Raw genomic sequence first — 115,343 nt, 5'->3', positions numbered from 1 at the left:
TTCAGATGGGTGCGTGTCCAGTCAAGAACCGGCATGAAATTATAACAAACAATACGGATGCCGGAGTTTGCCAGATGGCGCAGGCTTTCCTTATAGGCTTCGATATGGTCGCGCCATGGGCCGACCTGACGTTTGATCGATTCTGAAACCGGCAGACTCTCAACCACATCCCAGGTCAGGCCGGATGCGCTGCCGTCTTTCATGGTCGCAATCTCGGTATGACGCTTGGCAATTTCGTCGGGGGTCCAGACAGCACCACTGGGGATGTGATGAAGGGCGGAAACCACGCCATGTGCACCGGCCTGACATATAGCGTCAATGCTCACGAGGTCATGGGGGCCGAACCATCTCCAGGTTTGTTTCATATGCTTCTCTCTGTATTGGCGTGATGTCTGCAATAGCGACTATAACTGCCGTGGATAGTATCATGCCATAATTATGTTGACTAGTATGGTAGTATGCAATATGACTCGCAAAAGCAAGGAGATATTGATGGTCGCTCCCCAACAAAACGACTGGGAAATTACGCACGATCAAGCTGTCGGTACCCAGATCCATCGCATCATTCGCGAACGGATCGTGTGCACCGATTTGCTTCCGGGTGTGCGATTGTCCGAAGCTGAACTTGCAAAACATTTCAATGTCAGCCGCCAGCCCGTGCGTGAGGCCTTCATCAAACTTGCCGACGAAGGCTTGCTTGAAATCCGCCCGCAACGCGGCACTTATGTCAGAAAAATTTCTGTCGCGGCTGTTCTCGATGCCCGCTTCGTCCGCGAGGCAATCGAAGCCGACATTGCCGGTTTTGTTGCAAAAGAACCGGACGCTGCTTTTCTTGCCCGTCTCGAACAATTGATCACCGAGCAACGCAAAGCCATGAAAGGCGATGCACGGGCTTTCCTGAAACTTGATCATGATTTCCATCGTTGCCTCGCCGAAGTCGCAGGCAAAACCTATGCCTGGAAAATTGTCGAGGATGTCCGCGCTCAGCTCGATCGCGTGCGATATCTCAGCTACTTCCAGTTCCCGATGGAAGAAATCATTGATCAGCACGTCGGAATTGTTTCGGCAATCACATCACGTGACCCCGAACAAGCCAGTGCAGCGATGCGTGAACATACTCGTGAAATCCTGCATACGCTGCCTGATATTGCGCGCTCCAGAACGGAGCTATTTGACGACGCCGACAAGATTGCGCCGTCACCCTAAGGCATCACCAAATAGGGAGGAACAGATGCTTACAATACAATCAACCAAGAAACTGATACTCGCCGGCGCAGCCGCCATCCTGATGAGCAACTCTGCAATCGCAGCAGAGATGACGCTCAAGCTTGGTCATCTTGCAAATGAACAGAACGCCTGGCACAAGGCTGCCGTTAAATTTGGCGAGGAGCTTTCAACCCTCACCGACGGTCGTATTGAAGTTCAGGTCTTCCCGAATGAAACCCTTGGCAAGGAAATTGATCTGATCAATGGCATGCAGCTTGGTGCTGTCGATATGACAATTACCGGCGAAAGCCTTCAGAACTGGGCACCAAAGGCAGCCCTTCTTGCTGTGCCTTATGCCTATAAAACGCTTGAAGACATGGATGCCGTTGCCAGCGGTGAAATCGGTGATCAAATTGAACAGCAGGTCATCGAAAAAGCCCGCATCCGCCCGATCGCCTATTTTGCCCGCGGTCCGCGTAACCTGACCTCCAACCGCGAGATCAAGTCGCCAGATGATCTGAATGGTCTGAAACTGCGTGTTCCAAACGTGCCGCTGTTTGTTGATGTCTGGAAGTCGCTTGGTGCGCAGCCAACCCCGATGGCCTTCTCCGAAGTCTTTACCTCTCTGCAGGCAGGTACCATTGACGCACAGGAAAACCCGCTGGCTCTGATTGATTCGGCAAGCTTCGATGAAGTTCAGGACTTCGTGAACAAAACCGAACACGTCCGCTCGTGGATTTATCTGACCATCTCGGAAATCACCTGGGGTAAGCTGTCTGACGCTGACAAGGAAGCCGTCATGGAAGCCGCAAGCCGCGCACAGGCCTATGAGCGTGATCTGTTCAAGGCTGACGAGGAACGCCTGACCAAAGAACTTCAGGACAAGGGCATGACCTTTGTTGACGTCGACAAAGATGCCTTCGCCTCAAAGGCCAAAGACGCCGTTCTCGCAAACGTTTCTGATGAAATCCGTCCGATTGTCGAAGATCTGTTTGCCAACTGAGTTCTGCCGGTTCGGCCGCGTGATTGCGGCCGAACCTTTTCCGACGGGGAAGTAACGTGCGTTCAGCCAGATTATACGCGTTGATCATAGCAGTGTGTCGGATTGGAACAGGTGCCGCTTTCGGCGTTCTGATCTGCACGGTTTTGATACAGGTCTTTTCGCGAACCTTCTTGCCCAGTTCTCCGGTCTGGACAGAAGAACTCACCCGTCACGCGCTGCTGTTTATGGCAGCTTTTGGCGTTGGGCTGTCCTTTCGCAATGGCGAACTGGTTAATGTCGAAATCATCTGTGACCTTCTGCCCCTGCCGGTCCAGCGTGTATTGATGTTTATTTCTGCGGTCCTTACAGCCGGTTTCTGTCTGATATTGCTGTCACCGGCATGGATGTTTGTTTCCATCGGCGTGCTTCAGACCTCTCCGGCACTCGGGGTCCGGATGGACTTCATTCACGCGACTGTTTTCATTTTGCTTGCCGCTCTCTGCCTTTTTGCGGTTCTGCGCATCATCCGTATCATTGCCGGCGTCTCTGACGGTAAAGCCGAAGATACGACAAAGGACGTCCCATGAGCCTCGCAATTCTATTTGGCGTTTTCGTTCTCGGCCTTGTCATCGGCCTTCCGGTTGCGGTGACACTCGGGCTGTCGTCGTTATGTTACCTCCTGATTGAAGGCATCCCGCTTGTCGTCATTCCGCAAAAATTGTTTGCCGGGATGGACGTTTTTGTCCTGCTGTGTATTCCGGGCTTTATCCTGGCCGGAAACCTGATGAATGGTGGCGGTATTACGCCGCGCATTGTGCGTTTTGCCAATGCCCTGGTCGGTTGGATGCGCGGTGGGCTTGGTCTGACCAACGTGACGGGCTCCATGCTGTTTGGCGGCATTTCCGGAACCGCAGTCGCCGATGCGGCATCCATTGGCGGGATGATGATCCCGGGCATGGTGCGCGCCGGATATACCCCGGCATTTTCCGCTGCTGTGACGGCGGCCTCATCGACAGTCGGGCCGATCATTCCGCCCAGTATGCCGATGATTATCGTTGGTGCGCTTTCGGGGATTTCGGTTGGCAAGATGTTCATCGCGGGGGCCATTCCGGGCATTCTGATGGGACTTGCCATGATGGTGACCTGTTACATCATCGCGGTAAGGCGCAATTTCCCCCATCAGCCATGGCAGGGGTTCGGTGAACTGGGCCGCTCCTTTGTTGGAGCCTTCTGGGCGCTTGCGATGACCGGGCTGATTATTGGTGGTCTGCTCAGCGGCATTGCCACCCCGACGGAAACAGCCGTCATTGCCAGCGCCTATGCCCTTGTTGTCGGCTGTTTCGTCTATCGCGAATTACCCCTGCGAAAGGTGCCGAAAATTATCATCGACAGTGCGGTGACGGCGGCGGCCATTCTGGCTCTTGTCGGGCTGGCGAATGTGTTTGGCTGGATTCTGGTGTCCGAACGCATCCCGCAGATGATTTCAGATACGGTTCTGTCGATTACCGACAACAAATATGCCGTGATCCTTTTGATCAATCTGGTGTTGCTGATTGTTGGCATGTTCATGGAAACCATTGCCGCGCTGATCATCCTGTTTGTACCGCTTCTGACTCTGGCGACCAATGTCGGCGTTGATCCGATTCATTTTGCCGTCTTTGCGGTTCTCAACCTGATGATCGGTCTGACAACGCCGCCGGTGGGGATTTGCATGTTCATCTGCGCAAACATCGCCAAGGCACCCGTCACCACTGTGATCAGGGCACTGGCACCGTTTCTGGTAACCAATATCCTGATCCTGTTCCTTGTTTCCTATATTCCGGCGCTGTCAACCTGGCTGCCGTCCCTGATGGAGTAATCAATGCAAACACGTGTTTGCCGGCTCTATGGCCAAGATGATCTGCGGATCGAAACCGAAGCAACCACCGACCCGGTCGGCGATGAAGTCCTCATCCGGGTTGGGGCGGGTGGTGTATGCGGTTCGGACATGCACTATTATTTCGAAGGCGGGATCGGTCAAATCCGTGTACGTGAACCGATCATCCTCGGCCATGAAGCCGCCGGTACAATTGTAGCACTCGGTCCGGATGTCAGCGGTTTGTCTATTGGGCAGAAAGTCGCAATCAACCCAAGCCACCCTTGCGGGACCTGCAAATATTGCCAGCAGAACCTGCAACAGCATTGCCTGAACATGAAATTCTTTGGTTCGGCCATGCCGATGCCCCATATTCAGGGCGCGTTCCGCGATCTGGTCAGTGTCGGGCAGGGGCAATGCTATTCGATTGCCGATACAACCGATATCGGGCATGCGGCCTGCGCCGAACCGCTTGCAGTATGCCTGCATGCGGTTGCACGTGCCGGTGATCTGAGCGGCAAGAAGGTTCTTGTCACTGGAGCAGGCCCGATCGGAAGTCTTTGTGCTGCGGCCGCAAAATGCGCCGGTGCTTCTGAAATCGTTGTGACCGATCTACAGGACTTTGCCCTTGGCGTTGCGCGCGAAATGGGCGCAACCGAGACCATCAATATTGCAACGGCGAGTGATGAATTGACCGCCTATGAACGTGAAAAGGGGCATTTCGATGTCTGTTTTGAATGTTCTGCAGCACCGGCGGCGCTGCGCACTGCAATCAGTACCCTGCGCCCGCAAGGCATTCTTGTTCAGGTTGGTGTTGCTGGTGAAATGCCGGTACCGTTCAACCCGCTGGTTGCCAAGGAACTTACCATTACCGGTACATTCCGTTTTCACACGGAATTTGCACAGGCCGTTCAAATGATTGATGGCGGGGAAATCGACGTAAGCCCGATTGTTACCCAGACATTGCCGGTTGAAACTGCGAAAGAAGCCTTTGAGATCGCACGTGACCGCAGCAAATCTGTGAAAGTTCAGTTGTCGTTTGCCACTTGATCAAGTGTTCGTCGCGCAAATGGCTTGATCTGGCATTGCTGTGCATTGACGCATAAAACCGAAAAGCCGGTGATGTGGGCATACCCATCACCGGCTTTTTATTGCCCGTCATTAACCAACAACCCACCCTGTTATAATTATGTGACAGCGGGTTCTTTTCTTTTTCGTGTGGGTCGGGGATGATATTTCTCCTTGCTGCCCTATCGATAGGAGAATTGCGGCAATGACGGAAAACCTGACGCCGATGATCCGGAACTGCGCACGCGCGGTGATCATCCGCGATGGCGCTATTCTTCTGCAGCACAAACAAAGCCCGTCCTACGGCACCCGCTACGCACTGCCTGGTGGGGCACAGGAAGAAAATGAAACCCTTGAAGCCGCGCTGATACGCGAATGCCAGGAAGAAATCGGCACCACAGTCGCGATAGGCGCACTGATGCATGTGGCGGATTTCTTCAAGTCACGCAGTTCAGATTCAAAAATAAAAAGCCATCGGGTTGAGTTCCTTTTTTCCTGCGTGGTGCTGGATGATTATCTCGCGGCCAACGGTCCTGCGCCGGACAAAAATCAAAAGGATGTTTTCTGGCTTCCGCTTGATGAATTGAAAACCGCACCCTTGTACCCCGGTGATTTTCGTAAGGTGCTTGATGCACCGGCAGGACACCATCCGTTGTACCTTGGACAGATCGCATGACCGCAGCCCTATCCGCCCCCGTGCGCGACAATTTTCGCTTTTTGTGGGTTGAAACAAACACGCAAGTCGCAGAACTCCGCGATGCTCTGGAACAGGGGTCGCTGGATCTGGCGCGCAAGATCGTCGAACGCAGCGGCTATGCCGATAATCTGAAAATGCGCGTGCGCGATGGCTGCATCACCGCCATCATGCAGGCGCCAAAATCAAGCCCGGATGCCTTGATGTTGCGTGCGGTCGAAGGCATTGCCAGCGATCTTGAACGCGTCACCCGCCTGTGTCGCGATTGTGTTGCGCAATATGAAACCCTCGAAGCTGTGCCGCGCCGCAAACGTCGCCGCCATGCCGCCCTGTTGGCCCATGTCGAACAGGGTCTTCAATTGATCGAACAGGCCGCCAATGAAAGCGACACGGCAATCGCGGTCAAGGCGATCAAGGTCAAAAACAGGATTGATGAAGATTATCAGAAGCTTATCCGCGCCTGTAACGCCGATCTGCGCAACCGCAAAGACCCGTCGGTGGTGATTGCATCGATCTTTATGGCCCAGCGCATCGAAGAGATGGGTACAATCATTCAGGATATGGGCGATGCGATCATTTCGGCCAATATGGGACAGCAATTGACCGCAGATCGCTATCGTTCCCTTTCGGCCACGGTCAAGCACCTGCGCGGCAAACGCAAAACCGGTGATATCACCATCGAACCCCTTGCCCAGACGCGATCAGGAAGCGCGATTTCCGGCGTCGCCGATGTCGGCGCGGATGATGACAGCTACATCGCCGTGTTCAAGGATGGCAAACGCCGAAAGCTTAAGGAAGAACGCCAAAAGGTCGATCGCTGGAATGCGATTTATCCCGGTCTGGCGCCCAAAATCCTGTCCTTTTACAAAAAACAGGATCAGGCGGCTCTTCTGATCGAACATTTGCCGGGCCTGACCTTTGAGCAAATCCTGCTGCAGGAAGACCCGGCCTTGCTTGACGAGGCCTTCAAGGCGTTGAAAAAAACACTGCGCGCAGTTTGGCGCAAAACCCACGTCAAAAAGCCCGTCCCCGCACAATATATGACCCAATTGGCCAAACGGATGGATGCGGTTTATGACATCCACGGTCACTTCAAAAACGATGGGTGTGCGATTGCCGGTCACTCCGTGTTGTCGTTTGACGCATTGATCAAGGCCTGTGCCGCACGTGAAGCCAAACTGAAAAATACCTACACGGTTCACATCCACGGCGATTTCAACTTCGACAACATCATTTACGATGCACAAACCCGCGCCATTCGGTTTATTGATCTGCACCGCTCGACGGATATGGATTTCCTGCAGGATGTGTCGGTCTTCATGGTGTCTGGCTATCGCCTGCAGGCACTTGATGCCGAACGCCGCCGTCGCGTGAATTGCATCATTGCCGACTTCTATGGCTTCGCCCGCCGTTTTGCCGCCAAGGCCGAAGATGATACCTTCCAGCTTCGTCTTGCACTTGGGCTGGCGCGCTCTTTTGCCACATCAACACGCTTTATTCTGGATCAGTCGCTGGCGCGCAGCATGATGACCCGTGCGCGCTTCCTGCTGGAACGTGTCGCCGCATCCGATCCGCGCAAACCCGCCGACTTCAAAGCCCCGATCGAGGACCTGTTCATTGACTAACAAGAAAATCGCCGTTGTCGGCATTCCCGGAAAATGGTCGACCGAGGCCCTGGCAGACGCGCTTGAGGCAAAAACAGGCTTTCGTCTTGTGATTGATATGGCCGATGTCACTGCCGACCTTGCAACCGGCACAGTGATGGCAAACGGGATTGATCTTGGCAGTCTTGACGGGTTGGTGGTCAAAAAAATCACCGAAACCTATAGCCCCAATTCCCTTGATCGGCTTGAACTTCTGCGTCTGGTCGAGGCCGCAGGCACCCGCGTCTTCAGTCCGGCGGTGAACATCTTGCGTTTGATTGATCGGCTGGCCTGTACGGTCACCTTGCGCAATGGCGACATTCCCATGCCCGAAACAAGGGTTACGGAAAATGTTGATCATGCCATTGCTGCGGTAAAGGCATTTGGCGCGGCCGTCTTCAAACCGCTTTATTCGACCAAGGCACGCGGCATGACGGTGATCACCGCCGATCAGTCCGATGAAAATATCCGCACCGCAATCACGGCGTTCAGGGCCGAAAACCCGATGATGTATATCCAGCGCAAACTGGATCTGCCCGGTCAGGATCTTGGGCTGGTATTTATCGGCGGGGTTTATCACGGGGCCTATGCCCGCGTTGCCAAGGGCGATGCCTGGAACACCACAATCCATAGCGGCGGCAAATACGCCCCGTTTGAATGCGATGCCGATGTGGTTGAAATGGCCCGTCGTGCACAGGCCCTGTTTGACATGGATTTCACCACCGTTGATGTCGCCCTGACCAACCAAGGCCCGATTGTCTTTGAAGTGTCCGCCTTTGGTGGTTTCCGGGGTGCCAAGGACGGCATCGGCATTGATGCCGCCGCCCTTTATGCCGATCATGTTCTGGATGCCCTGTCATGACCGATCCTCAATCGCGACTGTCTGCACACGATATCGCCGAACGCTTGGCAGGCGGGCAGGGGCTGCTGCCCGGCGGGCTGCTGCTGGGTCTGGATGATATGACAATCCGGGTGCGTTCGAACTCCGCAGAACTGCTTGAAAACTTGCAGGGCTATTTCAGCCATATCGTGATCGCGGATACCGATACTGATACCGATACCGATACGTTCATCGACCTCCATGCCTTTGAATGTGCTGCGCCAGACCTGTCACTTGATTATGTCGATTGGCCACGCGAAGCGGGCAAAACCGGGCGCAAGGATGCCTTTTTCGATCTGGCCGACGGGCGAATTGTCACAAAGGTCCGCACCGGTATGGTGTTCCTGCAAAGCAAGGATCACCGGATTGCCGCCGGTCCCTGTCTGGAAAACGACAATCAGGTGATCAATTTCATCAACGCCCAATATATGAACATGCTGCAACAGAACGGCTGGTCGATCTGCCATGCTGCCGGTCTGGTGCGCAATGGCCGCGCCTTGGGGCTGGCGGGTTTTTCGGGCGGTGGCAAATCGACCTTGATGTTGCATATGCTCGGCAACAGCGACACGGCCTTTCTGACCAATGACCGTTTGTTTGCCAAACGCAGTGCCGCGTCTGATGATGCGGCGAAGGTTTGGGCGGCGGGCATTCCGAAATTGCCGCGCATCAATCCCGGTACCGCGCTTAATAATCCGCTGCTTGGCGATATTGTCGATGCCAAACGCCGCAGGGAACTGGCATCCCTTTCCAAAGCCGAACTTTGGGATATCGAAGAAAAATATGATGTCGATATCGATCAGGTCTATGGCACCGGTCGTATCATCGGGCGCGCACCGCTATGTGGTTTCGTGATCCTGAATTGGGCCCATGACAGCACCGCCCCGACCCAGATTACCCGGGTCGATCTTGCCCAACGCCGTGATCTGCTCGCGGCTGTCATGAAATCGCCCGGCCCGTTCTATCAGCGCGCAGACGGTTCGATGTATGAAAGCGATGCGGTTCTTGCCGCCGAACCCTATCTTGCGACCTTTGCCGGGGTGCCGGTCTATGAGGTCACCGGGCAGGTCGATTTTGACCGGATTGCCCAGCAATGCGAGGCCCTTTTTGGTGATCAGGGTGGGCTACCATGACCCGTGAATTGCTGATCATGCGCCATGGCAAGGCAAAGGACCCCCTTGGCATTGCCGACCGCGATCGCCCGCTTAAGACCAGGGGAAAACGACAGGCCCAGCGCATGGGCGCATGGCTTCAGGAACAGGGATTGCAACCCGATCTGACGGTGGCCTCACCGGCTGAACGCGCCTTGGTCACGGCGCAAAAAATGCTTAAGGCGGGTGGCCTGAACACCCATGACATCACCGTGGATGACAGGATTTATAACGCATCTGTGGAACGTCTTCTTGATGTGCTCGCCAGCTATGGGGACGGGCCCGAAAGACTGTTGATGGTCGGGCATAATCCGGGGCTCGAAGGCCTTGTACATTACCTTGCGCCATTGTCCCTGCCCGGCACGGATGATGGACGGTTGCTTAAGACCGGAACACTCATTCACCTGTCCATGCCCGATGACTGGCAGCAACTTGACCGTGACTGTGCCACCATCCGTCATTACATCCGGCCAGATTGCTTGCCCGCACGATTCCCCTTTGCCGGGGCACAGGGACGGGAATGGCGTGATCGCCCGGCCTATTATTACACCCAGTCGGCGGTGATCCCCTATCGCTGGAATGCGCAAGGAATGATCGAAATCCTTGTGATTACATCCAGCAGCAAGGGCCACTGGGTCGTGCCCAAGGGCATTCATGAACCGGGATTAAGCGCACAGGAATCCGCCGCCCGCGAAGCCGAAGAAGAAGCCGGCGTGCGCGGCCCGGTCCACCCGGACGCAATCGGCACCTATCGCTATGAAAAATGGGGGGCGACCTGCGAGGTTGCCGTCTATCCGATGAAGGTCACCGACATTCTGAATGCCGATATCTGGGAAGAAAGCCACCGACAGCGCCGCTGGGTCGCACCGGACATTGCCGCCCGACACATCAAGGAAGACGGCTTAAAGGCGATGATTCTTCAGTTTGCCGCATCTCCCCCGGCGGAGGATCACTAACATGGCCAGACGTTTTGCCGCCCTTGTGCGCCACGGCGATTATCATCAACGCATAGGCGCGCCAAGCGCCCTTCAACCCTTTGCCCTGACCGACCGGGGCCGGCAACAGGCGCGCGACGGGGTTGCAAGTCTGCGCCAGATGGCAACATCGCTGGGGGCGACAATCCATACCGGGATCGACAGTTCCCGCATGCTGCGCGCATGGGCTACGGCCGACATCATCCGTTCGGCCCTGGGCGGGGATTTTGACATCACCTGTCACGATGCCCTTGCCGAACGCAGTGTCGGTGCGCTTGCCAATCTTCGGATTGATGAGATCAATCAGATTATCGATGCAGACCCGCGCTTTGATCCGCTGCCCGAAAACTGGAAATCCGACAGCCATTTCTGCCTGCCGTTTCAGGGCGCAGAATCGCTGATGCAATCCGGTGAACGGGTGGCAAGACATCTGATCGACCGTATGGAAAATTTGCCTGCCCGCGACACGCTTAAGGTTTTTGTCGGTCACGGGGCGTCATTTCGCCATGCCGCCCATCATCTTGGTGTACTGGCATTTGATGATATCGCAGCGCTCAGCATGTATCACGCCCGCCCGGTGGTGCTGGAATATTGTGCCGATGGCACATGGCTCCATGTCGCTGGCGACTGGAAAATCCGCGCCAAAGCCGAACCGGTATTGGATTAGGGCCTAAACCGATGACACAAACGACCACACATCAAAACCCGCATATCGACGTGGCCCTCCCTCATTACAAAGGCCCGTGGCCGTCATGGCTCTATCCGGAACTGCCGCGCGAGGCGCGTGACTGGACCTTTGGCGGCGACAAGTCGTTTGGCGAGGAAAATGGCGACCGTAAATTGCTACTTGGCGAACTTGACCGCCTGACAAAGCGCAAATTATGGACCTGGCCCAAACGGCCGATCCTGTTCTTTTCCGATATGCACGCGGATCGAAAGGCGTTTGTGGCCTCCCTTGTGGCGTCGGGCGGGGTGCGGCGCACCGGGCCGGGGGCAATGAATTTCCGCCTGACCAAACTTGGGCGGCAGGCCACCTTCATCATCGGCGGTGACTGTTTTGACAAGGGGCCGCATAACCTGAAACTTCTGCGCGCCATCCGCCGCCTGATCGAGCTTGATGCACGGGTGCGTATTCTGGCGGGCAATCATGATGTTCGAAATCTTTTGGGCATGCGCGCAGTCGGCACCGGTATTGATCATCGCAATGATCATTTCTTCCTGCGTCTCGGGCCGAAGGTGGTGCCGCTACTGGTCGAGCTTCGCGACAGTTACATGACCGGGCGCAAGGCGCTGGATGGCCTGCCGGACGAGGATGAATGCCGCCGTCGTCTTTTCCCGCATTCGAGCTGGTTTGACGCATTTCCGAAAATTGCCGCAGACCACTTGCCGAAAAAGCAGATCGATGTGGAACTTAAACGCATCAAAAAGAAAATGGTCAGCTTCGAGCCCGCCTGCGCCGAAGCCGGGCTTTCCATGCGCCAGGTCTATGGGGCCGTGTTGAAATGGCGCGAACTGTTTCTGGAACCGGATGGCGAATTTCACTGGTTTTTCAAACGTATGCGCCTTGGTTATCACGTCGGATCGTTCATGTTTGTCCATGCCGGTTTTGATGATGCCATGGCCGATGTTTTGCATGCCGATGGCGCAAAAGCGCTGAACCGGCAGTTCCGCGATGCCTTGTTTGGCGAACCGTTTGATCTGTACTACGGATCCATTGCCAATACGGTGCGGACCAAATACCGGTCGATTGACAATCCCCTCAGTCCCGACGGGGCGCAAAAGATCCATGACAGCGGCATTCACGCCATCATTCATGGTCACCGCAATCTGTTGAACGGACAGCGCATCATGTTGCGCCGTGGCCTGATCAATTTTGAATGTGACGCCACAGTCGATCAGCATTCGCGCCACAAAGAAGGCCTGAGCGGGGCGGGGGCCGCAGTTACCGTGATCCATCCCGACGGGCATATTCTGGGCATCAGCACCGACTTCCCCTACGCCAAGGCGTTTGAGCCAAAACGCACGCTGACCGCCCTTCGCACCGCGCTTAAGCGTGATGACAAAAGCGGAAAAACAAACCGATGAAACAGATCAAGAAACAGTTTAGTCACGATTCCCTGCAGGACGCCAATTCGATCAAGGCGATCCTCAAAGCCATCACCACCGGACTGGGCAAGGGCAAGGTCGTGCTCAGCGATGATCAGGATGAAATCATCCTCAAGCCCGAAGGTCTTTTGAACCTGAAGGTCTCCGCCTCCCAGGATGAAGACAGAAGCAGCCTGACCCTGCGCGTAAGCTGGCACGCTGATCGCGACACGGCCAAAGACCGAAAATTGATTGTTGGCGATAAAAAGTAACGCATCTGTCGGTCTGTGCCCGGCAATCGGCGTCGCCCGATGACCAGGCATAAAAAAACGGGCCCGTTTTCACAGGCCCATTTTGAAATTGCTCTAGCCAACCACGTTGAAATCCGGGCCATAGGGATAGCCCGTGATGTTTTCATTGCCATTCTCGGTGATGATCAGAATATCGTGTTCGCGATATCCCCCGGCACCGGGTTTGCCTTCGGCAATGGTTAACATCGGCTCCATGCTGATCACCATGCCCGGCTCAAGAACCGTGTCGATATCTTCACGCAGCTCAAGCCCCGCTTCACGCCCGTAATAGTGCGACAGCACACCAAAGCTGTGCCCATACCCAAATGTGCGATATTGCAGCAAATCCCGCTCGGCGAAGAACGCATTGATCTGCTCTGTTACTGCCGCGCACGACGCACCGGGTTTCAGCAGACTCATGCCATATTCATGGGCCGCGACATTGGCTTCCCAGATTTTAAGGCTGGCGTCATCGACCTCGCCGACAAACAGCGTGCGTTCAAGGGCGGTGTAGTATCCCGATATCATCGGAAATGTATTCAGCGACAGGATATCACCGCGTTCGAGTTTGCGCGCAGTCACCGGGTTATGTGCCCCGTCGGTATTGATGCCCGACTGGAACCAGACCCAGGTGTCGCGATATTCCGCATCAGGGAAACGCTTGGCGATTTCAAGTTCCATCGCATCGCGTCCGGCCATGGCAACATCAATTTCGCGCACCCCTTCCTTGATGGCATCACGGATGGCATAGCCGCCAACATCGGCAACCTGTGCACCTTGGCGGATCAGGGCAATCTCGGCGGGCGATTTATGCATGCGCTGGCGCATGGTGGCCGGGGCGATATCAAGGCTGCTGGCAGGTTTCAGGAAGTCATCAAGCAGGGCCTTCTGCGCAAGGCTCAGGTGATCGCCTTCAAAGCCGATCACCTTGCCGGTCCCCGTCACCGACAGAATGGCGCGCCAGTAATTGTTTCGCTGCCAGTCGGTATAGGTGATGTTGTCGCCATGGCAACGACGCCACGGCTGGGCGGCATCGATACCGGCACTGATGGTCACACTTTCGGTTGCGGTTACAACAAGCGCGTAAGGCCTGCCAAAGGCGCAATACAGAAAGCCCGAATAATAGGCGATGTTATGCATGGATGTGAAAACACATGCCGCCACCCCATGCTCGGCCATGATGGCGCGCAATCCGGCAAGACGGGCATCATATTCGCTTCCCGAAAACGGAAGAACACGGTCCCCTTGGTGGAAACGGTAAAAATCTGGGCGATCCATTAAGCGAGTTCCCTCTTTTGGGCGCAGCCGCCAAAGGGGACAAAGACCTCCCCTTGTGCAAACTGCGACAAAGCAAGATCCCGGCGTTCAGGATATGGAATGTGATGATGGTTCGGGCGCGTGGTGCAAATCCTTGTCACGCTGGCGACGCCATCGCCTGCCCAGAGAAAAATATTGGCCATGGATGTGCGATTTGGCAAGCATAATTTGCGCTGCAGCATAGACTCTAGCCTGCATTTGGCGGGCAAAGCCAGTTTGGGCAGGGGGTCTCATACGTCTGTATGATTAAACCGCACGTTAAAGTACTTTTTTAACCGCTTGGCGCTTTACTGGCAGAGAACAATATAAAATACGGGCAAAAACGGGTAAGCGGCGTGGCAGAAGAAAACGACGACGACGAAAGTGGCGATAACGAAAGTGGCGGAAGATCGGCCGCTCAATCGGCAATGCTGCGCATCGCCGAGAAGGAACTGATTGAAGCAAGGCGCCGCATCCGTCGGCGGCGGACGATCCTGATCGGGTTCTTTGTATCGGTCGCCCTGATGGCGATTATCGGCATTGCCTATTCGATCAAGTCCAACCTTGATCTTAGCCGCAACATGATCCGAAGCCCGGAAATCCGAATTCTGGGCTATGACGGTGCGCTGCTTGAAACGATCCAGGGCCGCTATAGTCAGGACGTGTCGCTCACGACCCTGCCCGAACGGATTCAAAACGTGTTTGTCGTTGCCACGGATCCGACCTTCTTTGATCACACCGGGATTGGCGGGGCGGATTTCGCCCGGATCTTCAGCGGCGATTCCGGGCCCGGATCAACCATCACGATGAAGGTCGCGCGCAGCTTCTTCAAGAAAAAGGACAACGGCCCGGGCCGCCATCTTCAGGAACTGATTGTCGCGCTCTGGCTGGAATGGAACTTCAGCAAGAAAACTATTCTGCGAAGCTACCTTGAACGCAGCTACGTCGGGCGCGGCATCTTTGGCATCTCGGCCGCATCACGTCTTTGGTATGGCGGTCCGGCAGAACGCATGACATTGCATCAGGCCGCCGTGCTTGCAGCCGCCATGAGCGATCCCGAAACCTTCAATCCGCTGTTCTATCCGCGCAAAACCGCCGAAGAAGCCAATAAAATCCTCACCCGGCTCGGCCAGTACCGCTTTGTCGAACCGGACGTTGTTTCGGCCCTGACCCTGATCGAACCCAAACTTGATGTTCAGTACGAAGAAAACGTCCTGTCGGGCTATGTCGTGGACATGGTGCTCGAAGAGGTCGCCGATATCGTTGGCTACAGCAGCCGGGACATTGATGTCACCACCAGCATCGACTGGAAAATTCAGAACCTTGCCCAGCAAATTGTGCCCGAAGTGGCCAAACATCGCATTTTGCCGCGCGGGGCATCACAAACCGGTCTTCTGTCCATAAGCCCGGACGGCCGCATTCGCGCCATGATCGGCGGTATGGAGTATTCCCCGTTTCAGCGCAACCGCGTGACCGAAGTCCGCCACCCGGCCGGCAGAATGATGAAGATCGCCACCTATTATTATGCGCTCAATGAAAACAGCGATCCGGCGCAATGGGTACGGGACAATCGCATGGCGGTGGGGGGCTGGCGTCCGGTTAATCCGGATCATGACTATATGGGCATGATTTCGCTTCGCGAAGCCTTCGTGCGCGATGTGAATACCGTGCCCACCAATCTTGCCGATCATTTCGGGCTTCTGAAGGTGCGCCAATATGCCCATGACATCGGCATCAAAAGCCCGCTTTCAAGCGATATTCGCACCGTGGTCGGACTTGACCCGGTTACCGTCAGCGACGTCACCGCCATTCACACCCTGCCGCAAAATTCCGGCAAACCGGCCCAGATGACGCTGATCAATTCCGTGACCTTTACCGGCGATGAAAACGCCCCGGCCCTGTATCAGCGCCTTGATGCCGTGCAGGAAAAACGCCTGACCGACGAAGCCATTCAGGGGTCGTATGTTCTGTTTTCCAGTGTGACCGACCCGCAGGTGCGCCTTGATCGTCCCTTTGCCGGCTATGGCACGGTGGCAGGGGACCGTTCGGACGCTTGGTATGTCGGGTTCTCGTCGGATCTGATCACCACCGTTTGGGCCGGCAATGATGACGGTTCGCGCATGGAAGTTCGCGGCGAGGTAGAGCTTGCGTCTTTGTGGCGGTTATTTATGCTGGATGCGCATGACGGTTTGCCCATTCGTTCCATGATCCGGGCTTCATCGCAACGCCGCCGCGCAGCTGACGGTGTTACTGACTTGTGGAAACAGGATCTGAATTAATCGATAAAACCGTCGCAAAACGGGGAGACGGGGGACTCCCTCCTCGGTTGGGACATGAAAATTGAAATTCGCCGAAAAATGCGGCGCGACGGCCTGTCGGATGCAAGCGGGGTTTGCTTGTGCCTTGCCGGGTTGATGGTTGTGCGTTGATTTCGGACCAGACCGATAGGTGCTTTTGTGGCGCAAAGAGAATTCAAACGAAAAACAAGTGTTCGCAAGGGATCCTCCGGGACCAAACGAACCAAAAAGAAGCGCGTCAGCAGTGCTGGCAAACGCAAAGGCGGTCTTGCGGCCCGTTTGGGCGATATGATCCCGGGGCCAGAGGCCATTGCCAAGTTTATCGTTCTGGGCACCATCTGGGTTGCGGTTCTGGGCGGCGGTGTTGTTGCCTATTACGGCTATGGCCTGCCGGAAAAAGTCAGCTTTGAAGTCGCCAGCGAACGCAAACCCTCCATCCGCGTGATCAGCATTGATGGGGCAACCCTTGCGGCCTATGGCAACCGTTATGGCAATCCGGTCGAAGTACGTGATTTGCCCGAATATGTCGGCCAGGCGTTTGTCTCGATTGAAGACCGCCGTTTTTACGATCATTTCGGCATTGATGTTGTCGGCATTGCCCGTGCGGCATGGGCCAACCTGACGGCAGGCCGGATTGCCGAGGGCGGCAGCACCATCACCCAGCAGCTTGCCAAAAACCTGTTTTTGTCTCCTGAACGCACCTTTGGCCGTAAGATCGAAGAAGTGCTGATGGCGCTTTGGCTGGAGTTCAAATTCGACAAGCAGCAGATATTGTCGCTTTATCTCAACCGGATTTATTTCGGTTCGGGTGTTTACGGAATTGATGCCGCGGCGCGCCATTACTTTGCCACCGACCCAAGGCGTCTGAACCTGTATGAAGCAGCCGTTCTGGCCGGTTTGCCCAAGGCACCCAGCCGCTATAACCCACTTGTCGATCCCAAATTATCTGCCGACCGGGCAAATGTTGTCCTGGCAGCCATGGCCTCGACCGGGGCCTTGACCAAGGCACGCGCAGACCGGGCCAAACAGACGCGCGTGCGCACGGCCCGTTCCGCACAGACCGGGCCGGGGGTGCGCTATTTCTCTGACTGGGTGCTTGATCGGGCGCGGGAATATGTCGGCTATGTCGATCAGGATCTTCTGGTCCATACCACCCTTGATTCACGCCTGCAGGAAATCGCCGAAGAAAACCTGCTGCGCGCGCTCGAAAGCAACAGCGCAAAGACCCACAATGTCGGGCAGGCCGCCCTTCTGGCGATGACGCCCGATGGCGCGGTGCGCGCCATGGTTGGCGGACGTGATTATTTCGAAAGCCAGTATAACCGCGTCACACAGGCCCGCCGTCAACCGGGCTCGGTGTTCAAGCTGTTTGTCTATCTTGCCGGGCTTGAAAACGGGCTTGGGTCCAATGACTGGATGCGCGATGCGCCGATTGTGATCAATGGCTGGGAACCGCGGAACTTTGATCGCAAGCACCATGGCACCATGTCGATCCGCGATGCGGTGGCGACGTCAAACAACTCGATTGCGGTTCAGATGGCGCTTGAAGTCGGGCTGGACAAGGTGATTCAAAAGGCGCGTGACATGGGTGTTTCCTCGGAACTCAAACCCGAACCAAGCCTGGCGCTCGGCACCAGCGAAGTGTCGATGCTCGAGCTCACCGGGGCCTATGCCATCGTTGCCAATGGCGGTTTTGCTGTTTTCCCGCACGCCGTCAGCAAGATCACCGGCAAGGGCGGCGAAGTGCTTTATGAACGCAGCGATGACTTCCCCGGCCGTTTGATGAACCCGCTTCATGCCGGTGAAATGAACAATATGCTGGCTGCCGTCGTCGCCAAGGGCACCGGGCGCAATGCCATCATCGACCGCCCGTCGGCGGGCAAGACCGGCACGACATCGGATTACCGCGATGCCTGGTTTATCGGCTATAGCGCCGATCTTGTTGCCGGGGTCTGGATGGGCAATGACGATAACAGCCCGATGGATGAACAGGTCACCGGCGGCGGTCTTCCGGCCGCCCTGTGGCGTGATTTCATGCTGCACGCCCATCAGAATATCCCGGTCAGATCCCTTGGCAAAGCCGCCCTCGCCCGATCCAAAAAAATCGGCGAGGACGACAGCTGGCGCGACTTCACCGCCGGCTACAGTTCCGGCAATACCAAGCAGTAGTTGCGCTTTCTATGGATGTGAAAAAGGGGGGCTAGGCTCCCCTTTTTCTTTTCACCAGAACAAGACGATCAAATTTGTGCTACCAATCAACACAACCCATGCACGGCAAATCACAGATTGCCGATGAAACGGCCAAAGTGACCCGCAGGCGCTCTGAGTAACAAGGACCGGGGCGATTACACAAATGGGGTTCGATCCGGGGTTCTAAAAATAAGTCTGTCTCCTTTAGTCGACATTAGATTTAACGTCTTGGACGAAGGCTGCACATCGATGACTTCAAACGTACCTGCCCCCCGACCCGGAAAGCTAAAACGGCGTCTTTCCTTGATATTGGTCGTGCTCTACGGCTTGGGTGTGACCATTGGTGCGGGCATCTATGTGCTGATCGGCGAAACCGCCGCCCAGGCAGGCATTTATGCGCCGATGGCCTTTGGCGTGTCGGCCATGGTGATGGCTTTTTCGGCGGCGACTTTTTCTGAATTTGTTGGTCGTTTGCCACTGAGTGCCGGTGAATCCGCCTATGTTCAGTTTGGCTTTGGCTCACGCATGATGGCGCTCATTGTCGGCTGCATTGTCATGCTGGCGGGCATTGTGTCGTCCGCAACGATCAGCTTGGGCAGTGCGGGATATCTCGCGGCACTGCTGACCCCTGTTCTGGAAGTCGATCGCGCCTGGCTGGTCCTGCTGATTTTGCTGTTTGTGACCCTGATCGCCTGTATTGGCATCCTCGAATCTGTGGCATTCGCCGCCGTCTTTACCGTGATCGAGATCGGCGGCCTGATTGCGATTATCGCAGGCGGGTTTTTAACCCAGCCCGACCTCATCAGCCAATTACCCAGCGTCGTGCCAGATACCCTGGATGGCGAGGTTTGGGCAACCGTTCTGAGTGCCAGTCTGCTTGCTTTCTTCGCCTTCATTGGCTTTGAAGATATGGTCAATGTCGCAGAAGAAGTACGTGATCCCGAACGTACCATGCCACGCGCCATTTTCATAACGCTGGTGCTTGCGACATCGCTGTACTTTCTGGTCGCCGCAATCGCGGTCCTAAGTGTTCCACTTGACGAATTGGCGGCATCCACGGCCCCGCTTGGTCTGGTGTTTGGCGCGGTCACCGATTTGCCGCCCGCCGTGGTCAGCGCCATCGCCATCATCGCGACCTTCAACGGCATCGTTATTCAGGTGATCATGGCAAGCCGCGTTCTTTACGGCATGGGTGATCAGGGAACAATTCCCGGTCGGGTCGGGCGGCTGCTTGCCTATGTGTCAGAACGCACAGGAACCCCCATTGTCGCCACCGCCTTCGTCGCGGTGATCATTGCTGTTCTGGCCCTGAACTTCGATATCTCCGGGCTGGCAACCCTGACCTCGCAATTGATTTTGGCCGTATTCGTTCTTGTTAATCTGGCATTGGTGCGCGTCAAATGGCGCGAACGCAAAGGCAGCATCGAACCGGTTGGCACGCATATCTTTCAGGTGCCGATCATGGTGCCGGTGCTTGGCGCGGTCTTAAGCCTCTGTCTGCTGGTTTTTGGTCATTAGAATTTCGGGACGAGAGCTCAATAGCACTGAAGATTTTGACGTTCAAAAATACGTTCAAAAATAAATCTGTCCCCTTTTTTGGGAGTTTAACAGGTTGAAACTGAGTTGTTGATGCATCTTCTTGTCGGGGTAATTTAAGATTGCATTAGTTAACAGGCATTAATCTGTGATTGAAATTGTCGTTCTTGGATGCCAACCTCTTTTAAACATGTGTATCCAAAATCGTCTCAAGGTGGACTATCTGGGTACAAGGTTTGATTGCAACGCAACTTGAACCAAGAGCATGGGCGTGAAGTCCACAAAGGGGGGGGAATATTGGCTGATTTGTTCACAGATCTAACCTCTAAGCCTCAAAGGGAAACAGAAGGGGCTGATTCAGCCTCTAGATTTGACTATCAAAAGGACTGGGCCTTTTCTCAGATGATGAGGAAGCACTTGGAGGGAGAAAGCTATCTTATAGCTTTTGAATTTCATGATGATGTTGTGTTCGTTTCTCCCGCTGACCAACCAACCAGCGTTGACTTTGTCCAAGTAAAAACGTCCTCGGGAACATCTCCAAGAATGCTCACCACTTTAACTTCTCGTCCTAAAGGTAAAGCATCTGTTTTCGGAAAAATGTTCTCAAACTTTGAAGGAATTTGCTCTTCTTACGATATCAAAGTGATTTTGGTCTCTAATAACGCGTTTGAATTCGCCGGTGGAGAAGCTTGCGCAGTAGATTTGGATGAAAAATATTATAATCGTATTAAAAATAAACTATCATCCGAGCTTAATAATTTCGATGAAAAGAGATTAGAAGATTTACACTTTCAAGTAACCGGAGTGTCTTTGGAGGCTATGGAGAGCTTTCTTGAAGGTGAGGCGTCAGCGCTATTTTGTGAAAAATTTGGTGAAGATCACGGATTAAATATTCGAACTTGGATGAGGCTTGTTAAAAGCGAGATTGTTCGGAGAAATAATTTTCCTTCAGATAATGTTAAAAATGCTCAACAACTTTTTGACAAGAAATGTATTGAGTACTCTTTGGTGGAGAATACCCTGAGTACTATGCATGCGAGATCCAGACCGAGTCTCGATATTTCTGATATCAATAGCTCATTGCTGCAAGCAGGATGGACGTTGGCTGAAACGCTTCAGCTAAAAAAGTACATACCAGAAGCCTCTACCGATTTTTACGACCCTCTAAACATTGATGTAAAAAGCATTGTTGGTCTCATGGAGAAAAGTGTTTTTGAATACCCAAACACACCGATGGAATTGGATAAATTTCTCAGGAAAGTTGTCGATGACGTGATGTCAGACAGTGGTGTTGCGGAAATATATAAGAAGCGGGACTATCTGCGCGCACTAGGAGCGCTAGTCTATTATGACCAAATCTGATTTCAAGAAGTTGATTAGAAACCTCAGAAAAGGCACATGCTTTGAGAAGCCTAATTTTCAAAGAACTTTGGATTCTGTCGAAGGCGGAAAAGTCAGGGATAAACCTGAGTCTGAATCCGAATCTGAATTTCCTGATCGGTGAGAATGATGTTGGTAAGTCTACCTTGGTTAAATCGCTCTATCATTGCCTTGGTGGCGATACGCCGCAGATCAACAATACCGTCTGGAAAAGAGCTAGGCCCATTTACTGCGTAAAGTTTGAGCTCGCAGAGGCAGAATATCATATTGTTCGCGACGAAAAATACTTTGGCGTTTTCGATAGTGATAAGCAGCTAATCTCTCGTCATGTTGGGGTTGGGGGCAAAGACGGAATCTCCAATTTTATGAACAGTTTGCTGGGGTTCGATGTCGAGCTTGAGCGGCAGGCTGATGGCAAACTCGGCATTGCAGGTCCCGCTTTCTACTTTCTTCCGTTCTACATTGATCAGGATGAAGGTTGGTCGACCAGTTGGTCATCGTTTGTCGGGCTAAAGCAGTTCGCTACGTACCGTAAACTGATGCTTGAGTATCATCTGGGTGTTAAGCCGCAGAGTTACTACGATGCGAAGAAGATAGAAATCGAACTTTTGGAGAATCTCGGAGAGATTCAGTCAGAGCGACTGTCTATGCAAGCTGCCCGGAATTCGGTTGAAAAGCGAAAAATCCGTTCGCAGGTTGACCTTGATCCTAATGTGTTCCGCAAAGAGCTGGAAAATGTCGTTGATCAATACAACGACATTTACTCTAAACAGCAGGAAATACTCTTTCGCCTCAAAGAAGTAAGAAATCAGAGGAATGCAGTAGACACTGAGCTCTCAGTTTTGCGTCGTGGCGTGGTGGAACTTGATGCCGATTATCGTTACTCGGAGTCGCCTGAAACCCCAGATGTGGTCGACTGCCCGACCTGCGGAACAGAGTTTGAAAATTCATTCATCGAGAGGTTTGGTCTTCTTGACGACATAGATCATTGTCATGCCCTCATTGACCAGTGGCTGAAAAAGCGAAGAGAGATAAGCGATAAGCTATTAGCGATCGAATCTGAATACAATGAAGTATCCTCAGAACTTAAGTCAGTTGAGGAAATTCTTGCACGTTCGAAAGAAAATGTAACTTTGTCTGAGCTTATAACTTCTGAAGGTATGAAGGAGATGATTAACGCGCTCAATATAGATATTCAGGAAATTTTAAATAGAGAAGAAAAAATTAGCGGTGAAATCTCTAAAAATGCATCTAAATTGAAAGTTGACAATAAAAGGAAAAAAGAAATTCTCGAGTGGTATAAATCGAAAATGAAGGAATACCTTAATTTACTTAATGTAAATGTTTTAGATGAAAAAGATTATAAAACTATTGATAAGCAAATAAAAAATAACGTTCTTGGTAGCGATCTACCACGAGCTCTATTGGCGCAATATTTTGCTTTCCTTAGCACGATGAGCAAATTCAATTCCTTTACTCTTTGTCCTATGTTGGTCGACTCTCCGTTCCAGCAAGAGCAAGACCCGACCAATAGGAAGGCAATTTTAGATTTCATCATTTCTAAAAGACTTGAGAAGCAGCAAGCTATTATTGCAACTGTTTCTATTGATGAACTCATTGATGAAGATGATTCAACTTATCCTAGCCCTATTGTATTGGACAAAAAGCTCTCGGTTCTTAGCCAAGATCAGTACAGGTCGGTTTTTGACGCAATTGATGGAATGCATGCGCAAACATTGTCCAACCCCAATTAGATTTTTCCTTTGTTTCAAATGCACATAATGCCAATGGTGACCAAAGCATGCGCAAGGAAAAAGGGGACACAAGGAAAAAGGGGACAGGGACAGAAAAAGGGGACAGATTTATTTTTCCTTATTTCCAGATCCATTTTCCCAAAAGGTGCGATTCAAGTTCACCTGCCGTGTAGATACATATGTTGACACTTGTGACGGGAAGAACGATAGTAGCTACATATGTAGCTACGTACGATCCAAGAGGGTGTTATGCAAAGTGAGATCAAACGTTGGGGTAACAGTGCCGCTGTGAGGCTTTCCCGTGATATTCTCGCACAGGCGCGGTTGGATGTTGCCAGTCCGGTCAGTATTGACGTGAAGGCTGGAAAAATCGTGATTGAGGCATCCTGTAAAGCGGCCCGAAAGGTCAACCTTCCTTTTTCAGAGGCGGACCTTTTGGTCGGGCTGGATGCGCATGGTGCGCATGCTGATGCGCTTGCGCAGCCTTCTTCTGCTGAAATCGGCGAGTGATGGCAGCCCAGACATATGTGCCGGAACGCAATGATATTATCTGGCTGGACTTTGAGCCGACCAAAGGCAAGGAAATTGGCAAGTACCGCCCCGCACTTGTGCTTTCGTCCAAGTCGTATAACCGGCAAACGGGCCTTTTGATGTGCTGCCCGATCAGCACGAGCATTCGCGGTGGCGCGACGGAGGTTCCTGTCGAAAATCTCGATCAGCCATCTGTCGTGGCAGCCAGTTTGATTCAGACTTTGTCATGGAAAGACCGCAAGGCCAAATTCATCGCACAGGCGGAGACGGGGGTGATGGATCAGGTTTTGCTGCGCATCATTCCGTTGATCGGGGCTGATCGCGTGATAGAGAAATTTATCGAGTGATGTGAAATGCCCGGTTCAACAAGGAACGTGCAGGCACAAAAAAAGACCGGCATCGCTTTCACGAGCCGGTCTCAAGTTTGGCTTGCTTGACTGCATCACTTGGGGGGAATGCAATCAGGGAGCTTCTCACCTGTCGGTGCGCGACGCAAAAAGCCGGGGTGGACGGCTTTGGGACTGCAGCGGGCCGATTGGCGCTGAGGGTGACGCAGCGCCGCGGTGAGATTATCAGGCCGCTTTGGCCTGATCGGTAAGCGCGTCAAGGAAATCAAGGCATTCCTCGATCTGCGCAATTTCAATAAATTCGTTGGGCTTATGGGCCTGTTTGATGCTGCCGGGCCCGCAAATCACCGACGGGATATTGCCCTGCTTTTCAAACACGCCCCCTTCGGAGCCATAAGACACCTTGCCTGAAATGTCGGGGATGATGTTGCGGACCAGCTCGAACGCCGGCGCATCGGTGCAATCGCCCATCCCCGGATAGGAAAAGATCTTTTCAAAGGCAAAGCCGGTCTCGTCTGCCTTGGCCTTCATCTCCACGTCCAGCGTGTCCATGATGGTCGCTTGCAGATCGGCAATCACTGCTTCGGCGTCATGGTCGGGCAGATGGCGGATCTCAAAGGTGAACTCGCAATAATCCGGGGTCACATTGGTCGCAGTCCCGCCGCCAATCGTGGTGGTCAGCATCGTGCTGTGCGGCACAGTAAAATCATCGTCAAACGGGCCGTTTGCCTCAAACTCACGGGCCTTTTCGGCAATCAGGTTGATTGCACGCGTGGCATATTCGATGGCATTGACGTGATTGGGCGCAAACGAACTGTGACCGGCCGTACCGGTGACCGCAACCCGCATGGAATATTTGCCCTTCTGGCCGTTGATCACCTTCATGTCGGTCGGCTCGCCAATTACCGCCAAACGCGGCGGCGTATCCATCGCGGCCAGATAATCGACCATTGATCCAACCCCGATGCAGCCGACTTCCTCGTCATAGGACAGGCAAAGATGGAACGGAATCGCAAGGTCGCGTTTGACCAGATCCGGGATCATCGCCAATACACAGGCCGAAAAGCCCTTCATGTCGGCCGACCCGCGGCCAAACAGCTTGCCATCCCGTTCCGTCAGCTCAAAGGCCGGGCTTACCCAGGTGGTTTCAAGGGCAGGGACCACATCGGTATGACCCGAAAGCGCGATACCCGGCACCCCTTTGGGGCCGATGGTTGCCAAAAGGTTGGCCTTCTCGCCGGTTTCGTCATGAAACAGGGTGCTTTCAATGCCGTACTCCGCCAGATAGTCACGGACAAAATGGATCAGACCGAGGTTCGAGTTCTTGCTGGTCGTGTCGAACGCCACCAGCTTGCCAAGCAGATCAATGGCATGATGCAGGCGGGACATGTTTGGTTTGGACATTTTTATCTTCTTTTTTTGCTCGGTTTAGTTCGCGGATGCGCTGTCGGCATTGCGATTGTCGCGCCATTTCTTCCATTCGCGGCGAATGGTCAGAATGACGAACAGAACGGTCAGGGCAAAGAATCCCCAGGAAATCCACGACTGGAAGAACACACCAAGATCACCGCGTGAAATCGCAAGGGACCGGCGCATATTGTCTTCAAACATCGGGCCAAGGATAAAGGCGATCAGGAACGGGGCTGCGGGAATGTTCAGCAACATCATGATAAAGCCGACCACACCCATCACCAGAAGGACCGTGACATCAAACGGGCTCGCCCCGATCGAATAGATGCCATAGACGCACAGGATCAGAATGCAGGGCAAAAGCAGCGTCTGGGGAATGCGCGAGATTTTGGTAAATGCCCCTGCCGTCGCCTTGCCTGCGATGAACAGGAAGACGGAACTGAACAGGATGCCGATAAACAGCGCATAGACATCACCCAGATTGTTCTGGAACAGAAGCGGTCCCGGTGTCAGGCCATGGATCATGAACGCACCCAGCATCACACCGGTAATCACATCACCGGGCACACCAAGTGCCAGAAGCGGGATCATGGTCGCGCCACACGACCCGTTGTTGGCAGATTCGGACGCGGCAATGCCTTCAAGCTCGCCTTCGCCAAACTTGTCCCCGTTTTTCGATGTCCGGCGCGCCTCGCTATAGGAAAAGAACGCGGCCGTTGATGGCCCGATGCCCGGAATGGCCCCCAGCGCAACGCCGATGACCGACCCGCGAAAGATCGATTTGATCGACCCGCGAAATTCCGAAAGTGTGAGGCGGTTATCGCCAAGCTTCATCGCATCATTGTTATCTTCCGGGCGGAACACGACCATCTTGATCAGTTCAGGCAGGGCAAACAGACCAATCAGAACCGGCACCATGCCAAGACCCGATTTCATGTCCTCAGAAAGGGCAAAGCGGTACGATCCGTAAATGTCCTCGCCCACGGTCGCCAGAAGCAGACCAAGACAGGCCGAAATGATGCCAAGAACCAGTGAACGGCCGGAAATACTTGCCACAATGGTCAGTGAAAACGCCATCAGCATGAAGAATTCCGGCGGACCAACCCGCAGCGCAAATGTCGCCAGCGGAATCGCCAGGAAGAACAGCGAAATATTGGAAATAAAGTCGCCGATACAGCTTGAGACCAGCGCCATATTAAGCGCCTTGCCACCCTTGCCGGCGCGTGCCAGCGGATAACCATCCAAAACCGTACAGGCGGCTGACGCTGTGCCCGGCGTCTTGATCAGAATGGCTGAAATCGATCCGCCATAGGTCGATCCCTTATAGAGCGCAACCAGAAGAAGGATGCTGGTGACCGGCGGCAGATAAAACGTAAAGGGCAGGGCAAGGGTTACGGCCATGGTTCCGGTCATGCCCGGAATGGCACCAATGATCACACCGGCCCAGATCCCGGCAAACATCGCCAGAAAGTTCGGTAACGTTGCGACCGCCTCAAAGGCATAAAGCAATTCATTCCACATAACGATTGGGGCTTTCGGTTAAAGTGTTACGAGGTCAGAAAGGCTCAAAGACAACAACTTGCCTTCGGGGAAGGGCGTGTGTGTGACTTTGGTAAACAGCAGATACAGCAAGACCGGGAAGATGATCGAAAGGCCGATCATCCAGAATTTGCGCTCGAATTTGCCCGTCATGATGAACAGCACGCCAAGCAGCAAAACCGTCGCCGGGACAAAACCGATCAAGGGCATGCCATAGACAAAGGCGGCAAACACGATCAGGACGCCAATGAACCGCATCACATGGATCTTGTTGCCAAGGATACGGCTGCCAAGGCCTTCAACCTGTTCGCGACTGGCGGCGCGCATCTTGGGAAAGGCAAGAACAAGGGCAAGAACCCCCATCACCAGCCCGACGGTTGCAACCACGCGCGGCCACATGTCAGGCGGCGGGGCAAAGCCCGGAATGAAAGACGGAACCTTCACATAGATCGGGATCAGAACGAACAGGATGACGGCAAAGAACACCGTTGCCACCAGTCCGGCATAGAAATCGCGATTTTGGGTCATGGTTCCGTCTCGCATTAAAATCTTCAATTAAAGAACGTTTGAACAATTCCCGGGATAGCGAACACATCCGCCCCTGATTGCCCGCCAACGTCATTCCGCAAAGCCTGCCCCCGCGAAGGGGGGCGGGAATCTGTCGAGGTCACAACAGAAAGATGGATTCCGGGTCTGCGCCTTGCGCAGCCCGGAATGACGATGGTGGTCAATTCCGGGCTTTGTCACTCATTCGGGACGTTCAAAAACGTCTGCTTACTGGATGTAGCCGAACTTCTTGGCCATGCCGTTGTAAAGCTCGAACTGGCTTTTCACGAAGGCTGCCGGGTCCTGATCGCCAATGATCGAGGTCGACCCACGCTTGGCAGCAAGATCAAGCCACTGCGCGTCGGTCGCAACCTTGCCAAGGATCTCGGTCCATTTGGCAACGACGTTTTCCGGAAGACCCTTGGGCGCATACAAACCGCTCCAGCCGCCAACCTGACCGGCCTGGGCATAGCCCAGTTCCTTGGCGGTCGGGACGTCGGGCAGGCTTGCCATCCGTTTCGGCGAATAGACCATCAGCGGGCGCATTTTACCGGCTTCGATGTGGGGCATCAGGGAACCGGCAGCAATCGCCAGGAAGTCAACGTGACCGCCAAGCAGGGCAGCAGCCAGTGCAGAGCCGCCTTTATATGGCACGAGGGTGGATGCGGTCAGCGGGTCAAGACCCACATCAGACAACAGCGCCTGAACGGTAAAGCCATCAATCGCGGTGGGGCCGGATGCGGCATAGGTGGTTGCACCATTGCTGTCTTTGATTTTGGCAATCAGCTCATCGATGGTCTGGATGTCGGAATTGGCGTTAACAGCCAAAATCATCGGGGTTGCTTCAAGCATGCCAAGGAAGGTGTAGGCATCCCAGCCAACCGGGCTGTCGGTGTAAACCGCCGGATACAACGCCATGCCGACACGCGACAGAAGAAGGGTGTAACCGTCCGGATCGGATTCGGAAACGAAACGTGCGCCATTCATGCCGCCATTGCCGGTTTTGTTAACAACAACAACCGGCTGACCGCCGGTGTAGTTGGTGGCGGTCTCTGCCAGCGCGCGGGCGGCCAGGTCAGATGCACCACCGGCACCATACGGTGCAACCAGCGTCACGGCTTTTTCAGGATAGGCGTCTGCCTGGGCAGTTGAAATCATGGTTGTTGTCGCAAGGATGGCGGCGGCGATGCCGGCTGCTTTTTTAAGCTGTCGAAACATTTTCATGTCTCCCTGGGTGTTGGTGGCAGGATTGCCAATGGTTTGGCTTTTCTTTTTGCGATGTCCTGCATAGACAAACTATAACCAATGACGCAAAAAATTAATTCCAGTATAACTAATTTACATACTGGGAAGTCTTTGGAGCTGGATGATGAACCTGCGTGAACTTGAAAGTTTTAATGCCTTTATGGCCCATGGGTCGGTGACCAAGGCGGCCCAGGCGATGAATATCAGTCAGCCGATGGTCAGCCGTCTGCTCAACAGTTTTGAAAAATCCGTTGGCTTTCAGTTGTTTAATCGAAAACGCAATCAGCTTTCCGCCACGCGTGAAGCCCATCAGTTCCATGGCACCGTGTTGCGTTCGCTCAATGCCTTCCGCGAGGTCGAAACACAGGCGCGTGCGATTGCCAATGATCAGCTCGGCGCGATCCGCATCGCCGCCCAGCCGATCTATGTTGATACCTATCTGCTTGATGTGGTGGCAAAGTTCAAAACGGCCCATCCCAAGGTTTCGGTCAGTATTACCGATACCGGGCTTGAAGGGATGCTCGACATGATTTCAAACCGGCAATGCGACCTTGGGATCGGCATCACCCTTGATCTGCAGGACCCGGATTTTCTGGTCACACCGCTGGCGCAATCCCGCGCGGTGTGTCTGATGCCGGTTGATCATCGTCTGGCGAGGTTCGAGACCATCGATATTGATTTGCTGCGCGGCGAGGATTTTGTCGAACTGTCGATCGGTTCGCCGTTGCGCACCAAGATCGACTATATTTTCCAGATTGCCGGCTGGCCGCGCCGGATCGCGGTCGAGGCCCGCACGATTCGCACCATTTCGCGTCTGGTTGAACAAAATGTCGGCATTTCCGTCAGCGACCCGTTCGCCGCCCTATTGGTCGATACCGACAAGGTCGTCGCCCGCACCCTGACCCCGACCATTGAATGGGATGTGGCGCTGTTTACCGCCTCGCGTGAACTCAGTGCGGTGGAAAAAAGCTTTTTGGCATTTTTGCGCGCCGAATTGCCATCGCTGCGGGCGAGTGGCTGTATTGTGTGAGGATTTGTTTCAGCTCGATTTGCGGCGATATTCGGCACTCGGGGGATTATTCAACAAATTTGAATAATGGCTATAATTATTCATTATTTCCGGTCAAAGGCCAGCTTGGCCGCCAGCCCCAGAAAAATGCAGCCGGTGGCGATCTGAAACGCACGTGCAATTTTGTGTGAGCGGGACAGAAACTGCCCGATTTTCCCGGCAAAACTGCCAACCAGACAGTTAATGATCGTCCCGCCAATGTTTAAAATCAGCCCGAAAATCAAAAACTGCCCCAATACCGATCCCCGCGCCGCATCAACAAACTGCGGAATAAACGCCAGCACAAAGACAATGATCTTGGGATTGAGCAGATTGACAATAATTCCGTCGCGCCAGGCACTTATCGCACTAGAACGTCGGGTTTCTGCGGGTTTAAGCGCCTGATCCGTGCTGCGAAATGCGCTGATGGCAAGCCACACCAAATAGGCAATCCCCGCCCAGCGCAACACATCAAGTGCCACCGGATGGGCCGCAACCACGGCCGCCAGCCCAAGCCCGGCAAGGGCGGTGTGGATCAGGGCCCCCGTGGCAATGCCAAGACTTGCGGCATTGCCCGCACGCGGGCCCGATTTGATGCCCTGTCCCAGACAAAACAGCATGTCATTGCCCGGCGTCATATTCAGCGCCAGGGCGGTGGGGATAAAAATAGCCAGTGTTTCCAAGGGGATCAGCATGGGTCGGACTGCCTTAAATCCAAAAGGTGAGGAACCCTCACGTTCCGGCGCCAAAGCGATGCAGGGCGGCACCGTTCTTTTTCAGCCAGTGCTGCTGCTTTTTTGACGGGCCATAAAGATCTTCGACCACGGCCCAGAAACGTGCGGAATGATTAAGTTCCTGCAGATGGGCGACTTCATGGGCGACGACGTAATCAAGAACATCTTCCGGTGCCAGCACCAGCCGCCAGCTAAACGACAGATTGCCCGATGACGAACAGCTGCCCCAACGGGTGCGGGTGTCTTTGAGCGAAATGCGATTGACCTTTTTGTTGATCATATCGGCATAGGCGTGCGCACGCGGGGCGATTTCAAGCTTGGCCTGTTTTTTCAGAAAATCGGTCACACGCCGGTTGGTATGTTCGGGTTGGCCCGACACCCAGATGACGCCCGCCTCGGCCCAGACGCCGCGTTTGGCATCGGGCACGGCGCGGATGGCGTGATCATGGCCCATGAAGGGAATCCACGCACCAGGCATGAAGTGAACCCGTTCGGGCAGGCGGTTCATGTGGGCGGTGACCCAGTCGCTATGCTGATGGAGCATCGAGATCGCCTTTTTGCGCGACACCCCGTTGGGCACGACAATTTCAACTCCGTCAAAGGCCGGATCAATGCGCAATTTGAGTCGCGTCGCACGCGCACTGGGACGCAGCCGAACCGGCAGCGGGCCGATTTTGGGCAGATCGATCTCGGTTTCTTCGGTGTTTCTGATCATTCGGCGCGGATTTTTCCAAAAGCGTGGCAAAAAGTGCGGTCTTTTTGTGCCTTTTTGCGGCCAAGCCCATCTTGGGTCTTGCCCCCTAGTAGTGTTTTCCTATACTCCGCGCTCAAGGTCTAGGGGCAATTATCGCATGGACAGTGCAGGCCCCGACAGGACGCAGGTGTTAGGTGCCGCGCCCTGCATTGTTTCGGAAGAAGAAAGGCGTCACTCCCATGAGCGATCAGGTCAAAAAGGTCGTCCTTGCCTATTCAGGCGGTCTGGATACCTCCATCATCCTGAAATGGCTTCGCGAACAGTATAACTGCGAAGTCGTAACCTTCACCGCCGATCTCGGCCAGGGTGAAGAGCTGGAACCGGCCCGTAAAAAGGCAGAGATGTTCGGCGTCAAACAGATCTTTATCGAAGATCTGCGCGAAGAGTTCGTGCGCGATTACGTCTTCCCGATGTTCCGTGCCAATGCGCTCTATGAAGGGGTTTACCTGCTGGGCACCTCGATCGCGCGTCCGCTGATTGCCAAGCGCCAGATCGAAATCGCCAAGGAAGTCGGTGCCGATGCGGTGTCGCATGGCGCGACCGGCAAGGGTAACGATCAGGTCCGTTTCGAGCTTGGCTATTATGGCCTGAAGCCGGACGTCAAGGTGATCGCGCCGTGGCGTGAATGGGATCTGAATTCGCGTACCGCGTTGCTCGACTTTGCCCAGAAACACCAGATTCCGATTTCGGCCGATAAGGCCGGTGGCGATGAGCCGCCCTATTCGACCGATGCCAACCTTCTGCATATCTCGTATGAAGGCAAGGCGCTGGAAGATCCGTGGGTCAAGCCCGACGAAAACATGTTTATGCGTACCGTTTCGCCGCAGGCGGCACCTGATGAAATCACCACCATCGACATCGAGTTCGAACAAGGTGACCCGGTTGCGATCAATGGCGAACGCATGAGCCCGGCGACGCTTCTGACCAAGCTGAATGAGCTGGCAGGCAAGAACGGTATCGGCCGTCTTGATCTGGTTGAAAACCGCTATGTCGGCATGAAGTCACGTGGCGTTTACGAAACCCCGGGCGGCACGATCCTTTTGACCGCACACCGTGCGATGGAAAGCATCACGCTGGATCGCAATGCCGGTCACCTTAAAGACGAGCTGATGCCGCGTTATGCCGAGATGATCTATAACGGCTACTGGTGGTCGCCGGAACGTCAGGCCCTGCAGCGCCTGATCGATGACACCCAGCGTTCTGTGAACGGCACCGTGCGCCTTGATCTGTACAAGGGCAACGTCACGGTCACCGGTCGTAAGTCGCCGAACTCGATCTATTCCGAAGAGCATGTGACCTTTGAGGCCGACACCGTCTATGACCAGCATGATGCAGAAGGCTTCATCAAGCTGAATGCCCTTCGCCTGCGCCTTGGTTACGGCAACGACGATCTGAAATAATCACGCAGTTTTTGTGTGAGGTCTGAAACGAGGGGCATCAAAGCCCCTCGTTTTCTTTTGTCAGCCCGGATATAACGGGTGCGCGCAATTCCGGGCCTTGGCCCCAGACGTTCGAACGAATTTTGAGAGTCCATGCAGCGTTATAAATGCACCGTCGAATATGATGGCCGCCCCTATCACGGCTGGCAGTATCAGGACGAAGTGATTTCGGTCCAGCAGGTCTTTGAGATCGCGGTCGAAAGGTTCGTCGGTGAATTTGTGCGCGTCTATGTATCGGGCCGGACCGATGCCGGGGTCCATGCGTTGGGCCAGGTGGTGCATTTCGATTTGCCGAAATATTACCCGGCTAAAGCGGTAATGAATGCGATCAATCATTACCTGAAACCCGATCCGGTGGCGGTCAAGGAATGCGTCGAAGTTTCTGAGGACTTCCATGCGCGGTTTTCGTCAAAAAAGCGCTATTACATGTACCGCATCATCAATCGCCGGGCACCGCTGACATTCGAGGCCGGGCTGGCGTGGGGGGTGTATAAGCCCCTTGATGTCGATGCGATGAATGAAGCGGCCCAACATCTGATCGGGACGTTTGATTTCACCTCATTTCGTGCCAGCGAATGTCAGGCCAACAGTCCGATCAAGACGCTTGAAAAGCTTGAAGTCACCCGTGGGCGCGAAAACCCGCTTGAAATCCGGGTGCATACCGAAAGCCGGTCGTTCCTGCATCATCAGGTGCGCAATATGGTTGGAACCCTTGTTTTGGTCGGCAAGGGCAACTGGAAGCCGATTGACGTGAAACACGCGCTTGAGGCATGCGACCGGGCGGCTGGCGGACCGACGGCACCCGCCGACGGGCTTTATTTTGTTAAGGTCGATTACTGATCTTCGGCGGCGGGCCTTTTTCTGACTTGGCAAGATACTCGGCTTGGGCTTTGGCCTGTGACGACGATATGCCTACCCATACGTCACCCGGCTGACTGTGCCGGGATCGTCAAATTCCATCCACAGACATCTTATTGAACCCAGAGAAGGTGATCGTGCAGGCGGTCGCCATGGGTTTACACGTACCCATACGTTTTTCAGGATTTTTTCAACCGTACTCCCCATATGAGAAGGAATAAGAGCGACCTATTCGTTTGTTTAGGTTTCACTCATTCCAATAAGGTGCTGATTGAGCGTGTTATTATCCCAGAAAAAGCTTTCGATACGCTAACTACTCTGGGTAGAACGCTGTTTAATCAGGTGTTGATACGAAAGTATAGTTTGTAGTATCTTATGGCGTAAATAGCTTTAAACTAGGCGATCAAGACCTTGAGGAACGTGCATACAAAATCATAACGCCTGCCGAAACGGATATTTCGGGAGCCATCTTGAATAGAGAGAGAGTATGTCGAAAAGCCTGATTTTAAAGGTGGCGCTTGCCGCCGTTACCATCCTGATTGGCGGTATCGTTCTTTTGGGTGTTCTGATCATGTTGCGCATTGACGACAAGGTCGCAAGTGACAGCCTGGAATCCCAGAAGCTTAACATGCGTGTTGCTGCAACGATCTTGCAAGACAACTATCCCGATTTTTCCATGACGATTTCCCAAGATGGGGAAACCGCAAATCTGGTGATCCCGGAAATTCCGGATTTGTCATCGCATGAATTGATTGATTCGATTGGGGCGGCAACAGGTCAGACGGCAACTGTTTTTGCCTTTGTTCCGGCAGAGCAGGATTTTGTCCGTGTTTCAACCAACATCATCAAGCCGGATGGCAAGCGTGCCGTTGGAACCATGCTTGGCAAGGGCAGTGCGGCCTATAAGCCGATCATGTCGGGTAACACGTTCCGTGGTGAAGCGCTTATCCTTGGCACCGAATATGTAACGCAATATTCGCCGATCAAATCACCGTCCGGGGATACGCTTGGCATTTTGTATGTCGGCATCGAGAAGGCAGAGGTCGCTGCGGTTGCTGGCGAGATCGAGACACGTATCGCGATTGTCGGGTTCATTGTTGCCATCGCCTCTGCCGGATTGCTGTTCCTGTTGCTGCGCTGGCAGCTTGGGCCGCTGCGTGATCTTGGTCAGACGATTTCCCGGTTTGTTGAACGTGATTTTTCCGAGGAAGTTTCCTTTACCGACCGCAAGGACGAGATTGGCGTGATTGCCAATGGTCTTCTGCGCTGGCGCGAAGCAGCTGAGAAAATAAAGGAAGCCGAAGCCGCCCACAAAAGTTCCGAAAAACGCGCCGAAGACGAACGGGTTGAACAGCGCAACCGCCTGGCCGAGGAACTTGAACAGTCGATTGGTCAGATTGTTTCATCGGTGCGACAGTCTTCGAATGGCATGCAGAAATCAACCGAGATGATGCGCGAATCTGCCAATCATTCGCTTAGCCAAAGCCAACGGGTGTCCGAGGCGGCCAATGAGTCGGCACAAAGCGTTCAGACGGTTGCTGCCGCGACCGAGGAACTGTCGGCATCAATCAGCGGCATTGGCGAACAGGTGCGTGAATCCACATCAATCGCCGAGACAGCGGTTGGCGAAGCATCCCGCGCCAACGAGATGGTCGGGGGATTGGCCGAAGCTGCGGAACGGATCGGCGAAGTCGTTAGCCTGATTAACGATATTGCTGCGCAGACCAACCTTCTGGCGCTTAATGCGACGATTGAGGCCGCCCGTGCCGGTGAGGCCGGGAAAGGCTTTGCCGTGGTGGCACAGGAGGTCAAAAACCTTGCCAACCAGACGGCGAAGGCAACCGACGAGATTGCCCAGCAGATTGGCGGCATTCAGGATGAAACCAAGGTGACGGTTGAGGCGATTGAAAAGGTTACCCAAACCATTTCGTCGATCAGCGAAATCGCTGCTGGTATTTCATCTGCGGTTAGCGAACAAAGCACGGCTGTGAACGAAATTGCCAATAGTGCAACCAGTGCATCTTCGGGATCATCCGAAGTTGTGGCCAATATCAACGAGATCAACGAAGCCGCTGCCCGAAGTGGGGCCGCAGCCGGTGAACTTGATCAAAATGTCGGGGCTATGGCCAAGCAGATCGATAGTTTGCAAACAACTGTATCGGACTTCCTGAAACAGTTGCGCGTCGGATAATCAGACGTCATCTGCAATAGGCGGATGGATCTGGATGATGTGTTTAAAAAGGGGTGGGCTGTGGCCCGCCCCTTTTATCTAGAGTCTAGCCAAATATCCAATGCCACAGGAACGGGATGGTGAGCGCGGTGGCCATGGTGTTTAACCCCATCGCAAGGCCGGAAAAGGCCCCGGCGGTTTCATTGACCTGAAAGGCGCGTGCGGTGCCGATGCCATGCGATGCCACCCCCATGGCAAAGCCGCGTGCGCGCCAGTCCTTGAGCCGGGCCATATTCATCACCATCGGGCCAAGGGTGGCCCCGACAATGCCCGTCGCAATCACGCAGACAGCCGTAAGGGCGGGAACACCGCCAATGTTTTCGGCAATACCCATGGCAACCGGGGTTGTGACCGATTTTGGCGCAAGGGACGCCAGTGTTTCCGGGCTTGCCCCCAAGGCCCATGCCAGAACAACCGTGCTGGCGCTTGCCATCAGGGAACCAAACAGCACCCCGAGAACAATCACCGGAAGGGCGCGTTTTAGCGTTTCGGTCTGGCGAAACAGCGGAACGGCCAATGCCACGGTCGCCGGGCCCAGCAGGAAGTGCACGAACTGCGCACCTTCGAAATAGGTGGCATAGGGGGTGCCGGTCAGTTTGAGCAGGGTGGCAATCAGCGCGATGGCAATCACCACCGGATTGCACAGTGGGTTGCGGTCGCTTTTCTGATACAGCCAAAAGCCAATCGCATAGGCAACAAGGGTGATGGTCAGCCCGGTGAGCGGTTTGGTCGACAGATAGACCCAAAGCTGTGTGATATCTGTTTCGTTCATTGCCCGTCCTCCGCATTTTTGGCTGTTTTGGCTTTGGGCAGCAGTCTGGACATCAAAAGCGCGGTGAGAACAATGGTCATCAGGGTCGACAGGGTAAGGGCTGCTGCAATCGGCAGCCAGTCACCCTTGAGCCGGTCAATCTGGGTCACAACGCCGACCCCGGCGGGGACAAACAGCAACGAGAAATGGATCAGCAGATTGTCCGCCGCATCGGTCAGCACCTTGGGCGGGTTGCGTTTGATCAGAAGGCCAAAGAACAGCAGAACCAGCCCGATGACCGGACCGGGAACCGGCAGGTCAAACAGTTCCGAGATGACCTCGCCAAATAACTGGCAGACAAGGATCAGGGCAAAAGCAGCAATCATCAATGACCTCCCCACAGGTGCATGCGCGTTTTTCTGCGTCAGACATAATACGTCTGGGGAAGTTCTACCTTTATTAATTACGAAAAACGCCCGTGCCGGAAGGGAACAGGCGTGTGTTTTATTGTGGATCTCGGCGCAATCCGACAAAATTTCATTGCCTCGTTCTTAATCCTTTTGTGCGGGCCGGGCAGGACTTTTGATTGGTTGCGCTAATTTGAGCTACTCAACAATGTTCGGCCCATAGAACTTTGAAATCTCCGTCTTGCGTTCCTGCCAGAACTTCTGCGCCGTATCGAAGCCGCCAACCATTTTGGCAACCTGAGGAGTTTCAAGTTGTGGTAAAGCTAGTAACCCTCCGATCTCGCAGCCTTCCTTGCCGACATTGCTAGTTACCTGAAAAACTTCACCACTACTTTTGCTCATGGTCATGAGGGTTTTCCTGCACTCACCAACTGATTGCGAAACTACTTCATCCATTGACCAAGAGATAACCTCATAATTTTCTGTGCTGAGATGCAAACTGTAACTGTTGCTATTTTCGTCAAGGTTTGGAACTGCGACATCAGCCTGCACTACTTCACAAACCCCAGAGTATTTTCTACAAGTGATTTTGCTGTGGTTGATTGGATAAGCAATTCGCTGTCCTTCGATTATCCAAGTTCCTTCAGCTATTGCAAAATCGGTCTCAATGTAAACGCGGATATCTTCCCCAAAAGTGGAAGGGTAGACTGGGGTGTCGGTGCTACGGGTAGCTCGGCGACCCAACTCTTCGAATTGCCCCATTGTCAAAACCCCATCCGCTTTGTTTCCAATGCTTTTTTGAAAGGCTTTTACGGCCTGAATTTTTTGTTCTTCACTTGGCTCAAAAAACAGTAATTTAGATAGATTTATAATGAGAGCTGTATCGAAAAAACTTGAGGATAATTTTTTCTCTTCAGCAATTTTTGCGAAGACATCCGAAGCAGGTAGTTGAGGTATAATATCTGCGGGAAGTTTCTCAATTTCCTCTATCGACATTTTGGAAATATCGGGAAGGTCATCGGCGTTGGTTTTCGTAAAAACAAGAGAAGATGCCGCAACAATAAAAAATACTATGAAAATCCGCATGACCACCTCTGTTGTCTTTCAACAAGACCGTTGTAGCGTGCAACCTAAGATATCAGAGTAAACTGATTTCTCTCTATAAAAGCAGTGTAAACTAGGATTGAAAATTAGATAAAAAATTTCCGTGTTGGTGTTTTGCGGCGGGTTGGGTGACTTGTCGCTCAGAAAGAAAAACGCCCGTGCCGGACGGGCACAGGCGTTTGGGATGGTTGGTTTTTAGTGCCGTATGGATGCCCGCCTTCGCGGGCATGACGGGGCTTCTGGAAACGGCAATCAGGCGCTTTGATGACGCCACAGGTTTCGCGGTATATGCGCTGTATTCGGGCGCAAGGGGTTCCCGCGTGGCGGGAACGACGGTGCTCGGTATACCGTCATGCCCGTGAAGGCGGGCATCTATCGGCCGCAGCTTTACAGGATTTCCAGAACGTTTTCGGGCGGACGACCCAGAACGGCCTTGTCGCCATTGACCACGATCGGGCGTTCGATGGCACGCGGGTGCGCACAAAGGGCTTCGATCAATTCATCCCCGCGCAGATCAGAAATACCTTCTTCGCGGGCTTCTTTCTTGCGCAGGATGTCCTCGGGTTTTATGCCGAGCATATCAAGAATTTCGCCAAGTTCCTGCGGGGTTGGCGGGGTATCAAGATAGGCGATGACATCGGGGGTGATGCCCTGTTCTTCGATGAGTGCCAAAGTCTGGCGCGATTTCGAGCAGCGCGGATTGTGATAGATGCGGACCATCATGGTTGGGTCTCCGGATCAGAATTGGGGTGTCTCTTGATAGCGGTGTTTGGACGGCGGATCAAATCCCGTCGATCATTGAGAGCAGGTCTTCGAGTTCTTCGATGTCGCTATTGATGATGCGGGTGGCGGTGTCATAGCCAAACCCCTGTCGGGCCAAAGCGGCCATATCCTTTTCACGTTTTTCTTCGCGGATGTCAGACCTGCGCCATGGTCCCAAACGGCGGCGTCGCGCATAGGCGGCGGCGGCCGCGATATTGGGATCGGTGCCGCGCACTTCCTCGTAGGCTGCATCTTCGGCCTCGGCGCGCAGTTCGGTGAGTGCCGCATCAATCTGATCACTGGCGATGCCGCGTGACGAAAGATCGGCGGCAATAACGCGCATGGCCTTGCCGCGCCTGAGCAAGGATCGCGCGCGCCCCTTGGCATAGGCATCGTCATTGATGAAACCTGCCTTTTCACAGGCCGAGAGTACCGAATTCATCCAGTCCACGGCTTCATCCGGGTCGGTGCCATGTTCGGCAACCGAAAGCCTGATTTTGGAGCGCATCAGTTTTTCAAGCCGGGCACGTGACGCAGCAAAACGTTCGAGATACCAGGTGGCATAATTCATCAGATAGTCTCGGGTGACCTTGCGCGGGCGTTTCGGGTCGCGGTTTTGTGTGTTTTTGGCGTTTTTCGCCTGCGTACTGGCAAAACGGGCATTTCCGCCGGGCTTTTTTTGGGCCTCGAACGTGAGTGTTTCCGGGCTTTGGCGCGGTTTGTCGTTCATATCATCCGTCGTTAATCTTTACGCCCCCTTGCATCGGGACCCTTACTCTCCTTATTTTACGCGCAATTGTCTGCATTTTTCCGAAGGAAATTCCATGAACGAGTCAGAGCGGCCTGTTCTTGCCCCGCGTTATATGGGGGCTGTGAACTGGCTTGGTCTTTGGACACTTTATGCCAAAGAAGTCCGTCGGTTTTTAAATGTGCATCTGCAAACCGTGGGTGCACCGGTTGTAACCAGCCTGTTGTTTTTGGCTGTTTTCCTGCTGGCCCTTGGCCGGGCGGTTGAAACGGTTAACGGTATTGCGTTTGCAACCTTCCTTGCACCGGGTCTGATCATGATGACCATGGTGCAGAATGCCTTTGCCAATTCATCAAGCTCGATCACGATTGCAAAGGTTCAGGGCAATATTGTCGATGTTCTGATGCCGCCCTTGTCTGCCGGTGAAATGGTTGCCGGGTTTGCCTTTGGCGCGGTGACGCGTGGCATGATTGTCGGCGTGGTGACGGCCATTTTCATGTCGTTCTTTGTCGAGGTGCGCATTCATAACATCTGGGCGATCCTGTATTTCGGGATTTCGGCATCCTTGATGCTGGCGCTTTTGGGGATTGCCGGTGGTGTCTGGGCGGAGAAGTTTGACCATATTGCGGTTGTGACCAACTTTGTCGTCACCCCGTTATCGTTCCTGTCAGGCACGTTTTACAGTGCGGAAAGCCTGCCGGAAGCGGGGCAGATGCTGGTGCATTTCAACCCGTTCTTCTACATGATTGACGGGTTCCGTTATGGCTTTACCGGCATTTCCGATGGCACGATCATGACCGGTGTGGTGGTTCTGGCCTTGGTTAATACGGCCCTTTGGCTGCTGTGCTATCGGATGATCAAGACAGGCTACAAGCTTAAGGCGTAAGCTTGCCGGGGGGCGTTCAGTCCCGGAAGACATCGAAAGGACAGCATTCGAACCGGGTGCTGTCCTTTTCATTTTCGCATGCGCGTTCTAAGTGCTTTTTGCGACGTTGACAGTGGGGGGGAAACTCTTGATACTCCCCGGCTTCCCGGTATTCTGCCGAACCTGACCAACTGGTCAATATTGTGAGTTTTACCCGAAATAAGGAATGGAAAAGTGATTACTCCCGTCATGCCGACTTACGCGCGGGCCGATCTGGCCTTTGAGAAAGGTGAAGGACCTTATCTCTATGCGCAGGGCGGCCGACGATTCCTTGATTTCGGGTCGGGCATTGCTGTGAACACGCTGGGGCATTCGCATCCGCATCTTGTGGAAAAACTGTCTGAACAGGTTGGCAAGCTTTGGCATACGTCGAACCTGTATCGCATTCCCGGTCAGGAAAAACTGGCCGAGCGGCTGGTGGCCAACAGTTTTGCTGATACGGTGTTTTTCTGCAATTCGGGGGCGGAAGCCAACGAGGCAGGCATCAAGATGCTCCGGCGGTATCAGCATGTGTCGGGCACTCCGGAAAAGAACCGTATTCTGGTTGCGACCAATGCGTTTCATGGCAGAACACTTGGCACCCTGACAGCCGGGGCGAGTGATAAATACCGCGAGGGATTCGGGCCGATGCCCGATGGGTTTGATCGGGTGGCGTTTGGCAATCTTAACGAATTGCGCAACGCGATCACCGAACAGACCGGCGGTATTATTCTGGAGCCGATCCAGGGCGAAGGCGGCATTTGCCGTCCGCCGGAAGGTTATCTTGAAGGGGTGCGCAAGGCAGCCGATGAATTTGGCATGCTTGTGATGTTTGATGAAGTTCAGACCGGCATTGGCCGGACGGGCAAGCTGTTTGCCTATGAATGGTCGGACATGACCCCGGATATCGTTTCATCTGCCAAGGGGCTTGGCGGCGGGTTCCCGGTTGGGGCGTTACTGGCCAGTGAGAAGGCCGCGAGCGCACTTCCGGCGGGGATGCATGGCACGACCTTTGGCGGTAATCCGCTGGCGATGGCGGCGGCCAATGCGGTGCTTGATGAAGTTTTGAAACCCGGTTTTATGAACCATGTTCTGGAAATGAGCCGGTTGATCCACGATGGGCTGGATGTGATTGAACGCAAACATCCGGGCTTTATTGAAGAAGTACGTGGCGTGGGGCTTTTGCTGGGCATGAAAACCGGCCCGGTCAATGTTGATGTTGTTGCCAAACTGCGCGAATTGAACCTTTTGACGGTTCCTGCAGGCGAGAATGTGGTGCGTTTGTTGCCGCCGCTCAACATCACCAAAACCCATGTCGACGAAGCGCTGGTGGCAATTGACGCCTGCGCGGCAGCCCTTGGCACATAAGGGCGCAGGAAGGAAAATCTACGATGACTGATATTCGCCATTTTCTTGATCTCGACAAAATGTCGTCGGGGGATCTGAAAGATATTCTGGCCCTTGGGGATTCCGAGAAGGCCGGTGATGCGCCGTTTGGCGACAAGCCGCTTGCGGGTAAGACGCTTGCGCTGATTTTTGAAAAACCCTCAACGCGTACGCGCGTGTCGTTTGAAGTCGGCATGCGCCAGCTTGGCGGGGATGTTGTGACCCTGGACTCGGGCAGCAGCCAGCTTGGCCGCGGCGAAACCATTGCCGATACGGCGCGGGTTCTGTCGCGCTTTGTCGATGCGATCATGATCCGGACCACCGATGAGTCCAAGCTGCACGAAATGGCGAAATACGCCACCGTGCCGGTGATCAACGGCCTGACCGATCAAAGTCATCCGTGCCAGATCATGGCTGATCTGATGACGATCAAGGAACATAAAGGCACGCTTGAGGGCCTTAAGGTTGCCTGGGTTGGCGATGGCAATAATGTTTCGGCATCCTTCATCCATGCCGCGCCGAAATTCGGCTTTGCCCTCGATCTGGCGTGCCCGGTGGGGTATTACCCCAATCAGGGGCTGGTGGAAGCCGCCAATGCCGAGGGCGGCAAGGTGCGCGTGACCGATATGGACAGCGCGCTTCGCGATGCCGATGTGGTGGTGACGGATTGCTGGGTCTCGATGGGGGACGAGGATTACGATGCGCGCATGGCAGCGCTTTCGCCTTATCAGATCAACGAAAAAACCATGGCTCAGGCCAAGGATGATGCGATTTTCCTGCATTGTCTTCCGGCACACCGGAACGAGGAAGTCACCGACGGCGTGATTGATGGTCCGCAATCGGTGGTGTTTGATGAAGCCGAAAACCGTCTGCATGCGCAGAAAGGGGTTCTGCTATACTGCTTTAACGGCTTGCCATCCTGAGCCTTGTGACTAAATAAGGTTTTGTGCATTCGTAAGGGGCGGCTTTGGCTGCCCCTTTTGCCATGTGGTCGGGTGATGGTTTGAATCGCCTCGACAATGCGGGGTCGGTATTGTTATACGGCCCCCAACCTTTGAAATACCGGAAAGCGAACATGCAGATTGCTGTCGATTTTTGCCAGCCCTTTACGCTGGATCATTCCAATATCCGTGGCCGCTTTACGCGCCTGGGCCCGACGGTGCAGACCATCATCGGCCAGCACGCCTATCCGCCGCTTGCCAACCATCTGCTGGCCGAGATCATCGGCCTTGCGGTGTTGCTGTCATCCTCGTTGAAATATGAGGGGCTGTTTACCCTTCAGACCAGCTCGGACGGGCCGATCAGCATGCTGGTGGTTGATGTTGACAGCGATGGCAATGTGCGTGCCTGCCTGCGGGTGGATGAAGAACGCCTGACTGCCATGATCGCCAAAGAAGACGGCGGCGAAGATGCGCTGCGCGGTCAGGTTCAGAAACTGATGGGTCATGGGCATATTGCTTTTACGGTCGATCAGGGCAACGAGCATGACCGCTATCAGGGGATTGTATCGCTTGAAGGCGAGACGCTCGCGCAATGTGCTGAATCCTATTTCCGCCAGTCCGAGCAGCTTGAAACATCGTTCAAGATCGATGTCCATCGCGGCGATACCAACGATGACTGGTGGGTTGGCGGTCTGTTCCTGCAGAAAATGCCGGTCAGTGCATCGGGCGATGCAGCCACCCCGGAAGAAGCCGAAAAAGTGGCAGAGGACTGGAACCGGTCGACCATCCTGATGGCCAGTGCGACGGAAAACGAGCTGGTGGATATTTCGCTTTCGTCTCATGACCTGATCTGGCGTCTGTTCCATGATGAAGACCCGCGCGTCTTCGATCAGGCGCAGCTTCAGTTCAAATGCCGTTGTTCGCGCGAAAAGATCGAAGGCGCGCTTGGCAGCTATCCGCTCGAGGAATTGCTGTCGATGCGCGAAGACGATACCGGCGAAGTCGGGGTGTCGTGCCAGTTCTGCAACACGCGATACGGCTTTAATGAGGCCGACTTGCGTGCGCTTAAGGCCGAAGACCCCGAGGCGGGTGCGCAAAAGATCTAAACAAGGCTTGATCAATATCTTGCCAGATCCGGGCGCTGATCTGCCAAGACCATCAAGGACTTCTGGTGGATCAGCCTGTCACAGCCTTGCCTTAATCATAAAGCAACGTCACGATGGAACTGGAGCGGAATGCTCTGACGCCATCGTGGCGTTGTTTTGTTTAAGCGTCTTTATCCATAGGGAGATTCAAGTCATGACGGTTTTGTCCATCAAGGGCCTGCGTGCCGTTGTTGCCGGAGCGGCACTTGCGCTGATGACGGCCTGCACAAGCGGCCCGGTTGCGACCTATCCGGATGTGACATGGCGTCACCTTGACCCGATTGTTTTTGCCGCCGGTCCGATTGAAAAAGTTGCGGCCTGGTCGGATTCCGAAAAGGGGTCCATCGCATCAGACCTGCCATTCAATCTTGGCCGCATGGCGATGAACTGGCCCGATGACCGCATCCAGACGGCGGGCACGAGCGATATGCTGCGCTATAGCGTGACCAAGGCATCGGCAACTTCCAATGCGCTCAAGACCACCAAGGGCATCAAGGGTGTCTTTACCGATGATCAGTCTGACAAGATCGATCTTGAGATCGCCGCCAAGCTTGAACTGCTGAATGCCAATGGCACCGTCAAGGGCGAAGTCACCGCCATGGCGGCCCGATCACGCACCCTTTCGGAATCCATGTCGGTGTCCGAACGCGAACAGGCAGTTTATGACGAGACCACAGCCCTTCTGATGGACCTTGATCGCGAACTGGAACGCCAGATCAATAACAATCTGGGCCGTTTCCTGCTGCGGTAACAAAAATCCGATATTGTTCTGAAAAAAATAAAGCCCGGCAGGATATCTGCCGGGCTTTTTGCTGTGAGGTCGGTTTTCCTTAGCGGAACATCATCACCGGCACCTGACAGGAGCGCACCATTTCGGTGGTGGTGCTGCCGATGATCAGGTTGCGAATGCGCGAATGGCCATAGGCCCCCATCACCAGAAGATCAATGCCATCGGCTTCGATCTTGTCCTTGATGACGTCTTCGGGCTCCCCGGTGGCAAAACCGGCATCCACTTCATAGCCTGCCTTGCGCAGAATGGCGGTGGCTTCATCAAGCTTTTGCTGGAGCGTATCGTTTGCCTTGCCCACAGAAAGAAGCGTGCAGGGCAGGCCGGTGAACAGCTTGCCCGATGCGATATGGCGCACGGCCTTCATCGCACTTTCGCCGCCGTCAAAGGCGATCAGGAATTTGTTGATCGGCTTGAATGCGCGCGAGGCAACAAGGACCGGTTTCCTCGCCGAGCGAACAACCCGTTCAAGGTTTGACCCCAGATGCATCTTGGCAAAATCAGCCGCTTCGCCGCGTTTGCCAATCAGGATCAGGTCGGCATCATCTTCGAACTCGCTGATGGTTTCAATCAGGTCACCATGACGCAACTTGGACGTGACGGCACTTAATCCGTTTTCTTCGAGGCCGGATTTGGCTTCTTCAAGCAGCAAGCGGCCGCGCTTGAGTTCGAGCTTGTTTTTCTGCTCGTCAAGGTCGGACAGTTCCTTGAGCAGGGCGGAACGTGCACCGAGCTTGAGGTTGCCGCTGAGATCGGCCGGTTCGGAATCCGTATTGCGACGGCCCAGCACATGCATCAGTTCGACCGATGCGTCGGTGCGTTCAGCCACCCAACGGGTCAGGTCGCATACGCTTTGCGCATAGCTCGATCCGTCAATCAGTGCGATCAGATGTGTCATTGATCGTTTCCCTGTTCCTAGTGCCCCATCAGGCGTTCAAGTGCGCCGGGCTTGTCGTGGATGGCCAGTTTATCGACGATTGTCTCGCTGGCTTCATTGAGACCGATCAATTCGACCTCGGCCCCTTCACGGCGGAATTTGAGCACGACCATATCAAGGGCTGCAACACTTGATATATCCCAGATGTGCGCGTGGCTGACATCGATGGTGACTTTATCAAGCGCTTCGCGGAAATCGAAGGCCTTGTTGAAGTCTTCGACCGAGGCAAAGAAGATCTGACCGCGCACTTGATAGGTGCGGTGCGTGCTGTCATCCGACAGGGTGCTGTCAACGCGGAAGATCTGCGCAATTTTCCAGGCAAAGAAGATGCCCGACAGAAGCACACCGACCAGAACACCAATCGCAAGGTTGTGCGAGCCAACAACCGTGATCACGGTGGCCAGCATGACGATCGACGAGCTGCGCGGATGATCCTTGAGGTCCTTGATCGACGACCAGCTGAATGTGCCGATGGACACCATGATCATGATGGCAACAAGGGCCGCCATCGGAATGATCGCCACCAGATCGCCCAGAACCACAATCAGGATCAAAAGGAAAATACCGGCAAGGAAGGTCGACAGACGCCCACGTCCCCCCGATTTGATGTTGATCACCGACTGGCCGATCATCGCGCAACCGGCCATACCACCGATAAAGCCGGTGAAGAAGTTGGCGATCCCCTGACCATAGCATTCGCGCGTCCGGTTGGAGCTGGTGTCGGTCAGATCATCAACGATCTGGGCGGTCATCAGACTTTCCAGAAGACCGACCGCTGCGACCGCTGCCGAATACGGCAGGATGATCAGGAAGGTATCAAGGTTCAGCGGGATATCCGGGAAATAGATCGCCGGGAAGGCATCGGGCAGTGCGCCCATATCGCCCACAGTGCGCAGATCGGCATTGATGAACAGCGACAAGCCGGTCAGAACCACAATGCACACCAGCGGGGAGGGGATGACCTTGGTGATGCGCGGGAACAGGTAAATGATGGCAAGGCCACCAGCGACCATCACATAGGTCATATAGCTGACATTGGTCAGTTCAGGCAGTTGCGCCATAAAGATCAGGATGGCGAGCGCATTGACAAAGCCGGTCATGACCGATTTGGAGACAAAGCGCATCAGTGACCCAAGGCGAAGCGCACCAGCGAGCATCTGCAAGACACCGGCAAGAACCGTCGCGGCCAGCAGGTAATCAAGGCCATGTTCACGGACAAGCGAGCCCATCAGAACGGCGGTCGCCGCCGTGGCGGCCGAAATCATGCCCGGACGACCGCCAAAGATGGCCGTGATCACGGCAATCGAGAAGGAGGCATAAAGCCCGACCTTCGGGTCAACTCCGGCAATGATGGAAAAGGCAATTGCCTCTGGGATAAGGGCCAGCGCAACGACGAGGCCCGAAAGCACATCGCCGCGAATGTTGCCAAGCCATTCAGCCCGCAAACGCGGTAGAAAATCGCTGTTCACAGAAAATCTCCGTCTCGGTCAAGCCCGATTTTGTTCCGGGCTGAAATTTCATCAGGTGGTCTTTTGGCTTCCGTCTGCCCGATAATCCGGCGACAGGGGTCCTTGATCATCCTGTTCGTTGCTGCGTCGCAGCAGGCTGTACCTATACCAATTTAAGTTTTTGCACAACCTTGGGACGGAATGGCAGGGGTGCTCATTTCGGCCATCTGAAAACGCGATCACATGGATCGGAAACGAAAACGGGCCTGATCCCGCATATCTGAGATCAGGCCCGTTTGGGTCAGGTTTTATGGGTGTGATGTTCAGGCGGCGTCGCGCACAGCCTGGGCAATTGCCTTGCCGCAGGTGATGGTATCGGCCGATCCGCCAAGGTCGCCGGTACGCAGCTTGTCATCCAGCAGGACCTTTTCAATGGCGGCCATGATCGCGTCGTGGGCATCGGTGTGGCCCAGGTGATCAAGCATCATTGCACCCGACCAGATTTGGCCAATCGGGTTGGCAATGCCCTTGCCGGCGATATCCGGGGCCGAGCCATGGACCGGTTCGAACAAAGACGGGAACTTGCGTTCCGGGTTAATGTTGCCTGAAGGTGCAATACCGATGGTGCCGGTGCAGGCCGGACCCAGATCGGACAGGATATCACCAAACAGGTTGGATGCCACCACCACATCAAAGCGATCCGGGTTCATCACGAACTGGGCGGTCAGAATATCGATATGATATTTGTCCCAGGTGACATCGGGATAGTTTTTCGCCATCTCGATCACACGTTCATCCCAATAGGGCATGGTGATCGAAATGCCGTTCGATTTGGTCGCCGAGGTCAGATGTTTGCGCGGGCGTTTTTGGGCCAGATCAAAGGCGTATTTCAGGATGCGATCAATGCCGGTGCGCGACATGACGGTTTCCTGAATGACGATTTCGCGGTCCGTGCCGGGATACATTTTGCCCCCGACCGAGGAATATTCGCCTTCGGTGTTTTCGCGCACGACATAGAAATCAATATCACCGGGTTTGCGACCGGCCAGCGGCGATGGCACACCGGGCATCAGTTTGGCCGGGCGCAGGCTGACATATTGGTCAAAGTCGCGGCGGAACTGGATCAGTGATCCCCAGAGTGAAATATGATCGGGCACCGTATCGGGCCAGCCGACCGCGCCAAAGAAAATCGCATCATGGTTTTCAATCTGCGCACGCCAGTCATCAGGCATCATCTGCCCGTGTTGTTGATAGTAATCGCACGATCCGAATTCAAACGTATCGAAAGTCAGCTTGATGCCAAATACATCTGCTGCGGCTTCAAGCACGCGAATGCCTTCGGGCATCACTTCGGTTCCGATGCCGTCACCGGCGATGACAGCAATTTTGTGGGTGGCGCCTGTCACGATGTTTTCCTCCGTCGTGTTTTTGGTCGATCAGGAAATCAGAATTGCCCTGAAATCATTCACGTTGGTCAATGTAGGTCCTGTTATGACTGAATCATCCAGAGCCTCAAAGAAACTATGCCCGTCATTATTCGCAAGATAGGCATTCGGGTCCATCGCAAGAAGTGAACTGCGCTTAAGTGTATCAGGTGAAATATAGGCGCCGGCTATTTCTTCGATCCCGTCAATGCCGTCCGTGTCCCCGGCGACAGCATGAATGCCCGAAGCCCCGTCAAGGGCAATGGCAAGTGCCAAGAGAAACTCGACATTGCGTCCGCCCCGGCCATCACCCTTGACGGTGACGGTGGTTTCCCCGCCAGACAACAGCACACAGGGGCGTTCGCTGATGGGTTGGCGGGATGCGACATGCTTGGCGGTTTCGGCCATTGAACGCCCAAGTTCAGAGGATTCACCTTCAAGTGCATCGCCAATGATCAGCGCATCAACCCCGGCAGACCGTGCCATTTGTGCTGCCGCATCAAGCGACATTTGAGGGGTGGCAATCAGCTTTGCCGTGACCCTTTCCATACGTGGATCGCCCGGCTTTACCGTTTCGGTTTTGCCAGAGCGCAGAAGTTCAAGGACGTTTTCAGGGAGTGCGATGTCATAGCGGTCGATGATGCGCAAGGCATCGGCACAGGTCGTCGGATCGGGCACGGTGGGGCCTGATGCAATGTCGAGGAAATTGTCATTGGGGACATCGGAAATCAGCAAAGACACAACCTGTGCCGGGTGGCACAGTGCGGCAAGTTTGCCCCCCTTGACGCTGGATAGATGGCGGCGCACGCAATTCATTTCGTCAATTGACGCACCGGACCGCAGCAATGCCTTGTTGATGGCCTGTTTCTGAACAAGATCAAGACCGGGAACCGGATCAACAAGAAGGGCCGATCCGCCGCCCGAGATCAGACAAATAACCAGATCGTCTTCTGACAGGTTTGCGACGCAGTTTTTGATTTGTTGTGTGGCAGCCATGCCAGCTTCATCGGGTACCGGGTGGGATGCCTCGATGATCTTGATCTGCTTGGTGGGGACCGCATGGTCATAGCGGGTGACAACCACCCCGGAAAGATCGCCTTTCCAGTGTTGTTCAAGCGCCTGTGCCATTTTGGCTGATGCCTTTCCGGCCCCGATAACGACGGTTTTACCCTTCGGGGGTTCGGGCAGAAAGGCAGGGAGGCAAAGATGGGGATCAGCAGCATCGATAGCGGTGCGAAAAAGATCCACCAGAAAGGTTTTCACCCACGCGGGATCATTCAGTTCACGCACTTTGTTCGTCCCCATCTTTATACCTGCCAATTAGCTGTTTTCGCCGTGGATCGCGGCAATCACCGCATCGGTTACCTGACGGGTGGTTGCTTTGCCGCCAAGGTCAGGCGTGTGAAGATCCGGGTTGGCGGTGACGCGTTCGACCGCGCGCATCAGGCGTTCGGAGGCGGACTTTTCGCCGAGATGTTCAAGCATCATCACCGCACTCCAGAAGGTCGCGACCGGGTTGGCGATGCCCTGCCCGGTGATGTCGAATGCAGATCCGTGGATCGGTTCGAACATGGAGGGGAAATTGCCTTCGGGATTGAGGTTGGCGGTTGGTGCGATGCCAAGCGAACCGGCAAGGGCGGCTGCCAGATCAGACAGAATGTCGGCATGCAGGTTGGTTGCCACAATCGTATCAAGGGTTTCAGGACGTAGCGTCATGCGCATGGTCATGGCATCGACCAGCATCTTGTCCCATTCGACATCCGGATATTCGGCCGCAACTTCCTTGGCGATTTCATCCCACATGACCATGCCGTTGCGCTGGGCATTGGATTTGGTCACCACGGTCAGTTTCTTGCGCGGGCGGGTGCGGGCAAGATCAAAGGCAAAGCGCATGATCCGGGTGACACCGGCACGGGTGAAGATCGAAACTTCGGTGGCGACTTCTTCGGGCAGGCCAACATGGGAACGTCCGCCCTGACCGGCGTATTCGCCTTCGGAGTTTTCACGGACAATCACCCAGTCGAGCTCGGTCTGTTTGACATTGCGCAGCGGGCTTTCAATGCCCGGCAGAATGCGGGTCGGGCGGACATTGGCATATTGGTCAAACGGCTGACAGATCGCCAGGCGAAGCCCCCAAAGGGTCACATGATCGGGCACATCGGGGGCGCCAACCGCGCCGAAATAGATGGCATCGTGATCCTTGATGTGGTCGCGGCCGTCGGCGGGCATCATCACGCCGTGTTTCTTGTAGTATTCCGAACCCCAGTCAAAGTGATCGAAGCTCATTGTGAAACCGCCATCGCGTTTCGCCAGCACATCGAGAACTTCGGTTCCGGCCGCAACGACCTCTTTACCGATCCCGTCGCCCGGGATGGCAGCAATACGATAGTTTTTCATGTTCATTCTCTTTGGTCAGTGTGTTGAATACGTGTGTTCGTGTCGGGTTAGAATAAAAGACCCGTTGGCATTCTGATCAGCAGGACCTGTGCCATCAGAAGATACAGACCGCCGACAATCGCAACCCCGGCAACAGCTTCGATCGCAAGGCGTTTCGGACCCATGACTTCGAAGCAGGCAACCCGCGCCAAAATCAGAAAGGCGAGAAACGCCGCCGTGGCAAATCCGAGAACCGGTATGGCAAAGACCCAAAGGCACATTGCAACCACCAAAGCAACGCGTCTGGGTGTTGAGGCATGCGACGCTTCATCGGATCCGCTGGCTGCAGCCGGTTTACGGATGATATTCAAGCCCAGAAGCACGAAGGAAAGAACGATAATGGTGACAGAAATCGTGCTTGGGAAGACCGACCCCATCGGGGTCATGGTTGCTGTCTGGCTATAGGCCCATCCCCCCGCAGCAATCAGCAGGACGGCGAAAAACATGCCGGCAACATCGCGTGGCTTGGCAAACTGTTTCTTCAGGCCAGCAAGCGGGTCAAACGGTGCAGGCTTGATTTCCTCGGTGGGGGAAACAGTGGTTTCACCATTGGTTTCGGAATAGGTCCGGGCCGCTTCAAGGGCGCGTTTTTTGGCCTTTTCCTTACGCTTGGCGAAGATCAGCGGATAGAGCAGGGTGAATGCCGCCAGGGCGACAATCGCCAGACTGATCGGACGGCCAAAGAACATGCCGGTGATGTTGTTGGTGGCATTGCCGATCAGATAGGATTGGACAAATCCCTGTTCGGCAATCTTGCCAAGAACAAGCCCCAGAACGATCGGCGACGGTGCAAAGCCACAGCGATTGAGAATCCAGCCCAGGACGCCAAGGCTAAGCATCATCTGGACGTCATGCAGGTTGCTGTGGATGGCAAAGCTGCCAATCACGGTCAGGAAGGCAATGGTCGGCACCAGCAGGGTTTTGGGAATCGACGCAATCGACTTATAGGCGTAACGCCCGATCAAAAGACCTGCCGGCAGCATCAAGGCTGTTGCAATCAAAAGCCCGAAGATAAAGGTGTAGACGATGTCGCCCTGTTGGGTGAACAGGGTTGGGCCGATTTTGATCCCCTGAACCAGCAAGGCGCCGAGAATGATCGCATCGGGCGGTGTTCCGGGAATGCCCAGAACAAGGGTCGGAATAAAGCCGCCGCCGACGGTGGCATTGTTGGCCGCTTCGGTGGCGATGATGCCATCGGGGGCACCTTTGCCGAATGTTTCAGGTTCTTTTGACGAACGGCGGGCTTCGGAATAGGACACAAGCCCTGCGATGGAGCCGCCAGCACCGGGCAAAACCCCGACGATGGTGCCAACAATCGCACTGCGCAGCACGTTGAATTTGCTTTTCCAGGCCAGGCCGAATGCTTCGAACAGGCGAATGCCGCGATTGCCCTGTTCGACCTTCAGGTGCCGATCAGGGGTGGCAACAAGATCAATCAGAACCGGAATGCAATAGAGACCAATCAGGGCCGAAACGATATCAAATCCGCCAAGCAAGGTATGGGTGCCCATGGTAAAGCGGATGTCGCCCCCCACCACGGCAACCCCGACCATAGCAAGCATCAGGCCGATGCAGCCGCCCAGCAACCCTTTCAGGGTATTACCGACCGACAGGGCGGAAATGAGTGTCAGTCCGAAAATTGCCAGCCAGAAATACTCAGGCGGGCCAAATGCCAGTGCGACTTTGGCCAGCGGCGGCGACAGCAGCAGCAGGAACACACCCCCGACAAGGCCACCAACAACAGATGCCAGCGTTGCCAGTGTTACTGCAAGACTACCGTCGCCGCGTTTGGCCATCGGGAACCCGTCAAAGGTCGTGGCGATTGCTGACGGGGTTCCCGGTGTGTTGACCAGAATGGCGGCAAAGGCGCCGCCATAGATGGCCCCGGTGTAGATCGCGCCAAGCGCAATCAGACCGGTTGCGGGATCCATGGTAAAAGTAAACGGTACAAGAACGGCGACCGCCATGGTTGCTGACAGTCCTGGCAAAGCACCAATGACCGTTCCCAACACAACACCCCCCAAAGCCATAAGCAGGTTTAAGGGCGTGAGCGCGCTCACGAAATAGCTCAGCAATTCCATGGTGGTGACCTTTCCAATCCCGTGTTCTTTTTATAGACGTCTTTTAGCGGTTGGCGATGCCAAGCTTTTCGGCGATTTCACGATATTCTTCGGATTTCGCAGCAACGAAATCATTGATGAAGTCATAGGTGATATCGGTCAGAACAAAGCCGGCATCTTCCATCTTCTTTTTGAACTCAGGATTGTTGTTCACATCCGTCACCATCTGCGAGATTTTTTCGCGGATCGGCTCAGGGGTGGATTTCGGAACGGCAACACCACGGAACGCACCGCCAACGATATCAAGGCCAAGTTCCTTGAAGGTCGGGACATCCGGGAAGGCTTTGACACGGGTTTCAGATGCAACAGCAAGCATGCGCATGCCATCACCATTGTTCACGCCCGAGGTAACATAGTTAAAACCACCGGTGGTCTGGCTGCCGAGGATGGCGGTCACGGCCGGACCGGTGCCGCTGAACGGAACATAGGTGGTGGTGATGCCAGCCAGTTCATCAAACTGGACCTGACCAAGATGGTTGGCAGAATTCGAACCCGAACCACTCAGCGTTACAAGACCCGGATTGGCTTTGGCGTAGTCGATCAGTTCCTGAAGATTCTGGAACTCGCTGTCTTTCGGTACAAACAGCGCATTCGGGGTGTAGTGGAAGAAGTTGATGTAGGTCAGGTCTTTGGTTTCGTAACCGACATCTTTTTCCATCGGCTGCAGGATGGTGTGCGGCAGGTTGATGCCCATGATGGTATAGCCGTCACCTTCCATACCATTGAGCTGCGACCATGCCTGTGCGCCACCGGCACCGGCCATATATTGAATAACAAAAGACTGATCAGCCAGTTCTTCGAGGTATGGCTGCTGGAAACGTGCCGAAACATCGGACTCACCACCAGCATTGAACGGAATGATGTAATTGATGGTTTTTTCCGGATATTCCGCGAATGCAGTACCAGAAACCAAGGTAGCGGCCATTGCCGCCGCGATTGCGAGCTTACGCATCGGTATTCCTCCCGAATTGAATGTCACCGGCGTTCGGCCGGTGCTGGCAAAGAGGAACCGCACATCGCGTTCGATCCCACTGCCAGTGTTTCCCTGTGCCGGATCGGTATTTTGGGACGTTGTAGGACGTCTGCTGTGCGCTATTGTTATTTGCCCGATCGACTCTGACAGTTTATATTTTTGATATATTTATTATAATTTCCGACTTTTCATTTCATTATGTCGCGAAGGTTAATAATGTCGGTTGATAGTGATCTGGGATTTTTCGTGCTTTTGGTGCGCAAGGGAAGTTTGTCGGCTGCGGCCCAGGAGCTGAACCTTTCACCGCCTGCTGTCAGCAAACGTTTGGCCAAGCTTGAGGACCGTCTTGGTGTGCGGCTTCTGAACCGCACGACGCGGCGCATCAGCCTGACCAGTGAAGGCGATGCCTATTTTCAGAGTGCCGAACAAATCATGCGCCAGATTGATGATCTGGAACAACGGGTCTCGCACGCCAGTGAAACACCGACCGGCTTGTTGCGCGTCAATGCGACGTTTGGGTTTGGCCGGGAATATGTTGCGCCTGTTGTTTCGGAATTCTCGCACCTTTATCCAGAGGTCGAGGTCCAGCTTCTTCTGACCGACATGCCGATGAATATGGTCGAGGAGGGAATTGATCTTGGCATCCGGTTTGGCGGCTTGCCCAATTCCCGCATCCGGGCGCGGAAGCTTCAAAGCAATCGCCGGTTCCTGTGTGCAGCGCCATCTTATCTTGAGCGTCACGGCACCCCGCGCAATCTTTCGGACCTGATAAATCACAACTGCATCATTTTGCGGCAGGGCAAGGATGTGCATGATGTCTGGAAACTTCAGCGCGGCCAGCATTCCGACACGGTCAAGGTGCATGGCACATTAAGCAGCAATGACGGCGAAATCGCGCTGCATTGGGTTCTTGACGGGCACGGCATCATGATGCGTTCGGAATGGGATATTGCCCGTCATGTGAAAAAAGACCGATTGCGGCTTGTCTTGCCGCAATATGCCCATGTCGATGCCGATATCTATGCGGTCTATCCCGAACGACATAATCTTTCGGCGAAAGTGCGTATCTTCATTGATTTCTTGCATCGAAACTTGCGCAAAAACGCGACCGGACACTTTGCGTAACCGCGATACGCCCGGTGCCGGATGATATTGTCAGGGTGATGGAAGCATCACGAACAGAAAAACCCCCGCCAGTTGCCTGGCGGGGGTTTTGTTTCAGATCCGTTTTGGCGATTCGCCTTGACGATCTTTCCTAGCGGTTCTGGCGGTTGTCGATCAGATCGTCGACAACGCCCGGATCGGCAAGGGTGGATGTATCGCCAAGCTGGTCATATTCGTTCGCGGCGATCTTGCGCAGGATGCGGCGCATGATTTTGCCCGAACGGGTTTTCGGCAGACCCGGCGACCATTGCAGGTAGTCGGGGCTTGCAATCGGGCCGATTTCCTTGCGGACCCATTTGACCAGTTCAACGCGCAGCTCTTCGGTCGGTTCTTCGCCGGCATTAAGCGTGACATAGGCATAGATGCCCTGACCCTTGATGTCGTGCGGGACGCCGACCACGGCGGCTTCGGCAACTTTGGAATGTGCGACCAGGGCACTTTCGACTTCGGCCGTCCCCATGCGGTGGCCTGAAACGTTGATCACGTCATCAACACGGCCGGTGATCCAGTAGTAACCGTCATCATCACGACGCGCCCCGTCGCCGGTGGTGTAGACGTTGGCGAATGTGCTGAAATAGGTCTGGATGAAGCGTTCATGGTCGCCGTAGACCGTACGCATCTGACCCGGCCAGCTGTCCTTGATGACAAGGTTGCCATCGTTCGCGCCGGTCAGTTCCTTGCCTTCGTTATCAAGCAGGGCAGGTTCCACACCAAAGAACGGAAGCGTTGCCGACCCCGGTTTAAGATCGGTTGCGCCGGGCAGCGGGGTGATCAGGATGCCGCCGGTTTCGGTCTGCCACCAGGTATCGACAATCGGGCAGGACCGTTTGCCGACATGCTCGTGATACCATTCCCAGGCTTCGGGGTTGATCGGTTCGCCAACGGAGCCAAGGATACGCAAGCTCGACAGGTCCGCTTTTTTGACCCAGTCCTCGCCTTCGCGCATCAATGCACGGATCGCGGTCGGCGCGGTATAGAAGATGTTGACCTTGTGCTTTTCACAAACCTGCCAGAAGCGTGATGCGTCCGGATAGCTTGGCACACCTTCAAACATAAGCGTCGTGGCACCATTGGCCAGCGGGCCATAGACGATGTAGCTGTGCCCGGTGACCCAGCCAACGTCAGCCGTGCACCAGTAAATATCGCCTTCGTGATAATCAAAGACATATTCATGGGTCATCGACGCATACACAAGATACCCGCCCGAGGTATGCAGCACGCCTTTTGGTTTGCCCGTTGAGCCGGATGTATAAAGAACAAACAGCGGGTCTTCTGCATTGACTTCGGTCGGCGGGCAGTCGGTGGAGGCAGCTTCGCAGACTTCGTGATACCAGACGTCGCGGGCATCGTTCCAGGCAACGTCCTTGCCGGTGTGCTTGACGACGACCATTTTCTCAACCGATTTGACACCGGGATGAGACAGTGCTTCGTCGGCATTGCGTTTGAGCGGAACCGCACGGCCACCGCGCAGACCTTCGTCCGAGGTGATGACGACCTTCGCACCGCAATCTTCAACACGTCCGGCCAAAGCTTCGGGCGAGAAACCACCAAAGACAATGGAATGGATCGCGCCGATGCGCGCACAGGCCAGCATGGCAACGGCAGCCGCCGGGATCATCGGCAGATAGATGACCACACGGTCGCCCTTGGCAACGCCCATCGATTTCAGTGCATTGGCAAAACGACAGGTGCGTTCATGCAGGTCGCGATAGGTGATGTGTTCGGAAACACCGGGATCGTCGCCTTCAAAGATGATGGCGGTCTGATCGCCACGTTTTTCCAGATGACGGTCAAGGCAGTTGGCCGCAACGTTCAGCGTGCCGTCCTCATACCATTTGATATAGAGGTCCTTGGCATCATAGCTGACGTTTTTGACCTTGCTGTAAGGCTTGATCCAGTCAATGCGTTTGCCATGTTCGCCCCAGAAGCCTTCCGGATCCTCGATCGACTGTTTGTACATGGCATCATACTTGGACTTGTCGATCAGGGCGCCCTTTGCGATGTCGCCAGGTACGGGATAAACGTTCGCAGACATGTGTGGCCTCTTGTTCGTTTCCTGTGGTCTCTAGGTCGGCATCGGGATGTTGCGATGACTTTCCGAGAACCTCGAAAAAGGCATCCGTGCCGATGCAAAATTTCGGTGCGGTTCAGAAACTGCCTTGCCACCATGCCCGGTCTGTTTGCCGATCTGGTCATGGGGATGAACAGCCAGTTCTGTCGCTTGGACCCTATGCTAGTGCGCAGAGGTTACGGAGGGAATACAACTTAAGACGGGGGTTGCGTCGCTTTTGCGCGAGGGGATTTGCAGCCGCATGCCCGGCATCAGACACAATTATGCGGGTAAGCGCGGCAAAGCAGGCGCAAACGGCGGCTTTGCCGATGATGGGCGCGGCGGGAAACCTTCATATCTTATTGAAAGATAAATCGAATTCATGAATTTTTCTGGCGTTGTCGGATAAAATTTTTACTCGCAAACCGTGTGCGGGCATGTGTTCGGTTCTGGATTTGATGGAACAAAACAGATACAAAGAATCCAGACAATCAACAAACGGTGGGATAATGGATCCGATTTCCTTGGCCGCAGGCGCACTGACGGCCTCTGTTGTGGCATTTGCATTTTGTATTCTGATGGTCAAACGCATCAAGGATGCGGCAGAGGCCGAAACAGAGTCGCGAACGGCCCTTTTGGCATCACAGCTTGAACAGGCCGAAACCACCCGACGCGATCTGGCGTCTGAGCTGGCCCAGACGCGCGACAAGCTTTCAGAAGCATCTGAAAAACGCGCGATTGCCGAAACCACGGCCAATCGGGTGCCGATCCTTGAAGCCGAGATGAAAGAACTGCGCACCGCCCTTGATCAGTGGCGCGAAAAGGGTTCCGAGCTTGAAACCGCGCTTGAAAAAGAACGCGAAGCCGCGGCCGAAAAACTTGCGATGCTGGAAGACGCCAAGACCAAGCTGCTGGATAGTTTCAAGGCGCTGTCGTCCGATGCGCTTAAGGTCAATAACGATGAATTCATGAAGCTGGCGCGTGAAAACTTCTCGCGGTTGCAGGAGGGGGCCAAGGGCGATCTGGAAAAACGCCAGCAGGCGATTGACGGGCTTGTAAAACCCATCAAGGAGCGGCTTGAGGCCTTCGATACCAAGGTTAACGAACTTGAAAAAAACCGCAAGGAAGCCTATGGCGAACTGCGAGAACAGGTCGGAACCCTTGTGCTGTCGCAAAACAAGCTGTCCAAGGAAACCCAAACGCTAAGCTCTGCCCTTCGATCCAGTTCGTCCGTTTCGGGCAAGTGGGGCGAATTGCAGCTTAAGCGCATTGTCGAACTTGCCGGGATGCTCAAGCATTGTGACTTTGACGAGCAGGTTCATTTTAATACCGACGAGGGCGTTCAAAAGCCCGACATGGTCATTCACTTGCCGGGTGGCAAGAATATCGTGGTTGATGCCAAAGCCCCGACATCGGCCTATCTTGAAGCGATTGACGAGAAATATGACGATGAGCGCCGCGAAGCATTGATGGCGACCTATGTTACCAATGTGCGCAAGGTGATCACGGATCTGTCGAAGAAGTCCTATTGGAAGTCGGTTGATAGTCCGGAATTTGTTGTGCTGTTCCTGCCTGGGGAAAGCTTCTTTTCCGCAGCACTTGAACGCGATCCGCGTTTGATTGAGGACAGCTTCCGCGATGGGGTGATTTTGGCGACACCAACCACGTTGCTTGGCTTGCTTAAGGCGGTGGCGTATGGCTGGCGCCAGGAAGCCCTGGCCGAAAGTGCGCGTGATATCAGCGAGATCGGCCAGCAGCTGTTTGATCGCCTCGGCACACTTGCCAAGAACTTTTCATCAATGGGCAAGTCGCTTGAAAGCACGGTCAAGAATTACAACAAGACGCTGGGCACGCTTGAAGGATCGGTTCTGGTATCGGCCCGCAAGCTTAAGGAAAAGCATATCGTCGCCGATGACCGCATGATCGAGGAACCGGCACCTTCGGAAACCCATGTGCGCGATATCACCAAAATGGAACTGCTGGCCGGGCCGGATGATGCGCCAAATGAGACATCGGAAGACACGTAACAGAACACCAAACAATACCCCCCCGGCGTGACGGAATGCGTGAACATGGCTGCTATCGGTGGGGAAACCGCCTGTTTGCTTGACTTGGCGGCGGGGAAACCTTATCTCGAAGCGCGAAATTCGCTATACTGATTTGCCCAATAAAGATCAAAACCGGATCAAAGACCCATGGCCCTGCGTGAAATTCTTATCGTTCCAGACCCGCGCCTTAAGAAGGAGTGCGCACCGGTCGAGAAAGTGGATGATGAGATCAAAACCCTTCTCGATGACATGCTTGAAACCATGTATGCCGCACCGGGCATTGGTCTGGCAGCACCCCAGATCGGCGTGATGAAGCGTGTTGTCGTCATGGATGTGTCTGATGACAAGGACAAGCCCGAACCGCTGAAGCTGATCAATCCGGAGATCATCTGGGAATCTGAGGAAACATCGGTCTATCAGGAAGGGTGTCTTTCGATCCCCGAACAATATGCCGATGTTGAACGCCCGGCCGAAGTTGGCATGCGTTATATGGATGAAAACGGCGAAACCCACGAGATCGAAGCAGACGGCCTGCTTGCGACCTGTATCCAGCATGAGATAGACCACCTTGATGGGGTGCTGTTTACCGATTATCTCAGTGCGCTTAAGCGCAACATGATCATCAAGAAAGTCCAGAAGCTGCAGAAAACCAAAAAGTCTGCCTGAGACGTCTGATCTCGGATGGGGTCAGTAAGGCAGGGTTGTTCTGGCGATTGCGGGTTTCGTCATTCCGGGCGGAGCGAAGCGCAGACGCGGAATCCATGCCGCGCTGAGACGGTGATGGATTCCCGCCTTCGGGTGAATGACGATCCGAATAGATGATCTGGTATTCGGAGGGGCCGGTTTTTCGGCCCTTTTGTTTTGCGGAGGTTACGGTTTTCGGGGTTTGATGTCTGCCGGATCAAGCCCGACGATCCAGCCTTCGCGTTCGAGGATATCTGGTGTCTTTGGCAGATGTTCGGGACGGCGTCCCTCGGCAATTTCAATCAACCCCATGACACCAATCAGCGCGTCAAAGGCATCATCCTTGCCGTGATCCGGCCCAAAGCCATCCTTGATGTCATCCCAAACGGCGGCAACGATTTCAATGCCCTTGGCGCGGGCGTCATCACGAAGTTTGTGCAGGTATTCCTGCCGGCTGTCTTGGTTTGATTTAGTCAACTCACTTGTGCCATCAAGCCAACCATAAATTTCGCCCGGATAGGTTTCAATCAGGGTGACGCCGGGGCTTTTGGTGCAGGTTTCAAGGTCCCCCGAAAACGGCCAGATGTGAAAGCCATCGGCATATCCCGGCAGAACCAGATGTTTAAGCCCGTGCAGCATACCCTTGCCAACCTGATTGGCGCCCAGCGTCCAGAAAGACGGGCAGGCAGCATTGCGGGTATGGGTTGGACATTCGCAGCGGCGGTGAAGCGCATCAAAGCTTGAAACCCCGAGTGCCTTGGTCAGGTGGGATCGCTTTACACTACCCTTTGCGCCGGATGAATTCGGGTAAAATGGCCGGTGATGGTGGATTTCATCTGGTTGTTGGCAAACAGCAAAGAAATTCTGCCATTCAGGCGTTTCAAGAAGGCTCAGCAACGTCTTGAAGTCTTTGACATTCGCGCCATCATACCATCTGTCAAGAAACCCAATCGGCATATCAAGGCCAAGCCAGATCGAATGATCTTGCGCGTGATCGCCAAGCGACTGGCGGAACTGATGGAGCATCCCGACAGGTTCAATCGCATATATCTGCCAGCCGGTTTGGCTGCGCTTTGCCTTGGCGACCCAGCGCCCCTTGCCCGACATGCTCCAATCGGCGTGCCAGATATGGGTGACCGGGTATTTCGGGGTTTGGGATAAGGCTTGGCTTGTCATTTGACCAAGATACCGCCAAATTGCCGCCAGATATTTAAAAAAGCGCCCCTTTCGCGAACCTGTGATGAATGGACGATCTGACATGACCAAGCTGCGCATTGCCTTTATGGGAACCCCGGACTTTGCCCTTGTGGCGCTTAGGGATCTGGTGGCCGCGGGTCATGATGTGGTTTGCGTATATTCCCAGCCGCCGCGACCTGCCGGGCGCGGACATAAGGAAACGCCAAGCCCGGTGCATGCCTGGGCTGCGGATCAGGGCATTGAAGTGCGCACGCCGGTATCGCTGAAATCGGCTGATGAACAGCAGGCCTTTGCCGATCTTGATCTGGATGTGGCGGTGGTTGCGGCCTATGGCCTGATCCTGCCCAAGGCGATTTTGGATGCGCCAAAACACGGATGTTTGAACATTCATGCGTCGCTTTTGCCGCGCTGGCGCGGGGCCGCCCCGATCCAGCGGGCCATTCTGGCCGGGGATGATGCGACAGGTGTGACCATCATGCAGATGGATGTCGGGCTTGATACCGGTGACATGCTGCTGATTGGTGAAATTCCGATCACGTCTGAAACCTATGCCAATGCCCTGCATGATGATCTGGCTGCCCTTGGTGGAAAGATGGTTGTCGAGGCCCTGGAAAAACTGCCCCAAGGCGGGCTGGTGGCGACCAAGCAACCAGATGAAGGCGTGACCTATGCCGCCAAGCTGGAACGTTCGGAAGCCAAGCTTGATTTCAATGATGATGCCGCAGCTCTTGAGCGGAAAATCCGCGCCTTTACGCCGTGGCCCGGTGCCTATTTTGAGTTGGGCAAGGAACGCATCAAGGTGCAGGCAGCAGAGGTGATTGATCAGTCCGGCCCGGTGGGTGAAGTTCTTGATGATCAGCTTAGCATCGGCTGTGGCAGCGGGGCGCTTCGCCCGACGCGCATTCAGCGTCCGGGCAAGGCGGTGATGGATGCCGATGCGGTGCTGCGCGGCTATGACAAGCTTGCCAAGGGGGTAAAGCTTAGCTGATGGCAGGCGATCTCAGCACGCAGACGGTCGGGCCGCTTACAATTCGGCCAGCCTTTAACAGCGATGGTGATGGCCTTGCCGCGCTGATTGCGGATGTTTTCGACGAATACGCGGGCTGTATGTTTGACCGTGCGACGGAGTTTCCGGAACTTGATGCGATTGCCGATGATTTCAAATCCGGGGATGGCCGGATTTGGGTCGCGGTGGATTCTGCTGATCGTGTGTTGGGCTGTTTCGGGATTAAATATGACGTGGCAAGTCACGAAGCCGAATTGCATAAGGTGTATCTGCATCGCAGCGCACGCGGGCAGGGGATTGCACAAAAACTGATGGCCAAGGCGCTGGCGTGGTTGGGGCAGACGCATGGGGATTGCGCACATGTGATGCTTTGGACCGATACGCGGTTCGAAGCCGGGCATCGGTTCTATGAAAAATGCGGCTTTGTGCGCACAGGCGAAAGCCGCATTCTCGATGATCTCAGCAATTCGTCGGAAATCCAGTTTTGCTTTGACTTTAGCGCCTATCAAAAGGCGCTGTTGCTTTGATCTTGATCTTTTAACCCTAGTCCTTGCTGCCGACCATATCGGGGATGTTGGGGTTGTCTTTGGGGTTTTCCGGGGTCTTGCGGAATGCACGGGCATCCCGGAAGCCAAGCTCCCACGGCGGGACCGGGGTGAATTTTTCGGCAAGAAAATCAACAAAGGCGCGGACCTTTGGCGACAGGTGGCGTTTATGGGGATACACCGCCGAAATCCACGCCTGATCATGGACATATTCAGTCAGAACCGGGGTCAGGCGACCAGTGCGGATATCTTCATGCACCAGATATTCCGCCAGACGCGCCATGCCAAGACCCGCCAGAACCGCTTCATGAAGCACATCGCCGTCATTGGCCGAAAAGGATCCCTCTGCGCGGAAGGATACATGGCCATCGGGTGTTTCGAAGTGCCAGTCATTGAAGCTTTCGCGTGATGACAGATGCAGGCAGTTGTGGTTTTCAAGTTCCTGGGGCTTGCGCGGGATGCCGTTCTTTTCAAGATATTCCGGCGATGCGACGATCATGCGGCGGTTGACCGCATATTTACGTGCAATCAGCGAGGAATCTTCAAGCGCGGACAGGCGAATGGCAAGGTCATAGCCATCATTGACCAGATCGGTGAATTTATCATCCAGCGTCAATTCGATCCGCACATCGGGATAACGCGCAAGGAATTCCGGCACCAGCGGCACCACCTGCATTTTGGTAAAGGCAACCGATGCGTTGATGCGCAATGTTCCGCGCGGGGCGGCATAAAGCTGGGTTACGACTTCTTCGGCTTCTTCGATTTCATTCAGGATCGTGCGGGCGCGTTCGTAAAAGGCCCGGCCTTCTTCGGTCAGGCTGAGCTGACGGGTGGTGCGCATCAAAAGACGTGCACCCAACCGGTCTTCAAGGCGCGAAATGTATTTCGAGACTGCAGACGGTGACAGGCGCATTGTCCGGGCAGCGGCCGAGAAGCTTCCTTCCTCGACGGCATGGACAAAGATTTCCATTTCTGCGGCGCGATCCATAACTCAGACTTCCTATTTATGACGATATTTCACAAGTAATGTGCATATTGAGGGAATTCTCTTTCGCGGTAAAGAAAATTAGATTGGGTTCATCGAGAGCGACACGGCGTCGCAACGAACGAAATATTGAGGAGGTCATCATGGCCGCTTACGAAGAAATCACCACCCGTTACATCTCCACCACCGAAATCGAAGCAGGTGTACGTAAAGGTCAGCAGCTCCGCGCTGAGTTCGTAGGTTCCTTCCTTCGTAACCTGTTCAAAGGTTCGGACAAGGCATCCGACGTCAAGCACCCGGCTGGTACCGTTGGCGGTGCTGCCTGATTACGACTTACGACGGCATGCGGTTGAGCGCCGATTGAGTTTCCTCCCCAAGAGGTGCTCCCGCAGGCTGGAACTACTATTTTCTATCTAGCGTCTTCCTCCCAATTTGACGCTGTTTTCCCGACTGGCCCGGTCACTTTTGTGATCCGGGCCATTTTTTTGGCCTGTTGGGCTTAATGCGTGTCCTGTGGCGTAACGCCCGGCGGGACATAAAAGCCCGGTCGTTCGGAAATCCATGACAGAACACTGACCAGCACCATGGCGATCAGCGTTATGATCAGCATCATTTCAATCGACATGCTGGCCGCAAACATCCAGCCATAAATGGCTGGCCCCATGGCCGAAGCCAGCACCATGACCGCGGTCAGTGTACTGCGCACCGCGCCAATTTCATCAAGGGGCACCAGTTCGGGGATGATGGCGGTACGCAGTGTGGTGGCAAAGCCGGTGGTGATCCCGACCAGTCCCATATAGATCAGAATGGCAAAGGGGGTTTTGGTTGCGGCCAAAACAACAACACCGACCATCAATGGCACCAGATGCCATGGGAACAGGCGTCGGGCGGAATGTTTGTCAATCAACGGGCCGCTGCCAAAGGCCCCAAGTACCGATGTCACGGCAAAAACTGTAAAGCCCGCCGCAAACCAGCCAAGATCAATGCCCTTGTGGTCGGAAATCGCACCCTGATGGAAAAACAGCGCTGTCATGATCAGCGGCGGGGCGGCGAGCATCGGCATGCAAAACCAGACATAAACCGATTTGAACAGGCGGGGATGGTCGCTTTGGGTGGGGGGTGTTGCCGTGGCAGAAGTCGCGGAGTCGTCTGTTTGGGCAGCATCGGGATCGGGTGTATTTTTCGGCGCGTCTGATTTGGTTGGAGGAATGCGAAACTTTTTATCGCCCCGGACCAGCAGCATTGCTGTGGGCATCAGCACCAGCAGGATAAAGACGGCAGACCCGCCATAAATATAGCGCCAGCCAAACAGTGCAATCAGTGCAAGCAGGATGGCAGGCATCAGGGCCTCGGCCAGCGGAAAGCCGAAACTGGCAATGGCAAGTGCACGGCCACGGTTGCGCGAGAAATAGCGCGCAATGCCGGTCATGCTGACATGGCTCATCAGGCCCTGACCGGCGAGTCGCAAGACAAACAATGCAGCTATCAGCATCCAGACATTTTCAGCCACGGAAATCAGCAAACAGCCCAGTGCCAGCAACGCCATGGTCGCTATGCTGTAGGACAGGATATCGACCTTGTCGATCCAGCGCCCGACGACGGGCAGGCACAGCGCACTGCCAATGGTGATGCCCGCATAGATGTTGGCAAATTCGGTTGCGTTCAACGCAAGGCTTGCCGAGATGAACGGGACAAACAGCGCGACCAAAAACGTTTGCCCGAACGACGAGCCAAAGCTGTGCAATGCGCCAAAGGCAAGTTGCCGTGGGGCTTGGCGCAGCAGGTGAAGAAACTGCATGGAAATCATGAACCTGTTGGTGAGCGGCGAGGCCAACTGTATCGATTCAATCCGTGGCGGTCTACTGCCCGTCGGTGGGGTAAAACAACTGTTACAGTTGCCTTGGCATCAGAACATTGGCCATTTCTTGCCTGAGTATGTCGATATAGGTTTGAGAAAAACTTGATATTTCAATGTCTTCCCGGCGGGCAATCCAGGTGGAAAAGATCGTCTTTTCCTGAATAGGGATTACGGTCAACTCGGCTGCACGTGCTTCGAGACCATCAACCGTGAAGCAATCAAGAACCGCAACGCCCAAATTTTGCTGAACCAGGCCAAGGACGGTTGTGCCAAATCGGGCGAGAATTTCAATATGATATTCCAAGCCCTGTACATCGAAAATCCGGGCAAGAAGCTTGCCATACGGGTCGTTGGGATCAATGCCGATCAAAGGACATTGCGCAATTTGTGAAACCGAAACCGAGTCATATTGGGCCAAAGGGTGATCCTTGTGGCACACGCAGACAAGATGGCCTTCTGAAAGCGGTTCAAAGGTGATGGACGGGTGATCAAACCGATAGCTCATGCAGACGAAATCCCCCTTCCCCAACAAAAGAAAATCGATTGCTTCCTCAATCTTGAGGATTTCGATGTTCATCCTAATATCGGGGTAACGCTTTTTGAGGCCAGCCGCAGCACGCGGGACCATGACGTGGGCGATACTTGGCACAGATGCCAGTGACACATTTACATCATGTCCCCGTTCAAGCTGCGAAATTGAGAAGTTCAAATCCCGGAGCTTTTTGTCGATTTCCTGCATCTGCAAGAAGACCTGTTGCGCGGCTGGCGTTGGCACATAGCGCCCACCGGTTCGTGTAAATAATGCCACCCCGAGTGAGGATTCCAAATGTTTCATGGTTCGCGAAATACCGGGCTGGGAAACGTTCAGCATTTTTGAAGCACCGGTAATGGAACCGGAGATCATCACGGCACGCATCACCTCAATCTGGCGAAGAGTCAAACTGTTTTCTGATCGCTTGTTCATGATGTTCAGACCGGCACCAATGTTAATATATAACCAAAAGTTATGTTTTGCGTTCATTTTGGTATTTGCGTTAATGTCTTTCAATTGTCAAATTCTGACAAGTCTCAACTGCGCGTGACGTTCAAACAAACAAGACGCAGGGAGATGCCGGGAATTCAAATGATCACAGTCAGGCACGCATGTGCCGACGGGAGGAAATTATGAAAAATATACTTTTGGGGGCAGTTGCCGCCCTTTCAGTCATGTCTGGTGCTGCCTTTGCAGCGGATTACCCCGAACGCGAAGTTCTTGGTGTTGTTATGTGGGGAGCGGGTGGTGCAACTGATACGGTTGCGCGTGCCGTTAATCCGGCAGCAGAAGAAGCACTTGGCAAGCCGATTGTCGTGCTGAACAAATCCGGTGGCGCAGGCGCCCTTTCGACATCGTTCGTGAATGCGGCGCCGTCGGATGGCTATACCTTGTTGTATGGGGCGGAAAACCCGCAACTGCACCCGGTCATGGGGTTGACCAAACTTGATTATTCTTCTTTCTATCCGGTGAATATTCTTGGTCGTGGTGTTGCTGTTATCACCGTGCCGCAGGATTCAAAATACCAGACGATGGAAGATCTTTTGGCAGATATCAAAGCCAATCCGGGCAATGTCGTCATGGGGTCCACTGGCCCGGGTGGTCTGCCGAGTACGGTTGGTGCTCTAATCAAAAACGCGACCGATTTTGACGTTATCGGCATTCCGTTTGATGGCGAAGGCCCCGGCCTGACCGCGATGCTTGGCGGTGAAGTTGATTTCATGCCGGCAGGTATTTCGGCTGCTGCCGAGCAGATCAAGGCGGGCAAAATGCGCGCCCTTGCCGTTGTAAACACAGCACCGGTTGACACCCTTCCTGATGTTCCGGCCATTACGGATGCAATTCCCGAGATGGCGAAATATTTGCCGTGGGGGCCGTTCTATGGCGTGTTCATCAAGCGTGATGTACCAGAAGAAGTTCGCAACAAGCTTGTGGACGTTTATGCGACGGCAGCCGAAGCAGAAGAGTTCAAAACCCTGATGCGCAATCGCGGGAATGTTATGATGAACATTTCTGGTGATGAAGCTGATGCATTCCTCAAGAAATGGCAGCAGGTTACGTCGTGGGTTTTGTTTGACACCGGTGCGGCAAAAGTCAGCCCGGAAGAACTGGGTATTGAGCGCCCGTAATCCCCAACATCATACCGCCCCCGGACGTGATTGAGCCGGGGGCGGCGATTTCCCCTGACTGTGGGAGAGTTCCATGTCAAACGTACCCTCAGAACGCCCCGCTGAGCTGGTCTTTGCGATCATCATTTCCGTATTTAGCGTTGTTGCATTCTGGCAGGCCTATGAGATTTCCGGGTTTTCCAGTGCGCATAGTGCAGGTGTTTTCCCGATGCTTGCGGCCGGAACGATGGTTTTGAGTTCCTTTGTTATTCTTTGCCAAACGGCAAGAGCACCGGTCCCCCGCCATCGAACAGTTAATGAGTTGCGGCTGTTTTTCCGTCGGGTGTTGCCGTTGCGGCAGTTGGTCATGCTGGGCCTTATGGTGGCTTACCTGTTCAGCATGCCGTGGCTTGGCTTTATTGTTAGTTCTGGGATATTTCTGCTGATTTCATTTAGCTATCTGTGGGGCAAAAGCCTGCTTGTGACGCTTAGCGTCACGGCCATCTCGCTTGCCAGCATCTATTTCATTTTTCGTGTTGTATTTCAGGTCGTTCTTCCGCAAGGGGAATGGCTCAGAGGATTGTTCTAAGCCATGGATGTTCTCGCAAATTTTGCCATGTCCTGGACGGACCCGTGGTTGTTGAGCCTGACGGCACTTGGAACATTGGCCGGAATCTATGTCGGTGCCATTCCGGGGCTTTCGGTTACCATGGCCACGTCCATTCTGATTTCCTTTACATTTAAATGGCCTGTTAACGAGGCCCTTGCATTAATTGCAGGTGTGTTTGTTGGCGGCGTTTACGGCGGCTCACGTACCGCTATTTTGTTGAACATTCCAGGGGCACCAAGTGCGATTGCAACCGCCCTTGAAGGTTATCCAATGGCCAAGCGGGGGGAAGCTGGCGAGGCCATTGGATTGACAACGGTTATGTCGGTTATGGGCGGATTTATCGGCATTCTAGCTCTAGCTCTGTTTGCGCCAGTCATTTCCGATTTTGCCATTTTGTTCCAGTCACGTGATTATTTGCTGCTTGGTTTGATCGGGATTCTTTTGGTCGGGACGCTGTCGGGTGAAAGCTTTGCCAAAGGTGTCTTTTCCGGCGCGCTTGGTGTGCTGATTGGCATGGTCGGACTTGATCCCATGACTGCAGAAGGCCGCTTTACATTTGGATCAATCACGCTGATGGGTGGTATACCCTATGTCGCGGCGATGATTGGTTTCTTTGGGGTGGCCGAGGCATTGGTGCAGTTGCATCAGCTTGACCTGAAAGCGGTTAAACAGAAGATCGACAGGATTATTCCGCGCTTTCGCGACATCAAGAAATACTTTTGGTTGGCGATCCGAACGTCGGGGATTGGCACAATTATCGGGGCCTTGCCTGGTACCGGTGGTGATATTGCCGCACTTCTAGCCTATGACCATGCGAAACGTTCAACCAAGAAGCCAGAGGTTCCCTTTGGGAAAGGGGCCAAAGAGGGCCTTGTCGCGCCGGAGACAGCAAATAACGCGGCTGTTGGTGGGGCCTTTGTGCCGATGCTGACACTTGGTATTCCGGGGGATGCTGTAACTGCCGTAATTATTGGCGCACTGTTCATTCATGGTCTTAAGCCCGGCCCGCTGATGTTGGTAGAAACGCCCCATCTGTTCTGGTTCACCGTGGGCAATCTGACTTTGGCGAATATCTTTTTGCTGATCTTCGGCCTAACCGGGATCAAGATTTTTACCAAGATTGTCGAATGCCCCAAGGCGATCCTGATCCCGTTGATCATTGTCTTGTCCGCTGTTGGCACCTACGCCATTCAGAACAACCCGGTCCATATATACTGGATGCTTTTGTTCGGTGTGATGGGGTATTTTTTGAAGGTTTACGGTTTTCAGGTGGGGCCGATTATTCTTGGCGTCATTCTTGGCCCGATGATGGATACTAATTACCGTCGAACAATAATCGCAGCACGCGATGATATCGGGAATTTCCTGTGGAACCTGGTTTCCCACCCGATCACGCTGGTTCTGACCATTTCCCTGATCTTGATGATCTTGTCCCAGACGCCCCTGAAACGCTGGATCATGAACTATCTCGCAAAACGAAAAGAAGCACGATGAAAGCTGCCATTCCCACCATTACCGGTACGACGATGTGTTATCCATTGTTGGGGCATCCCGTCGCACAGGTGAGCACCCCACCAACCATTAATGGCTGGTTTGCCGAGCAGTCGATTGATGCCGTGATGTTTGCTGTTGATACGCCGCCAGCCACTGCCGAGGAATTCTTTCGGATGTTGCGGACGTGGCAGAATTGTGGAGGCTGTTCTGTGACAGTTCCACATAAACAGGTGGCTTTTCGTGTCGTGGATGAACTGACGGCGCGCGCACACCGGTCATCTTCGGTCAACATCATAAGCCGTCTTGATGACGGACGCTTGATCGGGGATATGACCGATGGGTTGGCCATGGTGGAGGCTTTGCGACTGAACGGTGTGACGCTTTCGGGTAAATCGGTGATGCTGGTTGGCGGGGGCGGCGGTGCCGGGGCGGCAATTGCCGATGCCCTGTGCGAAAGTGGTGTTGCAAATCTCCATCTCGTCGAACGGGACGAAAAACGCCGTGATTATATATGTTCAGCACTCAAAAGTGCTTATCGCGACGTTTCGATCTCTCTTGCGGCAGCTGACGTACCTGAAAGTGTTGATCTTGCGATCAATGCAACTGCACTTGGCATGCAACAAATTGACCCGCTGCCGTTTGATCCCCGCATCGTGCGCAAGGATGGAATCGTTGCCGACGTTGTGACCAAACCTGCGGAAACGGCCCTCTTGCGGACAGCCGAACGTTTGGGCCGCAGAATTCAGAGCGGCAAGGAAATGGCGACAGCTCAACTTGAGTTCCAGATGCGTCACCTTGAGCTCTGGCCCGCTGTTAAAAATACTGTTTGCGAGGAAGGCTGATATGAAAACCTCGATAGCGACTGTATCAATCAGTGGCGATCTTGGCGAAAAGCTGCATGCGATTGCTGCGGCCGGTTTTGACGGTTTGGAAATTTTTGAAACGGATTTTCTGACGTATGACGGCACCCCAGCCGATGTTGCAAAAATGATTCGTGATCACGGATTGGAAATTTATTTGTTCCAGCCCTTCCGTGATTTTGAAGGCATGCCTGACGAACACCGTATACGTGCCTTTGACCGGGCAGAGCGCAAATTCGATCTGATGGAGGAGCTTGGCACCGACCTGATGTTGATTTGTTCCAATGTTTCGCCGGTATCGCTAGGCGGAATCGACCGGGCAGCAAATGATTTGCGAGAGCTTGGCGAACGGGCCGAAAAACGCGGTCTTCGGATTGGCTATGAAGCACTTGCGTGGGGGCGTCATATCAATGATCACCGGGATGCTTGGGAAATTGTCCGTCGCGCTGACCATGACAATGTTGGTCTGATTGTTGACAGTTTCCATACGCTTGCACGCGGAACCGATGTCAATACAATCCGGGCTATTCCGGGTGACAAGATCTTTTTTGTCCAGCTTGCCGATGCACCACGCATTGATATGGATCTTTTGTACTGGAGCCGTCATTACCGCAATATGCCTGGCGAGGGCGATTTTCCGGTTATGGAATTTATGCAGGCGGTCGCGGCAACCGGCTATGACGGGCCATTATCGCTTGAAATTTTCAATGACCAGTTCCGGGGCGGTTCGCCCAAGGCCATTGCGGTTGATGGCAAGCGGTCACTTGTCTATTTGATGGATCAGGTACGCCGACGCGAACCCAACATCAAGATATCAACGCCCGATATTGCGGATCGGATCAATGTCAAAGGCATCGAGTTTATTGAATTTACAGCCGATGAAAAAGAGGCCGAAGAACTTGCCGATATCTTCCGCACCCTTGGCTTTGTCCTGTGTGGGCAGCATGTATCGAAAAATGTCTCGCTTTGGCGTCAGGGCAATATCAACCTTTTGATCAATACAGAACGCGAAGGCTTTGCCCATGCGGCCTATATTATGCACGGGACGTCGGTGTGTGACATTTGCCTGCGGGTTGATGATGCAACAGCCACTGTGGAACGTGCCGCCGCATTGGGGGCGTCAATTTTTGAGCAGCCTCTTGGCCCGGGTGAGTTGAAAATACCTGCTATCCGGGGTGTTGGTGGGGGTTTGATGCATTTTATTGATGATCAAACCGAACTTGCAGATATGTGGGAAACTGAATTCAAGCCCAGCCGAGAGAGCACCGAAGTTGCGCCAATCGGGCTGACGTCTGTTGATCATGTTGCCCAGACGATGAACTATGAGGAAATGCTCACCTGGATCCTGTTTTACACGTCAATCTTCAATACGCGCAAAATGCCGATGGTTGATGTAGTTGATCCGGCAGGATTGGTGCGCAGTCAGGTGATCGAAAATGATGTCGGATCATTGCGATTGACACTGAACGGTGCCGAAAGCCGCAAGACTCTAGCCGGTCATTTCATTGCCGAGACTTTTGGGTCGGCGGTTCAGCATATCGCACTTGGCTGTGCTGATATTTTCAAAACCGCAGATTCACTTGTGACCAAAGGCTTCAGACCGTTGCAAATCTCGTCCAATTACTATGACGATGTCGCAGCCCGTTTTAGTCTGACAGAAGATTTTGTTGCAAAGCTGCGTGCCTATCACATTCTGTATGATCGTGATGATCAGGGCGAGTTTTTCCAGATTTTCAGTACCAATCATGCGGACGGCTTCTTTTTTGAGATTGTCGAGCGCCGCGATGGTTATAACGGATATGGCGCGCCAAATGCAGCGTTTCGAATCGCGGCACAAAAGCGATTGATGAAGGCATTACCGGCCGGAAAATAAGCGTCTCAGGATATAATTCGAACAACTTTTCAAGTGCCGACTTGCAATAAACGATCAAAGAAAAAGCCCGCAAGCGAAACGCTGCGGGCTTTGACTTTCGTCGGGACGGTAAGGAATGGTCTAGCTTGTGGCGGCCTGTGGTGTCGGGCCGTTCTTTTTGCCCTGCCACCAGTTAAAGCCAAGCACGGCAAGCAACACGACCGTTCCGGCAATTTCTGCGGTCAGATCGGGGTAGAAGACACCGATTGTTGCCGGAACAATAATGATCCGTGAAACCACATCCATTGGAGCAAACAGATAACCTTCGAGTGCGGCGGCAAAGGCCGTCAGGCACAGGATGGCGGTAAAGCCGGTCCAGAGAACGATCTCGATCGCGCCGCCTTCGATGATTTCCGGATTGAACACCATGAAGGCCGGGATCAGATACAGACCCTTGGCAAACTTCCAGGCCTGAACACTGGTTTCCATGGGACTGGCGTTGGCGATTGCAGCCCCCGCAAAGCCCGCCAGCGCAATGGGCGGTGTTACGTTACTGTCCTGCGAGTACCAGAACACCACCAGATGCGCGATCAGAAGCGGAATGCCAAACTCGTTCGAAAGTGCCGGGCCGACCAGCACGATCAGAACGATATAGGATGCCGTCACCGGCAGGCCCATACCAAGGATCAGGCTGGCGAGAAGGACCAGAACAAGGGCCAGAACGATGTTGCCACCCGAAAAGGCGATCATCATCGAGGAGAATTTCAGGCCCAGACCGGTCAGGCCGACAACCCCGACAATGATGCCGGCAACCGCACAGGCCATGGAAACGGCAACGGCGTTTTTCGCGCCAAGCTCAAGGGCGGCAAAGGTGATGTTGATGCCCTTGCGGATGGCGTCTTTCAGGGCGTCGTGGCTTGGGCGTTCGCCTTTTTGCGGGGCAACGACAAAGAACCACAAGGCATATCTGAGTGCGGCAACACCCATGACAGACAGAATGGCCCAGAAGCCCACGCGCATCGGCGAGATGTTAAGCACCAGCAGATAAATCAGAACGCCAAGCGGCAGGATGAACTGCCAGCCTTCCTTGAGAACTTCTTTCCAATCGGGAAGTTCGGAAACCGGCATGCCGCGCATGCCCTGCTTCAGGGCAACGATGTGGACAAACAGATAAACAGTGCCGAGATACAGGATCGCCGGGAAAATCGAAACCATGACGATTTCAAGATAAGGCACCTGGGTATATTCGGAGATCAGGAACGCGCCTGCGCCCATCAGCGGCGGGGTGATCTGCCCGCCGGTCGAGGCGGCAGCTTCAACGCCACCGGCCTGTGCCGGGCGATAGCCAAGACGTTTCATCAACGGGATGGTAAAGGCGCCGGTGGTCACAACATTGGCGATGGCCGACCCACTGATCGAGCCCATGCCAGCTGATGCCAGAACAGCAGCCTTGGCCGGGCCACCGGGTTTTTTGCCCGTCGCGGCATAGGCCATGTCGATAAAGAATTTGCCAGCACCCGTGACTTCAAGGAAGGCACCAAACAAAACGAACATAAAGATATAGGTCGCAGCAACGCCCATCGGCAGGCCATAGATGCCTTCCTGACCGAGGTAAAGTTGCCCGACCAGACGGTCTACGCTGGCACCACGATGTGACAGGATGCCCGGCAGCCATTCGCCAACCCAGGGAAGCGCCCCACGCGGACCCGAAAGGGCATAGATGATCGCGATAATACCGATCACGGTCATGCCAAGGCCAACAGCACGGCGGCTGGCCTCAAGCACGGTGACGGTGGCGATCACGCCAATGATCAGGTCGGTGTCGCTCCAGAACCCGGCGCGATTGATGATTTCGTCGAGATAGAAGGACAGATAAAAGCCCGTGGCAAAGGCACCGGCCAAAAAGGCGATATCAATCACCCAGCCCAATACACCGCGTTTCTTGTTGCTGCCAAATACCGGGAACATCAGGAAGGCCAGGAACATCACGAACGCAAGGTGAATGGTGCGTTGATAGAACAGGCCGAGCGGCTCGATCCCTGCGCCATACATCTGGAACAAAGAAAGTGCGACTGCAACAATCGAAATTGCCCACAGGACCATTTTTGGCTGTGGCAATTTGTCCGTCATGGACGGAAGCGGTGCCGGTTCGGACATTAAACTTATTCCCCGGTATCAAGGCGGATGGTGACACGGGTGTGTTCAGCCATCTTTGAAAGGTTGATTTCATCATCATCGGTGACGATGCGGTGATTAACCGCACGTGACCCCACACGTAACACATAGGCGTTGTTGCGCACAGGTTCGTCGATGTCTTCGATCCAGTATCCGCCGCCTTTCGCGCTGGTCAGAATACCCCGGCCGGGGTAGTGACCAAGCCCTGCTGCGAAGTCAGGCTGATAGGCACGATGGAGTACCATTTTGCCCAGATCGTCGACATAACAGTCGATCACGCCATCACCGGTTACGGAATGGTTCCAATACAGGCACCAGCCGGTTTGACGTGGAATTTCGGTTCTGGCCAGAACCGCCCCATCTGCATCGATCACTTCAAGATGATCAATGACAGTACCGGGTTTGGCGTGGTCCTGATGGGCCGGACCAGCGCATGCCGATATCAAGAGAAGAAGGGCGGCCAATGCTGGCCGCCCAATTCCATTCAAGATCATGGATAGAGCTGCGGCGGAACCGGATTACCGGTTTCTTCGTAGTAACGCAGCGCGCCCGGGTGCATCGGGATCGGGGTCGAGTTCAGGGCGAAATCAACCGTGGTATCGTTTGCAGCCGGGTGGATGGCGATCAGCTCGTCGACCTTTTCAAACAGGGTCTTGGTGATCTGATATGCCAGTTCTTCATCCATTTCTGCATTCACGAACAGAACGTTCGGGGTCGAAATGGTGTTGACCGGTGCTTCAACGCCTTCGTAGATGCCGGTACGCAGAGCATACGGTGCGAAGGTCGGCTCTGCATCCAGTGCAGCAACAATTTCTTCGTCGGTCAGCGCGATCAGTTTGATGTCACGCGTGGTTGCGAGGTTGAGGATCGAGCTGGTGGGCGGGCCAACGCTCCAGAAACCGGCATCGATGTCACCATCACGCAGCGCATCAGCGGTTTCGTTGAAGTTCAGGCGCTGTTCTTCGATGTCATCATAGGAGATGCCATTGACTTCGAGCAGTTTCTGAGCAGAAACCTCGGTGCCCGAACCCGGTGCGCCAACAGAAACACGCTTGCCTTTAAGGTCGGCAAGGCCGTTGATGCCGCTGTCTGCCATGGTGACGATCTGAACCGCATTCGGATAGATCGATGCCAGTGCGCGGACGTTATCAAGGGTACGGCCCTCGAATTTGCCAGTGCCGGTGAAGCCGGCATAAACGGTATCGGCAAGGCCGATTGCGATGTCACTGTCGCCACGGGCAACCAGGCCCATGTTTTCAACAGATGCGCCGGTCACTTCGGCAACGGCACTGGAGCCATCAACATATTTGGTGATCAGTTCCGCAAGGCCACCGCCATACGGATAATAGGTGCCACCGGTACCACCGGTTGCGATTGACAGTTGCTGTGCCGACGCAGGTGCGGCGGTCAGCATCATGGCTGCGGCTGCTGCTGTAAGCAGAGTACGGAGCTTCATGGTAGTCCTCCCTAGGGTTAACACTTAACAACGACAAGTTAATCAAAAGATCGTTCAAGATATGGTTCTTAACGTTCTTTGACGGCCATTTGGCACGACCTGTTATTTTTGGGTCTCAGAAATCCCGATTGACGTGACTGTCAGGTTTGCGACCGATGCGAAATCAGCGGGACCGAAATTGAAACCAGTTTAAAGGGGGATTTTAAACAGCACGATAAACCATCCGAACCGGACTGGCTGTTTGAATTCCTCCCTCGTGTTTTTATCAGTATATCATTTTGATGCTGATAGTAGCAATGAGTATGCCAAAGCCGAAATAAAAAACACGATGACAAAACAATGACTTATGCGGGGTTGAATCGGCAATTCGGCATAATCTTGCCGATTTGCCGGTTTTGATCGGCGGATTTTCGCCGATATGTTGCGCGTGCGAGCAAAATGATGCGCCGCAGCAATGCCTTAGGCAGATTTATCGCGCCGGATGTTGAGCTTTTTCATCTTTTCATTAAGCGTCCGGCGCGGAATGTCGAGTTCCTCCATCACCGATTTGACATTGCCGTCGTGACGATCAAGCGCATCGCGAATGATGCGTTCTTCGAAATCGCGAAGCTGATCGGCCAGTGCCAGATCGGGTGATTGCGGGCCGGTGGTGTCAAATCCGCCCTTGAACAGGCGCTTGAAACGTTCTTCAGGGCTTCCGACCAGAAGGACATAGCGTTCGGCCATGTTTTTAAGTTCGCGCACATTGCCCGACCAGTCATGGGCTTTAAGCTGGGCGATCAGCACCGGGGTGACACGCTCATAGGGGCGTTGGAACCGTTCGGCAGCACGTTCGGCAAAGATATCAAACAAAAGGGCGACATCATCCTTGCGTTCGCGCAAGGGTGCGATGGCCAGTTCAAAGGTATTGATGCGAAACAGCAGGTCTTCGCGGAAGGTGCGCGCAGAGACAGCCGTGACCAGATCTTCGTTGGTTGCGCAAATCAGGCGAAAATCGACTTTGACAGGGGCGTTTGATCCCAGGCGAACCACTTCACGCTGTTCGATCACGCGCAGCAGTTTGGCCTGAAGGGCAAGCGGCATGCTTGATATTTCATCCAAAAACAACGTGCCGCCAATCGCATGTTCGATCCAGCCGATTCGTTGGCTGGCGGCCCCGGTAAAGGCGCCCTTTTCATGGCCGAACAATTCGCTTTCGGCCGTGCTTTCGGGGATAGCGGCACAGTTTACTGCGACGAATTTTTCATCATGCCGGTCGCTCAGATCATGGATTGCGCGTGCCACCAGTTCCTTGCCCGTACCGGTTTCACCCGATACCAGAACCGGGACTTCGGTCGGGGCAATGTTGGCAATTTCGTCTTTGAGTGCACGCATCGGCAGTGAATTGCCAATCAGCCGCGCATCAAGGCTGCCGCGATTTTTGATCTGACGGCGCAGATTGCGGTTTTCAATGACCAGACGGCGCTTCTCGATGGCACGTTCCAAACTTTCGACAATGTCTTTGGGTTCGAACGGCTTTTCAACGAAATCATAGGCCCCGCTTTTCATTGCCTCGACCGCCATGGGAACATCGCCATGACCGGTCATGAGAATCACGGGGATATCGGGATCAGCGGCAAGAACGGAACGGGTAAAGGTGATGCCATCAAGCTTGGGCATCTTTACATCGGTCAGGATGACACCGGCAAAATCCGGATTGATATCGCGGAGCGCCTCGCGGGCGTCTTCATAAACCGTGATCGCAAAGTCCGATAGTTCCAGCCACTGTGCGAGCGACACACGCATTGCTTCATCGTCATCGACAATGATGATGCGCGGCGTGAGGTGCAGGTTGGTGTCGGTGTCTTGTGGCTGGTCGGTGGTGGTCACGATGTTTTACCCTTGAGCAACGGCAGGCGAACTTCAAAGCAGGCCCCGGCAGTGTCGGTGTTATAGGCTTTTATGCTGCCACCGAAGTCGCGCACAATGCCATAAGTTACCGAAAGTCCCAATCCTACGCCCTGTCCGGGGTCCTTGGTGGTAAAGAACGGATCAAACAGAAGCGACAGGGTTTCTTCCTTCATGCCCGGCCCGGTATCGGTGATGCGCATGATGACGTCGGTGTCATTGGTTGCGAGATCAATGTTGATGCGTTTTGGGCTGCTGGATTCCATGGCATCAAGGGCATTGCGGATGATGTTCACGCAAATCTGTTCGATGCGCACCAGATCGGCATGAACGACAATGGGGGTATCGGGTTCATGGCGTTCAAGGGTGCATTCTTCTTGCTGAAGCTGAGGTTTGAGCAATTGCAGCGTGTTATCAAGGGCGATCTTGAGGTCGACCGGTTCGAGCACCCCGGTTGATTTGCGCGAGAATGTCTTGAGTTGACCCGTGATCGCCCCCATGCGTTCGGTCAGCGAAGAAATCTGATTGATATTCTGATCAAGCTGTTCGGTTTTGCCGCGTTCGATCATCAGCTTGGCACTGGCGCAAAATGTTCGGATGGCCGTAATCGGCTGATTGATTTCATGGGCAATGGCGGCTGACATCTGACCAAGGGCGGCAAGTTTGCCTGCCTGCACCAGTTCGTTTTGCGTGCCGCGCAGTTCTTCTTCGGTTTTGCGGTGTTCGGTGATTTCTTTTTCAAGGCGGGTATTGAGCGCCTGAATGCGCGCAAATTCAAGAGCCTCGCGTTGTGATGCCAGTTTAAGTTCACGTTCACGCAAAAACAGAATGACCAAAATGATCATGCCACCGGCAATGATGGCAATCAGCATGACCGCCCCCTGACGGTCGGTGACCTGATCCATGGATGTCAGATAGAAAATCCGCCATGCGCTGCCCTTGATCGGCTTGCTGTCAAACAGATAGCGTTGCCCGTCAATGGCAACGATCCCTGATCCCTTTGACAATTGTTTGCCGACATCAAGGGATGCCAGTTCACGTCCGGGGTATTGGCGGTTGTTTTCGATGCGTGCGCGGTCAAATGTCGACAGCGGGGACAGGGTTTTATATTTCCAGTCGCCCTGACTGGTCAGTGTGATCACGCCGTCTTTATCTGCGACAAATACGGTTTCGCCCGCGTCCTGCCAGTTTTGTTCGACTTCTTCGAGTTCGAGTTTGACGACGACGACACCAATGACGGTGTCATGTTGCGAAATTGGATGGGAAATAAACAGCCCGGCGCGTCCCGTGGTCACGCCGATGCCAAAAAAGAACCCTTCTTTGCCCGACAGGGATTGATTGAAATAGGGGCGGAAAGAATAATCTTCGCCAACAAAGCTGTCTGGCGTGTTCCAGTTGCTTGAGGCAACCGTTTCTCCGGATCGATCGAGAATATAAAGTGCCGCAGCCCCGGATTGATCGTTGACCTGCTCAAGGTAAAGGTTGGCGTCTTGCGCGGTGCTGTGATCTTCGATGGCGCGGGTCACCTGTTGTTGGCGGGCCACGACATAGGGAAGATAGCGATAACGGTCAATTGAAGCGCGAAGCGAACTGTCATACAGCGCAAGGCGCGCTTCGCCGGTGGTTTCAAGTTCGCGAATGGTGAAATTGCCGGTCGAACTGACAGCAGCCCAGATAATGATCGCCGAAATGAATGTCCCGGTGAAGATCAGGGTTCCGCGGCTGAAATTGCTTAACCAATAGAAAATCGCGACCTCCCCTGTTTGCTGGGATCATTCTTGTGTTTGGGGCGTTGCAGTCAGGGTGACGTGTTAATACCAATGCGATGATTGTTTGCGGGGGTGTCGCGATAAAGTCAATAAATACGGGCAAAAGGGGGCATGTTGCCCCTGTGTATTCGATTGGCCTTATTTATGCCGCAAGTGGTTATTTTTTCGCCACATTGGAATGTAAATTGTATAGTCACCGAACTGTGAATGGGTTCTGACCCAAATTGTATCTGTCCAGAAGATGAGGTCCAGGTGAGTAAGATCGCACTTGTTGATGACGACCGGAATATCCTGACGTCGGTTTCGATGGCGTTGGAAGAAGAAGGATATGAGGTTCTGACATATTCTGATGGTTCAGAGGCATTGCATGCCATTACCAAGGAAGAGCCGGACCTTGCGGTGCTTGATATCAAGATGCCGCGCATGGACGGGCTGGAGCTTCTGACCCATCTGCGCAAGAAAACCGAGATGCCGGTCATTTTCCTGACATCGAAAGATGACGAGGTCGATGAACTGACCGGCCTGCGGCTTGGGGCGGATGATTATATCAAGAAGCCGTTTTCCCAGCGTTTGCTGATTGAACGTATCAGAACCCTTTTGCGCCGTGCCGAGATCATGCGCGCTGGCGGTGTGCGCCCCAGCGGATCCGATGACGTTGTGCAGCGTGGGGATCTGGTTCTTGATCCGTCGCGCCACATGTGCAGCTGGAAAGGTCAGCACGTCAATCTGACCGTGACCGAGTTCCTGTTGATTCAGGCACTGGCGAAACATCCGGGCCATGTCAAAAACCGTGACCAGCTGATCGATGCGGCGTATGGCGAACATATCTATGTCGATGACCGTACGATTGACAGCCACATCAAGCGCCTGCGCAAGAAGTTCCGCGAGACCGACAAGGAATTCAAGGAAATCGAAACCTTGTATGGTGTCGGGTATCGCTATCGTGACACGGCCACGGTAGCAGGCTGATCAGGATTTTCTGACATGCCGGAACAGTTGCGTTCCGGCATGCCTTGTTTTGCAGGCCTGATTAAACAGGCCGGTTATTGCGGGTTTGAATGAGCGATCATAGCGCTGGTGATCAGGACCAGACAGCAGGTCCGTCCGAAACACGGGTCGTACGAATAGAAGAACGCCACGGGCTGTTTTCGCCGTTGACCTGGCGGATTCTGGCGGTGAATGCGCTGGCGCTGTTTGTGCTTGTGGCCGGGATTTTGTATCTGGGGCGCTACAAACAGGAACTTATTCATTCCGAACTTGAAGCCATGGCCGTTCAGGCCGAAATGTATGCCGCTGCGCTTTCGACATCTGCTGTCAGTTCCGGGGATGATGCCACCAACCGGGTGAAAATCGAAGTTGCCCGCGAAATGGTGCGCCGCCTTGTCGGGATTACCGGCGCACGCACCCGCCTGTTTGCCACCAATGGCAATCTTTTGGCCGATAGCCGCAATATTCAGTCATTGGGCGCAGGCACCATTCAGGCCGAAGAACTGCCAGCACCTGGTGACGAAGACGCCTTTGCCGATATCATGCGCAAACTGACCGATGGCATTCTGACCCTGTTTGAGGGTGAGCAACCCTTGCCACTTTATGTCGATCCGCCGGTCGCCAGTGCGGCCGATTACCCGGAAGTGCGCGCCGCCCTGGCGGGCTATTCCCGCGGGGTTGTACGCGTGGACAGTCAGGGCAAACGGGTTTTGTCGGTGTCAGTGCCAGTCGCACGTTTCAAGCAGGTTCTGGCATCGGTGATGCTGACCAAAAGTGGCGAATCGATTGAAAACGCCCTGCATGCGGTGCGCCTTGATATCCTGAAAATCTTTGTCTTTGCCTTTGGCATTACGGTGTTGCTGTCGATTTATCTGGCTGGTGTGATTACCCGTCCGCTCAATCGACTGGCGCGCGCGGCCGAACGGGTCCGGCGCAGCAAAAATCGCCAGTTCGCCATTCCCGATCTGTCTGACCGGGGGGATGAAATCGGCGATTTGTCGACCACCCTTCGTGACATGACCGAAACCCTGTGGGATCGCATGGATGCGATTGAACGGTTTGCCGCCGACGTCGCCCATGAAATCAAAAACCCGCTGACATCGCTGCGGTCTGCGGTGGAAACGGCCACACGCCTTAAAGACCCGGAACGCCAGCGCCGCCTGATGGAAATCATCGCCGAAGATGTGCAGCGCCTTGATCGCCTGATCAGTGATATTTCCGATTATTCTCGCATGGATGCGGAACTGTCGCGTGCAGAAAGCGAAGAAGTCGATCTTGGCGTGCTGCTGACCACCTTGGGCGAGCTTTATAATGCTGATGTGGATGGCCCGCCGATCAAGGTTTCCGTGCCGGAGAACCTTAATGTCCCGGCCCTTGAAAGCCGCCTGACCCAGGTGTTCAGAAACCTGATTTCAAATGCGATCACCTTCACCCCGGACGGCGGCGACGTGCGTGTGCGTGCATGGCGTGAAAAGAATTGGGCGGTGATCACGATCGAGGATGACGGGCCGGGCATTCCGCCGGGCAAGGAAGAGGCAATCTTCAACCGGTTCTATACCGAGCGCCCCTCGACCGAGAAATTCGGTCAGCATTCGGGGCTGGGCCTGTCGATTTCCAAGCGGATTATTGCTGCCCATAACGGGGAACTTTCCGCACAGAATCGCATCGAGGAAGAGACTGTCAAAGGGGCTGTCTTTACCATTCGCCTGCCCCTTGATTAAGTTTTTTGCAGCGCGAACAGGCCAAATCCCTATGCGGGAGACTAAGTTCACAGTCTTTGGCGCGTTTGGGGTTTGACAAGATACCCTCTGCGAAGCATCGTTTTTCCATTATGTCCCAGCTTCATGCAAATTGCGTCCAGATTGGCGCCCACGCGATCTTGATTCGCGGGGCGTCCGGGTCTGGAAAATCCGGGCTTTCGCTGCGTCTGATAAAGGCGGGCGGCTTTCTTGTATCCGATGATCGAACAGACCTTGCGGCGCGTGACGGGCGACTGATCGCAACCGCACCCGCCCCCATTGCCGGATTGTGCGAGGTGCGCGGCATCGGGGTTGTGCGTGGATTGCCGGTCAAACCCGAAGGTGACGTTCGGGTTTTGATTGATTTGGAAACATCTGCGCGCGATATCGAACGCATGCCCGAACCCGACAGCGAAGAGATTTGTGGCATTGCCATTCCACGTTGGACATTATGTGCATCCGATCTGGCAATTGAGGCAAAGATTGGAGTAGCTTTGGCGCTCGCGACTGGTGAGATGACACTTGAACCGTAATCCACAGGGATCTGTTTTGCAGAAGACTTCCGGTAACAGTTCTAAAACGCGCAAAGACGCTCTTGGCGCATTTGACGGTAAAAGCGGGTTGGTTTTGGTGACCGGTGTATCCGGCGCCGGGCGGACCACGACGCTTAAGATTCTTGAAGATTTTGGCTTTGATGCGGTCGACAATCTGCCGCTGCGCATGTTGTCGGCACTCGTGCCCGGCGACTGCCGCCCGGAACAGCCGATTGCCATTGGCCTTGATATCCGGACGCGCGATTTCGGGATTGATCAGTTTGTCGATATTGTTGGCAAATTGCGCAAGCAGACCGGCATGGACCCGTTGATGATTTATGTCGACGCCGATACTGCCGTGCTGCAGCGCCGCTTTACCGAATCGCGGCGTCCGCATCCGTTAAACCATGACCGGCCCCTGGTCGATGCGATCGAACATGAAAAACGCCTGATGGCACCGATAGCCGCCACAGCCGATATGCGCATTGATACCTCGCGCCTGAAATCAGCCGAGCTTCGCAAAATTTTGCAGGATCAGTTTGATATTGGCGAAACCGAAGGCATGGGGGTTTTTGTCAAAAGCTTTTCATTCCGCCAGGGGGTGCCGGCCGAGGCCGATCTGGTTTTTGACGTTCGCTTTCTGCGCAACCCGCATTATGATCCCGAGCTTCGTTTGATGACGGGCATGAATGCGGCGGTGGGCGCCTATATAGAAGAGGACCCGGATTTTGCCGGGTTTATCACCCGTCTGAAGGCCATGCTGGAGCCGATTTTGCCGCGATATGCGCAGGAAGGTAAAAGCTATCTGACCATTGCGGTCGGATGCACAGGCGGTCAACACCGTTCGGTTTATACCGCGCGGTTACTCAATGACTGGATTGCTGATCTGGGGTATGACACCCATCTTAGTCATCGCGACAAGCCAGATGAGCCGACCTCGGGGGAGAGTTAAAATGGAGAAAACTGCATGATCGGGATGGTGCTGGTCACCCACGGCGATCTCGCCAAGGAATTCGTGTCTGCCCTGCAGCACGTCGTTGGCGAACAGGAAAATGTCGAAGCGGTCTGTATCGGACCCGATGACGACATGGAACAACGTCGCGCCGATATTCTTGCCAGTGTTGAAAAGGTCGACAGCGGCAAAGGTGTGGTGTTGCTGACCGACATGTTTGGCGGGACTCCGTCCAATCTGGCGATTTCCATTATGGAACAGGCAAATGTCGAAGTGATCGCAGGGGTTAATTTACCTTTGCTGATTAAGCTGGCATCTGTGCGCATTGACGGCACGCTGGCCGAGACGGTCAATGCGGCCCAGGATGCGGGGCGTAAATACATCAACGTTGCGTCGCGTCTTCTGAGCGGCGAGGAATAAGTCTGCAACAAAAAGAACAGAGGGCCCGGACATGCGGGGACAGTATGTCGGGCTTGCGGGGACATAAATGGCGCAGAAGGAAAAACGCACCTTAACAATCAGCAACCAGCGTGGATTGCACGCGCGGGCGGCGGCGAAATTTGTTAAACTGGCTGGTGAATTCCAGTCGAGCATCATGGTGCGCAACCGGGGTACTGAAGTCTCGGGGGTGTCGATCATGGGGTTGATGATGCTTGCGGCATCAATCGGCACCGAGATCGAGGTCGAGGCCACCGGACCCGATGCCAAAAAGGCGATTGATGCGCTGAACGTACTTGTAGACGACAAGTTCGACGAAGAATAATCACGTCTGCCCGATCTCGGGCGTCTGACTTTCGCTGCACCAAGAACGAGTTGGCAAAGGCTTTTAGAAGGCTTGAAAGTTCCTCCGACAGATCAAACCGTTTCAGTCGAACCCACCACTGGTACCCGCCGGGTCATCACCGGTTTGGGCGCATCGGGCGGGATCGTGATTGGTCGGGCCTTTGTTCTTGATCGTCAGATCATTCAAATCAGCCGTACCCCTGTTGCCGATGATGCGGTGCAAGCCGAATGCAAACGCCTGCATGATGGTGTTGCCGAAAGCATTGATCAGCTCAAACGGCTGAAATCCCAATCATCAAATGCCGACAGTGCCGCATCCGAGGAACTTGGCTTCCTGCTTGATGCCTATGTCCATATGCTGACCCAGTCGCGGCTGGTGCGCGGGGCAGAAGAACTGATTACATCGAAAAATTTTAATGCCGTTCATGCGGTCAGCGACGTGATTGATGCCATCGCCGATCAGTTTTCGGGCATGGAAGACAGCTATATCGCCGCACGTGCGACCGATATCCGTGAAGTTGGCCTGCGTTTGATGCGCTGTTTGATCGGGGAAACCGACCGGGCTGTGGATATGGCGCCCAAAGGATCCATCCTGATTGCCGAGGACGTCAGCCCGGCCGACATGGCCCGCTTTGAACCCGGCCAACTGACCGCCTTTGTCACCGCCCTTGGCGGGGCAGAGGGGCATACGGCGATCATGGCGCGTTCGTTGGGCATTCCTGCGGTTCTTGGCGCAGCCGATATCATCCGGGGCGTGCGCGGTGGTGATCAGATCATTGTCGATGGCGGGCGCGGTGAGGTGATCCTGTCACCGACCGAAGCCGATATTGAACATTACACCCAGCGTCGTTCCGACTGGCTGACGGCACGAGAAAAGCTGGCGTCCTTGCGCGATGTTCCGTCCGCAACACGCGATGGTGTAGATATCGATCTGCATGCCAACATCGAATTGCCGATCGAACTTTCCGCGGCCCTTGAAAACGGGGCGAGTGGCATCGGACTTCTGCGCAGCGAGTTCATGTTCATGAACAAGGACTATCTGCCGGGTGAAGACGAACAATATGAAGAACTTGCCGATATCGTAAAACGCATGGATGGCAAACCGGTCACCATCCGCACCCTTGATATCGGTGGTGAAAAGCTTGCCGTTGCGCTTCAGGATGAAATGGGGTCGGGGCCAAACCCGGCCTTGGGGTTGCGCGGGGTGCGTTTGTCGCTGCGCAAGCCGGAATTGCTGGAAACCCAGTTTGCCGCCATCCTGCGCGCATCCCTGCATGGGCCGATCCGGGTTTTGATCCCGATGGTGGTGGCCGTGCATGAAATGACTCGGGCGCGCCAGATCTACGAGGCGGTTGCGAAACGCCTGCGCAAGGAAGGCCATCCGATCCCCGAAATCTTGCCACCATTGGGGGCGATGATTGAAATTCCTGCTGCGGCGATTGCGGTCGATACATTGGCGCGTGACAGCGATTTCTTTGCGATTGGCACCAATGACCTGACGCAATATACGCTGGCGATTGACCGGACCGATGATCAGGTGGCGGGGCTTTTTGATCCGCTGCATCCGGCGGTATTGCGCCTGATCCGTGACGTGATCCGGGTGGCAGGTGAACGTGACATTCCGGTCAGTGTTTGTGGCGAGATGGCCGGTGATCCGCGCTATGTGCCGCTGTTCATCGGTTTTGGCTTGCGCAATCTGTCGATGTCGCCGGTGAATTTGCTGCTGGTCAAGCAGCGGTTGCGCCGGCTTGATAGCCGTAACTCCGAACATCAAGCCAACCGCGTGATGGAACAATGGGATTCCGCGCGGATTGCGATGATGCTGGATGATTTCAACGACCTTGCCTGAGCAGACCTTGCCTGGCGTAACGATTACCCCAACATAGGGGACAGTTTTGTCCGTGCCCGGAATTGCCGGGAACGCCGGAATTTCAGGGCTTTCGGGCGCTGAAAGAATGTTTGTGGTCTGCGCGATGCAAATTTGCGTAAAAAAGAACTTGAAAACAATATAAAGATATCTTTATATGTGCCCTATCGCGGCCAGACGAACGGCCGCAACAGAATTTATCGGCGTATCGGCAAGACAGAAGTCTTTGGCGGATGCGCCATTCCTGTTTGATTGGAGACGACATGTCGAACTTTACCGATTACAAGGTCGCTGACATCTCGCTGGCCGCTTGGGGCCGCAAGGAAATCGCGATTGCCGAAACCGAAATGCCGGGCCTGATGGCGCTGCGCGACGAATATGGTGCGGCAAAGCCGCTTGCAGGTGCACGCATCGTTGGTTGCCTGCACATGACCATTCAGACCGCAGTTCTGATTGAAACGCTGACGGCACTTGGTGCGGAAGTTCGCTGGTCTTCATGCAACATCTTCTCGACCCAGGATCAGGCTGCTGCGGCCATTGCCGAAACCGGTGTTCCTGTCTTTGCCTGGAAAGGCGAGACCGAGGAAGAATTCTGGTGGTGCATCGAGCAGACCATTTCCGGTCCGAACGGCTGGAAGCCGAACCTGATCCTTGATGATGGCGGCGACGTTACCCAGCTGATCCACGAAAAATATCCGGAACTTCTCGACGACATCAAAGGTCTGTCAGAAGAAACCACCACCGGTGTGCACCGCCTGTATGAAATGGCGAAAAAAGGCACGCTTAAGGTTCCGGCGATCAACGTCAATGACTCGGTCACCAAGTCGAAATTCGACAACCTGTATGGCTGCCGCGAAAGCCTTGTTGATGGCATCAAGCGCGCAACCGACGTGATGGTTGCCGGTAAAATCGCCGTTGTTGCCGGTTTCGGTGACGTTGGCAAAGGGTCGGCTGCCTCCATGCGCAGCCAGGGTGCCCGTGTTCTTGTGACCGAAATCGATCCGATCTGCGCCCTGCAGGCCGCGATGGAAGGTTACGAAGTCACCACCATGGAAGACGCAGCACCGGTTGGCGACATTTTCGTTACCACCACGGGCAACATCGACATCATCACGATTGACCACATGCGTGCGATGAAAGACCGTGCCATTGTTTGCAACATCGGTCACTTCGATTCCGAAATCCAGATTGGCTCGCTTAAGAACTACAAGTGGGACAACGTCAAGCCGCAGGTCGACGAAGTCGAATTCCCGGATGGCAAACGTCTGATCGTTCTGGCCGAAGGTCGCCTTGTGAACCTTGGTTGCGCAACCGGCCACCCGAGCTTCGTGATGTCGGCATCCTTCACCAACCAGGTGCTGGCACAGATCGAACTGTGGAAAAACTTCGCCAACTACAAAAACGAAGTTTATGTCCTGCCCAAACACCTTGACGAGAAAGTTGCAGCCCTGCATCTGGAACGTCTTGGCGTGAAACTCACCCAGCTTTCGTCCGAACAGGCCGAATACATCGGCGTTCCGCAGGCTGGTCCGTTCAAGCCGGATCACTACCGCTACTAATTGGCATCTGCCGATGTGCATTAAAGCCGGTCCGTTTGCGCGGGCCGGCTTTTTTTGTGCCAATTTTCCGATTTGCTGATAAAACCAGCGCGCTGCAACCAATCGGATCGTTCCATGCCCCAGCTTGAAATTGAATATTCCGCCAACCTGCCGATCAAGGATGAATTGTCCAAGCTGGCGGTTGATCTGCATTACGTCATCGCGCGCGAAGCCGATGCGGATCTCGACACCTTCAAGACCCGGATATCGCCGCTTGAAAATGTTGTGATTGCCGATGGCGGTGATCATCACGCCATGGTCCATCTTGATATCCGCCTCTTGTCAGGGCGGATGGATGCGGTGAAATTTGCAACGGGTGAAGCAGCCCTTGCGGCTTTGTGTGATCGGCTGGAATGGCTGGTTGGCGATTATGAAGTGCAGTTTACGGTTGAGGTCCGCGACCTTGATCGGCGGCACTACCACAAACATGTGACCAAAAGCCCCGGATCGCGGCGATAAACGGCGGCTTGGCCGTTACATCAAAAGCGCTTCGTGGATCGGATGATCGGGACCGTAACGGTCATTCAAAAGCGTGATCAGTTCGCGCGAGAAACCCTTGCCCGCATCGAGAAGCGAGCGGAGTTCGGCATCATTGCGATCATGTGGACCGACCCCGTCAAGGCGTGCACGTACATCCGGGTCAGAAAGTTCACGCAGGAAACGGTCATAAAGCTCAAGCGCAGCCGCACTTTTTGCCCCAAACACGGTTTGCAGACGCGTGATCGGTGGCAACTGCAAAAGTTCGGATAATTTTTCTCGTTTTCCGGCGTAATCACGGCCTGCTGTTTCGGCCGCTGCAATAATGCCGCCGAAATAAAGCATCTTGCGTGAGAAAACCAGTTTCAGTCGCCGGGGTGCCCAGGCCTTGCTGGCATCGCCTTCGCGGGTTTTGATTTCGAAATCAACGCTGATGGTGCGGTAATAGCGGATCACGTCATTGACCAGAAAACGCGCGATGGAATCGCGTGTGACCGAACTTGTGACGTAGTTGGCAATCAGGTCATCAAAGAATTTGCGTTTGCCCGCCTCGTTATAAAGCCATTCACATTCCAGCAAAAACAGCAATCGGCGCGTGGTGATCGAATTGGTATCGCCATCAAGACCAATGCGATTAACCAGTTCTTCGGCGGTGACATAGGACGAAAACGGGCCGTTAACTGCCGGTTTCTTGGTGACCATCTTGCCAAGGATGTCGGCGACCTGTTCGTGGGGGGCCTGGCTGCGTTCGGCTTCGCGGCCAATGATGAAGTAATCAAGATCAGATTGATCAGATGCTTCGTGCCGCCCATAGGACCCGGTGACCACCACGCAAAAAGTATCGCCCGACAGGCTTTTGCCCAATGCGTCGCGCATCTCGGCCAGACGGGTAGCAGAGTAATGCTGATTGGTTGCGATGGTTTGCGGTAACAAGATCGGAATGGTTCCTTCGTGCGACTCGTTAGTGGATCTGTCATTCCCTATAGCTTAAAGATTAAAAGGGCGTTTATCAGGCTCTGGTTGAGTATCGCGAGAATCCGCGCTTTGAGGCCATTCTGACCGAAGTTGGACGATGTTCAGACGGATATGGTCAGTCAAACAGGCTGGCTGCTGCGGCCTGTTGGGCCGGGTCGGTCAGGCTGCCGACACGCCGCAGGAACGAGTGTTTTTCCTCGTAATAGCGTTTTGACAGATCGGCAAAACAGCGCACGTCGACATCGGTGTTGATGTGAAATTCGCGGCGCGGGACCTTTGCTTCGTGCAGATCAAGGGTGCTGGCCGATGCACTGATTTGATGGTCAACGGCATCTGCAACCCCGTCCAGTTCAATACGGTTTTTAAGGCTGTGCAGGAATTTCTTGAACGCCGGGTGGCTGTTTAAAAACGCCTTTTCCGTCAGAAGGAAGTCATTTGCGGCAAAGTCCGGCGCGTTTTTGACAACGAACTCGCGGCACAGATGATCCGTGGCAAAGCACATCGGACCAAAGATGAAATTGCGATAGATGTCTTCCTTAAGCTGCCAGAACTTATCAAGACGTTTAAGCGATTCAGCGTCCAGTTTGACCGCAGCTTCAAGCAACAGGCGCGGATGACAATGCACATGGTTGGGATGGACATATGTCTTGGTGCGGCTGATGCCTTCAAGCGTGTCGATATTGACCGGGCCGGAAAACAGGCTGGCGTGTGGGTGGTCGGATTTTTTTGACAAAAGCGCAATCACTTCATCCGGATCGACGCCATGTTTGACCAGAAGATGATTGACCGACAAATCAAGTTCGACTTCGCCAGTGATGATTTTTTCGGTGAGTTGGTGGTGGTTCAGGTTAAACCGCCGGGCAAATTCCGGTTCCAGCGTATGGGAAAATGGCCCATGGCCGATATCGTGCAACAGGGCAGCCGCACCCAGCAAATCGCAATCGGCATCGGATAACCCCATCAAACGGCAATAGCGTTGCGACAGCAGGGCCACACCAATGGTGTGGTCATAGCGCGAATGACGGATATTGGCTGGGCGTCCATTGGGATGGAACAGATAGTCAATGGCCCCAAGGAACGAGATTTCGCGCAACCGTTCAAACGCAGGTGATGCGATCAGCTTTTTATGCAGCGGCCGGTCAAAGGCCGAGGCAATCTGGGCGCGTTTGAAATGATAGTTATACTGCGGCACATCGCGAAACAGCAGTTCCCATTCTGCAATGTCATCGGCATTGAAATTGGTATCAAACAGATCACCGATTTCCGGGGCCGGTTTTGCGGCCGCCTTGAGCGTGGCAGAGTCCTTTTGTGGTGCGGATGGCTTGGCCGCCGCGCGCGGTGCAAAAAGGTCTAGCTGCGGTTTAGGGCTCATATTGAATTATGAATACGTTTGATCTGTTAAGAATGTCGGTTCCGCAGACATAAACGGATTTCCCGGCTGTGTCATTGCGGTTTTTCCACATGGCTTTTCGATGAAATGCGCCATCAGACAAGGCTGTTGCCGCAATGATGCGAAACGGTGGTAAAAGGGCATCGTTTTCACCATAATAATAGCTCATAAACACAAACGGTTAACAACACGTGACACGGCAAGCATTCGAGCAAGCTTCCAAACAGGGTGGGGCACAAAAACAGGTGAGGGCATTTTTGCACCAATCGCCCAAATTGTCGCTTTCTGCGCTTTGGCAGCGCACAGGCATCATGCTTGCCGGGCTGGTTCTGTCCGTTGAGGCAACTGCTCAGGAAAAATTCCGTGTCACCGATCCGCAAAATTCTGTGTCAGATGGCGCAAATGCGCCTGCCGCCGATGGAATCGGCGCAACCATTTTTGGAAGTCTTGCGGGCTTGAGTGATCGTGACTGGCTGGTGGTTGGTCTGGCGGCTGTGGGCGGGGCGGCGATTGCCGGTTGGGTCGGCTGGCGATTGTCGTTGCGGATGCGCCGTCATCTCGAAGAAGTCGAAGACCACGAACACGAACTGGCTGGCGAGACCGAGCTTTTCACGCAGTTGCTGTTTGCCGGCCCTGACCCGGTGTATTACTGGAGCCATCAGGGATTCGCCGAAGGCGCCAGCCCGTCGCTCAAGCGGGCGTTCCAGCTTGGCCAGGATGGGCGTTTTCCCGATCTGCTTGATTTGTTGCGTGATGAAGATGCCGATGCACTGAAAGAACGTGTGCGCAACCTTAAAACCAGCCACGACCGGTTTGAACTTTGGGTCACCACCCTTGACGAGCGCAAATTCCATGTGGTGGGCATTACCGCACGCAAGGGCCGGTCATCGGAAGTTTTGGCGCATGGCCTGTGGTTCCATGATGAAACCCGCCATTCGCGTGAACGCGAACATCAGTTTGGCGATGTTCAGGCGCTTAAACACGAAGTTTCGGGTTTGCGCCTGTTGCTTGATAGTTTGCCCTTCCCGGTCTGGCGCCGTGACGGGGATCTTCGCCTGATTGACTGTAACGCGGCCTATGCCGATGCGGTTGAGCATGACAGCATCGAAGATGCGCTGGCGAGCCAATCCGAAATTGGTGCCGGGGTGATCCCCGATCATGGGCGTTCGCTCGCGGCATCGGTTCAGCGCAATGGCGAAAGTCTGACACGTGATTTCCATGTGGTCATTCGCGGGGATCGCAAATTGCTGCGCATCACCGAGATGCCATCAAGAAACATTGATGAACCCGATGGCCTGATCGGGTTTGCCATCGATTGCACCCCGGTCGAAGAATTGCAGTCTGATCTTTCGCGCCATATTCGCGCCCATGCCGAGGTGCTTGAAAATCTGGGCACGGCGATTGCGGTGTATGGCGGGGACAAGGGGCTTATTTTCTTTAACACCGCCTTCACCAAGCTTTGGGATCTTGATGATGAATGGCTGTGGACGGAGCCGACCCATGATGATGTCCTCCGAAGATTGCGCGATGAACGCAAACTGCCGGAAGTCACCGACTTCACCCAGTTCCGCAATACTGAAAATCAGCGTTTCACCGATCTTTTGAAGCCCGAAGAAGACCTGATGCATCTGCCAAACGGCATGACGCTAAGGCGCTTTATTTCGCCCCATCCGTTTGGCGGTTTGATGTTTGTCTATGAAGACGTCACGGACAAGTTGGTGCTTGAAAGTTCCTATAATACCCTGATCGCTGTTCAGCGCGAAACGCTTGAAAGCCTGCATGAAGCGGTGGGGGTCATCAGTGGCGATGGGCGTTTGCGCCTTTATAACCATGGTTTTGCCGATTTGTGGGGGCTGGAATCAACCTTCCTTGATGTTGCGCCGCACCTGGGCGATGTGGTCGAGAAATCCAAGGATTTCTGGCGCGAACGGGATGATTGGGACAAATTCAAAAGCCGCATGGTCGCACGCATCACCAACCATGAACCGATGAATGGCCGGTTGGAACGCGCTGATAATTCGATTGTTGATTTTGCCATTGTGCCGCTGCCCGACGGGGCGGTGATGATGTCCTATATCGATGTGACCGATACCATCCGGGTGGAACGTGCCCTTCGTGAACGTAACGAGGCCTTGCGTACTGCTGACCAGATGAAGTCGGACTTCATTTCGACGGTATCGCGCGAACTGACCAAGCCGCTGGATCATATCAATGGCGAATCAGACCGGTTGATCCCGCATCTGACCGGGAATGTCGCACGATCAGTTGAAACCATCCGCACCGAAGCACAAAGCATGCTGGCCCTTGTTGATGACATGCGCGATCTGGCGACCCTTGGGTCGGGGCAGGTCGCACTTGAGCTGGATACGGTTGATCCAAGACGTTTGCTGCGCTCGCTTGAGGCCCTGACACGGGCACGTTTGGCGGAACTTAATGTGTCGCTGCGCCTTTATTGTTCGCGTAACATTGGCTGGATGGTGGCCGATGAACGGCGCTTGAAACAGGCATTGTTCATTCTTGTGACCAATGTGTTGCGCACCGCCCCCGAAGGCAGCGAAGTTTCCGTGGTTGCGCGCCGACGCGGCGAGGATATCGAAATTTCGATCTCGCTCTCGGACGAAGCGCCGCAACCGATGCTGTTTGAAGGCCTGCGCGATGGTGAAAACCCGTCAGCCCGCCGTGCTCTTGGCATGGCGATGGTGCGTGCCGTGGTCGAAATTCATGGGGGTCGGGTCAAGATTAGCCGCGATGGCCGCGAAATCGCCTGCATCCTGCCTGCGGGCGAGGAAAGCGATTTGGGATAGATTGATCCCGGTGATTTGAACTTCCAGCGTATATGAGGTATATTGTAGCAGATTGCTACAGATTGATGTCTCGTTTTGGCAGGAGGTTTAAAACCTTGAGCAAAGCATCTTCTCCTATTCGACTGGAACGCGGCCTTATGGAGGCTGCCAAAGCAACCGGTGCACTATCGCATCGCAGTAGCGCAGAACAGATCGAATATTGGGCCGACCTGGGGCAAAAGGTATCGCATATCCTGAACCCTGAAGTGATTTTGGCCGTTAAGGCAGGATTTGCGGCACTCTCGGTTGAGCAGGTGAAACCAGCGGAAATAAACGTGGATGATGTTTTCGCCGGCTTGAAGCGTGACCGGGAAGGCGGGAACTTGTCCGGGAAAATTTCCGATGGAAATGTCCGCTTTCAGGCGTCAAAAAGCCATCCCGGTATGCTTGAACGCGTTTCACCCGATGGCAATGTTGAAATAGGTGAGTTCGTTGATGGCAGTTTTAAAGTCATTGCGCACCCATGAAGCAGCTTTGGGTCCTGGTCGGTGGGAACGGCTCGGGAAAAACAACCTTCTATGAAACCATCCTGAAACAACACGGATTGCCATTTATCAGTGCTGACCTGATCGCAAGGGAAGTCTTCCCTCAAGATCCGGAGGGTAACAGCTATGAAGCTGCCCGCTTGGCGGAAATGATGCGCGAGAGGCATATACAGCAGGGTACAAGTTTCTGTTATGAAACGGTATTTTCACACCCATCCAAGATTGATTTTCTCGCCCGTGCAAAAGCAAAAGGATATGAGATTGTCCTGATTGTTATCCATGTCGGGTCCACCGGTCTGAACCTGGCCCGAATTCGACAGCGGGTGGAAGAGGGCGGGCATAATGTTCCGAGCGACAAGGTCAAAACCCGTATTCCGCGTACTTTAAACAACGTGAAAAAAGCGATCCCGCTCTGTGATGACGTTCGGGTGCTTGATAACGCTAGTCTGGACACGCCGTTTCAGGAAGTTTTGACGATCAGGCAGGGCGTAATAACCGCGCACATTGATCCTTTACCAGACTGGGTGCGCGGTCTTTTGTGATTTGCGACAAAGCCTCTGAGCTCAGAATTATACCGTAAACGGCACGTCCTTGCCGGCGATAAAGGCATCGATGTTATCAAGCGCACGGAAACCCATGGCGTTGCGGGTTTCGACCGTGGCCGATCCCAGATGCGGCAGCAAGAACGTGTTGGGCAGGTCGCGATAGGCTGGTTCGATATTGGGTTCACCGGCATACACATCCAGCCCGGCCGAGGTCAGCTTGCCCGATTTAAGCGCCGCAATCAGATCATGGTCATTGACCACATCCCCGCGCGCGGTGTTCACGATGATGGCACCATCAGGCAGCTTGGAAATGAAATCTGCATTGACCATGCCGCGTGTTTCCGGCGTCGAGGGGCAATGAAGCGACAGGAAATCGCAATGCGGCAGAAGGGCATCGATGCTGTCGTGATAGGTCGCGCCCAGTTCCTGATCGGCGGGCAATTGGCGGCGATTGTAATAATGGATATCCATATCAAAGCCACGTGCGCGCTTGGCAACGGCCTGACCAATCCGGCCCATGCCAATGATGCCAAGTTTCTTGCCGGTGACTTGTGTGCCCATCAGATGGGTCGGACGCCAGCTTGACCAGGTGGCGTTGCGAACCTGTGCTTCGCCTTCGCTGGCGCGCCTTGCGGCACCAAGGATCAAAAGCCAGGCAATATCAGCGGTGGCATCGGTCAGAACACCCGGCGTATTGCCAATGATGACCCCCTTTTTCCTGGCGGCTTCCAGATCAATGTGATCGGTCCCGACCGAGAAGGTGGCAACGATTTTCACGCTGTCTGCCAGCTTGTCAAAGAACTCGGCATCAATCGGATCGCCGACCGAGACAAGGGCGGCATCCGCCCCGTGGCACAGTGCCAGAATTTCAGCACGTGTCAGGGGATCGTCGGTTTCCTGACGGCGAACATCATAGCTTTCTTCGGCGCGTTTCGCGACGGCATCGGGCAGTCGGCGGGTTACGGCAAGCACGGGTTTCATTGTGTGTTTCTCCCTGATGAGGATGGTTTTCTTATTGATAGAATTAGAATAGCTGTCCGACGGCAAGGCGGATACCAATCGATGTGATCACCATCGACAGCAGGAAATCAGCCATGACAATCGCCCCCGCCGTAGGGATTGGCACATCAAGTGTCAGCTTGGCGATATAGACGCCATATACCAGCGTCGCGATGATCGCGATAAACACAAATCCCCCGGCACCAAGGGACGGGAACAGCACACCAAGCATAAGGGCCGCAAGATAAAGCCCCATCTGCAGCACGCTGGCCCAGTTATACACGACGATAAAGTTGATATAGCGTTCCGCCCGCCCCAGCATGGGCAGGACGTGAAACATGATCAGCGGGAAGGCAACCCATTTGATGACATAGGAAATGACCTCAACCACCATATAGCGCATGGCGGGGAAATCGTCAGGCGCGTCAAACAGATCGTGCCAGCGCAAAAAGGCAAAGGCCGGAAAAACAATGACCGCCGCCAGAAACGAGCGCCAGAACCCGTTGATAGAGAAGTCAAAAAATTCAAGACCTTGTGCGTCGGCACGTGCAAGTCGCCATGTGCCGTATAGGGCGCGCAGGGTTTGGGTCGAAGTGCTCATTTAGGGTCCAAACTTATTCACATGATCGCCCCGGTCGCCCGGATTTGTACCGATAGGCAAAGCAAAATCGCAGGAAGATCGATATCTTTCAAGATTTTGCGAAAAAATAGCTCCTGCAGATCCGGATGATCCAAAGGACAACGGATATGAGAGAAAGCCTTTGCGTCAAATTCCGTGACCGGGGATGCCCCGACTTGGCGCGCTTTTCCTTGCTTTTTCTCTCATATCAGTTGCCGGGGTGGTGGTGGGAATGCGTTTAAACCCGGGGATTTTTCAGGGCTGCGGGACAAATCAGACAACCGCGTATCAAGATGTGTCTGGCTGTCTTTGGGCAACAGTCACTTAGCTTATCCCTGATTGCAGGTCGTTCACAAGATGACCTTTTCAAACGTCTTTTCTACACGCGGCCAATCGGGCCTGTGGCATGAAAAGAGGTGGCGGGATCAGGATGACGGACAATTCGGACGAATATGCGTTGCGCTTGTCCTATCTTGAACAGACCGATCCCAATTCGCTTGCGGTTGCGCGCCTGTATCTGGAAATGGCCAGCAATCAAACCCATCATGAACGCGCATATGCCTTGACGCTGTTTGATGCCGCGGATGCAATTTTTTCCCAATTTCTGCCAACCGCACGTGACGCAGCACTGGCCGGGCTTGCCTTAAGCTTAAACAATCGCGCCGCATTGGAGATCGAAGCCAAGCAATGGGATTGGGCGGTTGATGCCGCCAGTCAGGCCGTACAGTTGCGGTGGGACCGGTTGCGCAATTGTATCGGGCGCAAGGATGATCAGGAACGACTTGATCTTGGCTATTCATTGGCGGCACTGGTGTTGGCATTACGTGGCGCGGGCAAGTGCGATCTGGCGCGCGATGCGGCATGTGAAGGGATCGAAGTTCTTGGCAAATTCGCCGGACAACGCAATCAGGATGCCTTTGTGCTTCTGACCAAACTGATTTGCATTTACGCCGAATTGTGCTCTGTCACCGACCAACTGCCCGATGCCAGCATTTTGTTACCCTTGGCCAAGGCGTTTTACAGTTCACGCACGTAGCCCTGAGATACCTGAAAAATGGCCTGCGTTGAACAGAACGCAAAACGGCCACGGGAAAACTCCTGTGGCCGTCATGGTTGTTCAATTCAGTTGGGCAGATCAGCGCGTGCTGGCAACAGACCAGTTTACGGTGACTTCGTCATCAGCCGGGACTTCGATTTCCCAGGTGACCAGTCCGGGCTCTGGACGATCATGTTTATGACTTTGGGATGTGACTTCCCAGTCGGTGGGCAGGTTTTCGCGGATGGTGACGGTTTCTGCGCGATCGCTTGTGTTGGTGATGGTCCATGAAACGTCTGCGGTGACTTCATCGGGCAGGTTCGGGCGGGACTTGCGCGAAAAGGCGGTGACGTCGCGGGTGCCGGAAAGCTCGCTAGCCTTGCCCAGACGAAGCGTGGCATCGCGCCCGACCGGGGTAAGCGAAATATGGTCCTCGGACAAATACCCGGTGTCGCCGGCCGGTGTGTTGGCAAAGATGCGCACAGTACCATCAGGCCATGGAGTTTCTTCATCTGCGCCGCCGGTATTGGTGATCTTGATCTCAAGATTTGGGCGGATGAAACCCTGTCCGCCATTTTGCCCCATATTGTAAGGGTTGCTTGCGGCTTCAAAGATGGCGTGGCGTTCGGCCGTAAGGGTTTGCGCATCCATCAACGGCACAATGACCGTATCGCCATCCTTCATCGACAGACCACCAAATGGGCCATAGACATGCAGGTTTTCAAAGCTTTCCCGACCGGGGGCTTCTGCCGCCGATGCCGCACCATCGGCCATCGCCGACATCATCATTTCGGTGCGTGCGGACTTGACCATCGGCGGCTGTGAAACGCGATTGGGATCCCCCGCGACAAGGCGCAACTGGGCATCGTCAAAATCACTGCCCGATGCATTGATCACCTTGGCGATGGCCGCAAGGTTGAGGCTGTTTTCCGCACTGTTGTAATAGGCGACATAAGATGTGTTCCAGCCAATACCGCCCAGAAGATAGGCCATCGACACGTGATCAAGCGGATCTGTGGTGGCAATATCGGCATCAAGCGTTGGCGCAGCAGTAAATCCATCGGGCAGATCGGCAACGATCACCTGATCAAGGGGCACCTGTTCAACGCCAAGATCGGTCTGCACAAGGGCGATATGGCTCACCGCCAGAAGTGTCCCACCAATCAAGTCGTCGCCGCGTCGGATGGTTACGGTTTTGCCAACCTGATCGCGCAGCAAGCTATCGATTGAGTCTTTGCCGTTGACGCGGTTGCGTATAGACGTCCAGACAAGATCGCTGTCCATCGATGTGCCCAGCAGGAACGATTCATCCATAATCGTTTGCGGCAATCCGCCGATCCGCAAAAGATTTTGTCCTTCGGGGATGGTGGCGTTGCGTTGTTCGGCAATCAGCGAAAGATTGCCGGGATAAACGGTGAGTTGCAGCTTGGTACGATTGCTGGCCGGTATCGCGATGGACGGGGTGGTGGTTCTGGTATTTTCGGCTTCTGTTTGGGCCTGGGCGGTATGGATATCCGGTCCGAAAAAGACGGTTGATCCCAACAAGGCGGCCAGTGCAAAACGATTACGCAACGCTGCAGACATTCCCGATCCCCTACGTGATGGGTGTAATTACATAAGTATTCTCGATGCTACCTTTGCGTGAAAAGATGGCAGGATCAAGGACATGTCGGGACGATTTCAAGGGCACCATTGCGCACCGACCGCGCATGTAAATGCACGGTGCGTTCACCGATTGGATGGTTATGGTCGCTGAGTTTTAACCCTGGCCGCTAGCCCAGATCATGATGGAAGGAATAGCCACCCGCTTCGGGCAGATGATGCTGGAAAGCAGCCTGTCGCGCCGTATCAAGGATAATCGGGGCGCGCAGATTGACCGACATGCTGGCCGGGCCGTCATCAGGCTTGTGCAGGGTAACGATCAAAAGAACCGCACCGTCATCCTTTCCGATGCCATGGATGCGAAAGGCCTGTTCAAGATGGTCCGGCTGGATCGTTTTGCTTTGCAGGTTATAGGGCGCGATGATAAAGGCCAGTTCCGGTTCGGTCAGGCATTGCATCAAAAGAAAGGCGTTTCCTTCTTCGCCCGGGAAGCTGGCAAGGGCAAAGACATTGTGATCGGGAAAACCTTTGAGCCCGGCAGGGAAATAGATCGCCTTGTCCCAGGCAAATTCACGTTCGCCAAACAATGTGGTCAGCTTTACAGCGGACGGGACGGCATCCGTAGCCGTTGGGGTTGAGCCTGACGTGGTCTCCATCGCGTCCTCCTGCTGAACAATGTGTACGCCGCACCAAGAATGTAAAATCATTTTGGGCTTCTATGCCCAAGTTTCAAGGGCTTGGCAGGCGAAGAGCGATTTTACCACCGCTTCCTTTAGCAGATGTTAAAGTATGTTGCCTTTATCTCCGGCAAAATGGGGCAGATAAAGGCAACATACTTTAATTAAACAAAACCCCAACCGGTTCGCTAAATCCTTTGACCTGAATGGTTTGTGTCTGCTTGTAGCGGGCCAGAAGAACCGGGGCGGCAACGGGGCATTCGTCATGGAGTTTGGCGGCGAAATTTGTGCTCATGACCGTATCACTGCCAAGCTCGCGGGTGGCTTTTTCAAGGCGGGCGGCCAGATTGACGCTGGCCCCGATCACGGCCGATGTCATGGCCTCGCGTTGGCCGATATCGCCAACAACCGCAGGGCCAAAGTTCAGCCCGACACCGATTTCAAGCGGTTTGCCACCATCGGCAGGTTCCTGGCTTTGCCATTCCGCGACTTGGGCAATGATGGCCTGAGCCGCACAAAAGGCATGGGTTGCAGGACGATCGAGATCGTCAAAGGCGGCGAAACTCGCCATGACGGCATCGCCAATATATTTTTCGACAATCCCGCCATAGGCCCCGATTTGCGATGTTGCAATTTGATGGAACTGATTAAGGAAGCGCATGACTTCCTGGGGGTCGCGTTTTTCGGCAAAGCGTGAAAATCCGATGACATCGGCAAACAGAATGACACATTCGCGCCGTTCGCCCACCCGCACCGGTTCGTCGCGATCGGCCAGTTGATCGGCAAGCGCGGTCGGGAAATAACGCGCCAGATTGCCATGTGCGCGTTCGGATGCCGCCGACTGGTTGATCAGAACCCGAAGCCGCGAGACCATCACCGCACAGGCCAGCGTAAAGACAATGACGATAACGACCTGTTCGGCAAGGGCAGAGATATCAACAAATTCGGGCAGGTTATAGGTATCAATAATTTCCTGCTGGGTCGGGTTCCATTCATCGCCAAAATGCTGGGACACGATGACGCCGGGCCGGGTCATTAACCACCAGATCGCCCCGCACCATGAAACAAACAGCCAGAATCCAAACCACAAAATTAGGCGCGGGGAAAAAGTCATGATGATGATTGCCATCATGATCATCGAGAAGACCACCCCGCGGTCGCGCACAACAAACCCGTACAGCCATGCCGGTTGGTCAAGCAGCGGGTTCAGCGGATCGGGCACGACCGATACATAGACAATCAACCCGGCATCAATCACCGCCAGCAGATAGATCATCCAATAGGATTTATCCCCGCGAAAGGCGACAAACAGCTGCACAAACACGCCGGGAATGAACCAGGCGAGAACTTCAAGCAGGGTATAAAGCTTGCCAGTGGGGGAATCGGGCTTGCTGAACAACAAAAGGATAAAGGCCAGCAGACAAATACGCAGGAAGGCAACAAGGATCAGCCCGCGTTTTTCCTCGCGGGCGACAAGACGTTCAAAAAGGGAGTCCGATGGCTCAGTTTTTGACGGCATCAGCAAGAAGTTGTTTCAGCCCTTCGCTGTCCTTGATGACCAAACGGCCATCACGCCTAGTGATCATCCCCTGTTTTTCCAGCTCGCGCAGTTTTTTGTTCACCGCTTCGCGGGTAACGCCCAGCATCAGGCCAAGCTCCTGCTGCGACAGTGGCAGGGCAATACGAATGCCTTCGGGGTCCGGGCCGCCATGACGTTCGGCAAGCCACAGAATCCGTTTGATCAGACGGGCTGTCAGATCAAGGAAATTGGCGTCTTCCAAAAGGTCGCTGACCCAGCGCAGACGGCGGCACAAAAGGGCGGTGATATGGCGGCGCAGCGGGGCTTCGCGGTCAAAGATTTCAAAGAAGTCATCGCGCGAAATAAACAGGGTCCGGGTCGGGCCGACTGCCCGTGCGGTAGCCGTACGGGGTTCGCCGTCAAGAAGGGCGATCTCGCCAAATACAGCCCCCGGTGCGAGAACGTTCAAAACGATCTCCTTGCCGGTTTCCGATACCGAAGAAATGCGAACCTTGCCCGCCTCGACCGCATAAAGGCCATCGGCAGGTGCCCCTTTTTCAAACAGCAACTGACCGTCTTCGATCCTGCGTACGGTCGCCTGATTTGAAAGCTGCTCAAGCAGTTCGGGATCAAGATCCTCGAACAGGAAGCTGCCTGCCAAAATGCGGGAAGCGACTTTTGCAAGTTGCGGCGATTTGGGACCGTTTAAACTATTCACCGGGTTCACTTTGAAAATGGTTTCGTTTCAGGGGGCGAATCGAAAGATACAGCCTCAGGGCCTGACGACCAAAGTAGCACAATTACCCTATTTTACGGCAAGCTGTTTTACACGTGATGTGGGGCAAAGCCAACAGGGCAACGCCGTCTGTCTTTCCCTTGTGCGGTTGTATCGTGGGTGGGGCGGGCACCCAAACAAATTCTGGGATTTTTGAACGATCTACACCAGTCAATGCAGTTTGGATGATCGGTTTAAGGCATGAATTTGGAGCATAAAACTCAATTAACCGGGATCGGAATATGTAAAACCATGGCGTGAATGTCAGGTAAACTGCGACTTAAGGCTAAAACATAGAATGTTTGACAAAATCTCCTATATTTTTTAAATTGTCCCAATTCCGGGTTCGGGCTGTTTAAGAACAAGATTGTCAAAGCAATCACTGTCCGCGGGATTTCGTTCAATCGGGAGGAAGTAATGAAGATGATTTCCAAAGGTGCCCTGGTCGGTGCCGTATCAATTGCTGCTGCGTCATTTGGGTTCTCCGCGCAGGCGGCTGACGTCACCCTGAATTTTGCGCATGTTGATCCGGCAGAGTGGACCACCTCGAAAAAGGGTGCAGCGTCTCAGGTCTTTAAAAATATTGTTGAAGCAGAATCCGGTGGTCGTATTGAGGTCGGGTTGTTCCCGGCTGGTGCGCTGGGCGGTGAAACCGATCTGCTGCAGAACACCCAGGATGGCACGCTTGCCATGTCGATGGTTTCGGGACCGTTTTCGAAGGTCTGCCCGGAAGCAGCCGTACTTGATATCCCTTATGTTTTCCCCAATGCCAACGTCGCCTGGAGCGTCCTTGATGGTGATTTCGGGGATGAACTCGCGGCACACTGTCTGGAAAAAACTGGGCTGCGTACCCTGGCGTATGGTGAAACCGGTTTCCGTAACTTCACCAACTCTCAGCGCGCGGTGGCAGAACCGAAGGACATGGAAGGTCTTAAAATCCGTGTCATGACCGTTCCGCTGTTTGTTGAAATGGTCAAAGCCCTTGGGGGCGAGCCGACCCCGATTCCCTGGCCGGAAGTTCCGACCGCATTGACCACTGGTACTGTTGATGGTCAGGAAAATCCGATCAGTGTGATTTATGCCAACAAGTTCTATGAAATGCAGAAATACCTGACGCTTGACCGTCACGTATATGGCACCGACTTCATCGTGATCAACGAAGCAACCTATCAAAGCCTTTCGGGTGCGGATCAGGCGCTTCTGCGTCGCGCTGCGGGTGTTGCATCGAATGTTGGTCGGTCGATCCAGCAGTTCAATTCTGCCGAAGGCGTTGCCAAGCTGGCTGAAGAAGGCATGGAAGTCACCACGCCGAGCGCAGAACAGCTTAAGGCATTCCGCGATGCGGCACAGCCGGCGGTTATCGAATGGCTTTCGGGTCAGATTGATGCCGAGTGGATTGACAAACTGCAGGCAGCCGTTTCTGAAGCCGAAGCGTCGATGTAATTGGTTCTTGGCAGGCTGGGCGCTCCTCCTTGTGCCTGGCCTGCCCTTTTTTCCCGCCACCGTGCTTTAATACAAGCATCAGAAACTTCAGTGATCCGGGGGAACCCCATGCAACGCACCGAGAATGCGTTTAAGCGTTTGCTCGCCGGACTGTCGGGGATGAGTATCCTCGTTGTCTTTGGTGTTGTTTTTGCCGGCAGTATCAGCCGCTATCTGTTTTCTTCCCCGCTGCAATGGAGCGAAGAAGTCGCGAAATACGCGATGATTTATGGCTGCATGTTCGGTGTGGCCTATGCCTATCTGCAGGGAACCCAGATCACCTTTAGCATTGTGATTGATACCGTCTCCGCGCATCTGCGCCGTCGGATTGCCATTCTGGTTGATGCGGCAACGCTGGTTCTGGGCGGAATTCTGGTTCATGCGGGGCTAATTTTTGCGACCAAACGCGGGGGCATTGTCGCTTCCGGGCTCGGGATCGAGATGTTTTGGGCGCAGATCGCCATCATGATTGGTGGTGGGTGTCTGGTCATTGCAGCCGTCCTGCGCATCATTTCTTTCTTTATGGCAGGCCTTGGAGAGGGTGAAGACGCATGATTACCGGTGTAACCCTTCTTGTTCTGCTAGCGATTGGCGCACCTGTTGCCTTTGCGATTGCTCTGGCCATTGTGGCCTATATCGGGACGGGAACGTTTGGCATTGATCTGCTGCCCCAGCGTATTTTTGCCGGGCTGGACAGTTTTACCATTCTGGCCATTCCACTGTTCGTACTCGCCGGTGAGTTGATGAATGCTAGTGGGATCACGTCACGCGTGATCAATCTGGCCAATGCACTTGTCGGCCATGCCCGGGCCGGTCTGGCACAGGTTAATATCTGGTCATCGGTGATCTTTGCCGGTCTTTCCGGATCGGCGGTGGCCGATACATCCGCCATTGGCCGTATCTTTATTCCGTCGATGGAAAAAGAAGGCTACCCGCGTGATTTCGCTGCGGCCCTGACGGCGGCGTCCTCGGTGATCGGGCCGATCATTCCGCCCAGCATTCCGGTGATCATCTATGCCCTGATCACGACCAATGTGTCGGTGCCAGCCTTGTTTCTGGCGGGAATTGTGCCCGGTGTTCTGTTGGCTGTGGCGCTGTCGGTCTATGTGCGCTTCTTTGTAAAGGATTACGCCAAACCGCGTGCACGCATGAATATGGTCGAAAAGCTCAAGGCGGTGTGGAATGGTCTGATTCCGCTGTTCATGCCGGTCTTTGTCATTGGCTCGATCCTCGCGGGGATCGTTACCCCGACCGAGGCAGCAAGCTTTGCGGTGTTCTATGCGCTGATCGTCGGGTTGTTTGTTTTCCGGGAACTGAAACCGGCGGAACTGCCGGGTATCTTTTCTGGTGCGATGCGTGATTCTTCAAGTATTCTGATCATTATGGGAACGGTGGCTGCGGCCAACTGGTTTATGACATTTGCCGGTATCCCACAGGCGGTCAGCCAATTTGTTCTGGGCTATGTCGATAGCCCGGCCATGTTCCTGATCCTGATCAACATCATGTTGCTTGCAGTCGGGCTTGCTCTTGAAGGCATTGCCGCGATGCTGGTTCTCGTACCGATCCTGCATCCGATTGCGATCAGTCTTGGCATCGATCCTACCCACTTTGGCATCATTGTCATCTTTAACCTGATGATCGGCCTGATCACGCCGCCAATGGGGCTTTGTCTGTTTGTTGCGGATGCGGTCGCCGGTGTCGGGATGGCACGCATGATCCGGGCCATCATGCCGTTCTTTATTGTCGAACTTCTGGTGTTGCTGATCATCACCTTTGTTCCGGGCATCGTTACGTTCCTGCCCGAAATGTTTGGATTTTAGGATACCTGTCCATGTTGAAACTCGGTCTTATTGGTAAAGGCATTTCGCGCAGCCAGTCGGCACGACTGCACGTGTTGCTGGGCCGTATGTGCGGTATGGATGTCACGTACGACTACCTTGATAGCGATCAGATCAGGGATTTTGATCTGATCAAACAACTTACCGCCTGTGCGCAAACCGGCTATGCCGGGGTCAATGTCACCCATCCCTATAAAACCAGTGCGCGGACACTGATTACCCCGCGCAAACGCCTGCCCGGGGCACTTGGATCGGTTAATACGGTTGTCTTTCGTAAAGACGGCTGGCGGGGGGACAATACTGACTTTGTCGGTTTCATGCGCGGCTATCGCCAGCAATTTGGCGATGCAAATCCGGGTGAGGTGTTACAGCTTGGTGCAGGTGGTGTTGGTCTTGCGACCGCCTTTGGCCTGCGCGGCCTTGGGGTAGATAAAATCCTGATCCATGACAAGGATCCTGTCCGTGGTAAAGAACTGGTGGCAACTCTAGTGAGAGCCGATGCAAATGCGGTCTTTGTCGGTGAAGATGACCTGACGGACGCGGTGCGCGGTGCGGATGGGCTGATCAATTGCACGCCGATTGGCATGAACCAGTATCCCGGTTGTCCGTTCGATACCAAACTGTTTGGCGGGCAGAAATGGGCGTTTGATGCTGTTTACACACCGGTTGAAACCGCATTCCTGCGATCTGCTGTGAAATCGGGAATTGAAGTCATGACCGGCTTTGAACTCTTCTTCTTTCAGGGTATTGAAGCATTCGAGGTTTTCAGCGGAGCAGAAATCGATGCTGACGCTGCACGGGACGAATACTTCAATGCCTATCCCGGGGCATTGACAGGCTAGGGGACGAGACATGAGTACCAGCAGCACAGTTGCCGAGACGGTCTATAACGAAATTCGCGATGACATTCTGTATGGCGAATTGCAACCGGGCGTGAAGCTTAAGCTTGAGGCGCTCCGCGAACGTTATAACGTCGGCGTCAACACGCTGCGCGAGGTGCTCAACCGCCTTGTCGCATCTGGCTTCGTCTTTGTCGAAGGTCAGAAGGGGTTTCGCGTTGTTGAAACATCGCCTTCCAATTTCATGGAATTGACAGCGATGCGGCTTTTGCTGGAACGCGATGGTCTTGCGGCCTCGATCAAACATGGGGATGTGGAATGGGAAGCTCGTGTGGCTGCTGCCCATCACAAGCTTTCGGCGGTTGAAAAGCAGATGCTGGGCAAAGACAGCCGCGAATTGACGGTGCTTTGGAGCCAATATGACCGCGAATTTCATCAGGCGCTGATTTCGGCCTGCGGGTCGAATCTGCATATGCGCCTCCACCGCGAGATTTTTGATCAGTTCCGCCGCTATGTGGTGATTGAACTGAAAACGCATGGTTTCCGCGCACAGGAAATCATCGATGAACATCGTGAAATCTGTGATCTGTCTCTGGCACGGGACATGGATGGCGCGATTGAAAAACTGACCGACCATATCGAAACGTATCGGCGGCGTTCACAGCATTGATCTGCGTGCAGGTGTTTGAACCCGCGAAACGCAGCCTCCTTCTGTGAGTGCGCCGGTGCCCCACACGCATCCCGGAGGGATAAAATGCTGACCTCAATTGCCACAGTTTCACTGTCGGGCGATCTTCAGGAAAAACTCGACGCCATTGCCGCTGCCGGCTTTGACGGGGTGGAGATTTTTGAAAACGATCTTCTGTCTTTTGACGGGTCACCCGCCGACGTTGGCAAGACGATCCGTGAACTTGGCCTGAAACTTGTGACCTTTCAGCCGTTCCGAGACTTTGAAGGCATGCCGGAACCCCAGCGCACTCGCGTTTTTGAACGGGCTGAGCGCAAGTTTGACCTGATGGAAGAACTTGGCACCGATCTTTTGATGGTGTGTTCAAACGTATCACCACAATCTCTTGGCGGGCTTGGTCGTGCGGCCAAAGATCTGGCGGAGCTTGGCGACCGTGCAGCCAAACGCGGGCTGCGCGTCGCATTCGAAGCTCTGTCATGGGGCAAGCATATCAGCGACTATCGCGATAGCTGGGAAGTGGTGCGCCGTGCCAATCACCCGAATGTCGGTTTGGTACTCGATACTTTCCACATAATGGCGCGCAAGGTGCCGCTGGATGCGATTTCATCTATTCCGGGTGATAAGATTTTTCTGGTTCAGGTGGCAGATGCCCCGACGCTTGAAATGGATGCCTTGTCCTGGAGCCGTCATTTCCGCTGCTTTCCCGGGCAGGGGGACTTCCCGCTGGATGAATTCATGCGTAACCTTGCCCAGACTGGCTATGACGGGCCGCTCTCGCTTGAGATTTTCAACGATCAGTTCCGATCAAGCTCGACCAAAAGCGTTGCCAAGGATGGGCTGCGGTCCCTGATTTATCTGGGGGACGGTGTTGATGGTGTCAAAGTAGGTGAAAACGCCAAGGTGCTGCCGCCCAAGGCCCATGCGCAGGAAGTCTGCTTTGTCGAATTCGCGGTTGAAGAAGAAACCGCCGAAAAGCTTTCAACCCTGTTTGCCGGGCTTGGTTTTGAAAAGCGTGGCAGTCACAAATCCAAGGCTGTGACTTGGTGGAAACAGGGTAACATCAACCTTGTGATCAATTGCGACAAGGATGGCTTTGCCCATTCCTATAACATCGTGCATGGTCCGTCGGTCTGTGCGGTCGGGCTTAAGGTCAGGGATGCCAAGGCAACCATGGATCGGGCGCAATCGCTTTTGGCGGCCCCATTCAGTCAGGCGGTGGGCAAGGGTGAAATTGAAATGCCTGCCATTCGCGGTGTTGGCGGCAGTTTGGTCTATTTCCTTGATGATCACAGCGAACTGTCGCGCATCTGGGATGTTGAATTTGAACACGCCACGGACGCGCATGCAGATTCAGGCTCGGCAAAGCTTCGCAGTGTCGATCACGTTTCATACTCCATGCAGTATGAGGAAATGCTGACTTGGCTTTTGTATTTCACCTCGATTTTTGATCTGGGCAAGATGCCGACCCTTGATATCCCCGATCCGGGCGGGCTTGTGCAAAGTCAGGTGGTGCAAAGTGACGCGGTGCGGTTGATCCTTAATGGGTCGCAAAGCCCGCATACCCAGCATTCCCAGTTCCTCAACGAGTTCTTTGGCAGTGGGGTTCAGCATCTGGCATTTTCAAGCGATGATATCTTTGCATCTGTGGAATATTGCACAGCTCACGGGGTCGAAATTTTGCCGATTCCGGAAAATTATTATGACGACATCGAAGCGCGCTTTGGTCTGGCACCTGAACTGCTTGATAAGCTGCGTGCGAGTAATATTCTCTATGATCGTGATGATGAAGGTGAATATTATCAGGCCTATACGCGGACTTTCGCCAACCGATTCTTCTTTGAATTGGTGGAGCGTCGCGCGTATCGTGGGTTCGGGGCGGCAAATGCGCCGATTCGTCTTGCATCCCAGACGCGGATGAACCGTCGCACTGAAGTTGCCAACTAACCAGATGGCATGCAGCAGGGTGTTGATCTATGACAGCCTTGAGGGGGAATAAAAATATGAGCGTGCAGGAAATTCTTGTCATTAACGGACCGAACCTGAACCTGCTTGGGCAGCGTCAGCCGGAAATCTATGGGCATGACACGCTGGCATCGATCGAGGACAAATGCGCTGAACTGGCCAGGGAACTTGGTGTTTCGGTGCGCTTCGGGCAGTCCAACCACGAAGGTGCGATCATTGATCTGATCCACGAAGCCCGTGAAAAGTCAGCCGCGATCATCATCAATGCCGGGGCTTATACCCACACATCCATCGCAATCCACGATGCGCTTAAAACCTTTGATGGCTATATCATCGAACTGCATATTTCCAACCCGCATGCGCGCGAAGAATTCCGCCATGTCAGTTGGATCAGTTCGGTCGCAGATGCGGTGATGGCAGGGGCCGGGGCCTATGGCTATGAACTGGCAACCCGTCTGGCAGCTGAAAAAATCAAGGCGGATTGATCGCCTTAGTTTTAGGATCGTTATTGTAGATTGGCAAAAATTTCAGCGCAAAAATGGTTTGAATAATCACGACACAAACAAATATCGTCATTCCTGCGAAAGCGGGGATCCATTTTGCGTCAGCGCATATGGATTCCGGGTCTGCGCTGCGCTTCGCCCGGAATGACGGCCTATTTTGGGGCGTTAGACGGAACTGCGCGACCGCAAAGCTGCGGCCAGCGTGCCATCATCAAGGTAATCAAGCTCCCCGCCAACCGGCACACCATGGGCAAGGCGGGTGACCTTGACGCCGGTTTCCATCAGCCGTTCGGTGATGTAATGCGCGGTCGTCTGACCATCGACCGTGGCGTTGGTGGCAAGGATGACCTCAGCCACGCCATCATTGCGCACGCGATTGACCAATTGATCGATTTTAAGGTCATCCGGTCCAATGCCATCAAGCGGCGAAAGGGTGCCGCCCAGAACATGATATTGCCCCTTGAACGACGCGCCGCGTTCAAGCGCCCAAAGGTCCTGAACTTCTTCGACCACGCAGATGATATCAGACCCACGGTTGGGGTTGGCACAGATGTGGCAGGGGTCGGTCACATCGATGTTGCCGCAATTGGCGCAGTTGGTCATGGCCCTTGCGGTTTCATGTAATGAATCGGCCAACGGGATCATCAGGGTTTCGGGTTTTTTCAGCATCTGCAACACCGCACGCCGTGCCGACCGTGGCCCCAGACCCGGCAGGCGTGACAGCAGCTTGATCAGATTTTCAATTTCCCGTCCGGTCATGGAGACCCCGTGTTTGGTTTGAGCGTTCTGATAGCTTGTATCAAAAACAAAGGGCGGCGCAATGCCACCCTTTGTCGCGCACATGTATGGTGCGAAATTTGTTTGGCGTTTGATGCGGGCTCAGAACGGCAGTTTGAAGCCTTCTGGCAGGTTCATGCCGCCGGTAACGTCCTTCATCTTGTCCTGAACTGCGGCCTCGACCTTGACCTTGGCGTCGTTATAGGCAGCGACGATCAGGTCTTCGAGGACTTCGGTGTCTTCGGGGTCGACAATGCTTTTATCAAGCGAAAGGCCGCGCATTTCGCCTTTGCCATTTAGCATCACCTTGACCATGCCCGCACCGGACTGGCCTTCGATTTCGAGTTCAACCAGACCTTCCTGCATTTCCTGCATTTTGGACTGCATCTGCTGGGCCTGTTTGAGCATCCCTGCAAGGTTCTTCATAGCTCGTCGTCTCCTTCGAGATAAAACGCATCGTCATATACTGAACCGCTGTCGTCTTCTTCCCCCTCAGGGTTTTCCTGACCGGGTGGCAGATGGACGGCAACGATTTTGGCTTTGGGTAAACCATCAAGAATGGCCCTGACCAGCGGGTCTTGCGAGGCATCTGCCTTGCGCTGTTCAAGGTCTTCAAGTTCCTGTTCCTTTAGCGTCGGTGCCCCTTCTTCACGTTCGGACACACTGACCAGCCAGCGCTTGCCGGTCAGCCCGTTCAACGCCTTGATCAGTTTGGTCGAAAGATCGGAGCTGGCACCACGTGCCGGGCGGAATTCAATTCGGCCCGGTTCGAATTTCACAAGGTGCATATAATTTTTGACCTGCATGGCAAGACCGGTGGTTTCGCGGTCCTTGGCAAGAAGGTCGGCAACCTCGGCGAAGCTTTCGGGCATTTTGGCGTAAACAGGTTGTGCGACCTGTTCGGGTTCGCCAAGCGGATCCGGGCGCGATTGCGCAACGGCCGCTGCACCACGGCCACCACCGCCATTGACCACCTGCATGCGCGGGCCGGGGCCCCCAGCATTTCCGCCGCCGCCATTCCCACCGCCTTGCGGGGCATTGCCGCCCCCGGCATTGTTCATGTCCTGACGCAGTTTTTTGATCAAATCACCCGGTGGCGGCATTTCTGCCGCATAGGCCAGGCGGATCAGAATCATTTCAGCCGCCTGAATCGGCGATGGCGCAATGCGGGTTTCTTCAAGGCCCTTAAGCAGCATTTGCCAGGCACGGGTCAATTGCGGCATGGCAAGCTTGGCGGCAATTTCCTTGCCGCGTTCGCGTTCAATTTGCGAAACACCCGGATCATTGGCGGCATCGGGTGACAGCTTCACACGCGTCAGCCAATGGGTCAGATCGAGCATATCCTGCAGCATCACCGGCGGATCACCGCCAAGGGCATATTGCGCGCCGAGCAATTCAAGCGCCTCGTTGATTTCGCCCTTCATGGTGAAATCAAACAGATCGAAAATGCGCGACCGATCCGAAAGGCCAAGCATATCACGCACCTGCTGCGTGGTGACTTTGCCCGCGCCATGCGAAATCGCTTGATCAAGCAGGCTCATGCCATCGCGCACCGATCCATCGGCGGCCCGCGCAATCAGGGTGACGGCTTCTTCTTCGATCTCGGCCTTTTCCAGCCCGGCAATCCGGGTGTAGTGGGCGGCAAGTTCGTCGGTCTGCACACGACGCAGGTCAAAGCGCTGACAGCGCGACAGAACCGTGATCGGGATTTTGCGGATTTCGGTGGTGGCAAAGATGAATTTCACATGCTCTGGCGGCTCTTCAAGCGTCTTGAGCAGCGCGTTGAAAGCACTTTTCGACAGCATGTGCACTTCATCGATGATGTAGATCTTGTAGCGCGCGGATGTCGGGCGATAACGCACGCCTTCGATCAGTTCGCGAATGTCATCAACCCCGGTACGCGACGCGGCATCCATTTCCAGAACATCAACATGGCGGTCTTCGGCAATGGCCCGGCAATGTTCGCACACACCGCACGGCTCAATCGTGGCACCACCGTTGCCGTCTGCACCAATACAGTTCAGCGCACGGGCAATGATACGGGCCGTGGTGGTTTTACCAATCCCGCGCACACCGGTCAGGATAAAGGCATGCGCCAAGCGGCCACTTTCAAGCGCGTTTGACAGCGTCTTGACCATCGGCCCGTGGCCGATCAGCTCATCAAAGCTTTTCGGGCGGTATTTCCGCGCAAGAACCTGATATTCGCTTTTGGGTTCGTCGGCGTCGGCATCGGTTTGCGCGGGCACTGCTGGCGCATCCGCCGGTGCGGCGTCTGGCGCAGGGGCGGCAGTTGCGTCACCTTCGGGCGTGTCTTGGCTGGCGGTCTCGATCTGATCGCTCATTCATCCGGTCCGGAATGTTTTTAATCTTGTCTGGTTTTAGCAGTTTCCCATCCATATGGGAAAGGCCAAGTGGGAAATTTCCCACACAAATAAACCACATGTCCGATTACGTGCCGGGCAGGGTACAAACCAATGAAATGTTCGGGAAATAATGAAGGGTGAGAGACTGAACAGCGACCCGGAAAAACTCGTTACGGCTGCTACCTTCCGGTCCTGACCGGGTTGGCGAGCGGTCCGTCCACTGCCAGCCTCTCGCCCCCTATATCGCGCAAGGCGCGTTAAAACGCAAGCGTTGGCTGGGATTTTTTCTGTGTTCAAGCAATCGTTGCTTTTGACGGGCCCGCGTGCGCGTTAATGTCACCCTCCGTCACCACAGGAAATATCGTCTACCTCATGGGGTTGTCCGATATTTACCGCATCAGAATTTTGGGAAAATAACGACTATGCACAGGCTATTTTATGAGTCCGTTGATCTTGATCGCGACGCGGTTTTGCGCAAGCGCGATGACTGGCAACAGGTTCTCTTGGCCGAGGAGTCGTTGCGGATCCTGATTTGTCATGCGGGTGATCCGTTGTTTGCCTTTCCCGAAGATATGGACGCGCATGAACTGGTGGTACTTGGTGCGCCAGCCGTGCCCCACCTTGATGTCGATCTGCATGGCGGGGAATGGATTTATCTTGGTCGCGATGCAAACGGGCCGGTGATTGCGGTTGATATCGCCGTGGTGGTCAAAGACCGCGAAGACGCTGTGCGCAAGCTTGGCGGCGGGTTTGGGGATATGCGCACGCGCATGGCCTGTCTTTCGATTGACGAGGCCGGTCTTGCCGCACAAGCGCGTGCGATTTTTCATTGGCATCGCGGGCATCGGTTCTGCGGGGCCTGCGGGCACCCAAATGCAGTGGCAGAGGCGGGCTATCGCCTGCAATGCACCAACCCGAAATGTGGTAAGCCCCATTTCCCGCGCACCGACCCGGCCGTGATCATGTTGATCCATCATCAGGACCATGTGTTGCTGGCGCGGTCCCCACAATTTTTGCCCGGTATGGTGTCGGTTCTGGCTGGATTCGTTGAACCCGGTGAAACCCTGGAACAGGCGGTTGCGCGCGAAGTGCATGAAGAAGTCGGGGTGAAAATCAAACGCGCACAATATGTTGCATCTCAACCCTGGCCGTTTCCAGGGTCCTTGATGCTGGGGTTTGTCGCAGAGGCGGAAACCACCGAACTGACCCCCGATGATGATGAAATCGAGTTTGCAATGTGGGTGCATCGCGACGAGGTCGCAAACCTTCCGGCAAAGGGGATTAATCTGCCGCGCCCGATTTCAATTGCGCGCTACCTTCTGGAAAACTGGTGCGCAGGACGCATATAGTTAAGGTAAGGAAATTGTAAGCCGATGAAAAATCGGCGTTGTAATCGTCCGTTAAGTACGAGATGCAGGATAGAGTTGTGACCACAATTCGGTTCATTCGTGATGCGGTTCTGATGCCTGTGATTGTTGGCATCAGTGTGCTGGTTTGGGGGATGACGGGGGCCAAGGCACAAGGTGCGGTTACCGTCAAAGTGGGCGCATATGAATATGGTGTCGTCTATTATTACGAAGACGGGAAACCGGGCGGGATCGTGCCGGTCCTGATTCAGCGTCTGAACGATTTGCAGGACGATTATAAATTCGAACTGGTCGAGACATCGTCGCGGCGGCGCTATCAGGATGTGACCGATGCGACCGTCGATCTGATTTTGCTTGAAAGCGAGCGATGGGATTGGGGGGATTTTGATGTCACGTTTTCCGACCCCATCGTCACAGAAAGCGATTTGTATGTTGCTCTTGATACCCACCCCGACGTGCCGAGGTTATTTGCAAATGTGACCGATAGCCAGATGTTGTGCGTGCTTGGGTTCCATTACGGATTTGCCCAATACAACGCGGATCCGCAATATCTGCGCGACAACTTCGATGTGCTGTTGCGCTATAACGAAAAAGAAGTGCTGGAAGGGGTGCTGGCGCGTGAAGCCCCGATCGGCATTGTGTCTGTTGGCTTCCTCGCAAGCGAATATGCCAAACATCCCGGGTTGCAAAGCCGTCTGGCAATTGCTGATGCGCCCGACGCGACCTATGACCTGGTGTCGGTGCTTGGCAAAGATGCGCCCATTGCCCTTGATCAGTATAATGACTTGATTGGTCAGTTGCATGAAACCGGCGAGATCGCGCGCCTTTGGCAACAGCTTCATGATGGGGTATTAAACTAGGCCCTGATCCTGATCTTGGTCATGATCCCACAGGGGCCGGGCGCTTTATCGCGTTCAATCCAGCGGCGGAATCCGGGCGATGACATTGCGGCGCAGGCTGTCAGGCCGTTCGCGCCATGCGACAATCCCGCTTTCACTATCGGCATATTTCGATGCCAGTTCACAAAGGTCATCGACCATGCTCTCGGGGTCGACATTGCCATAAACATAGCCCCATTTCCCCGCCCCACTGAGTGCGATGGAACATCCTGA

104 protein-coding genes and 1 other RNA gene (2 of these 105 cut by a window edge) are annotated in these 115,343 nt (G+C 54.3%); 62 read left to right on the top strand and 43 right to left on the bottom strand.

All coding sequences use genetic code 11. The annotated features are described in order from the left end of the window. Window positions 1–365 carry the beginning of a mannonate dehydratase gene (gene uxuA / locus JF44_RS0116880; RefSeq protein WP_033070156.1) on the bottom strand. The gene continues 853 nt to the left of window position 1, outside the view, so 365 of the gene's 1,218 nt are visible here — the first part of the coding sequence; it begins with the start codon at window positions 363–365; its stop codon lies off the left edge, out of view. 127 nt (window positions 366–492) lie between these two features. Here uxuA and JF44_RS0116875 point away from each other — a divergent pair, with 127 nt between their 5' ends. From JF44_RS0116875 to JF44_RS0116810, 13 genes are all read left to right on the top strand, one after another. After that, window positions 493–1,206: a GntR family transcriptional regulator gene (locus tag JF44_RS0116875; protein ID WP_033070611.1), complete on the top strand. Its 714-nt coding sequence runs from the start codon at window positions 493–495 to the stop codon at window positions 1,204–1,206. 25 nt (window positions 1,207–1,231) lie between these two features. After that, the gene (locus tag JF44_RS0116870; RefSeq protein ID WP_033070155.1) at window positions 1,232–2,209 is read left to right on the top strand and encodes a TRAP transporter substrate-binding protein; all 978 of its coding nucleotides are present in this window, start codon (window positions 1,232–1,234) and stop codon (window positions 2,207–2,209) included. Window positions 2,210–2,265: 56 nt separating this feature from the next. Then, window positions 2,266–2,775, top strand: coding sequence for a TRAP transporter small permease subunit (locus JF44_RS0116865; RefSeq protein ID WP_033070154.1), 510 nt, complete (start codon window positions 2,266–2,268; stop codon window positions 2,773–2,775). Then, window positions 2,772–4,046, top strand: coding sequence for a TRAP transporter large permease (locus JF44_RS0116860; protein WP_033070153.1), 1,275 nt, complete (start codon window positions 2,772–2,774; stop codon window positions 4,044–4,046). Before JF44_RS0116865 ends, JF44_RS0116860 begins: the two co-directional genes overlap by 4 nt. A 3-nt stretch (window positions 4,047–4,049) precedes the next feature. Continuing rightward, window positions 4,050–5,093: an L-idonate 5-dehydrogenase gene (locus tag JF44_RS0116855; RefSeq protein ID WP_033070152.1), complete on the top strand. Its 1,044-nt coding sequence runs from the start codon at window positions 4,050–4,052 to the stop codon at window positions 5,091–5,093. Window positions 5,094–5,316: 223 nt separating this feature from the next. Beyond that, window positions 5,317–5,787 carry an NUDIX domain-containing protein gene (locus JF44_RS0116850; protein WP_052066007.1) on the top strand — a complete coding sequence of 157 codons (471 nt, stop codon included), beginning with the start codon at window positions 5,317–5,319 and terminating at the stop codon, window positions 5,785–5,787. After that, window positions 5,784–7,430, top strand: a complete 1,647-nt coding sequence (locus JF44_RS0116845; RefSeq protein WP_033070151.1) for a PhoU domain-containing protein — start codon at window positions 5,784–5,786, stop codon at window positions 7,428–7,430. The genes JF44_RS0116850 and JF44_RS0116845 overlap by 4 nt, the downstream gene beginning before the upstream one ends. Continuing rightward, entirely contained in the window at window positions 7,423–8,310 is an 888-nt protein-coding gene (locus tag JF44_RS0116840; RefSeq protein WP_033070150.1) for a GAK system ATP-grasp enzyme, read from the top strand. The genes JF44_RS0116845 and JF44_RS0116840 overlap by 8 nt, the downstream gene beginning before the upstream one ends. Next, complete coding sequence (locus JF44_RS0116835; RefSeq protein WP_033070149.1) at window positions 8,307–9,458, top strand: HprK-related kinase B; 1,152 nt, start codon at window positions 8,307–8,309, stop codon at window positions 9,456–9,458. The genes JF44_RS0116840 and JF44_RS0116835 overlap by 4 nt, the downstream gene beginning before the upstream one ends. Beyond that, window positions 9,455–10,432 (top strand): histidine phosphatase family protein, encoded by a 978-nt coding sequence (locus JF44_RS20400; RefSeq protein ID WP_156111714.1) that lies wholly within the window; start codon window positions 9,455–9,457, stop codon window positions 10,430–10,432. The genes JF44_RS0116835 and JF44_RS20400 overlap by 4 nt, the downstream gene beginning before the upstream one ends. 1 nt (window position 10,433) lies before the next feature. Then, a complete protein-coding gene (locus tag JF44_RS0116820) occupies window positions 10,434–11,117 on the top strand; it encodes a histidine phosphatase family protein (RefSeq protein WP_033070148.1) in 684 nt (227 codons plus the stop codon). Between the two features lie 11 nt (window positions 11,118–11,128). Then, on the top strand, window positions 11,129–12,535 hold the full coding sequence (locus JF44_RS0116815; protein WP_052066006.1) for a metallophosphoesterase: 1,407 nt from the start codon (window positions 11,129–11,131) through the stop codon (window positions 12,533–12,535). Beyond that, the gene (locus JF44_RS0116810; protein WP_033070147.1) at window positions 12,532–12,807 is read left to right on the top strand and encodes an amphi-Trp domain-containing protein; all 276 of its coding nucleotides are present in this window, start codon (window positions 12,532–12,534) and stop codon (window positions 12,805–12,807) included. Before JF44_RS0116815 ends, JF44_RS0116810 begins: the two co-directional genes overlap by 4 nt. A 93-nt stretch (window positions 12,808–12,900) precedes the next feature. Here the strand turns inward: JF44_RS0116810 and JF44_RS0116805 are convergent, their stop codons facing one another. Continuing rightward, window positions 12,901–14,103: a M24 family metallopeptidase gene (locus tag JF44_RS0116805; protein WP_033070146.1), complete on the bottom strand. Its 1,203-nt coding sequence runs from the start codon at window positions 14,101–14,103 to the stop codon at window positions 12,901–12,903. A gap of 374 nt (window positions 14,104–14,477) precedes the next feature. On the opposite strand from JF44_RS0116805, the gene JF44_RS0116795 reads away from it, so the two are divergent. From JF44_RS0116795 to JF44_RS0116765, 7 genes are all read left to right on the top strand, one after another. Beyond that, a complete protein-coding gene (locus tag JF44_RS0116795; RefSeq protein ID WP_033070144.1) occupies window positions 14,478–16,400 on the top strand; it encodes a transglycosylase domain-containing protein in 1,923 nt (640 codons plus the stop codon). Between the two features lie 177 nt (window positions 16,401–16,577). Next, the gene (locus tag JF44_RS0116790; protein WP_033070143.1) at window positions 16,578–18,587 is read left to right on the top strand and encodes a transglycosylase domain-containing protein; all 2,010 of its coding nucleotides are present in this window, start codon (window positions 16,578–16,580) and stop codon (window positions 18,585–18,587) included. 336 nt (window positions 18,588–18,923) lie between these two features. Next, the gene (locus tag JF44_RS0116785) at window positions 18,924–20,126 is read left to right on the top strand and encodes an APC family permease (RefSeq protein ID WP_202901529.1); all 1,203 of its coding nucleotides are present in this window, start codon (window positions 18,924–18,926) and stop codon (window positions 20,124–20,126) included. Between the two features lie 315 nt (window positions 20,127–20,441). Continuing rightward, window positions 20,442–21,506 carry a dsDNA nuclease domain-containing protein gene (locus JF44_RS0116780; RefSeq protein WP_162181421.1) on the top strand — a complete coding sequence of 355 codons (1,065 nt, stop codon included), beginning with the start codon at window positions 20,442–20,444 and terminating at the stop codon, window positions 21,504–21,506. Window positions 21,507–21,547: 41 nt separating this feature from the next. Continuing rightward, window positions 21,548–23,278: an AAA family ATPase gene (locus tag JF44_RS0116775; RefSeq protein ID WP_033070140.1), complete on the top strand. Its 1,731-nt coding sequence runs from the start codon at window positions 21,548–21,550 to the stop codon at window positions 23,276–23,278. Between the two features lie 249 nt (window positions 23,279–23,527). After that, complete coding sequence (locus tag JF44_RS0116770; RefSeq protein WP_052066005.1) at window positions 23,528–23,788, top strand: AbrB/MazE/SpoVT family DNA-binding domain-containing protein; 261 nt, start codon at window positions 23,528–23,530, stop codon at window positions 23,786–23,788. Further along, complete coding sequence (locus tag JF44_RS0116765; protein ID WP_033070139.1) at window positions 23,788–24,156, top strand: type II toxin-antitoxin system PemK/MazF family toxin; 369 nt, start codon at window positions 23,788–23,790, stop codon at window positions 24,154–24,156. The genes JF44_RS0116770 and JF44_RS0116765 overlap by 1 nt, the downstream gene beginning before the upstream one ends. A 225-nt stretch (window positions 24,157–24,381) precedes the next feature. On the opposite strand, the gene argE is transcribed toward JF44_RS0116765, so the two are convergent. The 4 genes from argE to JF44_RS0116745 all read right to left on the bottom strand — a co-directional run bounded on the left by argE (window position 24,382) and on the right by JF44_RS0116745 (window position 28,869). Further along, window positions 24,382–25,560, bottom strand: a complete 1,179-nt coding sequence (gene argE / locus JF44_RS0116760; RefSeq protein ID WP_033070138.1) for an acetylornithine deacetylase — start codon at window positions 25,558–25,560, stop codon at window positions 24,382–24,384. 24 nt (window positions 25,561–25,584) lie between these two features. Further along, window positions 25,585–27,087 carry a tripartite tricarboxylate transporter permease gene (locus tag JF44_RS0116755; RefSeq protein WP_033070137.1) on the bottom strand — a complete coding sequence of 501 codons (1,503 nt, stop codon included), beginning with the start codon at window positions 27,085–27,087 and terminating at the stop codon, window positions 25,585–25,587. A gap of 18 nt (window positions 27,088–27,105) precedes the next feature. After that, complete coding sequence (locus JF44_RS0116750) at window positions 27,106–27,633, bottom strand: tripartite tricarboxylate transporter TctB family protein (RefSeq protein WP_033070136.1); 528 nt, start codon at window positions 27,631–27,633, stop codon at window positions 27,106–27,108. Between the two features lie 246 nt (window positions 27,634–27,879). Next, entirely contained in the window at window positions 27,880–28,869 is a 990-nt protein-coding gene (locus JF44_RS0116745; protein WP_033070605.1) for a Bug family tripartite tricarboxylate transporter substrate binding protein, read from the bottom strand. A 151-nt stretch (window positions 28,870–29,020) separates the two neighbouring features. On the opposite strand from JF44_RS0116745, the gene JF44_RS0116740 reads away from it, so the two are divergent. Continuing rightward, complete coding sequence (locus tag JF44_RS0116740; protein WP_052066065.1) at window positions 29,021–29,926, top strand: LysR family transcriptional regulator; 906 nt, start codon at window positions 29,021–29,023, stop codon at window positions 29,924–29,926. A gap of 83 nt (window positions 29,927–30,009) precedes the next feature. Here the strand turns inward: JF44_RS0116740 and JF44_RS0116735 are convergent, their stop codons facing one another. Continuing rightward, the gene (locus tag JF44_RS0116735) at window positions 30,010–30,639 is read right to left on the bottom strand and encodes a LysE family translocator (RefSeq protein ID WP_033070134.1); all 630 of its coding nucleotides are present in this window, start codon (window positions 30,637–30,639) and stop codon (window positions 30,010–30,012) included. 37 nt (window positions 30,640–30,676) lie between these two features. Continuing rightward, entirely contained in the window at window positions 30,677–31,393 is a 717-nt protein-coding gene (locus JF44_RS0116730) for a M48 family metallopeptidase (protein ID WP_033070133.1), read from the bottom strand. Between the two features lie 218 nt (window positions 31,394–31,611). Between JF44_RS0116730 and JF44_RS0116725 the strand changes: the two genes are divergently transcribed. The 3 genes from JF44_RS0116725 (at window position 31,612) to JF44_RS0116715 (ending at window position 35,920) form a co-directional block, all read left to right on the top strand. After that, entirely contained in the window at window positions 31,612–32,832 is a 1,221-nt protein-coding gene (locus JF44_RS0116725) for an argininosuccinate synthase (RefSeq protein WP_033070132.1), read from the top strand. 132 nt (window positions 32,833–32,964) lie between these two features. Beyond that, window positions 32,965–33,711, top strand: a complete 747-nt coding sequence (gene truA, locus JF44_RS0116720) for a tRNA pseudouridine(38-40) synthase TruA (RefSeq protein WP_033070131.1) — start codon at window positions 32,965–32,967, stop codon at window positions 33,709–33,711. Window positions 33,712–34,216: 505 nt separating this feature from the next. Further along, window positions 34,217–35,920, top strand: a complete 1,704-nt coding sequence (locus tag JF44_RS0116715; protein ID WP_033070130.1) for a methyl-accepting chemotaxis protein — start codon at window positions 34,217–34,219, stop codon at window positions 35,918–35,920. A gap of 85 nt (window positions 35,921–36,005) precedes the next feature. On the opposite strand, the gene JF44_RS0116710 is transcribed toward JF44_RS0116715, so the two are convergent. The 5 genes from JF44_RS0116710 to JF44_RS0116690 form a co-directional block, all read right to left on the bottom strand. Further along, window positions 36,006–36,731, bottom strand: coding sequence for an LrgB family protein (locus JF44_RS0116710; RefSeq protein WP_033070129.1), 726 nt, complete (start codon window positions 36,729–36,731; stop codon window positions 36,006–36,008). Beyond that, complete coding sequence (locus JF44_RS0116705; RefSeq protein WP_033070128.1) at window positions 36,728–37,096, bottom strand: CidA/LrgA family protein; 369 nt, start codon at window positions 37,094–37,096, stop codon at window positions 36,728–36,730. The genes JF44_RS0116710 and JF44_RS0116705 overlap by 4 nt, the downstream gene beginning before the upstream one ends. A gap of 219 nt (window positions 37,097–37,315) precedes the next feature. Beyond that, window positions 37,316–38,203 carry a hypothetical protein gene (locus JF44_RS0116700; RefSeq protein ID WP_033070127.1) on the bottom strand — a complete coding sequence of 296 codons (888 nt, stop codon included), beginning with the start codon at window positions 38,201–38,203 and terminating at the stop codon, window positions 37,316–37,318. Between the two features lie 405 nt (window positions 38,204–38,608). Beyond that, complete coding sequence (gene arsC / locus JF44_RS0116695; RefSeq protein WP_033070126.1) at window positions 38,609–38,944, bottom strand: arsenate reductase (glutaredoxin); 336 nt, start codon at window positions 38,942–38,944, stop codon at window positions 38,609–38,611. Between the two features lie 58 nt (window positions 38,945–39,002). Continuing rightward, window positions 39,003–39,713: a regulatory protein RecX gene (locus JF44_RS0116690; RefSeq protein WP_033070125.1), complete on the bottom strand. Its 711-nt coding sequence runs from the start codon at window positions 39,711–39,713 to the stop codon at window positions 39,003–39,005. Between the two features lie 94 nt (window positions 39,714–39,807). Between JF44_RS0116690 and JF44_RS0116685 the strand changes: the two genes are divergently transcribed. From JF44_RS0116685 to JF44_RS0116665, 5 genes are all read left to right on the top strand, one after another. Beyond that, on the top strand, window positions 39,808–40,617 hold the full coding sequence (locus JF44_RS0116685; protein WP_033070124.1) for an ABC transporter permease: 810 nt from the start codon (window positions 39,808–39,810) through the stop codon (window positions 40,615–40,617). A 228-nt stretch (window positions 40,618–40,845) separates the two neighbouring features. Beyond that, a complete protein-coding gene (locus tag JF44_RS0116680; protein WP_033070123.1) occupies window positions 40,846–42,003 on the top strand; it encodes an aspartate aminotransferase family protein in 1,158 nt (385 codons plus the stop codon). A gap of 23 nt (window positions 42,004–42,026) precedes the next feature. Beyond that, on the top strand, window positions 42,027–42,944 hold the full coding sequence (gene argF / locus JF44_RS0116675) for an ornithine carbamoyltransferase (RefSeq protein ID WP_033070122.1): 918 nt from the start codon (window positions 42,027–42,029) through the stop codon (window positions 42,942–42,944). A 152-nt stretch (window positions 42,945–43,096) separates the two neighbouring features. Further along, a complete protein-coding gene (gene hslO, locus JF44_RS0116670) occupies window positions 43,097–44,068 on the top strand; it encodes an Hsp33 family molecular chaperone HslO (protein WP_033070121.1) in 972 nt (323 codons plus the stop codon). 193 nt (window positions 44,069–44,261) lie between these two features. Beyond that, window positions 44,262–44,858 (top strand): hypothetical protein, encoded by a 597-nt coding sequence (locus JF44_RS0116665; RefSeq protein ID WP_033070120.1) that lies wholly within the window; start codon window positions 44,262–44,264, stop codon window positions 44,856–44,858. A gap of 79 nt (window positions 44,859–44,937) precedes the next feature. Here the strand turns inward: JF44_RS0116665 and JF44_RS0116660 are convergent, their stop codons facing one another. From JF44_RS0116660 to JF44_RS0116630, 7 genes are all read right to left on the bottom strand, one after another. Further along, on the bottom strand, window positions 44,938–45,792 hold the full coding sequence (locus JF44_RS0116660) for a universal stress protein (protein WP_033070119.1): 855 nt from the start codon (window positions 45,790–45,792) through the stop codon (window positions 44,938–44,940). A gap of 17 nt (window positions 45,793–45,809) precedes the next feature. Continuing rightward, entirely contained in the window at window positions 45,810–47,300 is a 1,491-nt protein-coding gene (locus JF44_RS0116655) for a SulP family inorganic anion transporter (protein ID WP_033070118.1), read from the bottom strand. Window positions 47,301–47,602: 302 nt separating this feature from the next. Continuing rightward, window positions 47,603–48,685: a tartrate dehydrogenase gene (locus JF44_RS0116650; protein WP_033070117.1), complete on the bottom strand. Its 1,083-nt coding sequence runs from the start codon at window positions 48,683–48,685 to the stop codon at window positions 47,603–47,605. A 30-nt stretch (window positions 48,686–48,715) separates the two neighbouring features. Then, on the bottom strand, window positions 48,716–50,008 hold the full coding sequence (locus JF44_RS0116645) for a glycerate kinase type-2 family protein (protein ID WP_052066004.1): 1,293 nt from the start codon (window positions 50,006–50,008) through the stop codon (window positions 48,716–48,718). A 15-nt stretch (window positions 50,009–50,023) separates the two neighbouring features. Next, window positions 50,024–51,100 (bottom strand): tartrate dehydrogenase, encoded by a 1,077-nt coding sequence (locus JF44_RS0116640; RefSeq protein WP_033070603.1) that lies wholly within the window; start codon window positions 51,098–51,100, stop codon window positions 50,024–50,026. A gap of 47 nt (window positions 51,101–51,147) precedes the next feature. Beyond that, a complete protein-coding gene (locus JF44_RS0116635; protein ID WP_033070116.1) occupies window positions 51,148–53,220 on the bottom strand; it encodes a tripartite tricarboxylate transporter permease in 2,073 nt (690 codons plus the stop codon). Between the two features lie 43 nt (window positions 53,221–53,263). After that, on the bottom strand, window positions 53,264–54,211 hold the full coding sequence (locus tag JF44_RS0116630) for a tripartite tricarboxylate transporter substrate binding protein (RefSeq protein WP_033070115.1): 948 nt from the start codon (window positions 54,209–54,211) through the stop codon (window positions 53,264–53,266). 237 nt (window positions 54,212–54,448) lie between these two features. Between JF44_RS0116630 and JF44_RS0116625 the strand changes: the two genes are divergently transcribed. Further along, window positions 54,449–55,357, top strand: coding sequence for a LysR family transcriptional regulator (locus JF44_RS0116625; protein ID WP_033070114.1), 909 nt, complete (start codon window positions 54,449–54,451; stop codon window positions 55,355–55,357). Window positions 55,358–55,487: 130 nt separating this feature from the next. Here JF44_RS0116625 and acs read toward each other — a convergent pair whose 3' ends face one another. After that, on the bottom strand, window positions 55,488–57,431 hold the full coding sequence (acs, locus tag JF44_RS0116620; protein WP_033070113.1) for an acetate--CoA ligase: 1,944 nt from the start codon (window positions 57,429–57,431) through the stop codon (window positions 55,488–55,490). A 524-nt stretch (window positions 57,432–57,955) separates the two neighbouring features. Between acs and JF44_RS0116615 the strand changes: the two genes are divergently transcribed. After that, window positions 57,956–59,473 (top strand): DNA recombination protein RmuC, encoded by a 1,518-nt coding sequence (locus JF44_RS0116615; protein WP_033070602.1) that lies wholly within the window; start codon window positions 57,956–57,958, stop codon window positions 59,471–59,473. 168 nt (window positions 59,474–59,641) lie between these two features. Next, window positions 59,642–60,160, top strand: coding sequence for a peptide deformylase (def, locus tag JF44_RS0116610; protein WP_033070112.1), 519 nt, complete (start codon window positions 59,642–59,644; stop codon window positions 60,158–60,160). A 204-nt stretch (window positions 60,161–60,364) separates the two neighbouring features. Here def and JF44_RS20500 read toward each other — a convergent pair whose 3' ends face one another. Beyond that, window positions 60,365–61,354, bottom strand: coding sequence for a hypothetical protein (locus JF44_RS20500; protein WP_033070601.1), 990 nt, complete (start codon window positions 61,352–61,354; stop codon window positions 60,365–60,367). A gap of 82 nt (window positions 61,355–61,436) precedes the next feature. Here JF44_RS20500 and fmt point away from each other — a divergent pair, with 82 nt between their 5' ends. Then, the gene (fmt, locus tag JF44_RS0116600) at window positions 61,437–62,363 is read left to right on the top strand and encodes a methionyl-tRNA formyltransferase (protein ID WP_033070111.1); all 927 of its coding nucleotides are present in this window, start codon (window positions 61,437–61,439) and stop codon (window positions 62,361–62,363) included. Then, a complete protein-coding gene (locus JF44_RS0116595) occupies window positions 62,363–62,908 on the top strand; it encodes a GNAT family N-acetyltransferase (protein WP_033070110.1) in 546 nt (181 codons plus the stop codon). The genes fmt and JF44_RS0116595 overlap by 1 nt, the downstream gene beginning before the upstream one ends. A 16-nt stretch (window positions 62,909–62,924) precedes the next feature. Here JF44_RS0116595 and JF44_RS0116590 read toward each other — a convergent pair whose 3' ends face one another. After that, on the bottom strand, window positions 62,925–63,914 hold the full coding sequence (locus JF44_RS0116590; protein ID WP_052066003.1) for a LysR family transcriptional regulator: 990 nt from the start codon (window positions 63,912–63,914) through the stop codon (window positions 62,925–62,927). A gap of 140 nt (window positions 63,915–64,054) precedes the next feature. Here JF44_RS0116590 and JF44_RS0116585 point away from each other — a divergent pair, with 140 nt between their 5' ends. After that, window positions 64,055–64,237: a hypothetical protein gene (locus tag JF44_RS0116585; RefSeq protein ID WP_033070109.1), complete on the top strand. Its 183-nt coding sequence runs from the start codon at window positions 64,055–64,057 to the stop codon at window positions 64,235–64,237. Window positions 64,238–64,410: 173 nt separating this feature from the next. On the opposite strand, the gene JF44_RS0116580 is transcribed toward JF44_RS0116585, so the two are convergent. Beyond that, window positions 64,411–65,709 (bottom strand): MFS transporter, encoded by a 1,299-nt coding sequence (locus tag JF44_RS0116580; protein WP_033070108.1) that lies wholly within the window; start codon window positions 65,707–65,709, stop codon window positions 64,411–64,413. 91 nt (window positions 65,710–65,800) lie between these two features. Next, entirely contained in the window at window positions 65,801–66,733 is a 933-nt protein-coding gene (locus tag JF44_RS0116575; RefSeq protein ID WP_033070599.1) for a LysR family transcriptional regulator, read from the bottom strand. Window positions 66,734–66,933: 200 nt separating this feature from the next. Here JF44_RS0116575 and JF44_RS0116570 point away from each other — a divergent pair, with 200 nt between their 5' ends. The 5 genes from JF44_RS0116570 (at window position 66,934) to JF44_RS0116550 (ending at window position 72,745) form a co-directional block, all read left to right on the top strand. Continuing rightward, entirely contained in the window at window positions 66,934–67,929 is a 996-nt protein-coding gene (locus JF44_RS0116570) for a tripartite tricarboxylate transporter substrate binding protein (protein ID WP_033070107.1), read from the top strand. Between the two features lie 73 nt (window positions 67,930–68,002). After that, window positions 68,003–68,497, top strand: coding sequence for a tripartite tricarboxylate transporter TctB family protein (locus tag JF44_RS0116565; RefSeq protein WP_033070106.1), 495 nt, complete (start codon window positions 68,003–68,005; stop codon window positions 68,495–68,497). A gap of 3 nt (window positions 68,498–68,500) precedes the next feature. Continuing rightward, entirely contained in the window at window positions 68,501–70,012 is a 1,512-nt protein-coding gene (locus tag JF44_RS0116560; RefSeq protein ID WP_033070105.1) for a tripartite tricarboxylate transporter permease, read from the top strand. Then, window positions 70,009–70,854, top strand: coding sequence for a shikimate dehydrogenase family protein (locus tag JF44_RS0116555; RefSeq protein ID WP_033070104.1), 846 nt, complete (start codon window positions 70,009–70,011; stop codon window positions 70,852–70,854). The genes JF44_RS0116560 and JF44_RS0116555 overlap by 4 nt, the downstream gene beginning before the upstream one ends. Before the next feature lies 1 nt (window position 70,855). Continuing rightward, a complete protein-coding gene (locus JF44_RS0116550) occupies window positions 70,856–72,745 on the top strand; it encodes a bifunctional sugar phosphate isomerase/epimerase/4-hydroxyphenylpyruvate dioxygenase family protein (RefSeq protein WP_033070103.1) in 1,890 nt (629 codons plus the stop codon). A gap of 120 nt (window positions 72,746–72,865) precedes the next feature. On the opposite strand, the gene JF44_RS0116545 is transcribed toward JF44_RS0116550, so the two are convergent. The 5 genes from JF44_RS0116545 to JF44_RS0116525 all read right to left on the bottom strand — a co-directional run bounded on the left by JF44_RS0116545 (window position 72,866) and on the right by JF44_RS0116525 (window position 79,882). Next, window positions 72,866–74,881: a TRAP transporter permease gene (locus JF44_RS0116545; protein WP_033070102.1), complete on the bottom strand. Its 2,016-nt coding sequence runs from the start codon at window positions 74,879–74,881 to the stop codon at window positions 72,866–72,868. Window positions 74,882–74,886: 5 nt separating this feature from the next. Further along, window positions 74,887–75,393: a DUF1850 domain-containing protein gene (locus JF44_RS0116540; RefSeq protein ID WP_033070101.1), complete on the bottom strand. Its 507-nt coding sequence runs from the start codon at window positions 75,391–75,393 to the stop codon at window positions 74,887–74,889. Beyond that, on the bottom strand, window positions 75,390–76,355 hold the full coding sequence (locus JF44_RS0116535) for a TAXI family TRAP transporter solute-binding subunit (RefSeq protein ID WP_033070100.1): 966 nt from the start codon (window positions 76,353–76,355) through the stop codon (window positions 75,390–75,392). Before JF44_RS0116535 ends, JF44_RS0116540 begins: the two co-directional genes overlap by 4 nt. A gap of 459 nt (window positions 76,356–76,814) precedes the next feature. Next, window positions 76,815–78,224, bottom strand: coding sequence for a sigma-54-dependent transcriptional regulator (locus tag JF44_RS0116530; protein ID WP_081944484.1), 1,410 nt, complete (start codon window positions 78,222–78,224; stop codon window positions 76,815–76,817). Beyond that, window positions 78,221–79,882 carry a sensor histidine kinase gene (locus tag JF44_RS0116525; RefSeq protein ID WP_238318521.1) on the bottom strand — a complete coding sequence of 554 codons (1,662 nt, stop codon included), beginning with the start codon at window positions 79,880–79,882 and terminating at the stop codon, window positions 78,221–78,223. Before JF44_RS0116525 ends, JF44_RS0116530 begins: the two co-directional genes overlap by 4 nt. 381 nt (window positions 79,883–80,263) lie before the next feature. Between JF44_RS0116525 and JF44_RS0116520 the strand changes: the two genes are divergently transcribed. The 9 genes from JF44_RS0116520 to JF44_RS0116480 all read left to right on the top strand — a co-directional run bounded on the left by JF44_RS0116520 (window position 80,264) and on the right by JF44_RS0116480 (window position 88,929). Beyond that, window positions 80,264–80,980 carry a response regulator transcription factor gene (locus JF44_RS0116520; RefSeq protein ID WP_033070597.1) on the top strand — a complete coding sequence of 239 codons (717 nt, stop codon included), beginning with the start codon at window positions 80,264–80,266 and terminating at the stop codon, window positions 80,978–80,980. Between the two features lie 89 nt (window positions 80,981–81,069). Continuing rightward, window positions 81,070–82,719 carry a stimulus-sensing domain-containing protein gene (locus JF44_RS0116515; RefSeq protein ID WP_033070098.1) on the top strand — a complete coding sequence of 550 codons (1,650 nt, stop codon included), beginning with the start codon at window positions 81,070–81,072 and terminating at the stop codon, window positions 82,717–82,719. A gap of 110 nt (window positions 82,720–82,829) precedes the next feature. Next, entirely contained in the window at window positions 82,830–83,270 is a 441-nt protein-coding gene (locus tag JF44_RS0116510; RefSeq protein ID WP_033070097.1) for an HPr kinase/phosphorylase, read from the top strand. Window positions 83,271–83,286: 16 nt separating this feature from the next. Further along, complete coding sequence (gene rapZ / locus JF44_RS0116505) at window positions 83,287–84,222, top strand: RNase adapter RapZ (protein ID WP_033070596.1); 936 nt, start codon at window positions 83,287–83,289, stop codon at window positions 84,220–84,222. A 15-nt stretch (window positions 84,223–84,237) separates the two neighbouring features. After that, window positions 84,238–84,642: a PTS sugar transporter subunit IIA gene (locus tag JF44_RS0116500; RefSeq protein WP_008889056.1), complete on the top strand. Its 405-nt coding sequence runs from the start codon at window positions 84,238–84,240 to the stop codon at window positions 84,640–84,642. A gap of 67 nt (window positions 84,643–84,709) precedes the next feature. After that, window positions 84,710–84,985 carry an HPr family phosphocarrier protein gene (locus JF44_RS0116495; RefSeq protein ID WP_033070096.1) on the top strand — a complete coding sequence of 92 codons (276 nt, stop codon included), beginning with the start codon at window positions 84,710–84,712 and terminating at the stop codon, window positions 84,983–84,985. Window positions 84,986–85,057: 72 nt separating this feature from the next. Next, on the top strand, window positions 85,058–86,854 hold the full coding sequence (gene ptsP / locus JF44_RS0116490) for a phosphoenolpyruvate--protein phosphotransferase (RefSeq protein WP_052066001.1): 1,797 nt from the start codon (window positions 85,058–85,060) through the stop codon (window positions 86,852–86,854). Window positions 86,855–87,135: 281 nt separating this feature from the next. Continuing rightward, the gene (gene ahcY, locus JF44_RS0116485; protein WP_033070594.1) at window positions 87,136–88,431 is read left to right on the top strand and encodes an adenosylhomocysteinase; all 1,296 of its coding nucleotides are present in this window, start codon (window positions 87,136–87,138) and stop codon (window positions 88,429–88,431) included. Between the two features lie 114 nt (window positions 88,432–88,545). Then, a complete protein-coding gene (locus JF44_RS0116480; RefSeq protein ID WP_033070095.1) occupies window positions 88,546–88,929 on the top strand; it encodes a 5-carboxymethyl-2-hydroxymuconate Delta-isomerase in 384 nt (127 codons plus the stop codon). A 15-nt stretch (window positions 88,930–88,944) separates the two neighbouring features. On the opposite strand, the gene JF44_RS0116475 is transcribed toward JF44_RS0116480, so the two are convergent. Beyond that, window positions 88,945–89,880 (bottom strand): DUF294 nucleotidyltransferase-like domain-containing protein, encoded by a 936-nt coding sequence (locus JF44_RS0116475; protein ID WP_033070094.1) that lies wholly within the window; start codon window positions 89,878–89,880, stop codon window positions 88,945–88,947. A gap of 157 nt (window positions 89,881–90,037) precedes the next feature. After that, complete coding sequence (locus JF44_RS0116470; RefSeq protein WP_033070093.1) at window positions 90,038–91,294, bottom strand: HD domain-containing protein; 1,257 nt, start codon at window positions 91,292–91,294, stop codon at window positions 90,038–90,040. 275 nt (window positions 91,295–91,569) lie between these two features. Here JF44_RS0116470 and JF44_RS0116460 point away from each other — a divergent pair, with 275 nt between their 5' ends. The 3 genes from JF44_RS0116460 to JF44_RS0116450 all read left to right on the top strand — a co-directional run bounded on the left by JF44_RS0116460 (window position 91,570) and on the right by JF44_RS0116450 (window position 95,182). After that, entirely contained in the window at window positions 91,570–94,116 is a 2,547-nt protein-coding gene (locus tag JF44_RS0116460; RefSeq protein ID WP_033070593.1) for a sensor histidine kinase, read from the top strand. Between the two features lie 65 nt (window positions 94,117–94,181). After that, window positions 94,182–94,622 carry a TA system antitoxin ParD family protein gene (locus JF44_RS0116455; protein ID WP_162181420.1) on the top strand — a complete coding sequence of 147 codons (441 nt, stop codon included), beginning with the start codon at window positions 94,182–94,184 and terminating at the stop codon, window positions 94,620–94,622. Beyond that, window positions 94,619–95,182 carry an ATPase gene (locus tag JF44_RS0116450; RefSeq protein WP_033070090.1) on the top strand — a complete coding sequence of 188 codons (564 nt, stop codon included), beginning with the start codon at window positions 94,619–94,621 and terminating at the stop codon, window positions 95,180–95,182. The genes JF44_RS0116455 and JF44_RS0116450 overlap by 4 nt, the downstream gene beginning before the upstream one ends. A gap of 27 nt (window positions 95,183–95,209) precedes the next feature. On the opposite strand, the gene JF44_RS0116445 is transcribed toward JF44_RS0116450, so the two are convergent. Both JF44_RS0116445 and JF44_RS0116440 read right to left on the bottom strand, forming a co-directional pair. Next, on the bottom strand, window positions 95,210–96,166 hold the full coding sequence (locus JF44_RS0116445) for a 2-hydroxyacid dehydrogenase (RefSeq protein WP_033070089.1): 957 nt from the start codon (window positions 96,164–96,166) through the stop codon (window positions 95,210–95,212). Between the two features lie 43 nt (window positions 96,167–96,209). Further along, window positions 96,210–96,785, bottom strand: a complete 576-nt coding sequence (locus JF44_RS0116440; protein WP_033070088.1) for a hypothetical protein — start codon at window positions 96,783–96,785, stop codon at window positions 96,210–96,212. A 448-nt stretch (window positions 96,786–97,233) separates the two neighbouring features. On the opposite strand from JF44_RS0116440, the gene JF44_RS0116435 reads away from it, so the two are divergent. Further along, complete coding sequence (locus JF44_RS0116435; protein WP_033070087.1) at window positions 97,234–97,839, top strand: hypothetical protein; 606 nt, start codon at window positions 97,234–97,236, stop codon at window positions 97,837–97,839. Between the two features lie 99 nt (window positions 97,840–97,938). On the opposite strand, the gene JF44_RS0116430 is transcribed toward JF44_RS0116435, so the two are convergent. The 4 genes from JF44_RS0116430 to JF44_RS0116415 all read right to left on the bottom strand — a co-directional run bounded on the left by JF44_RS0116430 (window position 97,939) and on the right by JF44_RS0116415 (window position 102,355). After that, a complete protein-coding gene (locus JF44_RS0116430; protein WP_033070086.1) occupies window positions 97,939–99,423 on the bottom strand; it encodes a DUF4139 domain-containing protein in 1,485 nt (494 codons plus the stop codon). A 188-nt stretch (window positions 99,424–99,611) separates the two neighbouring features. Next, window positions 99,612–100,097: a flagellar assembly protein FliW gene (gene fliW / locus JF44_RS0116425; protein ID WP_033070085.1), complete on the bottom strand. Its 486-nt coding sequence runs from the start codon at window positions 100,095–100,097 to the stop codon at window positions 99,612–99,614. 181 nt (window positions 100,098–100,278) lie between these two features. Beyond that, complete coding sequence (locus JF44_RS0116420) at window positions 100,279–101,637, bottom strand: adenylate/guanylate cyclase domain-containing protein (RefSeq protein ID WP_033070084.1); 1,359 nt, start codon at window positions 101,635–101,637, stop codon at window positions 100,279–100,281. Next, on the bottom strand, window positions 101,621–102,355 hold the full coding sequence (locus JF44_RS0116415; protein WP_033070592.1) for a Crp/Fnr family transcriptional regulator: 735 nt from the start codon (window positions 102,353–102,355) through the stop codon (window positions 101,621–101,623). The genes JF44_RS0116420 and JF44_RS0116415 overlap by 17 nt, the downstream gene beginning before the upstream one ends. A 474-nt stretch (window positions 102,356–102,829) precedes the next feature. On the opposite strand from JF44_RS0116415, the gene JF44_RS0116410 reads away from it, so the two are divergent. From JF44_RS0116410 to aroQ, 7 genes are all read left to right on the top strand, one after another. Beyond that, a complete protein-coding gene (locus JF44_RS0116410) occupies window positions 102,830–103,855 on the top strand; it encodes a DctP family TRAP transporter solute-binding subunit (protein WP_033070083.1) in 1,026 nt (341 codons plus the stop codon). 108 nt (window positions 103,856–103,963) lie between these two features. Continuing rightward, a complete protein-coding gene (locus tag JF44_RS0116405) occupies window positions 103,964–104,449 on the top strand; it encodes a TRAP transporter small permease (RefSeq protein WP_033070082.1) in 486 nt (161 codons plus the stop codon). Further along, window positions 104,446–105,714 (top strand): TRAP transporter large permease, encoded by a 1,269-nt coding sequence (locus JF44_RS0116400; protein ID WP_033070081.1) that lies wholly within the window; start codon window positions 104,446–104,448, stop codon window positions 105,712–105,714. Before JF44_RS0116405 ends, JF44_RS0116400 begins: the two co-directional genes overlap by 4 nt. Before the next feature lie 11 nt (window positions 105,715–105,725). Beyond that, window positions 105,726–106,574: a shikimate dehydrogenase family protein gene (locus JF44_RS0116395; protein WP_033070080.1), complete on the top strand. Its 849-nt coding sequence runs from the start codon at window positions 105,726–105,728 to the stop codon at window positions 106,572–106,574. Window positions 106,575–106,584: 10 nt separating this feature from the next. Then, window positions 106,585–107,241, top strand: a complete 657-nt coding sequence (locus tag JF44_RS0116390; RefSeq protein ID WP_033070079.1) for a GntR family transcriptional regulator — start codon at window positions 106,585–106,587, stop codon at window positions 107,239–107,241. An 84-nt stretch (window positions 107,242–107,325) separates the two neighbouring features. Continuing rightward, window positions 107,326–109,203 (top strand): bifunctional sugar phosphate isomerase/epimerase/4-hydroxyphenylpyruvate dioxygenase family protein, encoded by a 1,878-nt coding sequence (locus JF44_RS0116385; RefSeq protein ID WP_033070078.1) that lies wholly within the window; start codon window positions 107,326–107,328, stop codon window positions 109,201–109,203. A 56-nt stretch (window positions 109,204–109,259) separates the two neighbouring features. Next, window positions 109,260–109,706, top strand: a complete 447-nt coding sequence (gene aroQ / locus JF44_RS0116380) for a type II 3-dehydroquinate dehydratase (protein ID WP_033070077.1) — start codon at window positions 109,260–109,262, stop codon at window positions 109,704–109,706. A gap of 183 nt (window positions 109,707–109,889) precedes the next feature. On the opposite strand, the gene recR is transcribed toward aroQ, so the two are convergent. The 4 genes from recR to ffs form a co-directional block, all read right to left on the bottom strand. Beyond that, on the bottom strand, window positions 109,890–110,483 hold the full coding sequence (recR, locus tag JF44_RS0116375) for a recombination mediator RecR (protein ID WP_033070591.1): 594 nt from the start codon (window positions 110,481–110,483) through the stop codon (window positions 109,890–109,892). A 120-nt stretch (window positions 110,484–110,603) separates the two neighbouring features. Further along, window positions 110,604–110,927, bottom strand: coding sequence for a YbaB/EbfC family nucleoid-associated protein (locus tag JF44_RS0116370; protein WP_033070076.1), 324 nt, complete (start codon window positions 110,925–110,927; stop codon window positions 110,604–110,606). Then, window positions 110,924–112,843 carry a DNA polymerase III subunit gamma/tau gene (locus tag JF44_RS0116365; RefSeq protein ID WP_033070075.1) on the bottom strand — a complete coding sequence of 640 codons (1,920 nt, stop codon included), beginning with the start codon at window positions 112,841–112,843 and terminating at the stop codon, window positions 110,924–110,926. The genes JF44_RS0116370 and JF44_RS0116365 overlap by 4 nt, the downstream gene beginning before the upstream one ends. A 158-nt stretch (window positions 112,844–113,001) precedes the next feature. After that, window positions 113,002–113,096, bottom strand: an RNA gene (ffs, locus tag JF44_RS20215) — signal recognition particle sRNA small type. Window positions 113,097–113,286: 190 nt separating this feature from the next. On the opposite strand from ffs, the gene nudC reads away from it, so the two are divergent. Then, the gene (nudC, locus tag JF44_RS0116360; RefSeq protein ID WP_033070074.1) at window positions 113,287–114,213 is read left to right on the top strand and encodes an NAD(+) diphosphatase; all 927 of its coding nucleotides are present in this window, start codon (window positions 113,287–113,289) and stop codon (window positions 114,211–114,213) included. Between the two features lie 77 nt (window positions 114,214–114,290). After that, the gene (locus JF44_RS0116355) at window positions 114,291–115,091 is read left to right on the top strand and encodes a transporter substrate-binding domain-containing protein (protein WP_162181419.1); all 801 of its coding nucleotides are present in this window, start codon (window positions 114,291–114,293) and stop codon (window positions 115,089–115,091) included. A 54-nt stretch (window positions 115,092–115,145) separates the two neighbouring features. Here the strand turns inward: JF44_RS0116355 and JF44_RS0116350 are convergent, their stop codons facing one another. Beyond that, window positions 115,146–115,343, bottom strand: the 3' portion of a protein-coding gene (locus JF44_RS0116350; RefSeq protein WP_033070590.1) for a DUF1636 family protein. 171 nt of this gene lie beyond the right edge of the window; only the last 198 of its 369 coding nucleotides appear in the window; its start codon lies off the right edge, out of view; it ends in the stop codon at window positions 115,146–115,148.

This window comes from Thalassospira australica, from assembly GCF_000763295.1.
Classification (GTDB): Bacteria; Pseudomonadota; Alphaproteobacteria; order Rhodospirillales; family Thalassospiraceae; genus Thalassospira; species Thalassospira australica.
The sequence above is the reverse complement of the archived record's forward strand: the minus strand, read 5'-3'. Positions and strand labels throughout refer to the sequence as shown.

What these genes read in the sequence shown, in the direction of transcription:
- JF44_RS0116445 (WP_033070089.1), bottom strand. Translation starts at nt 96,166, where the DNA reads ATGAAACCCGTGCTTGCCGTAACCCGCCGACTGCCCGATGCCGTCGCG.
- JF44_RS0116500 (WP_008889056.1), top strand. Translation starts at nt 84,238, where the DNA reads ATGATCGGGATGGTGCTGGTCACCCACGGCGATCTCGCCAAGGAATTC.
- JF44_RS0116835 (WP_033070149.1), top strand. Translation starts at nt 8,307, where the DNA reads ATGACCGATCCTCAATCGCGACTGTCTGCACACGATATCGCCGAACGC.
- JF44_RS0116755 (WP_033070137.1), bottom strand. Translation starts at nt 27,087, where the DNA reads ATGTGGAATGAATTGCTTTATGCCTTTGAGGCGGTCGCAACGTTACCG.
- JF44_RS0116705 (WP_033070128.1), bottom strand. Translation starts at nt 37,096, where the DNA reads ATGATTGCTGCTTTTGCCCTGATCCTTGTCTGCCAGTTATTTGGCGAG.
- JF44_RS20500 (WP_033070601.1), bottom strand. Translation starts at nt 61,354, where the DNA reads ATGACAAGCCAAGCCTTATCCCAAACCCCGAAATACCCGGTCACCCAT.
- JF44_RS0116625 (WP_033070114.1), top strand. Translation starts at nt 54,449, where the DNA reads ATGTCGGTTGATAGTGATCTGGGATTTTTCGTGCTTTTGGTGCGCAAG.
- JF44_RS0116710 (WP_033070129.1), bottom strand. Translation starts at nt 36,731, where the DNA reads ATGAACGAAACAGATATCACACAGCTTTGGGTCTATCTGTCGACCAAA.
- JF44_RS0116870 (WP_033070155.1), top strand. Translation starts at nt 1,232, where the DNA reads ATGCTTACAATACAATCAACCAAGAAACTGATACTCGCCGGCGCAGCC.
- recR (WP_033070591.1), bottom strand. Translation starts at nt 110,483, where the DNA reads ATGACCGGACGGGAAATTGAAAATCTGATCAAGCTGCTGTCACGCCTG.
- JF44_RS0116860 (WP_033070153.1), top strand. Translation starts at nt 2,772, where the DNA reads ATGAGCCTCGCAATTCTATTTGGCGTTTTCGTTCTCGGCCTTGTCATC.
- JF44_RS0116770 (WP_052066005.1), top strand. Translation starts at nt 23,528, where the DNA reads ATGCAAAGTGAGATCAAACGTTGGGGTAACAGTGCCGCTGTGAGGCTT.
- JF44_RS0116850 (WP_052066007.1), top strand. Translation starts at nt 5,317, where the DNA reads ATGACGGAAAACCTGACGCCGATGATCCGGAACTGCGCACGCGCGGTG.
- JF44_RS0116420 (WP_033070084.1), bottom strand. Translation starts at nt 101,637, where the DNA reads ATGCCGTCAAAAACTGAGCCATCGGACTCCCTTTTTGAACGTCTTGTC.
- JF44_RS0116665 (WP_033070120.1), top strand. Translation starts at nt 44,262, where the DNA reads ATGACGGTTTTGTCCATCAAGGGCCTGCGTGCCGTTGTTGCCGGAGCG.
- JF44_RS0116450 (WP_033070090.1), top strand. Translation starts at nt 94,619, where the DNA reads ATGAAGCAGCTTTGGGTCCTGGTCGGTGGGAACGGCTCGGGAAAAACA.
- JF44_RS0116745 (WP_033070605.1), bottom strand. Translation starts at nt 28,869, where the DNA reads ATGTTTCGACAGCTTAAAAAAGCAGCCGGCATCGCCGCCGCCATCCTT.
- truA (WP_033070131.1), top strand. Translation starts at nt 32,965, where the DNA reads ATGCAGCGTTATAAATGCACCGTCGAATATGATGGCCGCCCCTATCAC.
- JF44_RS0116715 (WP_033070130.1), top strand. Translation starts at nt 34,217, where the DNA reads ATGTCGAAAAGCCTGATTTTAAAGGTGGCGCTTGCCGCCGTTACCATC.
- JF44_RS0116575 (WP_033070599.1), bottom strand. Translation starts at nt 66,733, where the DNA reads ATGAACAAGCGATCAGAAAACAGTTTGACTCTTCGCCAGATTGAGGTG.
- JF44_RS0116615 (WP_033070602.1), top strand. Translation starts at nt 57,956, where the DNA reads ATGGATCCGATTTCCTTGGCCGCAGGCGCACTGACGGCCTCTGTTGTG.
- JF44_RS0116875 (WP_033070611.1), top strand. Translation starts at nt 493, where the DNA reads ATGGTCGCTCCCCAACAAAACGACTGGGAAATTACGCACGATCAAGCT.
- acs (WP_033070113.1), bottom strand. Translation starts at nt 57,431, where the DNA reads ATGTCTGCGAACGTTTATCCCGTACCTGGCGACATCGCAAAGGGCGCC.
- JF44_RS0116740 (WP_052066065.1), top strand. Translation starts at nt 29,021, where the DNA reads ATGAACCTGCGTGAACTTGAAAGTTTTAATGCCTTTATGGCCCATGGG.
- JF44_RS0116580 (WP_033070108.1), bottom strand. Translation starts at nt 65,709, where the DNA reads ATGCAGTTTCTTCACCTGCTGCGCCAAGCCCCACGGCAACTTGCCTTT.
- JF44_RS0116855 (WP_033070152.1), top strand. Translation starts at nt 4,050, where the DNA reads ATGCAAACACGTGTTTGCCGGCTCTATGGCCAAGATGATCTGCGGATC.
- argF (WP_033070122.1), top strand. Translation starts at nt 42,027, where the DNA reads ATGACTGATATTCGCCATTTTCTTGATCTCGACAAAATGTCGTCGGGG.
- JF44_RS20400 (WP_156111714.1), top strand. Translation starts at nt 9,455, where the DNA reads ATGACCCGTGAATTGCTGATCATGCGCCATGGCAAGGCAAAGGACCCC.
- JF44_RS0116570 (WP_033070107.1), top strand. Translation starts at nt 66,934, where the DNA reads ATGAAAAATATACTTTTGGGGGCAGTTGCCGCCCTTTCAGTCATGTCT.
- JF44_RS0116555 (WP_033070104.1), top strand. Translation starts at nt 70,009, where the DNA reads ATGAAAGCTGCCATTCCCACCATTACCGGTACGACGATGTGTTATCCA.
- JF44_RS0116750 (WP_033070136.1), bottom strand. Translation starts at nt 27,633, where the DNA reads ATGACCCAAAATCGCGATTTCTATGCCGGACTGGTGGCAACGGTGTTC.
- arsC (WP_033070126.1), bottom strand. Translation starts at nt 38,944, where the DNA reads ATGATGGTCCGCATCTATCACAATCCGCGCTGCTCGAAATCGCGCCAG.
- JF44_RS0116590 (WP_052066003.1), bottom strand. Translation starts at nt 63,914, where the DNA reads ATGGATCGCGCCGCAGAAATGGAAATCTTTGTCCATGCCGTCGAGGAA.
- JF44_RS0116405 (WP_033070082.1), top strand. Translation starts at nt 103,964, where the DNA reads ATGCAACGCACCGAGAATGCGTTTAAGCGTTTGCTCGCCGGACTGTCG.
- hslO (WP_033070121.1), top strand. Translation starts at nt 43,097, where the DNA reads ATGCAGATTGCTGTCGATTTTTGCCAGCCCTTTACGCTGGATCATTCC.
- JF44_RS0116585 (WP_033070109.1), top strand. Translation starts at nt 64,055, where the DNA reads ATGGCCGCTTACGAAGAAATCACCACCCGTTACATCTCCACCACCGAA.
- JF44_RS0116385 (WP_033070078.1), top strand. Translation starts at nt 107,326, where the DNA reads ATGCTGACCTCAATTGCCACAGTTTCACTGTCGGGCGATCTTCAGGAA.
- JF44_RS0116370 (WP_033070076.1), bottom strand. Translation starts at nt 110,927, where the DNA reads ATGAAGAACCTTGCAGGGATGCTCAAACAGGCCCAGCAGATGCAGTCC.
- fliW (WP_033070085.1), bottom strand. Translation starts at nt 100,097, where the DNA reads ATGGAGACCACGTCAGGCTCAACCCCAACGGCTACGGATGCCGTCCCG.
- JF44_RS0116660 (WP_033070119.1), bottom strand. Translation starts at nt 45,792, where the DNA reads ATGACACATCTGATCGCACTGATTGACGGATCGAGCTATGCGCAAAGC.
- aroQ (WP_033070077.1), top strand. Translation starts at nt 109,260, where the DNA reads ATGAGCGTGCAGGAAATTCTTGTCATTAACGGACCGAACCTGAACCTG.
- def (WP_033070112.1), top strand. Translation starts at nt 59,642, where the DNA reads ATGGCCCTGCGTGAAATTCTTATCGTTCCAGACCCGCGCCTTAAGAAG.
- JF44_RS0116565 (WP_033070106.1), top strand. Translation starts at nt 68,003, where the DNA reads ATGTCAAACGTACCCTCAGAACGCCCCGCTGAGCTGGTCTTTGCGATC.
- JF44_RS0116595 (WP_033070110.1), top strand. Translation starts at nt 62,363, where the DNA reads ATGGCAGGCGATCTCAGCACGCAGACGGTCGGGCCGCTTACAATTCGG.
- JF44_RS0116820 (WP_033070148.1), top strand. Translation starts at nt 10,434, where the DNA reads ATGGCCAGACGTTTTGCCGCCCTTGTGCGCCACGGCGATTATCATCAA.
- JF44_RS0116395 (WP_033070080.1), top strand. Translation starts at nt 105,726, where the DNA reads ATGTTGAAACTCGGTCTTATTGGTAAAGGCATTTCGCGCAGCCAGTCG.
- JF44_RS0116410 (WP_033070083.1), top strand. Translation starts at nt 102,830, where the DNA reads ATGAAGATGATTTCCAAAGGTGCCCTGGTCGGTGCCGTATCAATTGCT.
- JF44_RS0116630 (WP_033070115.1), bottom strand. Translation starts at nt 54,211, where the DNA reads ATGCGTAAGCTCGCAATCGCGGCGGCAATGGCCGCTACCTTGGTTTCT.
- JF44_RS0116765 (WP_033070139.1), top strand. Translation starts at nt 23,788, where the DNA reads ATGGCAGCCCAGACATATGTGCCGGAACGCAATGATATTATCTGGCTG.
- JF44_RS0116390 (WP_033070079.1), top strand. Translation starts at nt 106,585, where the DNA reads ATGAGTACCAGCAGCACAGTTGCCGAGACGGTCTATAACGAAATTCGC.
- JF44_RS0116640 (WP_033070603.1), bottom strand. Translation starts at nt 51,100, where the DNA reads ATGAAAAACTATCGTATTGCTGCCATCCCGGGCGACGGGATCGGTAAA.
- JF44_RS0116560 (WP_033070105.1), top strand. Translation starts at nt 68,501, where the DNA reads ATGGATGTTCTCGCAAATTTTGCCATGTCCTGGACGGACCCGTGGTTG.
- JF44_RS0116680 (WP_033070123.1), top strand. Translation starts at nt 40,846, where the DNA reads ATGCCGACTTACGCGCGGGCCGATCTGGCCTTTGAGAAAGGTGAAGGA.
- JF44_RS0116435 (WP_033070087.1), top strand. Translation starts at nt 97,234, where the DNA reads ATGACGGACAATTCGGACGAATATGCGTTGCGCTTGTCCTATCTTGAA.
- JF44_RS0116400 (WP_033070081.1), top strand. Translation starts at nt 104,446, where the DNA reads ATGATTACCGGTGTAACCCTTCTTGTTCTGCTAGCGATTGGCGCACCT.
- JF44_RS0116700 (WP_033070127.1), bottom strand. Translation starts at nt 38,203, where the DNA reads ATGCGGATTTTCATAGTATTTTTTATTGTTGCGGCATCTTCTCTTGTT.
- JF44_RS0116480 (WP_033070095.1), top strand. Translation starts at nt 88,546, where the DNA reads ATGCCCCAGCTTGAAATTGAATATTCCGCCAACCTGCCGATCAAGGAT.
- JF44_RS0116550 (WP_033070103.1), top strand. Translation starts at nt 70,856, where the DNA reads ATGAAAACCTCGATAGCGACTGTATCAATCAGTGGCGATCTTGGCGAA.
- JF44_RS0116430 (WP_033070086.1), bottom strand. Translation starts at nt 99,423, where the DNA reads ATGTCTGCAGCGTTGCGTAATCGTTTTGCACTGGCCGCCTTGTTGGGA.
- JF44_RS0116735 (WP_033070134.1), bottom strand. Translation starts at nt 30,639, where the DNA reads ATGCTGATCCCCTTGGAAACACTGGCTATTTTTATCCCCACCGCCCTG.
- JF44_RS0116470 (WP_033070093.1), bottom strand. Translation starts at nt 91,294, where the DNA reads ATGAGCCCTAAACCGCAGCTAGACCTTTTTGCACCGCGCGCGGCGGCC.
- JF44_RS0116805 (WP_033070146.1), bottom strand. Translation starts at nt 14,103, where the DNA reads ATGGATCGCCCAGATTTTTACCGTTTCCACCAAGGGGACCGTGTTCTT.
- JF44_RS0116845 (WP_033070151.1), top strand. Translation starts at nt 5,784, where the DNA reads ATGACCGCAGCCCTATCCGCCCCCGTGCGCGACAATTTTCGCTTTTTG.
- fmt (WP_033070111.1), top strand. Translation starts at nt 61,437, where the DNA reads ATGACCAAGCTGCGCATTGCCTTTATGGGAACCCCGGACTTTGCCCTT.
- JF44_RS0116535 (WP_033070100.1), bottom strand. Translation starts at nt 76,355, where the DNA reads ATGAAGCTCCGTACTCTGCTTACAGCAGCAGCCGCAGCCATGATGCTG.
- ahcY (WP_033070594.1), top strand. Translation starts at nt 87,136, where the DNA reads ATGTCGAACTTTACCGATTACAAGGTCGCTGACATCTCGCTGGCCGCT.
- JF44_RS0116455 (WP_162181420.1), top strand. Translation starts at nt 94,182, where the DNA reads ATGTCTCGTTTTGGCAGGAGGTTTAAAACCTTGAGCAAAGCATCTTCT.
- JF44_RS0116540 (WP_033070101.1), bottom strand. Translation starts at nt 75,393, where the DNA reads ATGATCTTGAATGGAATTGGGCGGCCAGCATTGGCCGCCCTTCTTCTC.
- JF44_RS0116545 (WP_033070102.1), bottom strand. Translation starts at nt 74,881, where the DNA reads ATGTCCGAACCGGCACCGCTTCCGTCCATGACGGACAAATTGCCACAG.
- JF44_RS0116685 (WP_033070124.1), top strand. Translation starts at nt 39,808, where the DNA reads ATGAACGAGTCAGAGCGGCCTGTTCTTGCCCCGCGTTATATGGGGGCT.
- JF44_RS0116440 (WP_033070088.1), bottom strand. Translation starts at nt 96,785, where the DNA reads ATGAGCACTTCGACCCAAACCCTGCGCGCCCTATACGGCACATGGCGA.
- JF44_RS0116510 (WP_033070097.1), top strand. Translation starts at nt 82,830, where the DNA reads ATGTCCCAGCTTCATGCAAATTGCGTCCAGATTGGCGCCCACGCGATC.
- JF44_RS0116730 (WP_033070133.1), bottom strand. Translation starts at nt 31,393, where the DNA reads ATGATCAGAAACACCGAAGAAACCGAGATCGATCTGCCCAAAATCGGC.
- JF44_RS0116515 (WP_033070098.1), top strand. Translation starts at nt 81,070, where the DNA reads ATGAGCGATCATAGCGCTGGTGATCAGGACCAGACAGCAGGTCCGTCC.
- JF44_RS0116635 (WP_033070116.1), bottom strand. Translation starts at nt 53,220, where the DNA reads ATGGAATTGCTGAGCTATTTCGTGAGCGCGCTCACGCCCTTAAACCTG.
- JF44_RS0116495 (WP_033070096.1), top strand. Translation starts at nt 84,710, where the DNA reads ATGGCGCAGAAGGAAAAACGCACCTTAACAATCAGCAACCAGCGTGGA.
- JF44_RS0116810 (WP_033070147.1), top strand. Translation starts at nt 12,532, where the DNA reads ATGAAACAGATCAAGAAACAGTTTAGTCACGATTCCCTGCAGGACGCC.
- JF44_RS0116815 (WP_052066006.1), top strand. Translation starts at nt 11,129, where the DNA reads ATGACACAAACGACCACACATCAAAACCCGCATATCGACGTGGCCCTC.
- JF44_RS0116365 (WP_033070075.1), bottom strand. Translation starts at nt 112,843, where the DNA reads ATGAGCGATCAGATCGAGACCGCCAGCCAAGACACGCCCGAAGGTGAC.
- nudC (WP_033070074.1), top strand. Translation starts at nt 113,287, where the DNA reads ATGCACAGGCTATTTTATGAGTCCGTTGATCTTGATCGCGACGCGGTT.
- argE (WP_033070138.1), bottom strand. Translation starts at nt 25,560, where the DNA reads ATGTCCAAACCAAACATGTCCCGCCTGCATCATGCCATTGATCTGCTT.
- JF44_RS0116725 (WP_033070132.1), top strand. Translation starts at nt 31,612, where the DNA reads ATGAGCGATCAGGTCAAAAAGGTCGTCCTTGCCTATTCAGGCGGTCTG.
- JF44_RS0116690 (WP_033070125.1), bottom strand. Translation starts at nt 39,713, where the DNA reads ATGAACGACAAACCGCGCCAAAGCCCGGAAACACTCACGTTCGAGGCC.
- JF44_RS0116645 (WP_052066004.1), bottom strand. Translation starts at nt 50,008, where the DNA reads ATGGGGACGAACAAAGTGCGTGAACTGAATGATCCCGCGTGGGTGAAA.